The sequence below is a fragment of the Neobacillus sp. DY30 genome (assembly GCF_030123065.1).
Taxonomy (GTDB): domain Bacteria; phylum Bacillota; class Bacilli; order Bacillales; family Cytobacillaceae; genus Neobacillus.
The window spans coordinates 3,965,343-4,080,685 of record NZ_CP126093.1; the positions used below are offsets into that span (position 1 = coordinate 3,965,343).

At 37.4% G+C, this 115,343-nt stretch carries 126 protein-coding genes, 11 tRNA genes, 1 pseudogene and 1 riboswitch (2 of these 139 cut by a window edge); of the genes and pseudogenes, 27 read left to right on the plus strand and 111 right to left on the minus strand.

Annotated elements, in window-relative coordinates; genetic code table 11:
• The 5 genes and pseudogenes from QNH29_RS19305 to QNH29_RS19325 form a co-directional block, all read right to left on the minus strand.
• On the minus strand, window positions 1-1,177 hold the 5' portion of the coding sequence (locus QNH29_RS19305; protein WP_283860962.1) for a heavy metal translocating P-type ATPase. 962 nt of this gene lie to the left of the window's left edge; only the first 1,177 of its 2,139 coding nucleotides appear in the window; its start codon is at window positions 1,175-1,177; its stop codon lies beyond the left edge, outside the window.
• A 427-nt stretch (window positions 1,178-1,604) separates the two neighbouring features.
• Window positions 1,605-2,027 (minus strand): arsenate reductase (thioredoxin), encoded by a 423-nt coding sequence (arsC, locus tag QNH29_RS19310; protein ID WP_283860963.1) that lies wholly within the window; start codon window positions 2,025-2,027, stop codon window positions 1,605-1,607.
• Window positions 2,028-2,047: 20 nt separating this feature from the next.
• Window positions 2,048-3,343 carry an arsenic transporter gene (locus QNH29_RS19315; protein WP_283860964.1) on the minus strand — a complete coding sequence of 432 codons (1,296 nt, stop codon included), beginning with the start codon at window positions 3,341-3,343 and terminating at the stop codon, window positions 2,048-2,050.
• Between the two features lie 15 nt (window positions 3,344-3,358).
• Window positions 3,359-3,562, minus strand: a pseudogene (locus QNH29_RS19320) (ArsR family transcriptional regulator); the annotation flags it as partial.
• Window positions 3,534-3,986, minus strand: a complete 453-nt coding sequence (locus tag QNH29_RS19325) for a hypothetical protein (RefSeq protein ID WP_283860965.1) — start codon at window positions 3,984-3,986, stop codon at window positions 3,534-3,536. The gene QNH29_RS19325 and the pseudogene QNH29_RS19320, both read right to left, overlap by 29 nt.
• Window positions 3,987-4,238: 252 nt before the next feature.
• Here QNH29_RS19325 and QNH29_RS19330 point away from each other — a divergent pair, with 252 nt between their 5' ends.
• Complete coding sequence (locus QNH29_RS19330; protein ID WP_283860966.1) at window positions 4,239-4,496, plus strand: hypothetical protein; 258 nt, start codon at window positions 4,239-4,241, stop codon at window positions 4,494-4,496.
• Between the two features lie 85 nt (window positions 4,497-4,581).
• On the opposite strand, the gene QNH29_RS19335 is transcribed toward QNH29_RS19330, so the two are convergent.
• Window positions 4,582-5,118: a YdhK family protein gene (locus QNH29_RS19335; protein ID WP_283860967.1), complete on the minus strand. Its 537-nt coding sequence runs from the start codon at window positions 5,116-5,118 to the stop codon at window positions 4,582-4,584.
• Window positions 5,119-5,298: 180 nt separating this feature from the next.
• Between QNH29_RS19335 and QNH29_RS19340 the strand changes: the two genes are divergently transcribed.
• Window positions 5,299-6,000: a response regulator transcription factor gene (locus QNH29_RS19340; RefSeq protein WP_283860968.1), complete on the plus strand. Its 702-nt coding sequence runs from the start codon at window positions 5,299-5,301 to the stop codon at window positions 5,998-6,000.
• A gap of 371 nt (window positions 6,001-6,371) precedes the next feature.
• Window positions 6,372-7,742 carry a sensor histidine kinase gene (locus QNH29_RS19345; RefSeq protein ID WP_283860969.1) on the plus strand — a complete coding sequence of 457 codons (1,371 nt, stop codon included), beginning with the start codon at window positions 6,372-6,374 and terminating at the stop codon, window positions 7,740-7,742.
• Between the two features lie 118 nt (window positions 7,743-7,860).
• Here the strand turns inward: QNH29_RS19345 and norA are convergent, their stop codons facing one another.
• The gene (gene norA / locus QNH29_RS19350) at window positions 7,861-9,045 is read right to left on the minus strand and encodes a multidrug efflux MFS transporter NorA (RefSeq protein ID WP_283860970.1); all 1,185 of its coding nucleotides are present in this window, start codon (window positions 9,043-9,045) and stop codon (window positions 7,861-7,863) included.
• A 105-nt stretch (window positions 9,046-9,150) separates the two neighbouring features.
• Between norA and QNH29_RS19355 the strand changes: the two genes are divergently transcribed.
• Window positions 9,151-9,975, plus strand: coding sequence for a MerR family transcriptional regulator (locus tag QNH29_RS19355; RefSeq protein ID WP_283860971.1), 825 nt, complete (start codon window positions 9,151-9,153; stop codon window positions 9,973-9,975).
• A gap of 138 nt (window positions 9,976-10,113) precedes the next feature.
• Here the strand turns inward: QNH29_RS19355 and QNH29_RS19360 are convergent, their stop codons facing one another.
• The 5 genes from QNH29_RS19360 to QNH29_RS19380 form a co-directional block, all read right to left on the minus strand.
• Entirely contained in the window at window positions 10,114-10,923 is an 810-nt protein-coding gene (locus QNH29_RS19360; protein WP_283860972.1) for a response regulator transcription factor, read from the minus strand.
• Window positions 10,920-12,710 carry a sensor histidine kinase gene (locus QNH29_RS19365; RefSeq protein WP_283860973.1) on the minus strand — a complete coding sequence of 597 codons (1,791 nt, stop codon included), beginning with the start codon at window positions 12,708-12,710 and terminating at the stop codon, window positions 10,920-10,922. Before QNH29_RS19365 ends, QNH29_RS19360 begins: the two co-directional genes overlap by 4 nt.
• Window positions 12,711-12,806: 96 nt before the next feature.
• Window positions 12,807-14,132, minus strand: coding sequence for an ABC transporter substrate-binding protein (locus tag QNH29_RS19370; RefSeq protein WP_283860974.1), 1,326 nt, complete (start codon window positions 14,130-14,132; stop codon window positions 12,807-12,809).
• 73 nt (window positions 14,133-14,205) lie between these two features.
• Entirely contained in the window at window positions 14,206-15,039 is an 834-nt protein-coding gene (locus tag QNH29_RS19375; protein ID WP_283860975.1) for a carbohydrate ABC transporter permease, read from the minus strand.
• An 18-nt stretch (window positions 15,040-15,057) separates the two neighbouring features.
• Window positions 15,058-16,020, minus strand: a complete 963-nt coding sequence (locus QNH29_RS19380; protein ID WP_283860976.1) for a carbohydrate ABC transporter permease — start codon at window positions 16,018-16,020, stop codon at window positions 15,058-15,060.
• A 238-nt stretch (window positions 16,021-16,258) separates the two neighbouring features.
• Here QNH29_RS19380 and QNH29_RS19385 point away from each other — a divergent pair, with 238 nt between their 5' ends.
• Both QNH29_RS19385 and QNH29_RS19390 read left to right on the plus strand, forming a co-directional pair.
• Window positions 16,259-16,903: a YesL family protein gene (locus QNH29_RS19385; RefSeq protein ID WP_283860977.1), complete on the plus strand. Its 645-nt coding sequence runs from the start codon at window positions 16,259-16,261 to the stop codon at window positions 16,901-16,903.
• Window positions 16,904-17,046: 143 nt separating this feature from the next.
• A complete protein-coding gene (locus QNH29_RS19390; protein ID WP_283860978.1) occupies window positions 17,047-17,424 on the plus strand; it encodes a rhodanese-like domain-containing protein in 378 nt (125 codons plus the stop codon).
• Between the two features lie 157 nt (window positions 17,425-17,581).
• Here QNH29_RS19390 and QNH29_RS19395 read toward each other — a convergent pair whose 3' ends face one another.
• The 22 genes from QNH29_RS19395 to QNH29_RS19500 form a co-directional block, all read right to left on the minus strand.
• Window positions 17,582-18,370: a sulfite exporter TauE/SafE family protein gene (locus tag QNH29_RS19395; protein WP_283860979.1), complete on the minus strand. Its 789-nt coding sequence runs from the start codon at window positions 18,368-18,370 to the stop codon at window positions 17,582-17,584.
• 51 nt (window positions 18,371-18,421) lie between these two features.
• Window positions 18,422-18,649 (minus strand): sulfurtransferase TusA family protein, encoded by a 228-nt coding sequence (locus QNH29_RS19400; protein WP_283860980.1) that lies wholly within the window; start codon window positions 18,647-18,649, stop codon window positions 18,422-18,424.
• A gap of 19 nt (window positions 18,650-18,668) precedes the next feature.
• Window positions 18,669-19,796, minus strand: a complete 1,128-nt coding sequence (locus QNH29_RS19405) for an MBL fold metallo-hydrolase (RefSeq protein ID WP_283860981.1) — start codon at window positions 19,794-19,796, stop codon at window positions 18,669-18,671.
• 49 nt (window positions 19,797-19,845) lie between these two features.
• Entirely contained in the window at window positions 19,846-20,421 is a 576-nt protein-coding gene (locus QNH29_RS19410; RefSeq protein WP_283860982.1) for a sulfurtransferase TusA family protein, read from the minus strand.
• A 53-nt stretch (window positions 20,422-20,474) separates the two neighbouring features.
• Complete coding sequence (locus QNH29_RS19415; RefSeq protein ID WP_283860983.1) at window positions 20,475-20,771, minus strand: rhodanese-like domain-containing protein; 297 nt, start codon at window positions 20,769-20,771, stop codon at window positions 20,475-20,477.
• Between the two features lie 17 nt (window positions 20,772-20,788).
• Entirely contained in the window at window positions 20,789-21,148 is a 360-nt protein-coding gene (locus QNH29_RS19420; RefSeq protein WP_283860984.1) for a rhodanese-like domain-containing protein, read from the minus strand.
• Between the two features lie 47 nt (window positions 21,149-21,195).
• Entirely contained in the window at window positions 21,196-21,675 is a 480-nt protein-coding gene (locus QNH29_RS19425; RefSeq protein WP_283860985.1) for a DsrE/DsrF/DrsH-like family protein, read from the minus strand.
• Window positions 21,676-21,791: 116 nt separating this feature from the next.
• On the minus strand, window positions 21,792-22,055 hold the full coding sequence (locus QNH29_RS19430) for a metal-sensitive transcriptional regulator (RefSeq protein WP_283860986.1): 264 nt from the start codon (window positions 22,053-22,055) through the stop codon (window positions 21,792-21,794).
• 267 nt (window positions 22,056-22,322) lie between these two features.
• The gene (locus tag QNH29_RS19435) at window positions 22,323-22,706 is read right to left on the minus strand and encodes a DUF302 domain-containing protein (protein WP_283860987.1); all 384 of its coding nucleotides are present in this window, start codon (window positions 22,704-22,706) and stop codon (window positions 22,323-22,325) included.
• 185 nt (window positions 22,707-22,891) lie between these two features.
• Entirely contained in the window at window positions 22,892-24,841 is a 1,950-nt protein-coding gene (locus tag QNH29_RS19440) for a CoA-disulfide reductase (RefSeq protein WP_283860988.1), read from the minus strand.
• A gap of 288 nt (window positions 24,842-25,129) precedes the next feature.
• A complete protein-coding gene (locus tag QNH29_RS19445) occupies window positions 25,130-26,686 on the minus strand; it encodes a glycine betaine uptake BCCT transporter (RefSeq protein WP_283860989.1) in 1,557 nt (518 codons plus the stop codon).
• A gap of 521 nt (window positions 26,687-27,207) precedes the next feature.
• A tRNA-Leu gene (locus QNH29_RS19450) sits at window positions 27,208-27,288 on the minus strand.
• An 8-nt stretch (window positions 27,289-27,296) separates the two neighbouring features.
• Window positions 27,297-27,370 (minus strand) — tRNA-Trp (locus QNH29_RS19455).
• Window positions 27,371-27,403: 33 nt separating this feature from the next.
• Window positions 27,404-27,488: transfer RNA gene (locus QNH29_RS19460), tRNA-Tyr, on the minus strand.
• 24 nt (window positions 27,489-27,512) lie between these two features.
• A tRNA-Ser gene (locus tag QNH29_RS19465) sits at window positions 27,513-27,605 on the minus strand.
• 46 nt (window positions 27,606-27,651) lie between these two features.
• Window positions 27,652-27,728 (minus strand) — tRNA-Met (locus QNH29_RS19470).
• Between the two features lie 20 nt (window positions 27,729-27,748).
• Window positions 27,749-27,824 (minus strand) — tRNA-Ala (locus QNH29_RS19475).
• An 18-nt stretch (window positions 27,825-27,842) separates the two neighbouring features.
• A tRNA-Pro gene (locus tag QNH29_RS19480) sits at window positions 27,843-27,919 on the minus strand.
• Window positions 27,920-27,926: 7 nt separating this feature from the next.
• Window positions 27,927-28,003, minus strand: a tRNA-Arg gene (locus QNH29_RS19485).
• Between the two features lie 73 nt (window positions 28,004-28,076).
• Window positions 28,077-28,165 (minus strand) — tRNA-Leu (locus QNH29_RS19490).
• 5 nt (window positions 28,166-28,170) lie between these two features.
• Window positions 28,171-28,245 (minus strand) — tRNA-Gly (locus tag QNH29_RS19495).
• 40 nt (window positions 28,246-28,285) lie between these two features.
• Window positions 28,286-28,367, minus strand: a tRNA-Leu gene (locus QNH29_RS19500).
• A gap of 287 nt (window positions 28,368-28,654) precedes the next feature.
• On the opposite strand from QNH29_RS19500, the gene QNH29_RS19505 reads away from it, so the two are divergent.
• The gene (locus QNH29_RS19505; RefSeq protein ID WP_283860990.1) at window positions 28,655-28,801 is read left to right on the plus strand and encodes a hypothetical protein; all 147 of its coding nucleotides are present in this window, start codon (window positions 28,655-28,657) and stop codon (window positions 28,799-28,801) included.
• A 48-nt stretch (window positions 28,802-28,849) separates the two neighbouring features.
• On the opposite strand, the gene QNH29_RS19510 is transcribed toward QNH29_RS19505, so the two are convergent.
• Together QNH29_RS19510 and QNH29_RS19515 are read right to left on the minus strand one after the other, a co-directional pair.
• On the minus strand, window positions 28,850-29,623 hold the full coding sequence (locus tag QNH29_RS19510; RefSeq protein WP_283860991.1) for a class I SAM-dependent methyltransferase: 774 nt from the start codon (window positions 29,621-29,623) through the stop codon (window positions 28,850-28,852).
• A gap of 84 nt (window positions 29,624-29,707) precedes the next feature.
• Window positions 29,708-30,463 carry an exodeoxyribonuclease III gene (locus QNH29_RS19515; RefSeq protein WP_283860992.1) on the minus strand — a complete coding sequence of 252 codons (756 nt, stop codon included), beginning with the start codon at window positions 30,461-30,463 and terminating at the stop codon, window positions 29,708-29,710.
• A gap of 169 nt (window positions 30,464-30,632) precedes the next feature.
• On the opposite strand from QNH29_RS19515, the gene QNH29_RS19520 reads away from it, so the two are divergent.
• On the plus strand, window positions 30,633-30,905 hold the full coding sequence (locus QNH29_RS19520; protein ID WP_283860993.1) for a hypothetical protein: 273 nt from the start codon (window positions 30,633-30,635) through the stop codon (window positions 30,903-30,905).
• A gap of 244 nt (window positions 30,906-31,149) precedes the next feature.
• On the opposite strand, the gene QNH29_RS19525 is transcribed toward QNH29_RS19520, so the two are convergent.
• The 4 genes from QNH29_RS19525 to QNH29_RS19540 all read right to left on the minus strand — a co-directional run bounded on the left by QNH29_RS19525 (window position 31,150) and on the right by QNH29_RS19540 (window position 34,138).
• Entirely contained in the window at window positions 31,150-31,935 is a 786-nt protein-coding gene (locus QNH29_RS19525; RefSeq protein ID WP_283860994.1) for a divergent polysaccharide deacetylase family protein, read from the minus strand.
• A 101-nt stretch (window positions 31,936-32,036) separates the two neighbouring features.
• The gene (locus tag QNH29_RS19530; protein WP_283860995.1) at window positions 32,037-32,474 is read right to left on the minus strand and encodes a peptidylprolyl isomerase; all 438 of its coding nucleotides are present in this window, start codon (window positions 32,472-32,474) and stop codon (window positions 32,037-32,039) included.
• A 223-nt stretch (window positions 32,475-32,697) separates the two neighbouring features.
• The gene (locus tag QNH29_RS19535) at window positions 32,698-33,114 is read right to left on the minus strand and encodes a CBO0543 family protein (protein ID WP_283860996.1); all 417 of its coding nucleotides are present in this window, start codon (window positions 33,112-33,114) and stop codon (window positions 32,698-32,700) included.
• Window positions 33,074-34,138: a DUF2515 domain-containing protein gene (locus QNH29_RS19540; RefSeq protein WP_283860997.1), complete on the minus strand. Its 1,065-nt coding sequence runs from the start codon at window positions 34,136-34,138 to the stop codon at window positions 33,074-33,076. The genes QNH29_RS19535 and QNH29_RS19540 overlap by 41 nt, the downstream gene beginning before the upstream one ends.
• Before the next feature lie 153 nt (window positions 34,139-34,291).
• Between QNH29_RS19540 and shc the strand changes: the two genes are divergently transcribed.
• Window positions 34,292-36,157 (plus strand): squalene--hopene cyclase, encoded by a 1,866-nt coding sequence (gene shc / locus QNH29_RS19545; protein ID WP_283860998.1) that lies wholly within the window; start codon window positions 34,292-34,294, stop codon window positions 36,155-36,157.
• An 85-nt stretch (window positions 36,158-36,242) separates the two neighbouring features.
• Here the strand turns inward: shc and mug are convergent, their stop codons facing one another.
• The 17 genes from mug to QNH29_RS19630 form a co-directional block, all read right to left on the minus strand.
• Entirely contained in the window at window positions 36,243-36,758 is a 516-nt protein-coding gene (gene mug / locus QNH29_RS19550) for a G/U mismatch-specific DNA glycosylase (RefSeq protein ID WP_283860999.1), read from the minus strand.
• A gap of 39 nt (window positions 36,759-36,797) precedes the next feature.
• On the minus strand, window positions 36,798-37,376 hold the full coding sequence (locus tag QNH29_RS19555) for a DUF6198 family protein (RefSeq protein WP_283861000.1): 579 nt from the start codon (window positions 37,374-37,376) through the stop codon (window positions 36,798-36,800).
• A 121-nt stretch (window positions 37,377-37,497) separates the two neighbouring features.
• Window positions 37,498-38,487 (minus strand): L-glyceraldehyde 3-phosphate reductase, encoded by a 990-nt coding sequence (gene mgrA, locus QNH29_RS19560; protein WP_283861001.1) that lies wholly within the window; start codon window positions 38,485-38,487, stop codon window positions 37,498-37,500.
• A 98-nt stretch (window positions 38,488-38,585) separates the two neighbouring features.
• Window positions 38,586-40,460 carry a ribosomal protection-like ABC-F family protein gene (gene abc-f, locus QNH29_RS19565; RefSeq protein ID WP_283861002.1) on the minus strand — a complete coding sequence of 625 codons (1,875 nt, stop codon included), beginning with the start codon at window positions 40,458-40,460 and terminating at the stop codon, window positions 38,586-38,588.
• Window positions 40,461-40,605: 145 nt separating this feature from the next.
• Window positions 40,606-40,740, minus strand: a complete 135-nt coding sequence (locus tag QNH29_RS19570) for an RAxF-45 family protein (protein WP_349654862.1) — start codon at window positions 40,738-40,740, stop codon at window positions 40,606-40,608.
• Window positions 40,741-40,860: 120 nt separating this feature from the next.
• Window positions 40,861-41,274 carry a hypothetical protein gene (locus tag QNH29_RS19575; RefSeq protein WP_283861003.1) on the minus strand — a complete coding sequence of 138 codons (414 nt, stop codon included), beginning with the start codon at window positions 41,272-41,274 and terminating at the stop codon, window positions 40,861-40,863.
• A 23-nt stretch (window positions 41,275-41,297) separates the two neighbouring features.
• Entirely contained in the window at window positions 41,298-42,191 is an 894-nt protein-coding gene (locus QNH29_RS19580) for a peptidylprolyl isomerase (protein WP_283861004.1), read from the minus strand.
• A 21-nt stretch (window positions 42,192-42,212) separates the two neighbouring features.
• Window positions 42,213-43,628: a S1C family serine protease gene (locus tag QNH29_RS19585; protein ID WP_283861005.1), complete on the minus strand. Its 1,416-nt coding sequence runs from the start codon at window positions 43,626-43,628 to the stop codon at window positions 42,213-42,215.
• Window positions 43,629-43,910: 282 nt separating this feature from the next.
• On the minus strand, window positions 43,911-45,332 hold the full coding sequence (locus QNH29_RS19590; RefSeq protein ID WP_283861006.1) for a sensor histidine kinase: 1,422 nt from the start codon (window positions 45,330-45,332) through the stop codon (window positions 43,911-43,913).
• The gene (locus QNH29_RS19595) at window positions 45,304-46,005 is read right to left on the minus strand and encodes a response regulator transcription factor (RefSeq protein ID WP_283861007.1); all 702 of its coding nucleotides are present in this window, start codon (window positions 46,003-46,005) and stop codon (window positions 45,304-45,306) included. Before QNH29_RS19595 ends, QNH29_RS19590 begins: the two co-directional genes overlap by 29 nt.
• A 176-nt stretch (window positions 46,006-46,181) precedes the next feature.
• On the minus strand, window positions 46,182-47,156 hold the full coding sequence (locus QNH29_RS19600; RefSeq protein WP_283861008.1) for a quinone oxidoreductase family protein: 975 nt from the start codon (window positions 47,154-47,156) through the stop codon (window positions 46,182-46,184).
• Between the two features lie 15 nt (window positions 47,157-47,171).
• Window positions 47,172-47,951, minus strand: a complete 780-nt coding sequence (locus tag QNH29_RS19605; RefSeq protein ID WP_283861009.1) for an enoyl-CoA hydratase/isomerase family protein — start codon at window positions 47,949-47,951, stop codon at window positions 47,172-47,174.
• A gap of 34 nt (window positions 47,952-47,985) precedes the next feature.
• Entirely contained in the window at window positions 47,986-49,047 is a 1,062-nt protein-coding gene (locus tag QNH29_RS19610) for a phosphotransferase family protein (RefSeq protein WP_283861010.1), read from the minus strand.
• A 123-nt stretch (window positions 49,048-49,170) separates the two neighbouring features.
• On the minus strand, window positions 49,171-49,734 hold the full coding sequence (locus QNH29_RS19615; protein ID WP_283861011.1) for a TetR/AcrR family transcriptional regulator: 564 nt from the start codon (window positions 49,732-49,734) through the stop codon (window positions 49,171-49,173).
• Between the two features lie 135 nt (window positions 49,735-49,869).
• A complete protein-coding gene (locus QNH29_RS19620) occupies window positions 49,870-51,483 on the minus strand; it encodes a long-chain-fatty-acid--CoA ligase (protein WP_283861012.1) in 1,614 nt (537 codons plus the stop codon).
• 58 nt (window positions 51,484-51,541) lie between these two features.
• Entirely contained in the window at window positions 51,542-52,750 is a 1,209-nt protein-coding gene (locus QNH29_RS19625) for an acyl-CoA dehydrogenase (RefSeq protein ID WP_283861013.1), read from the minus strand.
• Between the two features lie 97 nt (window positions 52,751-52,847).
• Window positions 52,848-53,042 carry a hypothetical protein gene (locus QNH29_RS19630; protein WP_063254435.1) on the minus strand — a complete coding sequence of 65 codons (195 nt, stop codon included), beginning with the start codon at window positions 53,040-53,042 and terminating at the stop codon, window positions 52,848-52,850.
• Window positions 53,043-53,311: 269 nt separating this feature from the next.
• Between QNH29_RS19630 and QNH29_RS19635 the strand changes: the two genes are divergently transcribed.
• Window positions 53,312-54,193, plus strand: a complete 882-nt coding sequence (locus tag QNH29_RS19635; RefSeq protein WP_283861014.1) for a VanW family protein — start codon at window positions 53,312-53,314, stop codon at window positions 54,191-54,193.
• Between the two features lie 27 nt (window positions 54,194-54,220).
• Here the strand turns inward: QNH29_RS19635 and QNH29_RS19640 are convergent, their stop codons facing one another.
• Complete coding sequence (locus QNH29_RS19640) at window positions 54,221-54,490, minus strand: hypothetical protein (protein WP_283861015.1); 270 nt, start codon at window positions 54,488-54,490, stop codon at window positions 54,221-54,223.
• A gap of 137 nt (window positions 54,491-54,627) precedes the next feature.
• On the minus strand, window positions 54,628-55,119 hold the full coding sequence (gene pssA, locus QNH29_RS19645; protein WP_283861016.1) for a CDP-diacylglycerol--serine O-phosphatidyltransferase: 492 nt from the start codon (window positions 55,117-55,119) through the stop codon (window positions 54,628-54,630).
• A gap of 148 nt (window positions 55,120-55,267) precedes the next feature.
• Between pssA and QNH29_RS19650 the strand changes: the two genes are divergently transcribed.
• Window positions 55,268-55,519, plus strand: coding sequence for a sigma-G-dependent sporulation-specific acid-soluble spore protein CsgA (locus QNH29_RS19650; protein WP_283861017.1), 252 nt, complete (start codon window positions 55,268-55,270; stop codon window positions 55,517-55,519).
• Between the two features lie 192 nt (window positions 55,520-55,711).
• Here the strand turns inward: QNH29_RS19650 and QNH29_RS19655 are convergent, their stop codons facing one another.
• From QNH29_RS19655 to QNH29_RS19665, 3 genes are all read right to left on the minus strand, one after another.
• Window positions 55,712-55,885, minus strand: a complete 174-nt coding sequence (locus QNH29_RS19655) for a type II toxin-antitoxin system antitoxin (RefSeq protein ID WP_283861018.1) — start codon at window positions 55,883-55,885, stop codon at window positions 55,712-55,714.
• Window positions 55,886-55,897: 12 nt separating this feature from the next.
• Window positions 55,898-56,764 (minus strand): SPFH domain-containing protein, encoded by an 867-nt coding sequence (locus tag QNH29_RS19660; RefSeq protein ID WP_283861019.1) that lies wholly within the window; start codon window positions 56,762-56,764, stop codon window positions 55,898-55,900.
• Between the two features lie 90 nt (window positions 56,765-56,854).
• Complete coding sequence (locus QNH29_RS19665) at window positions 56,855-57,724, minus strand: YitT family protein (RefSeq protein ID WP_349654912.1); 870 nt, start codon at window positions 57,722-57,724, stop codon at window positions 56,855-56,857.
• Window positions 57,725-58,916: 1,192 nt separating this feature from the next.
• On the opposite strand from QNH29_RS19665, the gene QNH29_RS19670 reads away from it, so the two are divergent.
• The 4 genes from QNH29_RS19670 (at window position 58,917) to QNH29_RS19685 (ending at window position 62,246) form a co-directional block, all read left to right on the plus strand.
• Complete coding sequence (locus tag QNH29_RS19670) at window positions 58,917-59,699, plus strand: GNAT family N-acetyltransferase (protein ID WP_283861021.1); 783 nt, start codon at window positions 58,917-58,919, stop codon at window positions 59,697-59,699.
• A gap of 102 nt (window positions 59,700-59,801) precedes the next feature.
• Window positions 59,802-61,052, plus strand: coding sequence for an erythromycin esterase family protein (locus QNH29_RS19675; protein WP_481858742.1), 1,251 nt, complete (start codon window positions 59,802-59,804; stop codon window positions 61,050-61,052).
• Between the two features lie 40 nt (window positions 61,053-61,092).
• Window positions 61,093-61,353 carry a DUF1657 domain-containing protein gene (locus QNH29_RS19680; RefSeq protein ID WP_283861022.1) on the plus strand — a complete coding sequence of 87 codons (261 nt, stop codon included), beginning with the start codon at window positions 61,093-61,095 and terminating at the stop codon, window positions 61,351-61,353.
• Between the two features lie 32 nt (window positions 61,354-61,385).
• Window positions 61,386-62,246: a DUF421 domain-containing protein gene (locus QNH29_RS19685; RefSeq protein ID WP_283861023.1), complete on the plus strand. Its 861-nt coding sequence runs from the start codon at window positions 61,386-61,388 to the stop codon at window positions 62,244-62,246.
• Between the two features lie 48 nt (window positions 62,247-62,294).
• Here QNH29_RS19685 and QNH29_RS19690 read toward each other — a convergent pair whose 3' ends face one another.
• The gene (locus QNH29_RS19690) at window positions 62,295-63,263 is read right to left on the minus strand and encodes a DMT family transporter (protein WP_283861024.1); all 969 of its coding nucleotides are present in this window, start codon (window positions 63,261-63,263) and stop codon (window positions 62,295-62,297) included.
• 187 nt (window positions 63,264-63,450) lie between these two features.
• Between QNH29_RS19690 and QNH29_RS19695 the strand changes: the two genes are divergently transcribed.
• Window positions 63,451-64,065 carry a PH domain-containing protein gene (locus QNH29_RS19695; protein WP_283861025.1) on the plus strand — a complete coding sequence of 205 codons (615 nt, stop codon included), beginning with the start codon at window positions 63,451-63,453 and terminating at the stop codon, window positions 64,063-64,065.
• Between the two features lie 85 nt (window positions 64,066-64,150).
• Here the strand turns inward: QNH29_RS19695 and QNH29_RS19700 are convergent, their stop codons facing one another.
• Window positions 64,151-64,351 carry a cold-shock protein gene (locus QNH29_RS19700; RefSeq protein ID WP_283861026.1) on the minus strand — a complete coding sequence of 67 codons (201 nt, stop codon included), beginning with the start codon at window positions 64,349-64,351 and terminating at the stop codon, window positions 64,151-64,153.
• Window positions 64,352-64,611: 260 nt separating this feature from the next.
• Window positions 64,612-64,833, minus strand: coding sequence for a helix-turn-helix domain-containing protein (locus tag QNH29_RS19705; protein ID WP_283861027.1), 222 nt, complete (start codon window positions 64,831-64,833; stop codon window positions 64,612-64,614).
• 152 nt (window positions 64,834-64,985) lie between these two features.
• Between QNH29_RS19705 and QNH29_RS19710 the strand changes: the two genes are divergently transcribed.
• Window positions 64,986-65,159, plus strand: a complete 174-nt coding sequence (locus QNH29_RS19710; protein ID WP_283861028.1) for a hypothetical protein — start codon at window positions 64,986-64,988, stop codon at window positions 65,157-65,159.
• Between the two features lie 49 nt (window positions 65,160-65,208).
• Here the strand turns inward: QNH29_RS19710 and asnS are convergent, their stop codons facing one another.
• Entirely contained in the window at window positions 65,209-66,600 is a 1,392-nt protein-coding gene (gene asnS, locus QNH29_RS19715; protein WP_283861029.1) for an asparagine--tRNA ligase, read from the minus strand.
• 246 nt (window positions 66,601-66,846) lie between these two features.
• Here asnS and QNH29_RS19720 point away from each other — a divergent pair, with 246 nt between their 5' ends.
• Entirely contained in the window at window positions 66,847-67,080 is a 234-nt protein-coding gene (locus QNH29_RS19720) for a hypothetical protein (RefSeq protein WP_283861030.1), read from the plus strand.
• Here QNH29_RS19720 and QNH29_RS19725 read toward each other — a convergent pair.
• Window positions 67,077-67,556, minus strand: a complete 480-nt coding sequence (locus tag QNH29_RS19725; protein ID WP_283861031.1) for a GNAT family N-acetyltransferase — start codon at window positions 67,554-67,556, stop codon at window positions 67,077-67,079. The two genes, QNH29_RS19720 and QNH29_RS19725, sit on opposite strands and share 4 nt — an antisense overlap.
• A gap of 92 nt (window positions 67,557-67,648) precedes the next feature.
• On the opposite strand from QNH29_RS19725, the gene QNH29_RS19730 reads away from it, so the two are divergent.
• Window positions 67,649-67,786 (plus strand): BA3454 family stress response protein, encoded by a 138-nt coding sequence (locus QNH29_RS19730; protein ID WP_283861032.1) that lies wholly within the window; start codon window positions 67,649-67,651, stop codon window positions 67,784-67,786.
• 45 nt (window positions 67,787-67,831) lie between these two features.
• On the opposite strand, the gene helD is transcribed toward QNH29_RS19730, so the two are convergent.
• The 7 genes from helD to QNH29_RS19765 form a co-directional block, all read right to left on the minus strand.
• Complete coding sequence (gene helD / locus QNH29_RS19735) at window positions 67,832-70,156, minus strand: RNA polymerase recycling motor HelD (RefSeq protein ID WP_283861033.1); 2,325 nt, start codon at window positions 70,154-70,156, stop codon at window positions 67,832-67,834.
• A 180-nt stretch (window positions 70,157-70,336) separates the two neighbouring features.
• Window positions 70,337-71,212, minus strand: a complete 876-nt coding sequence (locus QNH29_RS19740) for a hypothetical protein (RefSeq protein WP_283861034.1) — start codon at window positions 71,210-71,212, stop codon at window positions 70,337-70,339.
• A 142-nt stretch (window positions 71,213-71,354) separates the two neighbouring features.
• Window positions 71,355-71,849, minus strand: coding sequence for a L,D-transpeptidase family protein (locus QNH29_RS19745; RefSeq protein WP_283861035.1), 495 nt, complete (start codon window positions 71,847-71,849; stop codon window positions 71,355-71,357).
• A gap of 108 nt (window positions 71,850-71,957) precedes the next feature.
• The gene (locus tag QNH29_RS19750) at window positions 71,958-73,466 is read right to left on the minus strand and encodes an aminotransferase class V-fold PLP-dependent enzyme (protein WP_283861036.1); all 1,509 of its coding nucleotides are present in this window, start codon (window positions 73,464-73,466) and stop codon (window positions 71,958-71,960) included.
• Between the two features lie 121 nt (window positions 73,467-73,587).
• Window positions 73,588-73,935 (minus strand): hypothetical protein, encoded by a 348-nt coding sequence (locus QNH29_RS19755; protein WP_283861037.1) that lies wholly within the window; start codon window positions 73,933-73,935, stop codon window positions 73,588-73,590.
• 144 nt (window positions 73,936-74,079) lie between these two features.
• The gene (locus QNH29_RS19760) at window positions 74,080-74,484 is read right to left on the minus strand and encodes a sporulation protein (RefSeq protein WP_283861038.1); all 405 of its coding nucleotides are present in this window, start codon (window positions 74,482-74,484) and stop codon (window positions 74,080-74,082) included.
• Between the two features lie 99 nt (window positions 74,485-74,583).
• Window positions 74,584-74,727, minus strand: a riboswitch (cyclic di-AMP (ydaO/yuaA leader).
• A gap of 183 nt (window positions 74,728-74,910) precedes the next feature.
• Window positions 74,911-75,633: a polysaccharide deacetylase family protein gene (locus tag QNH29_RS19765; RefSeq protein WP_283861039.1), complete on the minus strand. Its 723-nt coding sequence runs from the start codon at window positions 75,631-75,633 to the stop codon at window positions 74,911-74,913.
• Window positions 75,634-75,749: 116 nt separating this feature from the next.
• Between QNH29_RS19765 and QNH29_RS19770 the strand changes: the two genes are divergently transcribed.
• From QNH29_RS19770 to QNH29_RS19780, 3 genes are all read left to right on the plus strand, one after another.
• Entirely contained in the window at window positions 75,750-76,538 is a 789-nt protein-coding gene (locus tag QNH29_RS19770) for an HAD family hydrolase (protein WP_283861040.1), read from the plus strand.
• Window positions 76,539-76,709: 171 nt separating this feature from the next.
• Window positions 76,710-77,705 (plus strand): MerR family transcriptional regulator, encoded by a 996-nt coding sequence (locus tag QNH29_RS19775; RefSeq protein ID WP_283861041.1) that lies wholly within the window; start codon window positions 76,710-76,712, stop codon window positions 77,703-77,705.
• Window positions 77,706-77,757: 52 nt separating this feature from the next.
• Window positions 77,758-78,282, plus strand: coding sequence for a MerR family transcriptional regulator (locus QNH29_RS19780; protein ID WP_283861042.1), 525 nt, complete (start codon window positions 77,758-77,760; stop codon window positions 78,280-78,282).
• A gap of 82 nt (window positions 78,283-78,364) precedes the next feature.
• Here the strand turns inward: QNH29_RS19780 and QNH29_RS19785 are convergent, their stop codons facing one another.
• Entirely contained in the window at window positions 78,365-79,339 is a 975-nt protein-coding gene (locus QNH29_RS19785; protein ID WP_283861043.1) for an acyltransferase family protein, read from the minus strand.
• Window positions 79,340-79,620: 281 nt separating this feature from the next.
• On the opposite strand from QNH29_RS19785, the gene QNH29_RS19790 reads away from it, so the two are divergent.
• Window positions 79,621-80,607 (plus strand): NAD(P)H-dependent flavin oxidoreductase, encoded by a 987-nt coding sequence (locus QNH29_RS19790; RefSeq protein ID WP_283861044.1) that lies wholly within the window; start codon window positions 79,621-79,623, stop codon window positions 80,605-80,607.
• Between the two features lie 39 nt (window positions 80,608-80,646).
• On the opposite strand, the gene QNH29_RS19795 is transcribed toward QNH29_RS19790, so the two are convergent.
• The gene (locus tag QNH29_RS19795; protein ID WP_283861045.1) at window positions 80,647-81,132 is read right to left on the minus strand and encodes a nitroreductase family protein; all 486 of its coding nucleotides are present in this window, start codon (window positions 81,130-81,132) and stop codon (window positions 80,647-80,649) included.
• Between the two features lie 162 nt (window positions 81,133-81,294).
• Between QNH29_RS19795 and QNH29_RS19800 the strand changes: the two genes are divergently transcribed.
• A complete protein-coding gene (locus tag QNH29_RS19800; RefSeq protein WP_283861046.1) occupies window positions 81,295-81,633 on the plus strand; it encodes a hypothetical protein in 339 nt (112 codons plus the stop codon).
• 36 nt (window positions 81,634-81,669) lie between these two features.
• On the opposite strand, the gene QNH29_RS19805 is transcribed toward QNH29_RS19800, so the two are convergent.
• The 14 genes from QNH29_RS19805 to QNH29_RS19870 form a co-directional block, all read right to left on the minus strand.
• A complete protein-coding gene (locus QNH29_RS19805) occupies window positions 81,670-82,443 on the minus strand; it encodes a M50 family metallopeptidase (RefSeq protein ID WP_283861047.1) in 774 nt (257 codons plus the stop codon).
• A 117-nt stretch (window positions 82,444-82,560) separates the two neighbouring features.
• A complete protein-coding gene (locus QNH29_RS19810) occupies window positions 82,561-83,550 on the minus strand; it encodes a VOC family protein (protein WP_283861048.1) in 990 nt (329 codons plus the stop codon).
• Between the two features lie 5 nt (window positions 83,551-83,555).
• Window positions 83,556-84,341 carry an SDR family NAD(P)-dependent oxidoreductase gene (locus QNH29_RS19815; protein WP_283861049.1) on the minus strand — a complete coding sequence of 262 codons (786 nt, stop codon included), beginning with the start codon at window positions 84,339-84,341 and terminating at the stop codon, window positions 83,556-83,558.
• A gap of 22 nt (window positions 84,342-84,363) precedes the next feature.
• Window positions 84,364-84,873 carry an aromatic-ring-hydroxylating dioxygenase subunit beta gene (locus QNH29_RS19820; RefSeq protein WP_283861050.1) on the minus strand — a complete coding sequence of 170 codons (510 nt, stop codon included), beginning with the start codon at window positions 84,871-84,873 and terminating at the stop codon, window positions 84,364-84,366.
• A 60-nt stretch (window positions 84,874-84,933) separates the two neighbouring features.
• A complete protein-coding gene (locus tag QNH29_RS19825; RefSeq protein ID WP_283861051.1) occupies window positions 84,934-86,238 on the minus strand; it encodes an aromatic ring-hydroxylating dioxygenase subunit alpha in 1,305 nt (434 codons plus the stop codon).
• Window positions 86,239-86,329: 91 nt separating this feature from the next.
• On the minus strand, window positions 86,330-87,112 hold the full coding sequence (gene nadX / locus QNH29_RS19830) for an aspartate dehydrogenase (protein WP_283861052.1): 783 nt from the start codon (window positions 87,110-87,112) through the stop codon (window positions 86,330-86,332).
• 17 nt (window positions 87,113-87,129) lie between these two features.
• Window positions 87,130-88,575: an aldehyde dehydrogenase family protein gene (locus tag QNH29_RS19835; RefSeq protein ID WP_283861053.1), complete on the minus strand. Its 1,446-nt coding sequence runs from the start codon at window positions 88,573-88,575 to the stop codon at window positions 87,130-87,132.
• A gap of 12 nt (window positions 88,576-88,587) precedes the next feature.
• On the minus strand, window positions 88,588-90,276 hold the full coding sequence (locus QNH29_RS19840; protein WP_283861054.1) for a thiamine pyrophosphate-binding protein: 1,689 nt from the start codon (window positions 90,274-90,276) through the stop codon (window positions 88,588-88,590).
• 24 nt (window positions 90,277-90,300) lie between these two features.
• Complete coding sequence (locus tag QNH29_RS19845; RefSeq protein ID WP_283861055.1) at window positions 90,301-91,092, minus strand: SDR family oxidoreductase; 792 nt, start codon at window positions 91,090-91,092, stop codon at window positions 90,301-90,303.
• A 25-nt stretch (window positions 91,093-91,117) separates the two neighbouring features.
• Window positions 91,118-92,032, minus strand: a complete 915-nt coding sequence (locus QNH29_RS19850; RefSeq protein WP_283861056.1) for a VOC family protein — start codon at window positions 92,030-92,032, stop codon at window positions 91,118-91,120.
• 109 nt (window positions 92,033-92,141) lie between these two features.
• Window positions 92,142-92,681, minus strand: a complete 540-nt coding sequence (locus QNH29_RS19855) for a cupin domain-containing protein (protein ID WP_179603806.1) — start codon at window positions 92,679-92,681, stop codon at window positions 92,142-92,144.
• Between the two features lie 151 nt (window positions 92,682-92,832).
• Window positions 92,833-94,113, minus strand: a complete 1,281-nt coding sequence (locus tag QNH29_RS19860; RefSeq protein ID WP_283861057.1) for an MFS transporter — start codon at window positions 94,111-94,113, stop codon at window positions 92,833-92,835.
• Between the two features lie 195 nt (window positions 94,114-94,308).
• Window positions 94,309-95,097 carry an IclR family transcriptional regulator gene (locus tag QNH29_RS19865; protein WP_283861058.1) on the minus strand — a complete coding sequence of 263 codons (789 nt, stop codon included), beginning with the start codon at window positions 95,095-95,097 and terminating at the stop codon, window positions 94,309-94,311.
• A 39-nt stretch (window positions 95,098-95,136) separates the two neighbouring features.
• Window positions 95,137-95,922, minus strand: coding sequence for an alpha/beta fold hydrolase (locus tag QNH29_RS19870; RefSeq protein WP_283861059.1), 786 nt, complete (start codon window positions 95,920-95,922; stop codon window positions 95,137-95,139).
• A 235-nt stretch (window positions 95,923-96,157) separates the two neighbouring features.
• On the opposite strand from QNH29_RS19870, the gene QNH29_RS19875 reads away from it, so the two are divergent.
• Window positions 96,158-96,946, plus strand: coding sequence for an IclR family transcriptional regulator (locus tag QNH29_RS19875; RefSeq protein WP_283861060.1), 789 nt, complete (start codon window positions 96,158-96,160; stop codon window positions 96,944-96,946).
• Between the two features lie 71 nt (window positions 96,947-97,017).
• On the opposite strand, the gene QNH29_RS19880 is transcribed toward QNH29_RS19875, so the two are convergent.
• Genes QNH29_RS19880 through QNH29_RS19895 form a run of 4 tightly spaced genes read right to left on the minus strand, consistent with a single transcriptional unit; the run spans window position 97,018 to window position 100,442 of the window.
• Entirely contained in the window at window positions 97,018-97,770 is a 753-nt protein-coding gene (locus tag QNH29_RS19880; protein WP_283861061.1) for an ABC transporter permease, read from the minus strand.
• A 49-nt stretch (window positions 97,771-97,819) separates the two neighbouring features.
• Window positions 97,820-98,584, minus strand: a complete 765-nt coding sequence (locus QNH29_RS19885; protein WP_283861062.1) for an ABC transporter permease — start codon at window positions 98,582-98,584, stop codon at window positions 97,820-97,822.
• Entirely contained in the window at window positions 98,577-99,389 is an 813-nt protein-coding gene (locus QNH29_RS19890) for an ABC transporter ATP-binding protein (RefSeq protein WP_283861063.1), read from the minus strand. Before QNH29_RS19890 ends, QNH29_RS19885 begins: the two co-directional genes overlap by 8 nt.
• A 48-nt stretch (window positions 99,390-99,437) precedes the next feature.
• Entirely contained in the window at window positions 99,438-100,442 is a 1,005-nt protein-coding gene (locus QNH29_RS19895) for an ABC transporter substrate-binding protein (protein ID WP_283861064.1), read from the minus strand.
• Window positions 100,443-100,858: 416 nt separating this feature from the next.
• Between QNH29_RS19895 and QNH29_RS19900 the strand changes: the two genes are divergently transcribed.
• Entirely contained in the window at window positions 100,859-101,455 is a 597-nt protein-coding gene (locus tag QNH29_RS19900) for a DUF2238 domain-containing protein (protein WP_283861065.1), read from the plus strand.
• Window positions 101,456-101,514: 59 nt separating this feature from the next.
• Here the strand turns inward: QNH29_RS19900 and QNH29_RS19905 are convergent, their stop codons facing one another.
• From QNH29_RS19905 to QNH29_RS19950, 10 genes are all read right to left on the minus strand, one after another.
• Window positions 101,515-102,876, minus strand: coding sequence for an aspartate kinase (locus QNH29_RS19905; RefSeq protein WP_283861066.1), 1,362 nt, complete (start codon window positions 102,874-102,876; stop codon window positions 101,515-101,517).
• A 140-nt stretch (window positions 102,877-103,016) separates the two neighbouring features.
• Window positions 103,017-103,634, minus strand: coding sequence for an NUDIX hydrolase (locus tag QNH29_RS19910; RefSeq protein WP_283861067.1), 618 nt, complete (start codon window positions 103,632-103,634; stop codon window positions 103,017-103,019).
• Between the two features lie 138 nt (window positions 103,635-103,772).
• Window positions 103,773-104,927: a homogentisate 1,2-dioxygenase gene (locus tag QNH29_RS19915; RefSeq protein ID WP_283861068.1), complete on the minus strand. Its 1,155-nt coding sequence runs from the start codon at window positions 104,925-104,927 to the stop codon at window positions 103,773-103,775.
• Between the two features lie 14 nt (window positions 104,928-104,941).
• Window positions 104,942-105,865 carry a fumarylacetoacetate hydrolase family protein gene (locus QNH29_RS19920; RefSeq protein ID WP_481858743.1) on the minus strand — a complete coding sequence of 308 codons (924 nt, stop codon included), beginning with the start codon at window positions 105,863-105,865 and terminating at the stop codon, window positions 104,942-104,944.
• 16 nt (window positions 105,866-105,881) lie between these two features.
• Window positions 105,882-106,490 (minus strand): flavin reductase family protein, encoded by a 609-nt coding sequence (locus QNH29_RS19925; protein ID WP_283861069.1) that lies wholly within the window; start codon window positions 106,488-106,490, stop codon window positions 105,882-105,884.
• Between the two features lie 58 nt (window positions 106,491-106,548).
• The gene (hppD, locus tag QNH29_RS19930; protein WP_283861070.1) at window positions 106,549-107,664 is read right to left on the minus strand and encodes a 4-hydroxyphenylpyruvate dioxygenase; all 1,116 of its coding nucleotides are present in this window, start codon (window positions 107,662-107,664) and stop codon (window positions 106,549-106,551) included.
• A gap of 396 nt (window positions 107,665-108,060) precedes the next feature.
• Window positions 108,061-108,855: an ABC transporter ATP-binding protein gene (locus QNH29_RS19935; RefSeq protein ID WP_283861071.1), complete on the minus strand. Its 795-nt coding sequence runs from the start codon at window positions 108,853-108,855 to the stop codon at window positions 108,061-108,063.
• Complete coding sequence (locus QNH29_RS19940) at window positions 108,848-109,861, minus strand: ABC transporter permease (protein WP_283861072.1); 1,014 nt, start codon at window positions 109,859-109,861, stop codon at window positions 108,848-108,850. The genes QNH29_RS19935 and QNH29_RS19940 overlap by 8 nt, the downstream gene beginning before the upstream one ends.
• A 107-nt stretch (window positions 109,862-109,968) precedes the next feature.
• Entirely contained in the window at window positions 109,969-110,964 is a 996-nt protein-coding gene (locus tag QNH29_RS19945; protein WP_283861073.1) for an ABC transporter substrate-binding protein, read from the minus strand.
• A 202-nt stretch (window positions 110,965-111,166) separates the two neighbouring features.
• Window positions 111,167-111,313 carry a hypothetical protein gene (locus QNH29_RS19950; protein ID WP_283861074.1) on the minus strand — a complete coding sequence of 49 codons (147 nt, stop codon included), beginning with the start codon at window positions 111,311-111,313 and terminating at the stop codon, window positions 111,167-111,169.
• 211 nt (window positions 111,314-111,524) lie between these two features.
• Between QNH29_RS19950 and QNH29_RS19955 the strand changes: the two genes are divergently transcribed.
• On the plus strand, window positions 111,525-111,776 hold the full coding sequence (locus QNH29_RS19955) for a hypothetical protein (protein WP_283861075.1): 252 nt from the start codon (window positions 111,525-111,527) through the stop codon (window positions 111,774-111,776).
• Between the two features lie 47 nt (window positions 111,777-111,823).
• Here QNH29_RS19955 and mnhG read toward each other — a convergent pair whose 3' ends face one another.
• The 7 genes in view from mnhG to QNH29_RS19990 are tightly spaced (at most 7 nt apart) and all read right to left on the minus strand, a layout consistent with a single transcriptional unit that may run on beyond the window.
• Window positions 111,824-112,192: a monovalent cation/H(+) antiporter subunit G gene (gene mnhG / locus QNH29_RS19960; RefSeq protein WP_283861076.1), complete on the minus strand. Its 369-nt coding sequence runs from the start codon at window positions 112,190-112,192 to the stop codon at window positions 111,824-111,826.
• Window positions 112,176-112,460, minus strand: a complete 285-nt coding sequence (locus QNH29_RS19965) for a Na(+)/H(+) antiporter subunit F1 (protein ID WP_283861077.1) — start codon at window positions 112,458-112,460, stop codon at window positions 112,176-112,178. The genes mnhG and QNH29_RS19965 overlap by 17 nt, the downstream gene beginning before the upstream one ends.
• Window positions 112,460-112,936, minus strand: a complete 477-nt coding sequence (locus tag QNH29_RS19970) for a Na+/H+ antiporter subunit E (RefSeq protein ID WP_283861078.1) — start codon at window positions 112,934-112,936, stop codon at window positions 112,460-112,462. Before QNH29_RS19970 ends, QNH29_RS19965 begins: the two co-directional genes overlap by 1 nt.
• Window positions 112,937-112,943: 7 nt before the next feature.
• On the minus strand, window positions 112,944-114,431 hold the full coding sequence (locus QNH29_RS19975; RefSeq protein WP_283861079.1) for a Na+/H+ antiporter subunit D: 1,488 nt from the start codon (window positions 114,429-114,431) through the stop codon (window positions 112,944-112,946).
• Window positions 114,424-114,765, minus strand: coding sequence for a Na(+)/H(+) antiporter subunit C (locus tag QNH29_RS19980; RefSeq protein WP_283861080.1), 342 nt, complete (start codon window positions 114,763-114,765; stop codon window positions 114,424-114,426). Before QNH29_RS19980 ends, QNH29_RS19975 begins: the two co-directional genes overlap by 8 nt.
• A complete protein-coding gene (locus QNH29_RS19985; RefSeq protein ID WP_283861081.1) occupies window positions 114,765-115,190 on the minus strand; it encodes a Na(+)/H(+) antiporter subunit B in 426 nt (141 codons plus the stop codon). The genes QNH29_RS19980 and QNH29_RS19985 overlap by 1 nt, the downstream gene beginning before the upstream one ends.
• A protein-coding gene (locus QNH29_RS19990) for a Na+/H+ antiporter subunit A (protein ID WP_283861082.1) crosses the window boundary here: on the minus strand, window positions 115,187-115,343 show its end. Its footprint extends 2,249 nt past the window's final position; only the last 157 of its 2,406 coding nucleotides appear in the window; its start codon lies beyond the right edge, outside the window; it ends in the stop codon at window positions 115,187-115,189. The genes QNH29_RS19985 and QNH29_RS19990 overlap by 4 nt, the downstream gene beginning before the upstream one ends.

Sequence of the window (115,343 nt, forward strand, 5' to 3'; positions counted from 1 at the left end):
CCATTTCTTCTAAATGAATTCCGCCTTTTATTAAAACTCCATTTCTAGCTGCATTACCTATAGCAGTTACGATTGCAACTGGAGTAGAAATAACTAACGCACAAGGACAACCAACTACTAGCGCAGCCAAACCTTGATAAATCCATTTGTCCCAGCTTGCTCCAAAGAATAAAGGTGGTACCACTGCGACTCCTAATGCTACGAGCATAATAAGCGGTGTGTAATATTTTGCAAACCGATCCACAAAGGCCTGAGAAGGTGCTCTTTCAGCTTGAGCTTCTTCGACTAGGTGAATAATCTTTGCAATCGTCGTATCGTCAACATGTTTGGTTACTTTGACTTCTAGTAAACCTTCTGCATTTAACGTTCCTGCAAATACTTCATCGTCAACCGATTTTGCTACAGGGACTGATTCACCTGTAATCGCTGCTTGATTAACGGCTGATAACCCTTTTACCACGATTCCATCCATCGCTATTTTTTTCCCAGGTTTGACAATCATAATGTCACCAATACGAATATCGTTGACTTCAACCGTCATCTCCTTATTTCCTCTTCGAATCAACGCTTCTTTAGGTGCAATATCCATTAAAGAGCGAATAGACTGACGGGCTTTATCCATTGAGTAAGACTCAAGCGCTTCGCTTATCGCAAAAAGAATCACAACAGTTGCCCCTTCACCCCATTCTCCAATAAAAGCAGCACCAATAACAGCAATGGTCATCAACGTTTTCATATCAAAATCTAAACGGGTTAAGTTCTTTAATCCTGTACGAAATAGGCGGTAACCACCGATTAATATAGAAGCTCCATATGCTAAAATGGATGAAATACTCTCTTCCCCATTCAGTTGGACTGAAATCCACCCAATGAGTAAGAAGGCCAGCGAAGCAATGACGGTTGAATGTTTTTGTAGGAATGGTTCTTTTTTTTCTTCGATTTTTTGCTTTTCAGGAAAAACTTTTATGTTTTCAAAAGCCCCTGCTTTTTCTATTTCTTCAATGGTTGTTGCACCATAAACGGTAAGTTTAGCAGCACCAAAGTTTACACTTGCATCAGAAACACCATCCAGGTGTTTTACGTTCTTTTCGAACTTTGTCGCACAGCCTGCTCAAGTAAACCCCTGTACACGGTAAACGGTTTTCTCATTTTCTTTCTCTAAACCAGCATTACTCATAAGTTTTTCCCCCTAATTGGTGAGTAAAGGTAATTACTCTTATCATTCAAACGTTCATTTGATTATAGTATATACAAATGGCATTTCGATGGTCAAACAATTGTTTGAATGTTTTAATAAAATTTCCTCACCTGGTAAATTTTCGTAGTTCCGATGGCTATTGCTGCATTATGAACGGATAATGCAGCAGTCAGGCTTTATAATACGCATGCTACTATAAGCTACAAAATAACTGGATTTTTCTGTTCTTGAGGACTAAACTTATGAGCTTTTCGAATGAATTGTCTTTCATATAGGGACTTAAGGACAAATTTTTGGAGGCTTCTGAAAGATTTGTCTTTCATACTATGGCTTAAGGACAAATCCTTGGAGGATTCTCAAAGATTTGTCCTTCATACACGTACTTGAGGAAAAATCACAAAACATTTTACTCTCCAGTTAAGGCAAAACGCTTAATTCGACCACCAATCTCATCCCGAACCCGCTGGAAAAAAGCCCATTTTTCTTCGTCAGTTCCTTGTGCTTTGGCAGGATCCTCAAATCCCCAATGAACTCGCTTTACCGTTGGCGGTGTGATGGGACACTTATCAGCCGCGTCTCCACAAAGAGTCACTACTAAATCAGCATTGTTCAAGTACTCAGGATCGATAATATCAGAAGTATGCGTAGAAATATCAATTCCTGCTTCTTTCATCGCTTTTACAGCATTCGGATTTAAACCATGTGCTTCAATCCCAGCACTGCGCACTTCCCATTCTTCACTGAGCTGTTTTTTAGCCCATCCTTCAGCCATCTGGCTTCTGCATGAGTTCCCTGTACATAAGAAGTAAAGTTTCTTTTTATTGTCCATGATGAATTCTCCTTTTTGTCCTAAATAAATATCAACCATATATAGAGACCCACCAGAGTAATAAACAAAGTTGGGATGGTTAACACAATTCCCGTTTTAAAATAGGTTACCCAAGAAATCTTAACTCCTTTTTGCGATAATACATGTAACCATAATAATGTTGCAAGGGAGCCAATCGGGGTGATTTTGGGTCCTAAATCAGAACCTATGACATTGGCGTATATTAGAGCTTCTCTAATCAAACCACTTGTATTGGTATCCGCAATTGCTAAAGCATCGATCATTACAGTTGGCATATTATTCATAATGGAAGATAGAATAGCCGCAATAAAACCCATTCCAATTGTAGCTGCAAATAATCCTTGGTCGGCTGTTACTTGGATCAGGTCCGCTAAGACATTAGTTAATCCTACGTTTCGTAAACCATAAACCACCACATACATTCCAACTGAGAAAAATACGATGGCCCATGGTGCTCCTTTAATAACCCGTTTTATTTCAACTGCATGGCTTCTTCTTCCCATGAATAAGAAAAATATAGCCACTATCCCTGCAATGATGGATACTGGAACATTTAGTAATTCACTAATAAAATATCCCGCTAATAATATAGCGAGGACAACCCATGACAAGCGAAACATTTTCTGGTCCCGAATGGCTTCTATGGGTTGCTTTAAATGAGCTAAATCATATTCCTTTGGTATGTTCCTTCGGAAATAAAGGTATAAGACTAAAATACTTGCCACTAAAGAAAATAAATTTGGAACAAACATTCTTGAGGCAAACTCTGCAAATCCGATTCCGAAATAGTCAGCAGAAACGATATTTACCAGATTGCTTACCACTAGCGGCAATGACGTTGTATCAGCTATAAAACCACTCGCAATAATGAATGGAAAAACCATTTTTTCTTCCAACTTCAAGTTTCTAACCATGGCTAATACAATTGGCGTTAAAATAAGTGCTGCCCCGTCATTTGCAAAGAATGCAGCCACTAGAGCACCAAGAATGCTCACATAAACAAACATTTTAATCCCATTTCCTTTGGCAGCTCTTGCCATATGGAGGGCTGACCATTCAAAGAACCCAATTTCATCTAATATTAATGAAATAATGATGATGGCAATAAAAGAAAAAGTTGCATTCCATACAATATTGGTCACTTCCAGAACGTCATGGAAGTCAACCACTCCAACGATTAGGGCGAGAATACCACCACCACAAGCAGACCAACCAATAGATAGATTTCTTGGCTGCCATATAACGAGAATAAGCGTAATTAAAAAAATCAATGATGCAAGTATGGTTGATACCAAAGTTGAAACCTCCAATTATTCACATGAAATTCTTAAACCCTGCTCTTCTAATTCCTTCAATCTAAAATCTTGATTTGGAAGATGGTGAAGTAAATCTTGGACCAAGGGATAATAAGGGCCCTCTTTACTCAACGAATAAATAATCCATTGTCCTCTTCTTGTTTCCCGCACCAACCCAGCATCTTTTAATTTACGAATATGCTGGCTGATTGCCGGCTGTCCCCTTCCTTCTAAACCACTTATTCCAAACTTCAATTAAAATAAATGAAAGATTTACAGCTCCATAGCTTCCTAGCACCTTATAATTTGGCGGCGTTTCCACCACTGGTCCATGATGGTCATCAGCTACAGATTCCTCTCCATGGGCTCCTTCTTTTTCGGAATGAGTATCCGCCTCTTTTCCGTGAGCTTCCTCCTCACCATGAGCATTTGCTGCATCAGAGGGAGCATCTGCCTCTTCTGAATAAGTATTGGCCCCCACTGAATGAGAATTGGACTCTTCACTATGTTCATTATTCGTTTTATTTTTTATATTTTCGGCAGCCTTCTTGATATCTTCTTCGTGTCCCTCATCCGCCAATACCGTAACATTAAAGGAGAAGATAAAGGCTGCTGTAAATAAAATTAAAAAACATCTTTTCAATCTTTCCACCTCCAAAAAGTTAATTAAGCATAAAATATTTTATTTGATTACAACATTAATTTAATGGATATATTTGCAGTTTTTATGCATTTTTAATGGAGATAATATGGCAGAACGATTTATTTGTTATATGTTGATAGTTTTGTAATAACCAACCAATATAAAACTTCATAATATCTACACGATATTTCCATTCTTTCTGCAAATTTCTACTATATGATGAAGGTAATAAAAGAAAGGAGTTGTCGAGAGATGAAAAGATGGGCAGTAGGATTTTTAAGTTCTATATTAATCCTTGGAGCGGGAACAGCAGTATTCGCAGCAGGAACTAACAACTCGGTTGAAAGTAATAACTTTGAAAAATTGTTACCTTTTATGCAAAAAATGCACCCAGATTCTTCAAAAGAGGAGCTTCAAGAAATGTACAATTCTTGCCATAAAGAAGGAGGAATGATGGACGGAACAAATCAAGAGGGAATGAATAGTGAAAAAATGATGAACCGATTTTAATAGTTTTGGAGACGTCTCACTATAAAACCCCTGCTTTTCCATTAGCAGGGGTTTTTCTTACGAATTAAATATTGTTGCTCTCTTATTATTTTGTTGGCGATAATTCACCTTCTGTTACCCATTTGTGATTTGTAACTTTTTCTCCGTCAGTTGTTTTGAAATCAACCATATATACTGTTGTTTCGTCAGCTGAATCAATTTCAGCTTTCGCACCGTCCATACCTTCCATATGTTCCGTATTCAGTGTTACTTCTTCACCAGGTTTAAATGGTTCTTCACCTGCATCTTTAATTTCCTCATGAATGACCCATTTATGGTTCTCCACTCTTTCTCCCCCATTTGTTGGCGTATAAGAAACAGTATAAACAGTAGTGTCAAAAGACCCTACAATCGTTGCTTCAGCACCCTTCATCCCTGGCATGTGATCTGATTCAATCATAGCTTTGCTGCCCACTTTATATTTTGGGTTTTCAGATTCCTTTAAGCCTTTAGGGACTTCACTTGAACCCGAGTGGTTCATATCAGAGTGATCATCATTATTAGCATTTGAGCATGCTCCTAAAAATAAGAGCAGGGCTGCTAACAATAATAAAGCTGGCTTTTTCATTCTATTTTTGTTCATGTAAATAACTACTCCTTTTTCTTTTATTTAACAATTCATATGCTAACAAAAATTTGTGCAGAAATTATGGAGCTTGCATTAAAAAATAAATAACAAAATATGAAAATGAGTTAAATCTGCATACATTCTTCATATTTTCCCTTTATTATATTGATAAACTGTATATAAGGTTGTGGAAGTATGAAAACAATTTTGCTCGTTGATGATGAGACCCGAATGCTTGATCTTTTGGATCTTTTTTTAAAACCTCATGGTTATAGGTGTATAAAGTTGGAATCCGGCAAAGAAGCCTTAACTTTTTTAGAAGAAGCAGAAGAAGCAATTGACCTAGTAATTCTTGATGTAATGATGCCAGAAATGGATGGCTGGACTACTTGTAAAAAGATACGGGAGTTTTCAAAAGTTCCCATTATTATGCTAACAGCAAGAAGTGAAACAGTTGATGTCATAAAAGGATTAAAATTCGGAGCAGATGATTATGTAACAAAGCCTTTCAGTGAAGATGAATTATTAGCAAGGATAGAAGCATTGTTAAGAAGAACTAGTAATTTAACAGAGAAACAAATTGTTTTTAAGGGTTTAGAGTGGAAAGAAGAATCTGTCGAATTAAAATTTCAAAACCAGGTTATTCAAGTAACGCCCAAAGAATTTGCATTAATAGGATTGTTTTTGAAAAATCCTCAAAAAGTATTTTCACGAGATCATTTATTGTCAACCATATGGGGATTAAACTCACATATCGATGATCGAACAGTAGATTCCCATATTAGAAATTTGCGTGAAAAATTACGAAATGCCGGATTTTCAGTTGATAACCATCTTTTTACTGTTTGGGGCATCGGGTATAAATGGCTAACTGAAGACTCCGAAACATCTAATTGAAAATGAAAAAACAAAAATCGTTCCCAAATGGGAAGCGATTTTTGCATTTAGTTTGATCTATTATCGACAATTATTGTTTTGTACAAATTACCCATTAAGTTTAGTAGTGTTTTTTTCTTTAATAGTAATGGTTTTGTTTCTTTTTCCATTTGCCGAAGTCTAAATTTCATTAGGTGCTGATGATTCATTCATATCGACCTCTCTTTTAATGTAAATCTATGTATTAATCTATCTTTGAGTTTATTTAAGAATTGTGCAGAAAATAACAAGATTTTGTAACAATTTTCCAAACATTCAATTCATAATTATCTGCATACTTTCTTCATATTTTTTTATTAAATAACCTATTTAAGACCAAGAGGTGTTTACCTATGAAGATATCAATAAAATTAGGGTTATGGTTCTCATTATGTATATTGTTAATAGAAATTATTTCTATGACTTTTTTACATAGAAATCTAGTACACTCACGAGTTCACCAAGAATTAGATTCACTACTGGCAAAAGGAAATGGTCATCGTGCAGTATTGGAAATTAAATCTGACCCACACACACTAAGTCATATAGGATTAATGGGGTCACAATCTGATTCCCAGGTAGTTGTCACAAACACAAAGGGTGATATAGTAATTTCTTCTGGAAAGATTACGAGCAGTATAGAGCACATATTAAATATTCCGATTCCTGTCTCTAACCTTCCTAAAACCGGAAAAATCATACAAGATGACTGGAAAAAGAAACAGTTTATCGCTACGTTAACACCATTTTACCAAAAGGGTCAGATGTCTGGTTATATTTATATGTTCAAGAATACGGACGAGGTCCAAAAACTAATTAACCAATTGAATAAACATCTATTTGTGGCATCCGTATCCATCCTTATTTTCGTTCTCATTACTGTTTTCTTTTTATCTAAAGCTCTAACAAAACCTCTTATTATTATGAAAGAAGCTACTAAAAAATTGAGCAAAGGGGATTTTTCTGTTAGTCTGCCAAAACCTTCTAATGACGAATTAGGGGAACTTTCATTTTCTATTCAAACGCTTGCTAATGATTTAAATTATATAAAACAAGCGCGAAATGAATTTTTAGCAAGTATTTCGCATGAACTTCGTACCCCTTTGACCTATATTAATGGATACGCAAATATCGCTAGAAGAATAAACCTTGAAGAAAAGGATCGATTACAATACCTAAATATTATCCAGGAAGAAGCCCAACGTGTAAGCATATTACTTAAAGAGTTATTTGATTTAGCAAAATTGGACCAGAATACTTTTTCGATAACTAAAGAAAAAGTAAATTTGGACCAATTCACAAAATCCATCTATGAACGGGTTTTTCCTGCTTTTAGTAATAAGGGGATAAAGTTAGAAAGAAGCTGTCCAGACAATATAATGATTGATATAGATCCAATCCGATTTGAACAAGTATTAATCAACTTGTTAGACAATAGTCTCAAATACTCGAAAGTATCAACCACAACCTTCATAGGGATACTTGAAGAAAACGAAAAAGTACAAATTACTGTTAAGGACCAAGGAGCAGGTATACCAAAAGATGACCTTCCTCATATTTTTGACCGCCTATACAGAGTAGATAAATCACGCTCAAGGGCTACAGGTGGATTTGGTTTGGGTCTAGCTATTGTTAAACAACTAGTCGAAGCACACGGAGGAGAAATTACCGTTGAAAGCCAAGTTGGAGAAGGCACCAGCTTTACTATTATTTTACAACGATGAAAACCCTTTTTTTGATTATTGATTAAGTCCGTGATTACGTACATTTAAATAAAGGAAAATAACGAATTCACAAAGGAATTCGTTATTTTTTACCATGCATTCTGTCATAGAGTACTAATTAATTAGCCTTTACTTCAAAAGAAGATCGATTTGCCTGTTTCTTCCAGATCAAAGTAATAATGATTCCTACTGTTAGAATAACCGTCGCAAAATAATATGGATAGTTAACATCAACATCAAATAGTATCCCCCCTAGAATGGGTCCACTGATATTGGCTAAACTAGTAAACATCGAGTTCATTCCTCCAACAAAACCTTGTTCATTCCCAGCTATATTTGATAGATAAGACGTAATGGCTGGCCGGAATAAATCGAATCCTACAAAAACAATAAAGGTAACAAGTAAAATAGAAAAATAGGAATGCACAACGGTCATTAAAAAGACCAATACAGCTGATAATAGTAAGCTGTAGCGAATCAGTTTAATTTCTCCCCACATTCGTGTAAGCCGGTCAAATAATATCACTTGTGAAATGGCGCCAAAAATGGCACCTCCTGTGATAACAATCGCGATATCAGATGGTTTGAATTGAAATTTGTGATCCACAAATAGACTAAAGAATGATTCAAACGCTGCTAAACCAAATGAGGCAATAAAAATTAAGATAAACGCAAGGAAATATTTTGGTGCAATCATCCGTTTGAACCCATTTTTAGTTTCTAAGTTTGGTTCATGATTTTCCTCTAGTCGATTTGGTTCAGATAATAAAATAATCGAAAGAATAGCAGCGATTGCACCAAGAGCACCCGCGAACAAGAATGGTACACGTGTTCCAAATTCTGCTAAGAATCCGCCAATTCCCGGACCAATGATAAATCCTGTACTAATAGCAGCAGACATATACCCAAGTGCTTTGGGACGAGTATCCAAAGTGGTGATATCTGCAATATAAGCAGTAACTGCTGGCATAATGAACGCCGCACTAATTCCGCCTAATATCCGTGAGATAAATAACATTTCAATTTCTTTTCCGATTCCAAATAAAAATTCTGAGAGACCGAAAATAAACAAGCCAATGACAATCATAATTTTCCTGCCGAATTTATCTGCCGCCTTCCCTGCAAATGGTGAAACAATTAATTGGGCAATGGCGAAAGCTGCTGTTAAATACCCCACTGTTGTTCCTGTTATGCCTAATTCATTCATCAACGTGGGTAAAACTGGAATCACTAGTCCAATTCCTAAGAAGGCTATGAATAAATTCATTAATAATAATACTAAGGTAACCTTTTGATTCTTCATCTTTTACATTCTCCTTAACCAAACGAACACTGTTAATCATTTGTTTTTACAATTTCCATCGTAATGTATATAGTAACTATATACTCAAGGGTGGTGTTATAAAAAATGGATAAAAAGTATGGAAAATATTTAACGACGGGTGAATTTGCGAAGCTTTGCAAGGTAAACAAACAGACTCTCTTCTATTACGATCAAATTGGACTTTTATCTCCGATATTGAAAAATGAAAAAGGGTACCGTTATTATTCAATTCGCCAAATAGAGTTATTCTTTGTTATTGATTTATTAAAAGATCTTGATATGTCGCTTCACGATATTCAACTCTACATGAAAAATAAATCTCCTGAACGGTATTTGTCTTTAATGCATCAAAAGAAAGAAGAGATTATGAAAAAGCGTCAGGAGATCGAAATGAAGGAAAAATTTATCGAAGCACAAATAGCATTAATGGAAGAAGCTTCACACCTTGATTTTCAGCAGGTTACACTTGAAATATTACCAGAAGCAACGCTTTATTTAAGTAAAAACATCGAGAATATAACGGAAGAGGAATTTGTAGAGGTGGTTTCAGAGTTCATAAATGAACTGAATGAATCACATCTTGATACAGGTTATCCGATTGGGGTTATCACAAAACGGGAGCAAATACTAAAGGGAGAATTCACGAATTATAGCTACCTATATATAGAACAACCGAATCCAAAGGAAGGACATCCGTATTTTAAATCGGTTAAGGGGAATTTTATCATCGGCTATCATATTGGGGATGAAAATACCATCCATCATACATACAAGCGACTTTTTTCCGAGATGGAACGGTTAAATGTAACCATTGGAGAGTATGTTTTTGAAGAGTATATCTATGATTCCGTTGTAAAGAATCTTAAGGAGCATTATGTTACCAAAATTATGATACAAGTTGCTCAGTAATTAAATGGAATAGTAAAGCAGCCTCTCCCCGCTTAATGAATAAACAAAATAACGTTTTGTTCATTCATTAAGGGTTGGTCGAAACGGCTGCGGTCTTGTTTGCCTATTGGGCGCATATCTATGGTAAATGTCAATACGCTAATAACCTGTTTGCTTTTCCGGCTTGATTAATTGAGCATCCTTTCCAGATACTTTATCTTTATATTTATATGATTTCGGGGAAACCCCATAAAACCGTTTAAATGTTTTCAAAAAATAACTTTTACTTTCAAAGCCTAATTCATATGCAATCTGTTCTACTGTATTTGACGAAAGATCTAGTAATTCTATTGCTTTTTCCATTTTAACTCTTGTCACATATTCAACAAAACCTTCTCCCGTTTCTTTCTTATACATTCTGCTGAAATAACTAGAATTTAAATGTAAATGGGCTGCTACCTCAGTCAATGATATCTTTTCGCCAAGATGAGTTTGTACATATTTTTGTGCTTTTAACACATCGTCATTTCTAGTACTTCTTTCTAGAAACTTGGTGACTTTTGCCTGCTGATCATTGACATAAAGTTCTTGATCCAGCTTAATCTTTAATCTTTCAAGTAATTCAATGATATTACTTTCTTCCATTGATTCTTTTAAAATATAATCATAGGCTTCTAACTTTATAGCTTGTTGTGCGAAGGTAAATTCATCATGACAAGAAAGGATGACATTATAGGAGTTGATATTCGATTTTTTCAATTGCTCGATTAATTCAATTCCATTAAGTTTTGGCATGCCAATATCGGTAATCAATACATCATAAGGGTTACTCTTCATGAATACTAAAGCCTCATTACTATCTTGAAAGCTTGCGGCAACTTGGTAGCCATAGTCCTGCCATGGAATAAGTTTCTTCAAAAATTCAATTACGATAACATCATCATCTACCAAAACTACTTCATACATCATAACCACCTCTTATTGACCGGAATTTGAAACGTTACCGTTGTTCCTTCCCCTTCCATACTGTCTATACTCAATTGAAATTCAGCGCCATAAATCAACTTCATTCTTTGGTAGACATTGTGTACCCCTATCCCGTTAAATGATTTACTACTTTTTACCGTATCAAGACCTTTTGGTTGAAAAATTTTCTTTCGCAATCCTTCCAATGTAAGCTTATCCATACCTTTACCATTGTCAGTAATGATTAGTTTCAGGTACGTATCAATTTGTTCACTGGCAATGATTTTAATGGTTTCTTTCCTATTTATATTCCCATGAATGATTGCGTTTTCAATTATGGGCTGTAAGAAAAATCTTGGTACTTGAAAATTAGAAGCCGAGTCACTCACATCAATGTCTAATTCTACATCATGCTGGTGTCGAAAGTTCATCAAATCTACATAATGCTTCACAATCGTTACCTCTTCCTCTAGAGGAATAAAAGCATTATTCCGATTGATTGTCATACGAAGGAGTGCAGATAAAGAATAGATGAGTGATGCACTGCCAGCGTTACCATCCATTTTAATTTTCAAGCGAATGGCATTTAGTACGTTAAATAAAAAATGCGGGTTTATTTGTGCTTGAAGCATTTCTAATTCAGCATCTCGTTTCGCTTCCTCTTGGATTTTTATCTGTTCAATCATTTCCTCGATGGTGTCCAACATATGATTAAAAGAGTGCCCTAATTGAGCGACGTCATTACTTCCTGATACATATATCCTAGCAGACAAATCACCCTGTTTGATTGCTTTTGTGACATGATGTAATCTTGTGATTGGTTTTGTAAATTCACGTACAAGCATAATAAGACCAATTAAAAATAGAACTAGGAAACCACCTTGAATTAAAATCGTCGTCCTTGTTACCATATTGATGGATCCAATCGTATCTTTATATGGTACTAGGCTGACCAATCTCCAATTGGAATAGGAAACTGGATAGGAAACCATTAAATGCTTTTCTTTTTCATAGTTAACAATTTGATAATCGGAGTTTGTAACGCCATATCTTAATGTCGTTCCTACCTCTTCTGTATTTAAACTTGAATAAATCTCACCATCTGCATTGGTTAAATAGAATTTTACTCTCTTTTCACTTTGAAATTGATTAAAGAGTTTCTTAATCTCGTTTTCTTTTAAACTAATAATTAAATAGGAATTAGAGGAATTTGCTCTTTGTATCCTCCTGCCAATGGTAATAAGATATGGGTAAGTATCGCTCTCAGATTCAATATAGGTAGGGTGTGCACCCAGCCAATAGGTTTGATAAAAACTTAAGTGATCCAATTTTTCAAACCATGGTTTTTCTTTGAATTGTAAAGGGTTAAAATCAATTTGGGAATAATTGGTGTAATATAAGTCATTGTTATACAAAATGGTTATATACAAAGGCATTAATAAATTAGTAATTCCAGTCAATTCATTCGATATATCTATATAATTTAGAGCTATTTCTTGTTTTACATTGGGGGAATCTGGATTAATTAACGCATGGGATTTAAGTAATTGATTCATCTTTGTATTGAATTGAATATAGTTAGAGGTATACATAATATCATCTAACATATTCTTTATTCCTAATTCAATCATCCGTAAATCATCTTCTGATTGTTTTGCGGCACGTTGTTCTAATACGTCTTTGGTAACATAGTTAGATACAATATAGGTACCAGCCCACGGAAATAAAATGCAGATAATGACGGAAATGATTAATCTCGTTCTAAGCGACATTTGCTTTATTTTTATCAATAAAAATTTCACTGATTGTCACCGCTTCCAATAATCAAAACAAAAACAGAGAGAAAACATATATGTTTTCTCTCTATTATAGCATGATTATTCTAATTATTGATTGGCATCTACTACAGCTTGTACTCTTTCTTTGACATTTTTCATCGTCTTATTAAGATCCTGTTCACCAAGGAGATATAATTCCACTTCCGCACCAAATTCGTTATAAGCTTCCGTAATATATGGAGCTGGTGCAATGACTTCAGTAGCCTCTACAGAAGTAAGTGCATGCTTCAATGATTCCATATGAACGGCATCAGGTTTTTTGGATCCATTCACCACTGTTTCTAACGCTTTGTCCATATCTGCGTCCTTCCAAGACGGTGTCCAGATTCCTTGTTCTACAATCCCTTCTGTTGTCAACCAACGCATGAAATCATATGCTTCTTGCTTGTGTTCTGAGCTTTTTGCGATTGAAACTAAATCCCCGCCCATCCCCGCAAGTGCTTTATCACTTTCTTTATTTTTTGGCCATGGTGCCCAAGCAATTTCAAATTCCGGTGTAAACTGTCCCCATTCAGTAATCATATAACTTCCAGTAGGAACCATTGATGCTGATTGACTAAAGAATTGCTGACGATAATCCATTTTTTGCGATAAAATTTCAGTAAATGGAACAGATGATTTATCCACATTTTCTAACTGATTTCGTAGTTCTAGTGATGCGCGCAACATCGGGTCTTCTGCATTCGATGTACCGTCCTCATGTAAAATCAAATTATCTTTTGCCTTACCCATCATTTTTAATGAAGCATAGAAATTAGGCCATGTGTGTAAATAAGAACCATAGTGACCATCTGTCGTCAGCTTTTTTGCATAATCGGCATAGTCATCCCAAGTCCACTCAGTAGGAATCTCTAATCCCGCTTTATCAAGATGTGCTTTATTCAGCATAACAAGCATCGCTACATTTTTCATTGGCAAGCCATAATAGTCTCCATTAATAGCCGGATAACCATTATGGTATATCTCATTAATATCAATACCTTCTATTTCTGCAAATTTAGTTACTGGTTCTAAGAGACCTGCATCGACTCTTTTAACAAGATCATTCACATTGGAAAACATTATCAGGTCCATTTCTTCCCCAGCAGAGGCCATTAAATCTAACTGTTTAAAATAATCCTGAGAGTTCATGTTTTCTACAAGTGGAATGGACTCCACCTTTATTCCTGGATTCTCTGCTTCATATTTGGCAATGACACTTTCCCATTTCCCAACATCCTCATTCACCCAGTGGACAAATTTCAACGTAACTTCTTCATCAGATGAATCAGATTTCCCCTTATCCGATGAAGCCTCATCATTTCCAGAACAAGCAGCTAACATGATCATTACAAAAAGTCCAATTAATAACAATGAACCCCATTTCTTCATCATAAAATACTCTCCCCCTTATTTATAGTTATATATCAACTCTCTCAAAGTTATATTTTGAGAGTAAATACCGGTTTTACCCTTTCACTCCACCAAGCTGGATACCCTCTATAACATTTTTTTGTCCGATAATGAAGATTATCAATAAAGGTAAAATAGCCGATACAGATGCTGCCATCATTAAAGAGTAAACACTGCCATGTTGATCTGAAAAACTCTGTACACCAAGTTGAATGGTATATAATTCTTTTGATCTTAGGAAGATAAGTGGATTTTGGAAGTCATTCCAGGTCCAGATAAAACGTAATATTGCATACGTTGCGATCGCAGGTCTTACTAATGGTAAAGCAATCGAAGTAAATATTCTAAAATGACCTGCTCCGTCCATTCTTGCTGATTCAATAATTTCATTGCTGATTCCGAGATAGAATTGGCGCAGCATAAACGTTCCAAATACACTAAAACTATTTAATAGAATAAGACCCGTGTGCGTATCATATAGACCAATCCATCTATATAGTAGGAATTGTGTTACTAACAATGTTTGCGGTGGAATCATGAAGGTTGCTAAGACGATTAAAAAGATGAAATCTCTTCCCTTAAAGTTTATTTTGGCAAATCCATATGCCGCTAAACAGGAGATTGTACATGAAACCAATGTGGTTAAAACCGTTACCTTGATAGAATTCCAATATAATTGAAGAAATGGCAAGGAGCCTGTCCAAACCTCTTTATAATTTTCAACTGCATTCCACTTTTCTGGAATCCATTGAATCGGAAAAGTTAATACATCCTCTTCTACTTTAAAAGAAGCAGATATCATCCAAAAAAATGGCATTAGAAAAGCAATTCCGATTAATACCATAATGGCGGTTACGATCAATTTTCTTATATCTAATCTTCCTACCATCTGCCCTGCTCCTTTCTATTAATAATTCACCCATTTTTTCTGACCAATAAACTGAATATAAGTAATGATCAAAATAATAACAAACATAACTAATGAAATCGCGGAAGCATAGCCAGTTCTTAATTCAATAAAGGCTTGCTGGTACAAATAAACAACCGGTGTTATGGTTGAGTTTGCCGGCCCGCCATTTGTTAAAACGATGATTAAATCAAATACTTTAAAGCTTGAAATAACACCTGTGACAAACAATAAGAATGTTGTAGGTGACACTAATGGAATTGTAATCTTCGTAAATTGTGACCAAGCAGTTGCACCATCCATTTGTGCTGCTTCATATAACTCTTTTGGAATGTTCTGCAAACCTGCCAAGTAAATAATTAAATTAAAGCCGATTCCAGTCCAAACCATAATTAACATAACAGATGGTAACGCAAAGGTAACATCAGCTATCCAACCAGGTGGATTTTCAATCCCGATTGTTAGTAGTAATTGGTTAATAGGGCCTTTGGTTGGATGAAAAAGCACCTGAAACACAACAGCAACCGCTACAATACTCGAAATAAATGGCATAAAATAGATCACTTTAAACAAATCTTTCATATAGACATATTTGTTAATGATAACAGCTAAGGCAAGAGACAAAAGTAATGTAATTGGTACCGCTAAAATTAAGATAACATTATTTACTAAACCTTTAAGGAATAGTGGATTGGTGAGTAATTTCGAGAAGTTTTCGAATCCTACAAATTTAGCATTTTGATAGCCAGATACAAAATTCCAATCTGTAAAACTTAAAACAAATGAAGCGAGAATTGGAAATAATACTAATACGGAAGTACCAATAAACATAGGTGCTATAAATGCATACCCTGCTAAATTCTCCCTCCAGCCACTAAAAGGAGCCCTATTTTTTACTTTTTTGTTTACCTTACTATTTTTTGTGTTGACTACATTTGTTTCGACCTTTACCTCGCTATTCACAATGTTTTCACCCCTTCGTCTTGATTGTAGCTTTAGTATAGTTTTTGAAATCGCTTTCAACAATGTTGATTTTTTACATTATTGAGAAAATTTTTACTACTTTTTGAATATTCCATTTAGACCTTCTATGTATTTAATGCTTTATTTTTACCTATTAGATAAAATTTTTACTTCATTAAAAAAAACAGAAAATTAGACCTTTTATGCATGATATATTTATAAATAAGGGGGGATCACCATGAAATTAGGTTCATTTTCAAATGTGGTTTATACCATTTGTGATTGGATTGCCAGACTAGCTTATATTAATCTATTATGGATACTTTTTACTTTAAGTGGATTCATTGTTTTTGGCTTTTTTCCTGCAACCATTGCGATGTTAGCTACATTAAGACAGTTTATCCGTGGAAATCATCCGACTGTGTTTCAAACTTTTTGGCACTATTATAAAAAGGAATTCTTCAACAGTAATAAATTAGGAATCGTAATTACAGCAATCGGTTTTATTTTGTTTGTGAATATCCGTTTTTTACATTTGACATCTAATGACATGTCCTCTCTTCTTTTTTATTCAAGCATTATTATGAGTGGTATGTATATTCTAATCATCTCTTATACATTGGCTTCCTACGTTGAATTTGATCAACCATTAGGAACCCATTTAAAAAATGCACTTCTGATTACGATCTCTAGTCCGATCCCTAGTCTATTTATTATTTTTGGATTTACTGCCGTCTACTTCGCTGTTACTTATTTATCTGGAGCAGGGTTCTTTTTCAGTGGAAGTATTTTAGGTCTTGTGATTCTCTCCTCTTCCAATATTGCGTATAAGAAAATAGCAAAAAAACAGGGGCAGTTCCGCAATCAAGCAGAAGTCTCTTAACATTTCTACTATAAAATGTTTGTTTTTTGTTCAAATCTTTGTGAAAGACTGTCATACCCCACAAGGTATAATAGAAGTAACCTAATTAGAAAGGATGTATTAAAAATCAAACATATAGTACCTTACTACAAGGTGGTTATAAAATGAAAAAATTCTCACACTTTTTAGTCTTCTTTTTAGTTGTCTTTCTTACTGCATGTGGAATTAATACCGAGGGCTATAGAAATGTTACTGCAGAGGAAGCAAAGATACTCATAGACAACAAGGAAGTTGTCGTGTTAGATATTAGAACCCCTGAAGAATACCAAGATGGCCACATTCCCAATGCACTATTGATACCACTTCAAGAATTAGAAAAAAAATTAATCGACTTAGAAAAAGATAAATCTTACTTATTGGTTTGCCGCAGTGGAAGTCGTTCTGCTCAAGCCAGTGAAATCTTAACAAGCAAAAGTTTCTCTACTATTTATAACATGACTGGCGGTATGAATAACTGGGCATACGAAATTGAATATCAATAAGATAGAAAAAAGCCTGTCTCACGAACAGTACCATTTGTAGACAGGCTCTCTCTTCAAACTCGAAGCACTTTGAATGGTCCATCTCCGAATATGGTCTTTATATAGTCAATCTTTGTATTATCAAAATAAACACTGTTTCTTTATTGGCTCAAATCTTTTATGTTACTTTATAGAGTATTTCCATCCAAACTTTTATTGCTGTTGCTAAAATTATCAAAGCTAATACTACTTGTAAGATCTTAGTGTTTAACTTTTTCCCAGCCATGGCACCTAATGGTGATGCAATAAGGCTGGCAATAATCATAATGACTGAAGGTAAAAATTCTACTTGTCCCGTGGTAATTTTCCCTACAGTCGCACCGATTGAAGATAGAAACGTAATAGCCAGCGAAGATGCAATCGTCATACGAGTTGGTATTTTTAATATGACTAGCATGATTGGAACTAATAAGAAGGCTCCTGCCGCTCCAACTATTCCAGAACCAATCCCAACAATGAAAGCTAGTGAAGCTGCAAGCCATTTATTAAACTTCACTAGATCAAGTGGAATATCATCGATTCCCTTTTTCGGAACAAACATCATGACAGCTGCAAATAATGCCAAAATACCATAAACTAGGTTAATACCACCTTCTGTCATTAACCTTGAACCATATCCCCCAAGAAAACTACCAATTAAGATACTCACTCCCATATATCCAATTAGCATTTTATTTAGATAGCCGCCTTTACGGTATGCCCAAACACCACCAATAGTCGCAAAGAATACCTGAACGGCACTTATTCCGGATACTTCATGGGGACTAAATGCGGCTAGACCAAATAAAGGTGGAATATATAAGAGCATCGGATACTTAATAATGGAACCGCCTATCCCTACCATTCCAGATATATATGAACCAATAAAGCCAATTAAGAAAATGGTAATAATAAAACTAAAATCCATACTACCGCCTCCCCCCTTTAAGCAAAAGGAACCTGCTTCGGTTCCTTTTGCTTAACCTTTTTTAATCCAAAACTTTAAAACATCATTCTCCACTTCGTGTTTCATTACCTTATGACCGCCTGAGTTCGCCCATGCAGTAAGGTCATTTTTTGCACCTTTATCCGTTGCATGGATTTCTAAAACTTGACCACTTTCTAATTCATTCATTGCCTTTTTTGTTTTAACAATTGGCATTGGACATGCCAGCCCTTTTGCATCTAAAATTTTATTTGCTTCCATGTTAATTACCTCCTTTTATTTAACGAACTGCACAGCGATTTGGTCCAATTTCCATTTCGCGTTGTTTTTCTACTTCTGGATTGATTTTTCCCATATTCGTTTCACGGATCTCTTGATAAGCATTAGGTTGTGGCGGTAGGTTTTCTGTTACCATTTTTCTAAACTCATTTTCATCTTCCATGTTTAAGCCATGGTTTTGGGCATACAAGGTTCCTGATTTTTCAGATACACTACCATCTTCATTAAGTTCATCAATAATCATAAAGTGGGCAGGAAGAACGGTTAAATCCTCTGATAATTCTCTATAGCGTTTATATAAACTCTCTCTTAAATCTCCTACCCAATCATGTGCTAGGCCTGCCAGATCAGGTCTTCCGATAGAGTCAATGAACAAGATATCACCTGAGAGTAAGAATTTCTCATCAACAATAAATGAAGTAGATCCAATCGTATGACCTGGTGAATACAAGGCGTGGATGTTGATTTTTACATTCCCAATTTCGACATCATTACCATCCTCTAATGGCTGATACGTAAACGTTACTTCTGTTGCATCCTTTGGAGGCAGCCAATACGTTGCACCCATTTTTTCTGCAATATCCCTTCCACCGGAAATGTGATCTGCATGTAGGTGCGTATCAAAAACATGAGTAATTTTTGCTCCCATACTATCAGCAAATTCAAGATAAATGTCCGTCATACGAGTGGCATCAATAATCGCAGCTTCACCGTTTGATACAACCATGTAAGATAAACACCCTTTACCAATACGGACAAACTGATACATTTCGCCGCCAGATTTTAGATCGCCCACCTTAACAGGTTCTAAGTGTTCGCTCCATGCTTTCATTCCACCTTTTAAGTAAGACACTGTTACTCCAGCTTCAGAGAGCATTTCCGCCACCATAATAGAGGATCCTTCTTTTGCACATACCACTAAAATTTCTTTATCTGAGGGTATCTTATCCATAATGCCTTCGACACCATCTAGTAATTCAAAATACGGAATGTTAAAATGTTTGAAGTTATCACCTTCAATTTTCCAATATTCAAAGTCACTTTCATTACGAACATCAAGAATAAATAATTCTTCCTTATTAAAGACTTTTTTCGTTACTTCTTTTGAAGTCATAGCATTTACAGTCATTCCACTTTACCCCCTATGGTATATTTTAGATTAAAAAAATATTTTGTCTTTATTTAATTATATTAGTAGTTTTCCCTGACCATCGACTCATTCCTGGTACGACATTAACCACCTTGGTAAATCCCTTTTCTGTTAATTTTTGTGCTGCAAGGTCACTTCGGCTGCCTGTTCGGCACACAACAAAAATATCAGCTTCTTTGCTTAATTCATCAATACGTTTTTCTAGTTCATCTAACGGGATAGAAATGGCATTCGGAATATGATTAAACGCATATTCGGCATTTTCTCTAACGTCGAGAACAACCATGTTATCATTTGATTCGAGTTTTCTTTCTAGTTCATCATTGTCGATTACCTTTGGGTGTTTTCTTTCGATGGTTTCATCATTAGAGGATTTTCTTAGGTAGTGCATTAAGACCTCTCTTTCCTCTAATGTACCTAAATATTGATGTCCTGTACTTTCAGCCCATGCCTTTAAATCAGCCTTGGACCCTTTATCTGTTGCTTGGACTTCCAAAACTTGTCCAGCTTCTAATCCATTCATTGCCTTCTTTGTCTTCACAATTGGCATTGGACATGCTAATCCTTTTGCGTCTAATATGACATTTGCTTTTATTTGTTCCATCTTAAAACCTCCAGATTGTATACCTATTAGGGTATTATTTCTTTTAAAAAAATTTATTCAACTTTTCCTTCCCAAGACATCATGCCACCTATCATATTAATGACATTATATCCGTGATACTCTAGAAATTGCACAGCGCGGGCACTTCTGCCGCCAGAACGGCAAACAATGATATATTCTTTTGCTTTATCTAATTCATGCATACGGAATTCTATTAATCCTAACCGAATATTCTCAGCACCAGGAATCTTTCCAGACCCAACCTCATCTACTTCACGCACATCAATAATGTTTAATTTAGTTCCTCCATTTAATTTTGTCTCAACTTCTTTAGCAGTCATTTCTCTCATTGTTAGTCCCCCTTTATTTAAAACCAAGCGCTCATACCGCCTTTTACATTCGTAACTTTTGAAAAACCTAATTTTTTTAGTTGCTTACTAGCCTTTTGACTTCTCATACCACTTTGGCAAATGACCACTACTTCTTTATCTTTTGATAGCACAGTTGCTTTTTCTGCCAGTCGATGAAGGGGAATATTTTTAAACCCTTTGATATGATTTCCTTTATATTCACCAGGTGTTCGAACATCAACAAATTGTTTATTCTTATCATTCAATTCATTTTTTAATTCCGTTGTTGTGATATTTCTTACGCCTTTTGTTGGAATGAAACGATTGACAATCAAAAAGAGTAAGAGTGCAATGAATAAATAATTTATAAATTCCATACCTAATAACCTCCTATTTTGAGGGGCTGAAATCCCACACATTAAAATTAAATGAACAGATTCACATTACCATCTTCAGCTTCAGCTAAATAGGCTGCCACTCCTGCATATTCAATGTTATCTAACAGTTCCTCTTTTTGAAGACCAAGTAAATCCATCGTCATCGTACATGCAATTAATTTTACATCCTGTTCTTTCGCCATCTCAATTAGTTCAGGAAGAGGAAGCGCATTGTGTTTTTTCATTACTTTTTTGATTAACTTGGGACCAAAACCAGCAAAATTCATTTTTGATAATCCCATGTTGTCTGCGCCTCTAGGCATCATTTTCGCAAACATTTTTTCCAAGAACCCTTTTTCAACTGAAATACTTTCAGCTTTTCGTAAAGCATTTAACCCCCAGAAAGTGTGAAAAATCGTTACTTCATGATCATAAGCTGCAGCACCATTTGCAATAATATAAGCTGCCATTGCTTTATCATAATCTCCGCTTAATAGGACGATAGTTGTTTTTTTCTTTTCTGTCATTTTTATGACCTCCTGTATTTTATTAACTACCCACCGGGGTATTCAGTTGACTAGAAAATACCATTACCCCCATGGGTATTATAGTAACGAAAATAAAAGAGGGTGTCAACCCTTTTTTATCGGCTTCTTACCAATAAGTTTACTGCATCCTTAATTAACTCTTCAGCACTTCTTTCATTCGTTTCATCGGCCTTTCGAACACATTCAACTAAATTAGAACTCACAATTACTCCTATTGTTCGATCAATTGCAGTTCGAGCGGCAGACAACTGAGTAATCACGTCTTTACAATCCTTATCTTCTTCCATTAATCTTAAAATACCCCTTAACTGACCTTCAATCCGCTTTACACGATTTTTAACTTGATCATTATACTCCATTATTTTACCTCCTAACAGTTAGCATGTATTTCTAATGTCTATTCTTTATTTCATTATTACGAATATCTTTTATATACTATTATTGCTACTACACTAGAATCAAATATATCATGTATGTCTCCTAGAATGAAACAAATAACAATGACAAGCTCAATAATATACCCCTATAGGTATAATGTCAACCATTAAATATTAATTTTTCATCATCATATAAAAAAACCGCTTAATCTAGCGGTCGAGGAAGAATACAATGTATATATTGGTGTTTCACTTACTTTTGTTTATGACATTAATCAATCTATTTTCGATATCTTCAGCAAAATTTTTCATTTTCTCATCATTTAGCATGCTTATCAGTGCAGTTGGTTTTGGCATTCCAATTTTTGTTTTCCCATCATACTCATAAACAACCATTTTACAAGGCAGGAAATATCCTGCCATTTCATTTTCAATTAAAACTCTCTGCGCCTCAACAGGGTTACATACTTCAAGCACTTTATATTCCTTTGAAAATTCCAAGCCTTTTTCTTGAAGCTTTTCTTTAATATCAAACATCCATAATACCCCGAATTTTTCTTCTTTTAAGCTTTCTTCTAGGCTTTGTATTGCACCCTCAATTGTTTTCTCACTTATAACAGTATAATCAAACACTTACTATCAACTCCTTGCACATATTAGCCTCCAACATTTTATTTCAGTAACCTCCATACTTTCTTGTTTAGTATCACCTTTTGCAGATCCCATTTCACATGCCATATTTTTCACATCTGAATTAACCTTGTAATGGAAAAAAAAGCACAACTCGTATTTTCGAGCCATGCCTTTTTATTTATCTATTATTTCTTTTTGATCCAAAATTTAATAAGCTTTTCTTCTTGTTCCATATTTAAAAGAGTATGACCAGCATTTTTTGACCAAGCTAGCAGGTCATTTAAAGCACCCCGGTCAGTCACAAGAAGCTCAATTACTTGTCCGCTTTCCAATGAATCCATACCTTTTTTCAGTTTAATGATAGGCATAGGGCAAGCTAATCCACTAACATCCACTACGGAATCAGCTTTTATTCCATTTGCTACTTCTTTAACTACCTCCGTTTCCCCAAGGTCGTTTGTTTTCGTCTCAACATCTTTATTTAAATTGTTACCATATACAGAGGAGTACGTTTTCCAACCGCCATCGACATTCTTAACCTGATAGCCATGATTTTTTAGTATGCGGCAAGCTAAATAGCCTCTTAATCCAACCTGACAGCTTACATAAACAGCTTTATCTTTTGGGATTTCATCTAATTTATTTCTAAGGTCGTTTAGTGAGATATTAATTGAACCTTCAATATAACCAAATTCTCTTTCCATTGGTTCGCGAACATCTATTAGTAATCCACCTTCAGCAACAAGTTGATCGACTTCATTCCATTGAATATGTTCTAATTCACCCTCCATAATATTCGTTGCCACATAGCCAGCCATATTAACAGGATCTTTTGCTGAAGAATATGGAGGTGCATAAGATAATTCTAAATTTGTTAGATCTTCTACGGTTAAGGCACCCTTAATAGCTGTGGCAATAACGTCAATTCGCTTGTCAACGCCGTCTGCACCTACTGCCTGGGCACCAAATATTTTTCCAGTTTCTTTATCAAAAATCAATTTTAATGCAATGGGTGCTGCTCCTGGATAGTAACCAGCATGAGAACTTGGGTGAATATGAACAACTTCATAGGCAATCCCTAAACGTTTTAATGTTTTCTCATTGTTTCCTGTAGCAGCAACCGTTAAGTCAAATACCTTTGCAATCGAAGTACCTAATGTCCCCTGATACTTCTTGTTCTTCCCCATAATGTTATTCGCAGCGATACGCCCTTGGCGATTGGCTGGTCCAGCTAATGGGATCATGGCCTTTGTACCACTCATGTAATCGACCACTTCTACTGCATCCCCAACGGCATAAATATCTTCATTTGAGGTTTGCAGGAATTCATTTACAATTATTCCTCCGCGCTCTCCTAACTCAAGTCCTGCTGTTTTGGCTAAATCATTTTCAGGTCTTACTCCAATTGAAAGAATGGTCATGTCCGTTTGAATTTCTTTACCATCTGATAAAACCACTTTTTTCCCTTGATCGGCGAATGATTGAACACCATTTTCTAAGATTAGGTTAACACCCTTTTCAATTAGATGAGTGTGTAAAATACTAGCCATTTCAAAATCAATTGGTGCCATAATTTGGTTGGACATTTCAATAAGCGTTACTTGAATTCCTCTGTGTATAAGGTTTTCGGCCATCTCAATACCAATAAATCCTCCGCCAATAACAACAGCTTTTTTGGGATAATTGTGATCAACATAGTTTTTAATTTTATCTGTATCTGGGATATTTCTTAAAGTAAATAATGTCTCATTTTCATTTAATCCTGGGATCGGTGGTACAATTGGCTTCGCTCCCGGAGATAATAATAACTTGTCATAAGATTCTTCATACACTTCCCCAGTTTGTAAATTCTTAATTGTAACCCTTTTGTTTTCTGGAACTATGTTCACTACTTCACTTTGATTGCGTATATCAAGATTAAATCTATCAGACATTCCTTTTACAGTTTGAACTAATAATTTACTTCGATCCTTAATCGTTTCTCCAATGTAATAGGGCAAGCCACAGTTTGCAAATGATATATGTTCTCCACGTTCTACAAGAACAATCTCAACATCTTCACTAATTCTTCTTAATCTAGCAGCAGCAGTAGCTCCACCTGCAACTCCTCCTACGATAATTACTTTCTGAATCATCACAATCCCTCCAAATTGAACTATTTCTATTTCATCTAATTAAATAGAAAAAAGTTATTTAGTATACCCGTGGGGGTTTTATACCTATAAGGGTATTATATATTCAAAAAAATATATGTAAAGGTCATTTTGGAGTCTTTCACATTTTAGTCATAATTAGGGCCTGTATATAATTTGATTGAATGTTGTTTAAGGGATTAACTTAATACATTTAACTATCCCTTTTGTTCATAAAAAAGCAACGTCCCAACCGAAGTTGAAACGTTGCTTGTTCATTTTTTAATATCTTTATATAGCTTTCTTTACATCCCCTGTGCTTTGTTTACCCACCATTTTCTTTCGATCATTACTTAACTGACCAAGTCCAAGCTCGTTTGCTTCCCGTTTCAACGATTTAAGTAAGCTGGCTACCATCAACACCATAATGAATGAAAATGGAAGTGCTGCAATAATCATTGTGTTCTGCAGTGCTTGCAGGCCCCCAGAATAAAGGAGAGCAACCGCTGTAACAGAGAGAAAAACTCCCCAAGTAGCTTTAATAGATGTACTTGGGTTTAGTGATCCATTCGTTGTCATCATACCTAAAACGAAAGTACCAGAGTCAGCCGAAGTAACAAAGAACGTAACAATGATTAATATGGCAAAAAGGGATAAAGCCATGCCGAATGGAAACCCTTCTAACACGCCGAAAAGAGATTCTTCAGGAGCTAAGGAAGATATTGAAAGCAGCCCTGATGTTTCGGTAAAAATGGCCGCACTCCCAAAAGTTATAAACCAAATAAATCCAATAAGTGTCGGAACCAGTAAGACACCTACAACAAACTCACGAATGGTTCGCCCCTTTGAGACTCTAGCAATAAACACCCCAACAAACGGAGCCCAGGCAATCCACCATGCCCAATAAAAGATTGTCCATCCATTAATCCAACTGCGTCCTTCTTCATTGAGAGGAGCAATACGAAAACTCATATTAATGAAATTTTGCATATATGCGCCTAGCGTATCTGTAAATAAGTTAAGGGTAAAAAGAGTCGGTCCCAGTATGAATACTATCATTAAGAGCACCGCTGAGAGCCCCATATTTAGATTACTGAGAATTTTTATCCCTTTGCTTAAACCTGTTAATGCCGAAATCATAAATAAGACGGTCACAACAAGAATGATAACAGTTTGGGTTGTCAGCGTACTAGGAATATCAAATAGATAGGACAAGCCCCCATTGATCTGCATTGCTCCAAATCCCAATGATGTAGCAACCCCCATAACCGTCGAAATAACAGCAATGACATCAATCGCCTTCCCTACAGCTCCATCCGCATGGTTCCCAATCAACGGCCGTAAAGTTCGACTAATTAAGCTAAGTTCCCCTTTTCTAAATGTAAAATAAGCTAGAACCATTGCTATCGAACCATAGATTGCCCAAGCATGGATTCCATAATGAAAGAAAGTAAATCTCATCGCATCTTTAATACCTTGATCCGTGCCCTCTTGGCCAGTAGGAGAACTAATCATGTAATGGCTAATAGGTTCATATGTTCCATAGAACATTAGCCCAATCCCTACACCCGCACTAAAAAGCATTGCAAGCCAAGTTGGACGTGAAAACTCAGGCTTATCCTCCTGTTTCCCGAGCTTAATCCGGCCAATTGGACTTACTAATAAATAGAAGCAAACAAACACAAACAACGATACAAGCAAAAGGTAATACCACCCAAATGACTCCGTAATTACACCTTGTATACTACTCGTGACCTTTTCTAAAGATGTGGGCGTCGCGATACCCATAAAAACTAGACCAGCCAATAATATGATTGATACATAAAAAACAGTTGTAGCATTTTTCATATTAAATATTACTCCCTTCTTTGATTAATTCGCAGAGGGTTTACTTCGATTGGTGAACATATAAAATGCAAAACCATTTGCTGAACGTATTTTTTTTTGAAGTATTGAAACGTAACCCTATAAATTGCGTTCATGCATTTACTCTAAATACAACATGCTAAATTGTTTGAGAATGTTCTTCTATTTGGGTTAATTAAATTGATTACGAGGCAGAGGTATTTAGTATAGTTCAGTTTACAGGTCAATCAGGGGAATAGTTAAACTATATCAAAAGGGGATAAACCAATCAAATAGCATATACCAGCGTATTTAGGGCTCTCGTCTTTCTATCCCTTCAGAGAAGGATAATTATAGACATATTCTTACTATAACTCTCGAATCCTCTTTTTACGGCCAGTTTTCAAGTAAAATATCCCTTAACGGCTTACTTTCCTATTTTCACACTTTTAAGATTTTTAACAAAAAAAAACACTCAGCAAGGTTGAAACAACCTTGCTGAGTGTTTTGCTCATTGTCTAAAATACCGGTGGTCGGGGTCGAACCGACACTCCAGAGGAACACGATTTTGAGTCGTGCGCGTCTGCCAATTCCGCCACACCGGCAAATAATTTGGCAGGGGTAGTAGGAATCGAACCCACACCAAAGGTTTTGGAGACCTTCGTTCTACCTTTAAACTATACCCCTAAGTGGAAAGTTATTTTGCTTCGCAAAAAACATTGGTGGAGGGGGACGGATTCGAACCGCCGAACCCTGAGGGAGCGGATTTACAGTCCGCCGCGTTTAGCCACTTCGCTACCCCTCCATATAAATGGAGCTTATTATATTATGGCGGAGGAAGAGGGATTCGAACCCCCGCGCGGTTTAACCCGCCTGTCGGTTTTCAAGACCGATCCCTTCAGCCGGACTTGGGTATTCCTCCGCAGTAAAAAGTGATATTGAAAGTTATTTTGCTTCGCAAAAAACTTTGGTAGCGGCGGAGGGGATCGAACCCCCGACCTTACGGGTATGAACCGTACGCTCTAGCCAGCTGAGCTACACCGCCAAATATCATATAAAAAATCATGGTGGAGCCTAGCGGGATCGAACCGCTGACCTCCTGCGTGCAAAGCAGGCGCTCTCCCAGCTGAGCTAAGGCCCCAAATACTAATTAAGATGATGGTCGGGAAGACAGGATTCGAACCTGCGACCCCTTGGTCCCAAACCAAGTGCTCTACCAAGCTGAGCTACTTCCCGTAAAATATGGCGCGCCCGAAAGGAGTCGAACCCATAACCTTCTGATCCGTAGTCAGACGCTCTATCCAATTGAGCTACGGGCGCATATTTTAATTGTAAGTAATTTTAACATTGCTGAGAAAAAAGCTTTAAATATTTTTTGCTTCGAAAAATAACTTGGTGCCGAGGACCGGAATCGAACCGGTACGGTAGTCACCTACCGCAGGATTTTAAGTCCTGTGCGTCTGCCAGTTCCGCCACCCCGGCAACATTGGAGCGGAAGACGGGATTCGAACCCGCGACCCCCACCTTGGCAAGGTGGTGTTCTACCACTGAACTACTTCCGCATATTTGGAAGATTATTTTCACTTCGTGAAAAAATCATGATGCGGGTGAAGGGAGTCGAACCCCCACGCCTTGCGGCGCCAGATCCTAAGTCTGGTGCGTCTGCCAATTCCGCCACACCCGCATGTAATATCGTCTTCAAAACTAACTAGAAAACTAAGTTGCTAACTTCGCCACATCGTAGCAGCGACATTGATTATCTTACAACGAATTACGACAAAAATCAACACTAAATTTTAAAGTTTTTTTTGAAGCGGAAAATAGTGCAGATAATTTTTATGCCACAATATCATAAAACCTCACCTACGCTATACAGAGGTCATATTTGAAAAGATAAAAAAATGGTTTAGAACGTTTTTAATGGGTAAAAATACAATATAATTCATTTCCAAAAAAGGAGCTGATGTAACCTTGAGTTACAACCAGAAAAAAGATGTCGAAAAAATGCCCGCAAATCAAGGGGATCAAGAAGATAACACAATTAATAGTGAGAAGTTACCTGAATTTGATGTATTCGGAACAGCCCTAAATGACCTTCACAGTCCTTTTGAATTTTAAAAAACCCAGTGTATGAAAGAGAATGCTCTCTTTGATACACTGGGTTTTTTATTCGCGCTTTAAAGCCTTTAAAATAATCGCCTCACCATTAAATGAAATAATTTTTTCATCCTGAATGAGTATTCTAAATTTATCTTTAATCTTATCTGAAGATTCATGAATAAACTTAGTTAAATGATTCTTTTCTGGTTCTGAAAGCTTCATGTTTGCACACCACGATTCAAATCGAAACGTCTTTTCAAAGCGATGCCATTCAAAAACTTCCAAGCCACTTTCTTCAAGCTTTTCAATCCATTCAGATTTTTTCCATGCACGAAAATGGCTATAATCACGTAGTTTCTCTATCGTATTGTAAAATTGATCAAATTCTTTAGATTCCGGAACAACATTATCATCCAATAAAAATTGCCCGCCCGGCTTCAATACTCGATGTACTTCCTTTATGAATAAATCCACATGTGGAAAATGGTGTGGTGCAATCCTGCAGGTAACAATATCAAAAGATTCATCACTAAAAGGAAGCTGCTCAGCATCACCTTGAACCAATTCAACGTTTTGATGACCGTTTACCTTAATAAAATTCTCTGCCGCTTCCAACATTTCTGCCGTAAGGTCAACTGCTGTCACTTTTTTAACCAAAGGTGCAAACCCATTGGCTGTATGGCCACCGCCTGTCGCAATATCAAGCAGTACCTCCTGACCAGTGACTTCTGCTAGTTCTACCATCTTCAATAGGTCTTTTCCATCCTTATGAATGGGACTGGAAACGTAGGAAGCAGCATTTTTCCCAAATTGCTCTTGCACTTCTTTCTTAATATCCATCCTGAATCACCTCTAAATTCTATTTTAAGTCATCCAATGACGTAATAAAATTATCAGGTTTTTAATATTCTCGATAAGAGAAACTTATAATTCCAACTCCACTACTACCGGACAATGATCACTTCCCATAATTTCACAATGAATGTCGGCTGTGATTAAATGGTCACGAAGTTTTTCTGAGACGATGAAATAATCAATCCGCCACCCAATATTCCGCTCACGGACCTTTGCCATATAGCTCCACCAAGTATAGGCACCTTCTTTTTCCGGATAAAAATAACGGTAGCTGTCCACAAAACCTGAATTTAGCAATGCAGTCATCTTTCCACGTTCCTCAACTGTAAAACCAGAATTCCCTAAATTCGATTTAGGATTTCTTAAGTCAATTTCCTGGTGTGCCACATTTAAATCCCCACAAAGAATAACAGGCTTAACCTGATCTAGCTCTAACAGATGTGAGATGATTCGATCTTCCCATTCTAAACGGAAACCTAGTCTCGCCAAATCCCTTTGGGAATTTGGTGTGTAAACATTCACGAGATAGAACTTTTCAAATTCTAATGTTAGGATTCGTCCCTCATCTTGCGAATCCTCATCCCCTAAACCATATCGAACAGAAATCGGTTCAATCTTTGTGAATACTGCCGTGCCTGAATACCCCTTTTTCACCGCGTAGTTCCAGTATTGATGATATCCCTCAAGTTCAAGATTAATTTGACCTTCCTGTAGTTTGGTCTCTTGTACACAAAAAATATCTGCTTTTACTTCTTTAAAGTAATCTAAAAAACCTTTATTTACACAAGCCCTTAGCCCATTTACATTCCAAGAAACTAATTTCATGTTTTATATCCCTTCTTCAGTAAATTTACTAATCATTCATTGACAGGTGACATTGTATCAGCTTTAGACAATGATGGAAAGCAGTACGTTTTACTGATTATTCTTTTAAGGATTAAAGCACATAGACTTCCAAAAAACGGGAAGTATAATTTAAAAAAGGGGAGGCCATATGAAAGATTTAATTAAATTTCTAACAAGATACGAAAAGTTTGTTTATACTATACTGATTGTTGTTCCTTGGCTTTCTGCTCCTTTTTTAGGAAAGAAAACATTTAAGCGTTTTTCCCTAGGTGCAGTGTTTATTTGCATTTTTGTTTTAATTGAGGGTTTATTTGCACACAAAAGGTTATGGTGGTTATTTTATAAAAAACCTTTCCATAAAGTTATGGGGGAACTTCCTTTTGTCATAGGTCCTTCTTTATTGGAACCCTTTGGATTATGAAGTATACTTTTGGAAATATAAAACGATACTTTGTTACAAACTTCTGTATTGATGGATTTTTTGTTTATATTATAGTTCCATTCTTAAAAAAACTTGGATATTCCTCTCTTATTTGATTAAGTAAATTCAGCTTTTTACTCATCTTTTTATTTAAAGCTGCGCTTTTATATCTTTTCCAGATTATTGTTGATAAGAAAAAGAGCCCGAGATAAGTACAAAAAAGGCAACTGTGTAGTTGCCTTTTTCAAGGGATAAAATATTGTTTAGTTAATTTTGTTGAAAATAATTGAGATACCGGTACAATTTTTATGTTTCGTTTTTCAAATTCATCCATTGATTGAAAAATACCTATGGAGCATACTTTCCCCGTTACCCCAACATGTCCAATTGCAATTCCCTTACCAGTAAATTCAGTTATTTTTGCCAACCTGTTCATTTGCTTTCTTACGTGGCTTGAAGAAGAGATATCATCCAGAAAAACATCTCTTTTTAAAATGGGGACATTCATTTCCTCTGCAACTTTAGGAAATTTTGATTTGGGACTTGTTCCACTATCGATAATAAATAGCTTCTTTTCTTTCGCCACTTCGACAATCGCTCTAACGATGTCCTCATTCTCTACCGCTAAAGAGCCCATGTGATTATTGATCCCAACTGCATGGGGCACGGATATTAACGCTTCCTTAACTCTTTTTTTTACTTCTTTTGGTGGAAGGTCAACTGTAATCGGTTTGGGTCCTAACCACGAGCGTTTCCCTTTCTTTGGCTCCATTGGTAAATGGACGATTACCTCTATTCCATTTTTATGTGCCCACTCCGCGTGTTTTTTGGAATGCTCAGTAAAAGGCATGACAGCGGCCGTGATTGGAATATCTCCTTCTAGAAAATCTTTCACACCACCAGTTCCACCACCGAAATCGTCAATAATAATGGCTGCTTTAAGCTGTTTTTCATTATTTTTTTCAGCTGAAGCAGGATTCTGCATAGAAATCAATAGAAATGGGATCAGGCACAGAGCAAACCTTTTCATTAAGAACCTCCATGTGAATGTGTTTACGTTAATTTGCCCTGTGGAAATGGATTCATTCCAACAAAAAAGGACCTTTTAAAAAGGCCCTTTTTACCGTGATTCTATTCGTCGTATACTTCCACTTTTTCCATGATGTCGCCATTTCTCATTGCTTTCGCAGATTCAAGACCAGACGTCACTTTACCAAAGACAGTGTGAACACCGTTCAGATGTGGTTGAGACTCATGGACGATAAAGAATTGGCTGCCGCCTGTATCTTTACCAGCGTGAGCCATTGAAAGTGCACCTGGAACATGTGTATGTGGATTTCCTTGTGTTTCACATTTGATTGTATAGCCAGGACCACCTGTTCCACGTCCTTCAGGGCATCCTCCTTGGCTTACGAATCCAGGAATAACACGGTGGAAAGTTAACCCATTGTAAAAGCCGCTATTTGCTAGTTTTTCAAAGTTTGCAACTGTACCAGGTGCCTCGTTTGGATATAATTCAAACTCAATCTTTTCACCATTTTGCATTTGAATGTGTCCTTTTTTTGCCACAATTAACATCTCCTTTATGTAAAAAAATTCATTTTCATCATACACTTTCCAACGCAGAAAAGAAAGTTTCATGGTTTAAATTCGTAAATTTGTGGTATTATAACAGTACCCCTTCCGAACATTCGCTTGTTGCGGGACACTTAACCACTGTACGGACGGAAGGGGTACGTAGTGTCGTTGGTAGCGGCATTACAAAAAAGCCAAGACTTCGGTCTTGGCTTTTTTACTGTTCTTTATTTGTTAATTGATAAAATAGATAAATAAACGAGAAAAAAACGAGGTAACCATAGAAACTATACAAATGCCTCCACTCACTAGAATGCTCAAAGAGCCCAAATAGTTCAGAAAACCTTTCAAAAATCGGCATTAATAAACTGAGAAATAAAATAATTCCCACTTTCCCCCATTTATTTACCTGCTTCATCTTAATAATGTACACCAGGACAAGGATTGGCAGACCTACAAAGGTAAAAGCAATATTAAACGAAAATACTTCAGGAAACAGCCGAATCGGGAACATGTACAAATTCTTCCCAACAAAGTAGAGATCTAAGCTAGTACCCAGCAATATAGCTAAAACTAATACAGGAGCGTATTCTTTAATCAAAAATGGTAATGACTTTTTTTGCCAAGGCGGCAAGTTCAAGCCTTTCGAGCGTTTGGCAGTATTCATATTCAATCTCCCCGTTGATTTGTGGTTCATTGAGCTCCGAGAGATAGTGTGTTGCTTGCCAATCATGAAACCAATCTCCCTTTTCCGCTTCTTGATGCTGAACGTTCTTCCATACTGACGTTAAATCTGGACTATAAATTTTTTTCGCTCCCCATCTCAGCTTACAGGCATTTAATCGAAGCTGATAGGGAATACCTGGAATTCCTTCGTTGATATTATTAAAAATATGCGGCCAATAATCCTTCCTTGACCCTGTATGGCGATGTGTATTCGCCCATTGTACAAATTGATTTTGTAATTCTTTTTTTTGAAAGAGCACAGCATAAAGTCTTTTGCCTAATAAAATACGCTCATGTAAAGATTGGAACTGGTGAATCGTTTGACCAGCTAGACTCTTTTTTCGATAAGGAAACAAAATATGATTAAAAGACAGGTAGTCCTGTAGTTTAAATTCCAAGGTGTCAAAAACCTCTTTTTGATAAATAGGGTTTTGAATCACCCTTTTTTCTATATAATTTTGTTCATTAATAATAAGTCCAATGGTGAGAATGTAGGAGTCCCGCCTTCTCCAAAAATAATTCCAAACCGTTTCCATAAATTTAGATATGTTCAAATAATGGAACAGGTAAAACAGGGGTTTGTTTCTTTTTAAGCTTTCACTGTATAGTAAAAATTGGGGATACGCATCTTGAAAAATCAGCCAATTCCCGCGTTCTAAAAATGTGAAATATGCATTCCTTTCTTTATCTGTAAGCAAGCGTGTGAGAAAATCACCCTTTAAATCAGTCATGTTCCAGCCGCCATTTCTAGAGACCATATGTCCTAAAAAAGCCCAATGAATTTCGGAATGTTTTTGATAAAAATCAAAATAAGCCTTAGTCCTGGTGACATTATTTTTGTTCAAATCACTCGTATTCCTTCTTATCCTTTCTAAAAGACTTTGCTCCTCACTGGTTAATTTATGGCTGTATATGTGAGCAGGCTGTTTCATTTTTACCTTTAGTTCATCCTTAATGGCTTCAAGAGGCGATTTTTCCCGACTTCTGATAAATAAAATAGCGATGACCTCCCTTGAGAATTCTCTTTCTACTTCCTGAATATGTATATATGAGAATATTCAATTGGGAGAGGACTGAATGTTAGGATGACCGATACAAGTAAAGTCATTGACTGGCTGGTGGAAACACTTAGGAGGGATCAGTCTCCCGATGGCTCCTGGAATTATCCGTTTGAGACTGGATTATCGACAGATGCCTATATGATCATTTTATTACGGACATTAGAAATTAATGATGAAGAATTAATAAAGGGTATTGCGGAGAGAATCTTGAGCAGACAAGGAAAGAATGGTTCGTGGAAACTTTTTTATGATGAACGGGAAGGAAATCTTACGGCTACAGTGGAGTCCTATTACGCGCTTTTATACTCCGGATACTATGACAAAAAGGATAAGCGCCTTCAAACTGCGAAAAAATTTATTTTATCTAAAGGCGGGATTGAAGAGGTTAGTATGTTCACAAAAGTAATGTTAGCTTTAACTGGGCATTTAAAATGGCCCTCCTTCTCCCCTATGCCTATTGAAATTATTTTATTGCCCCTCTCATTTCCAATCAATTTCTATTCATTTTCCGTATACGGGAGGGCTAATTTAACTCCTATGATGATTCTGGCTGATAAGAAACTATCGATAATGACGAGCAGGAGTCCTGATCTTTCAGATTTACGTGTGGGTAGACTTGTTTCTGAATCTTGGATTCGTTCAGAGGAAATGCGTTCTCTCATCTCGTTTATTGAAGATGGTGTAAAGAATCTAATCGGACTGCCCCAACAGCTTCATAAGCTAGCCATAAAGCGTGCGAAGAAATATATACTTGACCATATTGAAGAGGACGGTACTTTTTATAGCTATTACAGCTCTACTTTTTTAATGATTTTTGCTCTGATCTCACTAGGTTATAAGAAAACCGACCCTGTTATCATGAAAGCCATTAATGGGTTTAAATCCATGAAATGTGTGATTGAGGGCAAACCGCACATGCAATATACGACAGCAAATGTATGGAATACCGCTTTAATAGGCTATGCCCTGCAAGAGGCTGGTATCTCACATGAAGATGCTATGGTTGGTGCTGCCAATGATTATTTACTAAAAAGGCAGCATACGAAATTTGGAGATTGGGTAATCCATAATCCTTCTAGTTTACCAGGGGGCTGGGGTTTCTCTGATATTAATACCATCAACCCCGATGTAGATGATACCACTGCATCATTACGATCGATTTTTAGGATGGGCACCAGCCATCATGACGCCTGGAGCCGAGGGGTTAACTGGTTGTTATCCATGCAGAATGACGACGGCGGCTGGGCAGCTTTTGAAAAAAATACCGATACTAAGCTATTCGAATTCCTGCCGATTGAGAAAGCCGAGTTTATCCTAACCGACCCATCGTGTGCAGATATCACAGGTCGTACCCTTGAATTCTTCGGTAACTACACCAATCTTTCAAAACACCATCAAAGTATTAAAAAAGGTGTAAAATGGCTGTTGAATCACCAAGAAGGAGATGGTTCTTGGTATGGTAGATGGGGAATTTGTTATATTTATGGTACATGGGGTGCGATAACGGGTTTATCAGCGGTGGGTGTTCCTGAAAGTAATGAATGTATCCGGAAAGCCATAAGTTGGCTGAATAGAATTCAAAACAGTGATGGGGGTTGGGGAGAATCTTGTTATAGCGATAGCAAGAGAACTTATATGTCACTAGGGGCTAGTACTTTAACCCATACTGCCTGGGCTTTGGATACTTTAATATGTGTTTCCGATAAACCAACACCTTCCATGCGAAAAGGTATCTCTTATTTAATAGAGAATGTGCAAAAAAAGGATTGGACCACAGCCTACCCCAAAGGACAAGGAATGGCCGGTGCTTTTTATATACACTATCATAGCTATCGTTATATCTTTCCGTTATTGGCTTTGGCACATTATCGTAAAAAGTTTGAAACATAACACGAGGACGGAACTTTGAAGTTCCGTCTTTTTTTGCGAATCGCTGATATAATTGATTTTACGCTGTCTTTTTATTTAGACTATATTAGTGGTCGGAAGATATTATTTCACCTAGTCCCCTATAAATTTCTACGATTTCTTCCACTCTCATCCTTACAAGTCCGCTGGAGGAAGGAGCGACAAAGTCAATCGTACCTGGAACAATTCCATTCTCCTGTCTTCCCCACGGAACATTTTTCGAGCCGCTGTATTCCTGATAGACACCCTTACCTACAAAACATACCACCTGAGGCTTAAACTTCTCGATTTTTTTCCTGAGAAGCTCTTTACCTTCTTTGTATTCCTCCCTTGTAATCTCATCCGCCGCTTTCGTCGGTCTCGCTACAATATTGGTTAGTCCCATTCCCAGTTCTAACAGCTTGGCATCTTCAGCAGGCAGGTACTTTCGGGGAGTTAGTCCTGCTTCGTGTAAGATTTTCCAAAACCTATTATTGGGATTCGCAAAATGATGTCCGGTTTCGCTAGAACGGATACTGGGATTGAAACCGACAAATAAAATGTTTAATTTCTCTTTTATGTGATCATTTACTGGCTTTAACATGTTAACCTCACACATTTTTTATTCTATATTACTAAAGGTTTAGTTGTTTTCATAACGATTCCATGAAGTGATGACAGTTGCTAATAAACCTACGATCGATACAATCAACAACGAATATAGTAATCTAGGCTCCTGGAGAATGAATAGACTCATCATAATGATCATGGTATCAATGGCATAAGCAATGATCCCTACATTAATCTTTGTCCGCTTTGCGAGTAGTAGTGCAAGGAGATCCATTCCACCAGGACTAATATGATTCCTTAGCATTGTCCCAACACCAATACCGATAACCACTCCTCCGATAATGACAGAGCTCACAATCGGTAAATGAAATACATCTTTTAAAGGAACGAAGAATTCAATCATAAAGCCGGAAAAAAAAGCTCCAATCAGGCCATATAAAAAATAATTAAAATCAGATTTATAGGCGTATAGATAGACAGGAATATTCAAAAATACAAAGGTGATGCCAATGTTAAAATGCCATAAATAATTAAACATGATACTAATTCCAAACATACCGCCATTGATTAAATGAAAGGGCAATATAAATCCATTTAACCCGATACCGATCATTGTACTTCCAAACCCAATTACAGCTAATTTTTTCAGCATGATTCCCATCCCTTGTCCAAATATGTATATAATCACATATATGTTTATACAAGGATCTTCATCACACAAAAAAACGGAGCATAAACTCCGTATTGTTAAGCAGCCGCTGCACTTTTAATTTTTAGTTTAATATCTCCTCAATTCTATTTAATTCTTCCTCTGTGAATGAAAGATTATTTAATGCAGCAACATTCTCTTCTATTTGACTTACCCGACTTGCCCCAATTAGAGCGGAAGTTACCCTTCCTCCCCTGAGAACCCAGGCAAGAGCCATTTGTGCTAGATTTTGGCCGCGTTCGACAGCAACCTTATTCAGCTTTTTCACCCGATTCACAACTTCCTCTGTGACTTGGTCTTTACTTAAGAAGCTAACCGGTCTAGCAGCTCTAGAATCAGTTGGAATGCCGTTTAGGTATTTATTCGTTAACAAACCTTGAGCTAACGGGCAAAATGCAATGGAGCCAACTCCATTTTCTTGGAGAACATCCTGCAAACCGTCTTCTATCCAGCGATTTAGCATGGAATAGCTTGGCTGATGAATGACTAATGGCGTTCCCAACCGATTCAGAATTTTTACCGCTTCCTCTGTTTGTTCGGCACTATAGTTGGAAATACCTACGTATAATGCTTTACCTTGACGGACGACCGAGTCTAGTGCCCCCATTGTTTCTTCAAGGGGGGTATTTGGGTCTGGCCGGTGAGAATAAAAGATATCAACATAATCTAATCCCATTCGTTTTAAGCTTTGATCTAAACTTGCGATCAAATATTTTCTTGAACCCCAATCCCCATATGGTCCCGGCCACATGGTATAGCCAGCTTTTGAGGATATAATCAATTCATCCCTGTATGGTGCAAAGTCCGTTTTTAACATTTGACCGAACATCTCTTCTGCTGACCCAGGGGGTGGTCCGTAATTATTAGCGAGGTCAAAGTGAGTAATTCCTAAATCAAATGCTCTTCTTAGCATGGCACGGCCATTCTCATATGTATCGACTCCGCCAAAATTATGCCACAAGCCTAGTGATATGGCAGGCAATTGTAAGCCAGACCTCCCGCTTCTATTATATCTCATCGTACTATATCGAGATTCATCCGCTTGATACACCATTCATAACCCTCCTCTTCATATCACCTACCATTATAAACGTTACTATTCAAATAAAAAATCCCCCAAGAGAGGCTTTTCTCTTGAGGGTGAGTGGTATCCTAAACTACATCATCTAGTTGTTTATATAAATATTCTCTTTCTGCTTCCATCCGCTCTAATTCTGTGTATTGTTTTTGCAGCATTTCAAGGTCTACGCCTGTTTCCATCCTCAGCTTTAATAAGTGAATTTTGGATTCAAGCTCCTCAAGCTGCTGTTCAATTTCCACTACAGTAGCAGAAGCAACAGCTATTTGAGACTTTTCAACCTTCTTTGGCACAGCTATTTCAGCTTTTATGGGTTGAACCACTTTTACAGCACTCAATTTTCCCTTAGCCCAGTCATAATTCCCATCAAAAAAGTAAACCGTCCCATGCTGAAGCCAATAAATTTTATTAAATAATTTATTAAGAAAATAGCGGTCATGCGATACAGCTAAAATCGTGCCATTAAATTGCTCGAGGGCTTCTTCTAAAACCTCACATGAATCAATATCAAGGTGGTTTGTTGGTTCATCAAGTATTAGCAGATTTATATCCTGATACATAAGCTGTGCAAGGCGCAAACGCATCCTTTCTCCGCCGCTTAATTGATTAACCTTTCTAAAAACCGCAGGTCCGTAAAACAAAAAACGTGCTAATATATGGCGTGCTTCTCCTTCATTCACAGTTACTTCGGAACGGAATACATCAATTACCCGTTCATCCGAAATCGTATGGAAGACATGCTGAGACAAATAGCCGATTTTCACATTACTGCCAACCTTAACAGTTCCCTGGTCACTCTCGCATTCACCAAGAATCATTTTTAACAGCGTTGATTTTCCTGTTCCATTTTCACCGACAATCGCGGTCCGGTCCTTGTACTGAACAAGCATATTTACCTTTTCAATAAGTGTCCGGCTGCCGAAGCTTTTTGAGACATCTTCTAGTTTAATAACATCCTTCCCGCTGCGATCATTGGCCTCAAAATCAATCGCCATCTTTTTCACATCAACCTTTGGACGATCAAGCTTCTCCATGCGGTCTAGTGCACGCTGCATATTGGTAGCACGTTTATGAAGGGCAGCACTAGGTGGATTGGCACGATTGGCCCATTCACGAAGACGTTTTATCGCTTCCTTCATTTTTTTAATTTTTCGCTGCTGCTCCTGATATTCCTGGAATTCTCTTAACAAACGTTCTTCCTTTTCTTTTACAAAGCCGCTAAAGTTTGTATGGTATAGCTCGATTTCGCCATCCTCCATATCTAGTACTTTTGTTACCACTTCATCTAAAAAGTAACGGTCATGTGAAATTAAAATAATCGTACCTGTGTATTCCTTAAGAAATGTCCCGAGCCACTCGATTGCCATTAAGTCTAAATGGTTGGTCGGTTCATCAAGTAATAAAAGTCCAGGTTTCTTTAATAAGCTTAACGCCAAACCAACCTTTGTCTTTTCCCCGCCGCTTAACAGTGAAAAAGGTTTATCTAAAAGTTCAATAATATTTAACCCATGGGAAACACGGTCCATTTGTGCATCCATTTCATAGCCGCCGTTTAAGATAAAATCATCCTGGAGTTTTCCATATTGGTCCATAAGCCTTTGCAATTGGTTAGGTGTCAGCTCTTGCCCCATTTCAACCTCTAATTGCTGCAATATTGTTTCTGTTTCGACTAGTTGATCAAATGCTGTCTTTAATACGTCCCTAACGTTTAAATCCTTATAATCAGGAATTTGGGCAAGGTAGCCAATTTTCAGCCCTTTTTTCCAATGGATAGCGCCGCCGTCTACTGTTTCTTGATTGGCAAGCAGCTTTAATAAAGTTGTTTTACCGCATCCATTTCGTCCAACCAAGCCCACCCGGTTTCCTTCGTGTACCTCAAATGATAAATCCTCAAAAATAATATTTCCGCCAAATGATTTTGCTATATGATTTATGCTACATACGATCATGTTCATTCTCCTTTTTATGAACACTCTCTTGTACGCAAAAAACTGCAGGCATCGATAGATACCCGCAGTTTAAAAATCGGCATGAAAAAAGAGTGCTAAAAAGGCACCCTCTTATTACCTATTTTACTATGGGTAAAGAGATGTGTTATCGTTCTATATTCATTTTGTAATTTTGAAAAAAGGGCAGACTACCCCCTTTGAAAACTACTTCATGAAAAATTGCACGGCACAAATATAGCGCTTCAAGCCACTGCACACGTACAAACATAGAACGAACCATCTCTTTACACCTCCGTTTCACTTCAAGATAATACTATTGTAAATAGTTCTAGCCATGATTGCAAGCCTGTTTTTTCAGACTAATCAAAAGGTTTTAAATAGTATACTTCCAGACTTAATTTTAATGTATATACTTCTTCTTTCCGCCGAACTTTCGTCGATATACAAATTTTCTGATATCTTCATCCGATATTTTTCCATCATAGGCCGCAAACAATAAAGACTGGAGTTCGCGATAATGCTCCATGACGTAAAGGGCAAACTGCTTCCGTTCACCCTTTGCCTGTCTTATAAATTCTTCATCATTCAAAATTGCTTGAATCTGATCTTGATAAAATGCCTTCGTATCCTCCCATTTCTCCATTCGGTTCCCCAAAATATCACGCGCATACTCAGGCATTTTTTCAATCACTAAATCAATATACCCTTGTGACCACATAAGCATTTTATCTTTTTCCGGCAGTTCCATGACCATTTTCATCAGTTCGAACTCATCTACTTCTTCACTCGCTGCATATCTTCCGACCTGATTCACTATTTTCACCTCTTATTTAAGAGTTACCCAACTTCACTTTCAAGAGAATTTTCGATGTCGTATTCCTTCTTCTTATCTTCAAGCCAAGTAGAGTATTCCGTTTCCATTTTTTGATCAATCAAGGTTTCCTTTATTTCTGCTTTGCTGTCATCAAAATTTGCTTCTTTTGCTTCCTTTTTCTCTTCTACCTTTATAATATGATACCCATAATCCGTTTTTACCGGGTCACTTATTTCATTGACTGGTAATGCAAATGCTACATCTTCAAACTCGGTGACCATTGTCCCTCTTTCGAAAAAGCCAAGCTCTCCGCCATTTTCCTTGGTACCCTCATCCGTTGAATATTCCTTTGCCAATTCTACGAAATCTGCTCCATCCGTTAGCTTTTGTTTGATTTCCTTCGCAGCAGCTTCATCTGCAACCAATATATGGCTTGCTCTTACTTGTTCTGCCTCTCCTAATGAATCCTTATTCTCATCAAAGTAAGTCTTTAATTCATCATCTGTAATTTCTATTTGCGGTATAAGGAGTTTACGCAATGTTAAATAATTTTTCAAGTCCTCTTTAAGGGCATCCAGAGAGGTGCCATTCGAGGCCAGCATCTGGTCAAATACATCTTCACCGCCATAAGATTCCTTTAATTTATCCACTTCTGTATTTAATTCTTCATCAGAAACAGTAACCTTTTTCTTTTTCGCTTCTAAGGTAACGATTTTATCTGCTATTAATTGTTCAACAGTAGCAGCTCCATATTGCTCCACCATCACATCATATAATTCATCTTTACTGATTGAATCTCCATTTATTTTTGCAACAGCTTTGTCCTTTGATATTGCTGCGCTTAGAAGAATACCTATCGCGACAATTAGCACCACGATAATAAAAGACAGTTTCTTATTTTGTTTAATGAATGTCATTCTTTATATTGCTCCCTTAGATTATTTCGCCAGTTTAACGTTTACCGTCGTAAGCTTTCCGTCACGATATACTTCTACTTTTACTTCATCACCAATTTTCACATCTGAGTACAAGAATTTTCTTAAATCTGAGGCATTTGCAATCTTGTTTCCATTCATGGAAACAATCACATCTTGTGCTCTTAGTCCTCCATTTGCTGCAGCGGAGTTCGGTTCAACAGCTGTAATCATTACGCCTTCTTTCACGTTTTCAGGAAGGTTCTCCCAGTATAATTGCGGCACTTCTGATAAATCGGCGAGTCCGATTCCAAGATAAGGTCTCTCTACTTTTCCATTCTCAATTAATTGATTCACAATTGGAATGAGGTCATTACTTGGAATTGCAAATCCTAATCCTTCGACACCGCTCTCAGAAATTTTCAAACTGTTTATTCCAATGACTAATCCCTCAGGATTGATTAACGCACCGCCACTATTTCCCGGATTGATCGCTGCGTCCGTTTGAATAACATTGGTTTCCCACGTTCCTGCTGAGGTAGAAACGTCGATACTCCTGTCAACCGCGCTGACAATTCCTTGGGTTACCGTTCTAGAGAATTCCAGCCCAAGCGGATTCCCGATGGCATAAACCTCATCCCCAGGCCGAAGTGTAGAAGAATCACCAAACTGGGCAATCGCCTCAACATGTTTACTATCAATTTTTAAAACTGCCAAATCCGTTAAAGCGTCTGTACCGACTATTTCTGCACCTACTTTTTCACCATTGTATAACGATATCTCGAGCTTTGTAGCACCTTCTACCACGTGATTATTGGTAACGATGTAGGCAATATCATTATTTTTTTGAAAAATAACCCCTGATCCCGTACCACTTTCCACACTTTGTGAAGTACCGCTATAAAACCCTCGTCCTTGCTGCTGTTGATAATTCACAATTCCAACGATTGTTTTTGATAAGTGTTCTACCGTATCGGCAATGGAAGAGGATGATTTTGCTGATGTCGGCTGTGCTGTTACGGTATTGGCTTCTGGGTTGGGATTCTGCTGAACTGTACCAATGGATTGATTTTCTACTTTTGAAAAGTTGTCCATGTAGTCGGTGTATGGAAGTACTGTTAAAGTTAATACAGACCCTACCACACCAGCTGCCACCATAGAGGCAAAGCCTTTTACATTTCGTTTTTTCTTCTTCGCACTGTTTTTAAACTCGACACGGTTAGTAGGCTGTTCTGGTAGTGGCTCTCGTGATACTATCTCTTCAGTATCATCTAGTCTTTCTCGCTTGTTCACTTCAGGTATTAATCCACTCTCTCCTTCTTGATTAGTCTTGATTAATGTTTCATATTCTGACTTGCTATCAAGACCGTCTGTAGTCTCGTCCGGTGTAGGTTCTTTTGCTTTGTCATATTCCCTTTCAAATTCATCTTTGTAGTTCATCGTCCTTCTACTCCTTTACACTTGGAATTTGTGTAATTTATTAATATATCTATACTTTAGCCTACAATTATGAAAAAACTGTTAACAAACTATAACGGGATTTGGAAATTATTAAGAAAAAAGTCGCATTTTTTATAAATGCTGTTTTTGCACTTGTAATTGGTCAGCTTCTGCTATTTCGGAGCTTGTCTTGTCCAAATGTGGGGGCCATTCTGACAGATTCCTCTTTTTTAGAGCTAGCTCTTTCCAAATGTGCCCATAAAAAAACAGCAGGGGGTTTCCCTACTGCTTAAAGGTTATAGTAAATTTAGTACCTTTTCCTTTTTCACTCTGTACATCGATTTCTCCGTTATGAAGGAGAACAAGCTGTTTTACAATTGATAATCCTAAACCAAATGCCCCGTAAGGATTACTGGTTCTGGAGATTTCCGCTTTGTAGAAACGCCGCCAAATTTTTTCAACTTCACTCGGGTCGATGCCAATTCCTGTATCCTCTACTTCAATAATTGTATGATTCTTTTCCTTTCGCCCTCTTAGCCAAATCGTACCATCCGAAGTAAACTGAATACTGTTTTTTGTAATATTTATTAAAATTTGGACAAGTCGGTCATAGTCAGCATTCACAATGATTTCTTCGTCTGCTTCAACAACGATTTTTACATTTTTCTCATCTGCCTGTACAGATAATTGTTCTTGTATGATTTCTAATAGTTCTACTAACAGTATATCTTCTCTAAATAACTCAATTTGGTTCGAGCGGATTTTTTCATAATCCAAGTTTTCATTGACGAGACGAATTAGCCGCTTCGCCTCCTGACTAACCAAATTGATTCCTCGTTCCTTATCTTCTTCTGGAATCATGTCATTTTTTAACCCTTCGATCACCCCGCTAATCGTGGTTAACGGTGTACGCATTTCGTGAGAAACATCGGCCATAAATTGACGTCTTCGGCTCTCGAGTGCATCAATTTCCTCCATCGAATGGTTTAATTTTTTCACCATATGATTAAAGTCATTAGCTAACTCCCCAATTTCATCAAAATTGGAGGATGGTACGTGCACACTGTAATCTCCTGCAGACACAAGCGATGTCGCTTCACGGAGCCGTTTAATTCGGTTCACATGGATTTTGGACAGCAGCCAGCTGAATAAAAACGAAACACCTAGTGCAATTAGAATTGTGTAAATTAGGAATTGGTTCACTTGGCGAATCATCGCACTCGAACCGCTGATTGGCGAGGTTAACAAGATCCCGCCAACAAATCTATCGCGATCATCTATATACGGTAATACAACAAAGGTAACACCTTGGTCAAAACGTTTATAATCACTTTGCACAATGATGGTTTGCCCTTGTGTAATTTTATCCCACTCAGAAGGTTTCAATTCAATTGCCGGACCGCTTCTTCCTACAGCATAAAGTTTTGCATTTTGATCAAACATACTATAACTAATTTTTCGTGAGCGCAGAACATTACTATATTGATTTAATATTTGATCTGTTGCAATCGGATTCCGTTCAATATCTGAAATGATGGCTTCACCATATGAGATTAATTCATCCGCTTTTTCCTCATATACCAAATTACCTACATAATGAGCAAACAAAAGACTTAAAACTAGAAAAGCCACAATAATGATACTAATATGACTGATAAACTGTTGTGAAAAATAATTAATTCTTATCTGTCTGATTCGACTCATCAAACTTATAACCTACTCCCCATACAGTGTGGAAGAATGGCTGCGTGGTGGTTTCTACTTTTTTCCGCAGTCGTTTAATGTGAACATCTACTGTTCGTTCATCACCGTAAAATTGATACCCCCAAACTCGTTCAAGCAGCTGTTCTCTTGAAAATACTTGGCGCGGGTGTTCCACCATATAATACAAAAGATCGAATTCCTTAGGTGTCAGATTTGTAATAGGAACACCATCTACAATGACTTCTCTTGTATTTTTGCTAATTTTAAAATGCTCCGTTTGCAGAAAGTCATCCATTGGAGCCGGAACCTGTGTTTGGTATCTGCGAGTGACTGCCTTAATTCTTGCCATCAGCGTCAGCGGGCTAAATGGCTTGGTGACATAATCGTCAGCACCCATTTCAAGACCTAATACTTGGTCTGACTCTGTATCCTTTGCCGTCAGCATAATAATCGGCACCGTATACTGCTCCTCTCTAATTTTCCGGCAAATACTTACACCGTCCATGCCTGGCAGCATCCAATCCACAATTAAGGCATCCCATGTCCCTGCTTTAAAGGTGTTATAGCCTTCAAGACCATCATTCACAAAAGTTCCTTGAATTCCTTCCTTTGCAAAAAACATCTCAATCATTGAGCACACACTAGTGTTATCTTCTATCACGAGTATTTTCAAAACTGTCACTCCTAGCAAAAACGTTTCTTTTCTTCAGTTTAAACGATTTTTCTTTCATATCAACTATATCGCATAAACTTCCATGCTATTTAATACTTTGTTCATAGTTTGTTAATATACACATAAAAAAGAGATCTGGCGAATCCCAGACCTCTAACATATGTTGAAAAAATAATTTACGGCTCTAGTATTAACTTACCAAACGTTTTTCGTGATTGTAAAAGCCGATGTACATCTGCCGCATCGGCTAAAGGGAATACACCACCGATTGTAAGCTTAAGCTTCCCTTCATCCAGATAGGTTAGTAGCTCTACTAAACTTGGCTGAAGCAGCTCAGGCTTCCTCATAATCTGCGGCAGGAAAAAGCCAATAACTGACTGGTTTCGAGCCATTAATGAAGAAGGGTACATTTTGCTCTGCTCACCGCTGGCTGCACCAAACACAACCAGACGGCCAAAAACGGCCAGACATTTTAAGGTTTGATTGAAAACTTCGCCGCCTGCCATCTCAAGTGCAACATCAACCCCTTTTCCGCCAGTTGCTTCTAATACCTGCTCTACCCAGTTAGACTCTGTATAATTCACAAGTACATCTGCACCCATTTGACGGGCTAGTTCTAATTTTTCAGCCGTACTTGCGGTTGCAATAATCTTGCCAGCACCAAAAATCTTGGCCAATTGTACGGCCAGCGTTCCTACACCACCTGCTGCTGCATGAACGAGAACAGTTTCCCCCTTCTCTAACCTACCCATCGTTTTTAAGACATGATAGGCACTTAATCCTTGGAGCGGGAGTGCTGCTGCATTTCGAAAATCTAATTGCTCTGGTAGAGGAATTAATGAGCGCTCATTTGCAAGAGCAAATTCAGAATAACCACCTGATTCAATCAAGGTGACCACTCTCATCCCAGGTACAACTGTTGTTACTTTTTCTCCAACAGCAGCTACCACCCCTGCGATTTCAGCTCCCGGAATAAAGGGTAGTGGTGTTTTGACCACATATTGACCTTCCCTTCTTGCTGTATCAGCATAATTGACTCCGATTGCCTTAATTTCAATTAGTACTTCACGACCTTCAGGTACGGGTCTTTCCTTCTCTACCATCTCTAATACTTCTGGTCCGCCATATTTTTGTAGTTGAATAGCTTTCACAATAAAACTTCCCTTCTACCTGCCTTTATAAACTGGCTTTCTTTTTTCCTTAAATGCCGCAACACCTTCCTTGTGATCTTCCGTTTGCACCATTAACACTTGTGTAAGTCGTTCTTCTTCCAGTATTTCTTCAAGTGAACTGTTGAAGGAGTGGTCAATTAATTTCTTTTGTTTCCCATACGCTTTACCTGGACCCTGGGCTAAACTTAATGCTAGTTTCGTCGTTTCTTCTTGGAGCCTCTCTAATGAGAACAATGAATTAATAACGCCTAATTGATAGAGCCGTTTTGCAGGAATCGGTTCTCCACTGAAGAAAAACTGCTTTACTAAATGCGGACCAATCAGCTTTGGGAGAAAATAAGAACCTCCCCCATCGGATACCAGTCCCACCTTTGAGAAGCTTAGCGCAAACTTACTATCCTCAGCCGCAACAATGATATCGCACGCTAGGGCTAAATTAAATCCTGCTCCCGCTGCAAAACCGTGAACTGCAGCGATAATCGGTTTTTCTATATCTTTCATCTTTAAAATTAATTCGTTTAATTTACCGATATGTTCATAGACTTGATTTCCATCACCCTGTCCCATGGTTTTCACATCCCCGCCTGCACTAAAAGAACGGCCGGCCCCTGACAAAACAATGACCTGTACATCTGGGTCACTTTTTGCTTGATCAATGGCATTTGTTAATCCGAGAATCATATCTTGACTAAAGGCATTTAGACTTTCTGGGCGGTTTAAAGTTAATGCCAAAACTGGTCCCAATTTTTCTACTAATAAATCCTTATTCTCCAATCATATCTTCCTCTCTGCATTTATTAGCTTCCCGTTACATTTCTCCCGAAGCAGCCTTTACGGCATGTTCAATTAACATTTTTGCTTTATGGTTGAAGTTGGCAAATCGTAGATCATTCGTTTGTCCTTTCTTAAAACGGTAATAGATTTGTTGACAAATGACCGCTAACTTAAAGTAGGCAAAGGTTACGTAATAGTTCATACCGCTAACGTCCCGACCGCTTTTCTTCGCATATAGCTCAATAAATTGCTTCCTTGTAAAAAAACCATCGTTTACTGTTATAGGGGCTTTTCCTAGACCCTCTTTTAAGTCCTCTGGGTCATCTGCTTGATTCCAATAGCCCATCACGACACCAAGATCAGCTAGGGGATCCCCTACCGTGGTCATTTCCCAATCAAATAGCCCTGCCATCTCAGATAAATCTTCATTAAACATCGCGTTATTAAACTTATAGTCATAATGAATAATTGCGGCACTTTGTTGGACTGGAATATGATTGGTAAGCCATTTTTTGAGAGTATCCACAGCCTCTACTTCTTCGGTTTTTGCACGTTCATACCGACTAATCCATCCATGAACCTGCCTTTCCGTAAATCCCTCTGGCTTACTAATTTCTCCTAGTCGTGTCTCTTTGTAATTAATTCCGTGAAGTTCTACTAATTTTTCGACCATAATTTCAGAAAGCTGTTGGCATAGTTCTTTCGTTACCGTTATTTCATCTGGAAATGAGGTGTCAATGACAATGCCGTTTTTACGCTCCATGATAAAGAAGGGGCTTCCGACGATGTCTAGTTGATTAGAAAATAGGATTGGTTTTGGTGTTACTGAAAAGACGGGATGAAGTTCAGAGATAATTTTAAATTCTCTTTCCATATCATGCGCTTTCGGTGCAACTGGTCCTAAGGGCGGCCGACGTAAAACAACTTCCCATTCACCCACTTTAATCTGGTATGTTAAGTTTGAGTGACCAGCGGAAAATTGCAGTAATTCAAGGGGGCTATTGGGCAGATTTTCAATGCTGCTCCGTAAAAATTGTTCTAGAACAGCTAAATTTAATTCTTCACCTTTACGGACTGGAATGGTATCCTTGCTCATTTGATGAGGCATCCTTTCACTCCACTCTATTTTTAAAATTCAGTCTATTCAATTTATACCTACTGGTTAGTATGAACTAGTGATAGGAGGGCTGCTTATCAGACGACCCTCCATCATATTTAATTAATTTGCTTTAATTCCCTCTAATATCATTTCAACGAAAATTTCTGCTACTTCGCGATCTGTAGACGGTCCCTCTGGATTAAACCATTGATAGCTCCAATTGGAAGCCCCTAGTATACCAAAGGTAACAATATGAGCATTCAAATCAGCCTGAAACTCTCCATTCTGGATACCCTCGTTGAGGATCTTTTCTACATTCAGTCGAAATTCGTCCCGTTTTGGTACAATTAACGCGAGTCTTTCTTCATTCAAGTTTTTCATTTCTCTAAAAAAGATCTTCGCAGCTGATCCCTTTATTTTAATATTACTTATTAACATGTAGACAATATCGAATAGTTTCTCTTTGCAGCTTTTATTGTCATCCAGTATTTTTCTTTGTTTTTCAAGTAAGTAATTAATGTATCCGAGTTGAATGTCCATTAAGAGTTCTTCTTTGCTTGAAAAATAATAGTAAAACGTCCCTTTGGTTACACCCATTGAATCCACGATGTCCTGAATGGATGTTTCCTTGAAACCTCTTTTCTCGAACAGATTAATGCTATGTTCTGTTATTTTGTCTTTCACCGTTCATGTCCTCACAATCTGTAATATGTCTAGTGAAATTATACCATAATCCATTTCGCAACAAACACGGGCAATCCACAGGTAATTGGTTTTAATTTTTATTTAGTGGCTGTGTTAAATTGGCTTTAATACATCCTATTTATTAAGGACTTCCTCTCTTAGTGCACGACGGAGAATTTTTCCAACTTGTGTTTTTGGTAATTGCTCTCGAAACTCAATACTGCGGGGAACCTTGTAAGGTGCCATTTGCTGCTTACAATATTGAATCAATTCTTCTTCCGTTGTCATTTGACCAGTTTTTAAAACCACAAAGGCCTTTACGTCTTCCCCACGGTAGGGATCTGGTACTCCGATGACAACTGCTTCTTGTACGGAAGGGTGCTCATAAAGCACTTCTTCAATATCACGAGGATAAACATTGAAACCGCTCGCAATAATTAAATCTTTCTTACGGTCAACGATATATAAATACCCCTCTTCGTCTACTTTTGCTATATCCCCGGTGTATAGCCAGCCATCTCGTAATGTATTGGCTGTTTCTTCTGGCATATTCCAATAGCCTTTCATGATTTGAGGACCCTTTATAATCACTTCACCTAATTCCCCGGCTGGAACTTCCTCCAAGCCGCTTGCAACATCCACAATCTTGTATTCTGTCGATGGTATCCCAATACCTACACTTCCTGGTTTCCGATCTGCAAATGGAGGGTTACAATGTGTGGTTGGCGAAGCTTCAGAAAGTCCATAACCTTCTAGTATTTTTGCACCTGTTTTTTTCTCAAACTCACGAAGAAGTTCAACCGGCATGGGGGCACTGCCGCTATTGCAGGTTTTAATACTATTAATTCCGTACTCCTCGGCATGTGGATGGTTCGTAATCGCAACATACATGGTTGGAACCCCTGGGAATGTTGTTGGCTGTTCGCTTTTAATCGTGTTTAAAACTTCCTCCAATTCAAATCGTGGAAGCATAATCGATTCTCCGCCAGTAAAAATCGTTAGGTTCATACAGGCTGTCATTCCAAATACATGGAAAAGTGGAATCACCGTTAAGCAGCGTTCTTTCCCTAATTCAAACTCATGTTTGAAGAATTCATAGGATTGAAGAACGTTAGCCACTAGGTTACGGTGTGTTAACATCGCTCCCTTCGATCTTCCAGTTGTTCCCCCTGTATATTGAAGAACTGCAATGTCATGTTCAAGGACAATCGTCACAGGATTCACTCTTCCATTTCCATCTGCAAGGAAAGTATCAAAACTGCGATCTGGAGTGAATTCTTGTTCTGAAGGCTGCAGACTGACCACAATAATATTTTTCAGGCTGGTGCGGTGTTGAACGCTTTTTACTCTTTGATAAAAAGCATCCATTACAACTATCGTTTCAGCACCAGAGTCATTTAAGATGTATTCAAGCTCCCGTTCGACACTCATCGGGTTTACTTGTGTCACAATGGCCCCTGCTCCTAATACCCCGTAATAGGAAAAAACATACTGCGGACAGTTCGGAAGCATAAGTGCCACTCTGTCACCCTTATGAACTTGATTTTGCTGAAGTGCGGAGGTAAAGCCTTGAGAAAGGCCTAGTAATTGCTGATAGGTAATTTTTCTGCCATAGAAGGATAGTGCATTGTTAGTAGGATATTTTGCTGTAGTCTCTTGAAGTATTTCTACAAGATTTTTTTCAGGATTTGAGATTGTTGATGAAATGTAATCCGGATATTGAGCCATCCACGTTTTCCTTTCAGCCATTGTTTTCCCTCCATAATAGTTATTTTTTAAATGTAAAACTCCCCTAAGTTGAATTCACTTACTGGTACTTCTTTAATTCGAGCTTAGCGATCTGAGCACGATGGACTTCATCTGGTCCGTCTGCCAACCGCAATGTTCTCGAGTTTGCCCACATTGCTGCAAGTGGGAAATCATTGGAAACTCCTGCTCCCCCAAACGCTTGAATTGCCCGATCAATAACACGTAATGCCATGCTTGGTGCCACTACTTTAATCATCGCAATTTCTGTTTTGGCTTCTTTATTCCCAACAGTATCCATCATATACGCTGCCTTTAGGGTCAAAAGCCTTGCTTGTTCAATTTCAATCCTTGAATCGGCAATCCATTCTTTAATTACCCCTTGGCTTGAGAGCGGTTTTCCGAAGGCTTCACGCCTATGAACACGCTTACATAAAAGTTCAAGAGCTCTTTCTGCTGCACCAATCAATCTCATGCAGTGATGAATTCTTCCAGGACCTAATCTTCCTTGTGCAATTGCAAATCCTTTTCCTTCACCCCACAAAATATTTTCTGCCGGAACACGAACATTTTCAAAGGTAATTTCAGCGTGACCATGCGGGGCATGGTCATAACCGAAAACAGGCAGCATCCGTTCAATCGTAACCCCAGGTGTATTAAGTGGTACAAGGATCATCGACTGTTGTTCATGACGGTTAGCATTAAAGTCTGTTTTTCCCATAACAATGGCAATTTTACACCTAGGGTCTCCTGCTCCAGACGACCACCATTTACGTCCATTAATGATGTACTCATCACCATCTCTAATAATGCTTGCTTCGATATTTGTTGCATCGGACGAAGCAACTGCCGGTTCTGTCATTGAAAAGCAAGACCGAATTTCTCCTGCTAATAATGGTTTTAGCCACTTTTCCTTATGTTCCTCTTTACCGTAGCGAACCAGTACTTCCATGTTACCGGAATCCGGCGCACTACAGTTAAATACTTCGGGTCCTATTAGCGATCGTCCCATAATTTCGCAAAGCGGGGCATATTCCAGATTATTTAAACCTGCACCAAATTCACTTTCCGGGAGAAATAAATTCCAGAGACCTGCAGCCTTTGCCTTTTCCTTTAAATCTTCCATTACCTGAGGTACAGCACTCCACCGATTTTCCTGTTCGTTCAGTTGCTGCTCGTACACTTTTTCATTGGGATAAACATATTCCTCCATAAAAGTTGCTAGTTTAGTCTGTAGCTCTCTTACTCTAGCAGAATATAAAAAATCCATTACTTCACCCCTTTACATACTAACCAGTTGGTATTAGATTTATTATACCTCCAAACATTAAATATTCAAATTTATTTCTAAATATTCTAACAAATATTTAATATCTCTTTATTCCTTTTTTTTGCTTATTCATTAACTCATGTGATTTTTCAATAATATCGGTAAGTACATCGCCTTTATACACGCGACCTAATTTGAGGTTTTCTTGGTAGTATTCAACAATTTCGTCCAGTTTGTCAGAAGTTTCTTTTGAAATTCTTACATTTAATTGTATTCTTCCATTTTCAGCCATGGGAGACACTCCTATCATATGTATAGCAAACTGCTAGCATTTTGCAAAATACGTGTTATTACCTGATTATATACTATTATTCTGCACTTTTTTCAAAAAAAACGAAAAAAACATGACAATTACTCCCCTGCTATTTTATAGTTTTTACTCCTTTAATAAACATTAACTTTTGCAGCCGCTCATCTAATTTTCATTAAATTATTCAGCATAATTTATTACATAAAATTATTAATTTTGCCCCAAATTATCGTGAGGAGGTTCATACGCATATGGGTTTATCATGGCTATTTAGTTTATTACTTTTGATTCAACCAGTAATTTCTCAAGCTAGTGTCCAATTAACGAAAGATGGGAAACCTATTTCGCATATCAAAAGAGAAGAGTATTCTGTCGGTGATCCGAATTACTTTATTCTAAATACTGAGAAATACGATCAGCTGGTCCGGGAGTTAGAAAAAAAGTTTTCTGTTAATCCTAAAGATGCAAAATTGGATCCTTATGGAAATATTATTCCGGAGCAGCTTGGGCTCAATGTTAATCGACAAGCTTTTACAGAAAGTTTTTATTCCTTTTTTTTCGAACAAAGCACTTCAGACATAGAGATGCCCATGTATCCTATTTATCCAAAAGTAGATAGTGAATTGCTATCAGACATTCGAAGTATTCGTATCGGTCGTTATATTACTTCTTTTAATCCAAGTAATAAAAAGCGTTCAACTAATATTAAGTTAGCTGTTGAAGCCATTAATAATCATGTCGTTTTCCCTGGTGAAACATTTTCATTTAATAAAGTAGTCGGTAAAAGAACAACAGAAAAAGGCTACGAAAAAGCTAAAGTCATTGTAAGGGGCGAATATGCAGAAGATATCGGGGGAGGAATTTGTCAGGTTTCTTCGACATTATTCAATGCTGTTGATAGTGCAGGGTTAAAAATTGTCCAGCGTTTTTCTCACAGTCGGCATGTCCCGTATATTCCACCAGGACGTGACGCAACCGTCAGTTGGTATGGACCCGACTTCGAATTTAAAAACATGTACAATCAACCGATATTAATTCAAGCTAGAACAATGGGTCATCTTTTAGTGATTAAGTTATATTCATCTGAAGTCATTGAATACACGCCAAAGAAAGTTCCATTTCCTCCACTGTGAAAAAGCCCGCATAAATGCGGACTTTTTTTAATGATTTTTTTGATCATTTTTTAAAGCACTTGCCAATAATTCTTCAGAGAACTCAGCAAGTGCGGTGTTATTTAAATTAATATTATTTTTCGGTGTAAAGCTTTGGACCACATTCTGAAAGGGCTGTGCAATATTTTTTCGTTTTCCTCTTGTAAGACCAAAAACGGCAGCGCTAATTCCCACTCCGATCAGAGAAACCCACATAGTCCCTCTTCCCCTGCGCTTTTTACCAAACAAATTAAAAAACGGTTTTACCATATCTCTCATCCAAAGCACTCCTTTATTTAACATTAAATGGAAAGTAAAACATCCCTTCCATTAGCTTAATGTTTGTATTTAAAGAGAGAATATGATTGGTAAACTCCTGTTAAAATGTTATTTGTTTATATATTTCACATAATATGTTAAAGCTTTTTTATCCTTACCGGGCTCACCATAAGAATTGAAAGTAAAAGGGTAATGAATGCATTACTATACAGGAATAACCCCATAGAAGCCATTAGTAGTCCAGCTGCCGTTATAGGCAGTCCCATAAAATAACCTCTTGTTGGTTTCACATTAAATTTTGCCAACCGTAAAGCCCCCATAGTTGGAAATAACACAAATGCGATGGTTGTCAAAATGGACGGAGGTTCCAACGAGTAAAATAGTAGTGCAGGTGCAACACCTAGACTGACTATGTCGGCTAGAGAATCAAGTTCTACTCCGAATTCACTATTTACCTTCAATCTTCTCGCTAACCGTCCATCAAAAAAATCGAATATTGTAGATAAAAAAATAAACATGGCAGCCACCTGTAAGTATCCGTTCATATTAAAAGTTATCGAAAATACCCCTGATAATAAATTTCCAATCGTAAATAAATTTGGCATCGCTCTCACCAGATGGTTTATCAAGCAGCTCCCCCCTTTTTTGTGGCAATCCTTCTATCCACTGATGCTTCTTTAATATTCTGCACCAAATTTCTATTTGTGAATCTGAAATATGATATAGGTATTATAAATACCATTTCGTCAAAAGATAGTAGTGAAAGGGTGGTTGACAATGGACAAAACTTTGGGCTATTTACGTGAAATCTTATCAAATTACACTGATGACCATTCCGAGGGCAGACACTTATATCGAAAATTGTCTGAAGGGAATTTTTCAAATGAGGGTGATTTTGTAAGACATCTGACTCAAAAGGAAATTAACTTTTTAAATAACATGCTTCCTAGGGAAATTAACCATGCCAAAGAAGAACAAGATGAAAAACGAGCTCATGAATTGAATGAAGTATACGAACTCCTATTTTAGTTTTAACCCAGAGATGTTAGTTTTTTCCTAGCATCTCTGCTAAGGGAAATAATTCGAGTTCCTTTTTACATATTTCCTAGGTAAGCGCATACAACGACAAAACACGATGTTTTATCTTTCTTTTTCTTCAATAAACGACAGAAAGCGAGCGATTTCATAAGATCGCCCGCCTCCGCTGATAAATCTGCCTGCTTATTTTTCATTTTTCCTACTGGAGTTTTTAAGTCTCCCCGAGTCTTTTAGACCTTTTTTTATGATTATTTCTATTTGAGCATTTACACTACGGAGTTCATCATCCGCCCATTTTTCAAGCGCGTCGTAAATTTGCTGATCAATGCGCAATAGAAATCTTTTTTTCTCAGCCACTATACCACAACCTTAATAGATACTTCCTGTATTGATTATCGGCTGGCTTCCCTTTTCTGAAACTATCGCTACCATTAAATTGTTTACCATTTGCGCTTTTTTTTCCTCATCAAGCTCGACAATCCCCTCTGTACTCAATTGGTCAATCGCAGATTTTACCATTGATACAGCTCCCTCAACAATGACTTTTCTAGCAGCTAAAACTGCCTTAGCTTGTTGTCGTTGAAGCATTGCATGAGCAATCTCACTAGAATAGGCTAAGTGCATGATTCTAGCTTCGATAATTTCCACACCAGCCAGCTGAAGCCTATTCTGCAGGTCCTTCGTTAATTCTTCTGCAACCTCATCAGAATGCTGACGCAAAGAGATTTCATAATCATTATTAAAGTTATCATATGGATATTGACTTGCAATGTGGCGCAAACCCGTTTCACTTTGAGTATGCACGAATTCTTTATAATCTTCAACATCGAAAACCGCTTTTGCGGAATCAAACACCTTATAAACGACTACTGCAGCAATTTCAATTGGGTTACCCTCCAAGTCATTAACTTTTAATTTATCACTGTTGAAATTAATAACTCTAAGTGAGACATTTTTTCGAATTGTTAACGGAACAGACAACCAAAAGCCTTCCTCTTTGATGACCCCAAGATAACTTCCAAAAAGTGTAAAAACCTTTGCTTGATTTGGTTGAATAATCGTGAACCCTGATATTACAAGGACAGTTAAGATGAGGGTTATAAAAGCTCCAGCCAAAATAAGAAAATTCTCAGTCAATAAAAATTGCCTGAAACTAAATATCATTATTCCACCAAATATAAGAAAAAGAACAACACCAATTATCCCATTCACCTTTAACATTTCTTTTTCTTTCAAGTCAATCACTCCTTTGTAATATTCTATATCATTATGATATCACTTTAATATCAAAATAGATACAAAAAAACCGCCAAAACGGCAGTTTTCTTAATGTATATCTCTTTTCTTGAACCTGCCTCCGCGAACTTCCGCGATATCAGCAACGGCAAGGAATGCATTTTCATCATTCTCAGTAACGATTTCTTTTAATTTTGCTTCCTCTAGACGATTAATCACACAGAATATTACCTTCTTATGATCACCCGAGTAAGCACCTTCTCCATTTATATACGTAACGCCACGGCCAAGGCGGTTCATAATTGCCTGACCAATTTCTTGAGAATTGTCGCTAATAATCCAAACCGATTTGGATTCGTCTAAACCGGTAACGGTGATATCAATGGTTTTGTAAGCTACAAAGTAGGCAATCAACGAGTACATTGCCCGATCCCAGGAAAAAACAAAGCCTGCGCTTCCAAGAATAAATAAATTAAAAAACATGATAATTTCACCAACAGAGAAAGGAAGCTTTTTATTAAAAAGAATAGCAAGAATTTCAGTCCCATCCAGGGATCCTCCATAGCGGATGACCATCCCAACCCCAATTCCGAGAACGATTCCCCCAAAAACGGTTGCAAGTAAGATATCCTGAGTAAATGCAGGTACTGGATGAAGCAATGTGGTGCCAATTGATAGAATAATAATTCCATAAAGAGTGGATAAAGCGAAGGTTTTTCCAATTTGTTTATAACCGATATAGAAAAATGGGATATTAAGAAGAAAGATAAATAAACCTAATTTCCAACCAGTCAAATAGGAAAGCATAATCGATATACCTACAATGCCTCCATCAATAACATGATTGGGTACAAGAAAAATTTCCAACCCTATGGCCATTAATGCTGCACCAACTGTAATAAGCATAATTCTTTGAATAATCTTAGTAGTTGGCAATCCCCGGTGTTGAACTTTTTCCATGACCACTCTTTGTTGCTCATTTTCACTAATATTTGGAATTCCTGACATTATCTTGCCCCTTTCGGATAAATTTCTAATTCCATTATATCAGTAAATTGATAGTTTTTTGAATTTTTACTCATTTTTATTTCCCAGTTTTTTCATGTCGTTTACGAAATTTTCATGGAGCCAAGTGTCTTCCGTTCCTATCAAGAGAGTGCCTATATCAATAATTTGCTGTAATAAAACCATTGAAAGACAGTAAAGAAGCCGCCTCTATTGAGACAGCTTCTTGGGAATTTAACCTCTTAGGGGACCCAACCATGACATCAGCCAAAATGTCGCTTCATTCTTCCATTTAGTCATTTTACTGGTCTTAATAGAAGGTCTAAGCTTTAGCCAATGGGTGTTGTTCCGTTGAAGGAATTAATTCACATGAAATGTGATGGAATTCAAATTCCTTTAAAGAAACAAAACTTACTGGTATTACCGGGACTCATATCCTTTATTTGGGTCAGCTTCCTGGCAATGTAGGATTTGAATTGGTTTAAGGGTTAGATAACTATATTGATAAAGAGGCTTCATTTATCAACTATATTTATCTGCTAACTTAATCCATTCTCTTTAGTTGGGCTTCTTTTCAAAAACTAGGACCAAATAGAGTTTTTGCTTCTATTTGTCTCGGTTATTGGAATTTTGATTCTTCTTTTCTTCATTACTTTAGGTTTCTTCTCGAAAAGGAAGCTTCCATCATAATTTTAAGAAAAATCATTTTGGCTTTAGGGATTTACCTACGTACATTTTGAATAGGTAGATAAAGTTTACCTTACTCCCAGATCCAATAACTTTTGTCTTTGTTTTGAATAGTCAATTCACTCATTCACTAAATAGAATGTTTTGTCGAATTACACCTTTCCAATTCAAGTTACATCGCTCCACTTACCAAACATTGCAAATGGAAAACCTTTACTACTCGTTCACAAACGGAACGAACACGGATGGTTGAGTCTCCTAAGAAGTTAATTATTTATTTATCCTTTACATCTATAGTATAGCACCAGAAATATCCCTTTTACACATGGTGTTGTGACAAATTGGTGAATATTTCAAAATTACTAGACTATTATAAAAATTAACGGTATAACTATTAAATTATTTATTGTAATTTAACAATTATTTGATTACGCTAGAAACAGCAAAGGGGGAGAGAAATATGATTAGAAAATTGACGCAAAATGACCACGACATAGTCCTTTCTTTTTTAAGTGAAGAACCCTCCATCAATTTATTTATTATTGGAGATATAGAGGTTTTTGGCTATGATTCTGACTTCCAAGAAATCTGGGCTGAATTCAATAAACAGGGAGAAATCAAGGCTGTACTACTCAGATTCTATCAATCCTTTATCCCTTATGCAAAAGGCGAATTTAACGTTGGTGAGTTTGTATCAATTATGACCTCCTATCCAAGGCCGTTCTTCCTATCCGGTAAATCAGATATTGTTGAGAAATTCGAAGCATTCCAGGATCTTCAGCTTGGTACAAAGCAGGAAACTTATTTTGCGGAGTGTAAAAGTACTGAAAATCTTGGTGAAACTGATATAGAAATAAAAAAAGCCACACTTGATGACATTGACCGCATTTTATCTATCCGCAGATCAATTGATGAATTTCAAATTAGAGAAGATGCGGCTGAAATGTTACAAACTTCGATGCAAACCAATACTGCTAGAAGCTACTTCACCGAAGATAGCGGACAGATGACAGCATGTGTTTCTACGACAGCTGAAAATTCCATTTCTGCTATGATTGTAGGTGTTTGTACCCGGAAGGAATATCGCCGCAAAGGATTAGCAACAGCAATTATGCAAAAGCTTTTTAAAGATGTGTTAAATGAAGGTAAAGTTCTATGCTTATTTTATGATAATCCTGAGGCTGGCCGAATCTATAAACGGCTTGGATTTAAGGATATTGGAAAGTGGACGATGTACAGATAAAATATGCAAAAACTCCTTATATTAATTTAGGAGTTTTTTGTTATTTCAATTTACCGTTAGGGAACATTAGCAGTATCACTATGTTTGAAAGGAAGTCTGCTTTTGTTTGAATCCGTAAAAAAACACACTAAACCCTTTGAGTCGGTGGATGACCTTAATCCTCTGTTAGATGCGATTGGTGATGCCAAGTATGTTCTTCTCGGTGAATCTTCCCATGGTACTTCGGAATTTTATACAATTCGTGCTGAACTCACAAAAAGGTTAATCAAGGAAAAAGGATTTTCAGTTATTGCTGTTGAAGGAGACTGGCCATCTTGTCAAAGCATTAATCGTTATATAAAAAACATTGGATCACATACCGATGTTAGAAGTGCTCTTGAAAGTTTTAATCGCTGGCCAACATGGATGTGGGCGAATGAAGAGATAATTGATTTGGTAGACTGGTTAAAAAATTTTAATCAACAAACAAAACGTAAGAATAAAGTGGGTTTTTATGGACTGGATGTTTATAGCCTTTGGGAGAGTATGGACGAAATCATAAAATATTTTGAGCGGACTGGTAATTCGGGCCTCAAACAAGCAAGAAATGCCTTCAACTGTTTTGAACCTTATAATCGAAATAATGAATCCTACGCCGTTTCGGCAGGGTATTTATCAGAAAACTGTATTAAAGAAGCTGTCGCTCTTCTTCATTCCATTCAGAAAAACAAGTGGAAATATGATGATGAAGAAGAAAACAGTTTAAATATGGAAGTGAATGCACTTGTTACGGTTAATGCAGAAGAATATTACCGGACAATGGTCCAAAGCGATTCAAAATCTTGGAATGTAAGAGACATCCACATGGTGGAAGCTTTGAACTCGGTTATGAAGTATTATGGTGAGGGCGCAAAAGTAATCATCTGGGAACACAATACGCATGTAGGCGACGCCCGTGCCACTGATATGAAAGAGGCTGGAATGGTAAATGTCGGCCAATTAATAAGAGAGCAAAATTATCCAGAAGATGTATACATTGTTGGCTTTGGAACAAACAGTGGAACCGTGATTGCTTCCACCGAATGGGGAGTAGACTTTCGGGTTACGAATGTTCCAGAGGCGCAAGCTGGAAGCTGGGAAAACCTCATGCATAAAGCAGGGGCATTTAACCAATATCTTTTGTTTAACGAGGAAAATCGTGGAGAATTTAATCAAACAATTGGTCACCGAGCTATTGGTGTTGTGTACAGGCCGGAATATGAGCAATATGGAAATTATGTTCCATCTGTCATGAGCAGCCGGTATGATGGATTTATCTTTATAGATAAAACACATGCATTACATCCCCTTGAATTAGGAAGTCTTATTTATTAAAAATTTGTTTAGAACCTGTTTACATATGTAGGGAAAAAAAATGAATAATACTAATAGGGTTGGTGTCCCTGCCAACCCTATTAGTGTTCGTAAGAGAGAGGTAATGTTCATGTCCAATGCTGCAAATATCAAGCAATGCCTAGTAAATTTGAAGGGAATTGAAGCACAATTATCTTCCCTTGCGTTAAATTCACTAGATCCTAGTGCCCAAGAAGTATTCCATCAATCCATGTTAACCATCACTTCCGTAAAAAAAGATTTGCAATTACGAATCTTGGAACTAGATCGACTTAACCTTTAAATATAAATGTTGTAATTAAGAGGTGAAGAAATTTGGCTAGCTGGCCGGAAACAATTGTTCGTTCCTTTATCTTTTTAGCTCTTTTATTTTTTATGACAAAATTCCTTGGTAAAAAGCAACTCTCTGAACTGTCTTTTTTTGAGTATGTTTCTGGAATAACCATCGGCAGTATTGCCGGCGAGGCAATTGCTGGCCTAGAGAAAAATATGTTTCAGGGTATGATGGCTATTACCATTTTTACCTTTGCAACACTTTTTGCTGACCTACTAGCATTAAAGAGTAAAACCTTCAGGGACTTTATAGAAGGAAAAGGCACGGTTTTAATCAAGGATGGTAAGGTCCTTGAAGAAAATTTAAAGAAGGAAAAATATTCGATTGATGAATTGTCAGCCCTTCTTCGCCAGAAAGATATTTATCGCGTCGCCGATGTTGAATTTGCTGTATTGGAACCACGGGGAAACCTTAGTGCTTTATTGAAAAAAGAAAATCGCCCATTGACACCTAAAGACTTGAACATGAAAGTAGCTAATGAAAAAGCACCCCAAACAATCATAATGGACGGCAGTATTTTGGATGTACCCTTGAGTGCCTCTGGAAAGAGTAGAGGTTGGCTTAAGACAGAGTTAGAAAAGCTTGGGATTACTGTTGAAAATGTATTTATCGGGCAGGTTGATTCATACGGAGAATTAACCGTCGATGTATATGATGACAAATTGCAAATACCTTCTCCTAACCAGCGTCCACTTTTATTATCATCCCTAAAAAAAACACAGGTTGATTTAGAGATATTTGCGCTAGAGACGAAAGACGAAACCTCCAAAGTCGTTTATCAAAAAAATGCAAATCTCGTGCAGGAGACAATTGAAAAACTAACACCCTATCTTACTAGTTAAACATCTACTATAAAGCCTAATCCATACAACTGATTGGGCTTTGTTACGTTATGCATGGATTTTCTTCACATTAGGAATATCGCTTTTATGCGACACATAGCTGTGAAGTATCATTCCTCCCATAACCAGCAATATCCCAGTCCATGAAATTATCGATGGCAAAGCTGCGTTCAACCAGGTTAGCTCTCCGATGACGGTAAACAATACCGAAATCGACTGCGTTGCTTCCACATTCCCAAGTTTTTGCATATTTCCTCTAACAAGATCTGTTGCTTGAAAAAATAAAATAGTTGCAATCACCCCAGATGTAATTGCAATGATTCCAGATTGGACAGATTGGCCAATGCTTGGCGGGCCCACGGTAAACAAGCCATAAATAGCTAAAACGATCCATAGCGGCATACTTGCCAGTGTCATTCCTAATACACGTTGAAAAACATCCAGCCTCCCTCCGCACACATCCATCATCTTTCTATTGCCTAGAGGATAGGCAAATGACGCGATGATGACAGGGATAACGCCTGCGAAAACTTCCCTCAAACGAAGAGAATCTGCCTGCTCCATCTGCATTAAAATAATCCCCAGCAAAATAATCGACGACATAGCCATGCCTTTCATAGGTATTCTTCCCTTTATCTTGACTGGACCATTAGGAGTCATGACGGTCTCTAAAAATAACGGCGCCAGAAGGGAGCCAGAAATGATTGTAATCTGCCAGCTGGAAGCAATGAGCCAGCCGGGCGCATAGGCGGCTGAAAAACATATCGGTCCGTAAAATAGACCAAATCCTATAAAACTCCATAATAGCCATGCACGCAAGTTTTTTCTCATTTCTACAAATAAAGGCTTAAGGTTTTTCCTCCCGTAAACTAGAAGCAGCAGGAAAGGAATCATAAAGAAGTAACGAAGTGAAGCACTCCAAATCCAGCTCCCCCCTTCTAGCTCCATGGATCGATTGATGATAAACGTAAAAGCAAAAAAGAAGGCAGCCATAGTACCCAGGAACATTGGACGCATTTAACTCTATTCCCCTCCATTCTAATCTTGAATTCTAAGTAACATGATTTATCGTTTTACGAAAAGTGCATATGTTAAAAATCTTCAGCATAAATTATTTTGTCGTTCAAAAGTCTTGAAACTTCTCGAGAACATATCCGTATAGTTGAATGGCAAGTAAAATATTGGGGTAAGCGGGGTTGATACGATGTTTGGGAAAGTAGCAGCAGATATATTAGGATTAAGTGATGTCGGTTCGGTCATTAAACCAGAAAACTATGATAAGGTTGATTCTGATGATTATGTTATGCATGAAGATAACGAAAGGATTTATTTTTTAATAAAATCAAAATCAGATGAATATTGTTTCACCAATAATGCCCTCATTCATCTTGACGGAACAAGTGCAACAAGTAAAAAGAGGATGCTTCATCGCTATAGTTATGCCACAAATCGAATCTCAGATGTTAAGCTGGAAACAGCGGGAACGGTCGACCTCGATATCGAAATTAAATTTAAAATCGGATCACAGCCATTCTCTATTGACGTTCATAAAAAACATATAGAAGAAGTGAAAGATTTATACAAGGCACTGATTAAAATATCAGAAATCACACATGACAATGAAATTTCACTTCGATATGCAAAAGAAAGCCTAGATATCGCGTCAACCACATTAGGCCGAGTTAATAGTTCTGATAACAACTTGGTCGTTCAATTTAAAATGCTAAACCAAGCAGCCTTCCAATGGTTGGAGGATAGCAAAAAGCAATATAGTGTTAAAGACTTTGGCTATGTATTTGAAAAATATATTAATAATTAAAAGATATCAGTACCTCTTTTCATAGAGGTATTGATATACAAAAAAAACAGACCTAAAAAGGTCTGTTTTTTTTCACGCTATGTGATTAAGCTTTGTTTACGTTAGCAGCTTGAGGTCCACGAGCGCCTTGCTCAACAGTGAAAGTTACTGATTGACCTTCTTCAAGAGTTTTAAAGCCTTCGCCTTGGATTGCTGAAAAGTGAACGAATACATCTTCTCCGCCTTCGCGCTCGATGAATCCGAAACCTTTTTCTGCGTTAAACCATTTTACTTTACCGTTTTCCATATTTGTTGCCTCCTAGTGTGTAATCCCACACATTGTATTACTATTCTTGCTCTTTAAAGATCCAGGCGAAAAGCAATAACTTATTCTTCCCTTTACTACCGAACAAAAATAATTCTTCATAATCATACCAAAGAAAGAAAAATTAAGCAAGGTCTCGTCCATTTTTTTCCCTTTTTTATGCTTGCATAAACCTCTTACAGACTGGTCAAGTTATTAAAAATGTCACTAGGGTGATTACCCTAGTGACGTAATAGAAGAACTTAAATTTTTTCTTCTAGTTCCCAGTCGTATAAATCCTCGATCTGGCAATTTAATTCTTTAGAAATTGTCATTGCTGCACTTAGATTCATTACTTTCTTGGACATATACCCGTTCAGTTGTTCTAAAGGAATGTCGGTACTCTTTTGCAATCCTTCGAGGTTCATGCTGTTTTTTGATAATAATTCCTTGAGGTTGCTTTTTTTTGCTTTATAATTTGACAAAATGACACCTCACTTTTTAAATAGTGTAACACAATGAAAATGTAAATGAAAGGAATATCATTTTTCATATGAAAAAGCTTCATTAATTCGAAACAAGCAGCTGAACAAAGAATGTGTTATAATTAAAGTTGATGAAAAAAAGGGGTGTTGATTTGAGAAATTCAACTAACAGATTCAATAGCGGGCAAACTGTGAAACTTAAAGACACTGGCGAAGAAGTAACGATTTTAAAATGGCAGTATGTCAAAAACATGAAAAGATATTCTTACATTGTTAAGGAACATCCCGGTACATTTTTTTTCGAGGAAGAATTTCAAACTCAATAGATGAATGAAAAAAGACCAAATCCCATGGATTGGTCTTCTTTTAATACTTCTAAAATTCTGCATTACCAGTTGTTCTTGGGAATGGGATAACATCTCTGATGTTGGACATTCCAGTAAGGTACATAATTAAGCGTTCAAAGCCTAGACCGTAGCCGGAGTGTTTTGTACTACCGTATTTTCTAAGCTCCAGGTACCACCAATAATCTTCTTCATTCATACCAAGATCGTTAATTTTTCCAGCAAGAATGTCTTCGCGTTCTTCACGCTGACTTCCGCCGATTAATTCCCCAATTCCCGGTACTAGTAAATCAGTTGCGGCAACTGTCTTATTGTCTTCATTCAATCTCATATAAAAGGCTTTGATTTCCTTCGGGTAATCTGTTACAAAGACTGGTTTTTTGAATACTTTCTCGCATAGATAGCGCTCATGTTCTGTTTGAAGATCTAGTCCCCATTCAACTGGGTAAGCAAAGTTTTCGCCTGATTCCTTCAATAGATTAATGGCTTCTGTATAAGTCACACGGCCAAAACTGGAAGTATGGGCATTATCTAGGCGGTCTAGTAAGCCTTTTTCGATAAAACTATTAAAGAAATTCATTTCTTCTGGAGCATGCTCAAGGACATAGCCAATTACATACTTAACCATGTCTTCAGCTAAGTCCATGATATCAGGAAGCTCAGCAAAAGCTAATTCCGGCTCAATCATCCAGAATTCAGCAGCATGTCTCGCTGTATTTGAATTCTCCGCTCTAAAGGTAGGACCAAATGTATAAACATTCCGGAATGCTAAGGCAAAAGCCTCAGCAGACAACTGGCCGCTTACTGTAAGATTGGTTTCTTTATTAAAGAAATCCTTCGTTAAATCCGTTTTCCCCTCATCATTCTTAGGAGGGTTATCGATATCCAGTGTGGTAACACGGAACATTTCGCCCGCGCCCTCTGTATCACTTCCAGTGATAATTGGTGAATGGACATAAACGAATCCTTTGTCTTGGAAGAATTTATGAATCGCATAGGAAGCTAAAGACCTAATACGAAACACAGCAGAAAATGTATTCGTCCGCGGTCTTAAATGCGCGATGGTTCTTAAATACTCAAATGAATGCTTCTTTTTTTGTAATGGATAGTCGCTATTTGAAAGACCCTCAATAGAAATATGAGTCGCTTTAATTTCAAATGGCTGTTTGGCTTGAGGAGTATGGATGAAATCTCCTTCAACTTTAATTGATGAACTAATTGGGAGTTTTGCAATTTCCTTAAAATTTTCAAGCTGTTCGTCAAAAACAATCTGAACTCCTTTAAAGAAGCTGCCATCATTCAACTCAATAAAACCAAAGGTTTTCGAATCACGAATCGTACGAATCCAGCCTGACAATTGAACCTTCTCGTCTATGTAGCTTTCTGTATTTCTGTACAAATCCTTAATTAAGGCTTGTTTCATTAAAATACAACCTCCAACTCTTATGTAAAAATAAAAATCCTCCCGCCCATGGGACGCAAGGTAATTTTCCAGAATATCATTGTTTCTTTAATCCCTCCAATATTATATAAAACTCCCGCTAAATAAGCAATATTCTACAATAATCATGTTAGTCTCATATTTTTTCAGAATATTAGCAGGATTATTACTAAGGATAGTCGAATTTATAAACAAATGTTCGATTCTTGATATAAAAAAGGAGTGTTGATGATGGATAAAGTTACTTGTATTGCTTTTCTCCTGTATCATTCTTCTACCAGTCAAGACATCCGGGAAAAAGCCATTCAATTATTGAATGGCGATGTATCGATCAGGGATTTAAAAAGAAATGCTTCGCTTCACCCACACTTAGTACTGGCAGAATCTATGTTAAGAAAGAATAATGTCGACAAAATTCAGGTTCAGAAGTTTGCCGAGGAATTCTTATTACTAGAGGTTTAAGCCTCCTTCGGGAAGTTTTTTTCATAAACGAAAATTTCCTTGCCATTTTCGCTTAAAGCTGTTTTAATATAAAGAAATCCTAAAGATTCCCAAAAATGTTTCGCCTTCACATTTTCTTTTATAACACCTAGACGAACTCGATCTAAACCTCGTTTACGCATTTCACTTTCATATAATGCATATGCCTGTGCACCAAAACCAAATCCTTGATAATCACGATGAATCATTAATAGTCCCAGCCATGGGCATTGATCTTTTGGATTTTCCATTAAGTAATCCATAACCCCAATATAGGTTTCATCGAGCTTAATAAAAACACTAATGGTTTCAGGATTCAAAAACTCTTTTTCTATATCTGCAAGCTCCCTTAGGGCATTGCCATTTTCAACAAGATTGTAATATGGATTTGAATTAATCATCTCAAGCGCAATATAAAGCGTTTCTTTTGTAATCTCTTCAAAATGAACTGACATCATTTGACCTCCTATCTAAACGAATAAAACCATTTTAGCAATAGTTCCTAAAATGCATCCAAATTTTCAAAAACTATAATGAGAAAGGTGATACAATGCTTCAAGTAAATGTAAAAGTAACTTATGAAGGAAAAGACTACTTAACTAATGTTTTAGCAAATCCTAACACGCCAGAAGAAGAAATTTATCGCCTAGCTTTTGAACAAGTGGAAAAACAATGGAAAAATAGCTAATTGGATTAAAACAGCGACCAACTTTTGGCCGCTGTTTTTATGCATTTATTCAAACTCATATAGTTTTTTCGGAACTCCGCTCATAAGCGGACTAATCTCACTGGTTGCATACATGTGCAATCTGTGCATCGCACGTGTACACACAGTATAGAATAATTTCCGTTCACTTTCATTTTTATATTGTGAACTATCATACAAAATAACACCATCAAACTCAATCCCTTTTGCCAAATACGATGGAATCACCAGTATCCCTTTTTCGTATGCAATCGTCGCCTTCTCAATCAGGTGTACCGGAATATCCTCCTTAAGTGCGGCGTATACCTTTTTACTCTCTGCAGCTGTTCTACATATAACCGCAATCGTCCGATGCCCTTCTTTTAACAATTGATTTATTTTCCCCAAAACAAACCCATTTAATTGGTTAAGTTCCGCTAGTTTTACCGATGGCTTTTTTCCATGACGATTAAACGGTTCAATTTTTTCACCACCTTCAATCAAACTGCTGGTGAAATCGACAATTTCCTTCGTAGAACGATAGGTCTTTGTCAAAATAATCTTTTCAACTTCTTTCCCTTTTTGTTCATAATCCGATATAACTGTAGCTGATCCGGTTGCACCTGAGAAGATGGCCTGATTAAAGTCCCCGAGCAGTGTCATCTTACTATAAGGGAATAGTCGTTGTATTAATGCAAACTGCAGTGGTGTATAGTCCTGTGCTTCATCAATAAAAATGTGACGAATACCGGTTGCAGTCATTCTTCCTTTAATTAAATCCTGTAGGTAGACAAACGGCGTCGCATCCTCGTAGGATATTTTATAGTTTGCTAATGTTTCCACTGTCTGCGTACAAATTTGAGTCCAATCATCTAGAAGGACTTCCTGATTTTCAGGACCCTTGCTAAATAACTGGCTATATAATCCTTTCATATCGAGAAAATTTAACTTTTTAACACGAGAAAATAATGGCCGGAATTTTTGCTTAACTACCTTCTCTGCCAAGATCTTTTGTTCTTGTTCAAAATCATCAAAACTTTTCTCTGTAAAGCGCTCTTTCCCTTGTAATTCTTGATATGCCTTAAGATAGTCCTCTTTTTCAAGATATTGAACCTCATCCTCTACCCAGCTTTTAGAACGTTCTTGTTTGACTTTCCTCTTTAACTCTCTTAAAAGCCATTCCTTTACCATTTCCATTCGGTTAGGAATGGTGAAGCTCGTATCGAGCGAATAAAAATAATTATAAATCAGTTCATTAGATATGATAACTTCGCCGCGAAATACAAGATCTTTAAAGATAAGACCCTTGTCGGACAGTTCCTCAGCATACCGATCAATGATATCTTTAAACGCTAAGCTTGCCTTATACCGAATTCCTTTAACCCTGGTATGATAGTCTGGTTTTTCCTGATCATTGAGTAAAAATTCCATTTGGTCAAAAGGGTCCTCGACATCAAATTCACTGCCAATTCTATTATTTAGATATTCCATAAATGTAGCCTGCTCCATATTCTCTTCCCCTAGTTCAGGGAGTACCGTCGATACGTAGGAGTTAAATAAGGGGTTCGGTGAAAACAACATGATATTCTCCGACTTAATTGTTTCACGATATCTATACAATAAATAGGCAACCCGCTGAAGGGCTGCAGATGTTTTACCGCTGCCTGCTACACCTTGAACAATAAGAAGTTTACTTCTCTCATTACGGATAATCTGATTTTGTTCACGCTGGATTGTAGCGACTATGCTCTTCATTTGCGCATTTGCATTATTTCCAAGGACCTCTTGGAGCATTTCGTCACCAATGGTTACACCGGTATCGAACATCGCTTTAATGTTGGAATCACGAATGATAAATTGTCTTTTCAGCTTCATTTCGCCTTTGATTGCCCCATCCATGGTTGGATAAGAAGCAGGACCTGGAGCATGATCATAATAAAGACTTGAAATAGGGGCACGCCAATCATAAATTAAAAAATCCTCATCATGCTCATCCATTAGGGAAGCAATTCCGAGATAAACCTGATCAACATTCTTTTCATCTGTTTCTAAAAAATCAATCCGTCCAAAATACGGTGAATATTTCAAGCGATCAAGGATTCGAATCTGTTTATCCATTTGTTTAAATGTACGTTCCCGTTCTGACAATAACTCTGCCTGTTGCTTAATACTGGCTGCCGTCTCAATCACGTCATCGGGCTCATCCATATTAACAGTTACATCTTCCCAGAATGTCTTTCGAAGCTCAAGTACATCTGAACTAACACCACCAGTATTTTTCTGGAGCTTTAGCTTTTTCCTATCGATTTCCTTACTAACAAAATTCACACGTTCCTGCTCGATTTGCAAGTCATTTTTTACCGTATCACTCATTTGACCACTCTCCAGAAAATTTTGTCGCTAAAAATTTGACAGACGCACTTTTGATGTGTTAATATATTATAGAGATGATTTGTCTTTTGTGCATTTTCATCTAAGACCAACATTCATTTTATCATGATTAATTGGTAATTACAATAAGACTCCCACGCCTAAAGGCGTGTTTTTTTATGTTTATTCCTGATTTTCTTTTAGCATTTTACCCTTACTATCTTCCATTTCACCGTAAACAAGGTCTCTAAACTTTCCATATAAAAATATCGCCAGTATTCTGACCGCAAAATAATCTACTACATGGAATTTTTCCTTTACTACTTTCCGTTTCTTAAATAGTTGATCTAACCCAATTGTCATGAGAAAGACACTTAGCTTTGCAGACCAATTATTCTGTTTTAAAAATGATGATGTCGCAAAAAAAGACAAGGGTATTGCATACAAAGGAACAACAATAAAATGTTCTTTCCAAGAATGAAACTTCCCAGCTCCGAAACGAACCTTTTTAGTTGAAGCAAATAAAAATAACAAATTAGCTTCTGTAACCAATATCATAAAAAAAAGAGAAATAAAACGAACCACGGGATTCTTTTTTTCTAAAAGAATGTTCCACCAATCACTAATATTAAAGTACAGAGGAATCAAAATTAATGTATATATGGTTCTCCACCAATTATGCTTATAAACCTTTAGCTTTAGAAATAGTAGTTCAACGAGTGAAAAATAAACGCCTCCAAGTAATATCTTTCCAATCAAGCCTATTTTTACAACAGTATAGAAAACAGCAGTAAAAGGTACAAAGATACCTTGAGATAAAATAGCACCAAAAACGTTGTCAAAGAAGTTCTTTTTCATTATTTTCGGTTTATAGGTATAAGCATGAAAAACATTTAAAACTACATACTCTAACAAATAAGCAAATCCAATATCAGCCATTAATAGTGTGAATAATTGCTTTTTATTTTTGCTCTTGTAAAAAGAGTAGCCAAGCATGCTTGAATGGATGATAAACAAAATAATAAAGGGTATTTTATTTTGTTTTTTTGGTTTTTTCATATACATGTCCCATTTCATTCATGAGTTTATTGTTAGTATTTGAAATAAACCCCTTTTCATTCCACAATGGTATTGGATGCACTTCTTTTAATAAAACGACTAAGGCTGATTATTTTATATAATCGACCTTAGTCGTTTATTATCATGGTCTAATGATTACCCTAGTGCCATTTGGAACCTTTTCGGCAAGTTGAAGTACATCCCGGTTATACATTCGCACACAACCATGTGAAACTGCTTTTCCTATTGAACTTGGATCATTCGTACCATGAATTCCGTACCCCTGTTTGGATAAAGACATCCACAAAACACCAAAAGGTCCACCTGGGTTCATTTGACGGTTAACAATCACAAATTCTCCAGTCGGTGTTCCTGTGAGCATTTTTCCTACAGCAATCGGATAGATTTTTTCAAGCCTGCCATTTCTGTATAGCGAAAGTCTCCTCTTCCCTATCGAAATTTGTATCGTATAGGGGATTGTATTTGGATCCGGCAGACCAGGGATTTGTATTTTTTGACCTACATATAATTGCTGATAATTAACCCCGGGATTGGCTGCATAAAGACTAGCGAGGCTTACCCGATAATCCAACGAGATTTGGTAAAGTGTATCGCCCCGCTTCACAATATGAATCATGTTGCTATCCCCACCTTTATTATTACTATATGTCGCGATATACAAAGCGTTGCCACATAAAAAAGCTGCAGTCTGAACGATTAACGTCCGATTGCAGCTTTGAAAAGACTATTCATCCGCAAAACAAAAGAGTGCAGACATATCCTGGCGAGTATGCTTTATATAAAAATAATCATTTGTGGCCGCATCATACACATAATCTTTTTTCCAATCCTCAATATTACCCGCAATCTCCTTTATCGCCTTACTAAATAATTGAATTTCAGCATTAGTCATAATAGGGTGTAATGAAAACCTGACCCAGCCTGGCTTAGATGATAAGTCACCTAAATCAATTTGATGGGATATTTGTTTAGACTTGTTCTGATCAATATGCAGTAAATAATGACCATATGTTCCCGCACAAGAACACCCGCCTCGAACCTGAATTCCATACCTGTCATTTAACAGCCGGACAATGAGATTGTAATGAATGTTTGGAATGGTAAATGAAACAATCCCGATTCGATTTCGATGATGACCCTCTAATATATAAAGATTAGGAACATTCTCTAATCCAGTTAAAAGCAACTTTAGCTGTTCTTTTTCTCGCGCTAAAATCTTCTCGATACCCATTTGTTCCTTTAACCTTATACATAAGGCTGTTCGGATTGCCTGAAGAATGCCAGGTGTCCCTCCATCTTCCCGAACCTCAATGTCCTTAATGTATTGATGTTCACCCCAGGGATTTGTCCAAGTTACCGTTCCTCCTCCGGGATGGTCCGGTACCTTACTTGTATACATTCGTTTATCAAATATTAAGACGCCGCTCGTACCAGGTCCACCTAAAAATTTATGTGGAGAAAACAGTATACCATCGAGTTTCTCCAGTGGGTCCTTCGGGTGCATATCAATTTTTACATAAGGAGCAGAGGCAGCAAAATCCACAATGCAAAGTCCCCCATGCTGATGCATGATTTTTGCCAGCTGATGATAGGGTGTTTGTATACCTGTAACGTTTGAACATGCAGTAAATGAGCCGATTTTCAAGGCTCTATCTTGATAGTGGAAAAGAAGTTGTTCAAGATGACTTATATCTACATATCCTTTACTGTCTGGTCTTATAATCTCAACATCTGCTAATGTCTCAAGCCATGAGGTTTGGTTGGAATGATGTTCCATATGGGTGAGAAAAACAACTGGCCGATCTCTTTCAGATAGCGTTATTTTGTCTTTCCATTGATCTGGGATTCTAATACCCAATAATCTTTGTAATTTATTCATGACAGACGTCATTCCAAAACCATCAAGAATCAGTGCGTCATTCTCATCAGCATTTACATGTTCCTTAATGATTCTTCTTGATTGGTTATAAATTCCGGTCATCATTAAACTCGTAATATTGGATTCCGTATGTGTATTAGCCATAAACGGACCAAATTCCTCCGAGATTTTTTGTTCAATTGGCCGAAATAATCTTCCACTTGCCGTCCAATCAGCATAAATAATCGATTTCTTTCCATAAGGTGAATCAAATTCCTGATCAATGCCGATGATTCCAGACCGAAATTTAATAAAATATTCCTCAAGATTTTCAGGCAGTTGATAACACTTGCTTCCGATCCTTGCAGTAATCATAATTCAGCACCTCTCATAAAAATCCTGCTAATTATGATATGCAAATATCCTTTCACTTGCCGACGATTCTCAAATAATGATAAAAAAAGCCTAATCCATATGGATCAGACTATAATACTATTTATAAGCTTGTATTCTTGGATGATTCCTTGCGGTTTACTTCATCAATTTTTTGAACAAACATGTGAAAAACTCGCTGCTTCTCTTCTAAGTCTTTTATATATTCCTTTAATTGATTATAACTTTCCTCAAACGGTTTATGATATCTTTGGCGTATACTTTCAATAATTTCCTCGTTCACTGTCGATTGAATGACTTGTTTAGTAATCCCGTATTTATAAGAATATACCTTTAATTCTTGTGCAACTTCTTCATATTCTTTATCAATTTCGGCAAGGACTACTGAGATATCTTCCTTCCACTCTTCTAAAGATTTCTGTAAATAAGATTTAACCATGGTATCTTCCATTATTGCACCCGCCCTAATAAATTCTTAATAACTTTATTATACTGGTGAGTGATTACATATAGTTTTCTAGTAGTTTACAAAGCTTTATCAATAAATAGGATAATCTGCCGATTTACAATATGAAACTAGATTAATAGATATATATTATGAGACAGCATCAATCATAATCGGGACATTTTGTGTAATGTTGTTCGCATTCCCAAGATCGATATTAATCATTAAAGAATATTGAAAGGTGTTGTGAATTTTTATTTCTTCAGGAACATCGATAAAGAACGAAATTTTCCCTGTCTGGTTAGGACTGCATTCCAGAGAACAGAAAACGGAGTGACTATTTATTGTTTCTTCGATAAATGCCTTTGAGTCAACTCCCACAAGGTCAATATCATATCTTTTTATTTTATTTTTTAATAGTCCACCTGTAATCTCAATGGTGCCGTTTATGACGCTTCCAGCTTCGTAAACCTTTTTATCCAAATGAACCATTGTTTTAGGTAAACCAATTTTCAGTTTTGTTAAATAATCTTTTAATGTCATTTTTTTCTTCACCTGTTCCCTAAAAATAGGCATAATAAAAGACCCTCCATATAGTAAAGCTGCTTCATATGTTCCTAAAAACAAAAAAGCCCCTGTACTTGGCGGTCTATTGACCTCCTTCGCTTTAGCCGACGAAGTTAGCTGACGGGTAGGATGGCGAAAGATAAATCCTCATCCTTTCTACTTAGTAGAATTAACCCCAATGTAATTGGTTCCTCCGTACCCATAAAGGATGGGTTTTGGCCGATATATTTAAGTATTGTTGATTATGAGGCTAATTTTATCCTCAACCTGTTCGATTGTAAAGAGTGATATTTTTTTAAATTAACCGTATTAGCCTCATTTTTAAGCAAAAACAATCAATTATCTATTGTTTGCTCATGAATCATCTGTATTTAATGCTTATGTGCCTTTTTTCAATGAATAGCCATAATTCCTTTATTTTATCATCTTAGCAAACTCATCTATAGTGGTAGAATACTTTACATATATTCGCGGTAAGTAATATAACTCGTCTTTAATCCCCTTATTTGTATAGATTTCTGGTGTTGTTGTCAATCCAAAAGAATAATACTTTTTCGTTTCGGTAGCAGCACGTTCATTAACGTTTCCATATGGATAAGCTAGCGCAATAACAGGTTTTCCGGTTATTTTTTCAATTTTTTCTTTTGACCCTTTTAATTCATATTCAAGATTATCTGTCTTAGTCAAATCGGGATGTGTAGCAGTGTGGGACTGAACAGAAATCGTACCAGACTCGGCCATGACTTTTAAATCAATTCGGGATAATCGGTTAGAATAACCTATAAAATCAGAAATAACAAAGAAGGTAGCTGTTGGTTTAAATTTATCATCCTTTAGTTTTTGGAGTATCTCAAACGCATTTTGATTATTCTTGTAGCCATCATCAAATGTAATAAAAATAGGTTTGTTTACCTTACCAATATCTTTCCAACGTTCAAATGTTAATAATGTATATCCATTATTTTTCAAATAAACCATTTGCTTTTCAAAATTCTCTGGTGTTACAAATAACTCTTTTGAGCCTTGCCCTTTATACTCATCGATTGAATGGTAAATTAAAATTGGAACCTTTTGCTGTGCCAGAGCATACCCCGGAATGCTAATGAATAACAGAAAAAAGATTATAATTCTTAACATAATCATTGGACTCCCCTTTATTGTCGATGTTATCTCGTCTATTATTCCCACTAATATTTTATCTACAAGTTATTAATGTTAAACTAAGACCACATACCACACAAAGGAGCAATGAAATGTCTGAGTACAAGATTTTATTTTTAGATATAGATGGAACCATCATCATGCCGGATGATTCCATTGATGAAACAACAATCTTAGCAATTCGGCAGGTACAAGAAAAAGGAATAGAGGTTTTTCTAGCAACGGGAAGACCATTACATGAAATCAGGGACCTTGCTGATAAGTTAAAGGTAACCTCGCTTATTGGATATAATGGTGCTTTTGCCATTTACCAAGGGAAGGACCTTTTCCAGGAACCGATGAAAAAGGAAAGCGTAAAACAATTTTTAGACATAGCGAAACAAAATCAACATGAGCTTGTTTTGTATACGAAGGACGAAAATATTTTTACAGACCTAGACGCTGAGTGTGTGAAAGAATTTATCGTGAAATTCCATCTACATAAAAACGCAACCTATATATCTGCAAAGGATTATGAGATTCTAGGAATGACCTTGATAAACGTAGAATCTAATGATACAGCTTTATATAATATTGAAGATCAAATTCATTTATCCCAAGTAAATCTTGAAGGAATGCGTCACTGTTATGATGTTATTAGAGACAGAGTCAATAAAGGGTTTGCCGTTCAATTTGTACTCAAGCACCTTGGTCTTTCGAAAGAACATGCAATTGCTTTTGGTGACGGTTTAAATGATAAAGAAATGCTTATGAGTGTTGGTGAAGGATTTGCTATGGGTAATGGCCATCCTGATCTCTTTCAATATGCGAAGCATAAAACGACAACCGTAAATAATTCAGGAATTTATAACGGGTTAAAATCGCTGGGTATTGTTGAATAAACATAAGCTGTGCATTACGCACAGCTTTTTTTGCATGAATTTGTTGGTATTTCGTGGTATACGTCTTGTTTTGATAGCTTTTGTCACCCTGCAGGAAAATGAGGTGCTTTATAGAGAATTTACTATCTAAAGCTGTTTTACGTAAATTAGATAGAAGGGATTTGAACACTTATGAGAACTTTCACATTAAAGGAAGTTTCCAAAAAAATAAATGTTAAACCTGCTACATTGAAGAAATGGGAAGAAGAACTTGAAGAATTTTTAGATATTCCCCGAACGAAACAAGGCGCCAGAATTTATTCACAAGTAGAAATAGATTTACTTTTAGAAATTAAGGAACTGCACGATATGAAACTAAATACAACGATGATTTTACAATCCTTACGTGGTGAAACTGATATTGAAAAAGTAATCGCTGAACTGGGTGAAGAAATTAACTTACCAGATGAAATCGTTGCGGAAATGAATGATGAAGGTTCCGAATCAGAAGAAAAAGTTTCTGAACTTTCAGTAGATATCTCAGAATTTGAAGTAGAATTGGCTGAACCAGAAACCCAAGAGTTGGCAATTGCACCTCAAGAAGTAACGCCTGTTACGAATGAGGAACTTGCGATTAAGACTGCCGATGAATTTTTCGATGCCATGAATCAATATAAACAAACTTTCCTCAATGAAGTAAAAGAGGAAATAAGGAGTGTTCTCAGAAAAGAAGTAGTTGAAGAGGTTAAAAAGGAAATTGCGGATGGCGCACATTATACCGTAAATACGATTTCAGAATCGATTAATAAGTCTACAGAAACTACAAAAGCTGAGTTTCAACATTTATCAGGACATCTTGAAAAAAACGCGGAACAGACGACCGAGAGACTGCTTTATTTATCTAAAAGTATTGCCAATGCCTCTCACGAAACTTCAGAAGAGATTTATACACTTTCGAAGCAATTATCTCAATCTACAGAAGAACTAGCTCATTACGTAGATATTACAAATACGGAAATCTATAACCTGTCGGAAGCGATTGAAATCGACCGTTTAGAGCGTGGAAAAGAACGGGATCAATTCCGCTATGAAATTACACAAAGAGAGGCTGCCTTTCAGGATTTGTTAACAAGTTTTCGAGATGTAGCTGCCGCAAAAGAAAAAAAATGGTGGAAATTCTGGGAGTAATAAGTAAAGACGCTTGCTGTTATTGTCAAATTTTCTAGCGGGGGGAATGATGATGAATACAAACCAAGTTGCAAAATTATTAGGGGTTTCAGCTAGTACCATTCAACGATGGGTAAAACAATTAGAACTTCCAATGGAGCGAAATGAACGAGGACACTATCATTTTAATAATGAGGATATTGACCTTCTAAAAAATATTCAGACGCAAATCCAAAATGGAACCATGCTTCAAGAAATCGCTCCAGTACAAGAAAAGAAAGTTAGGAAAGGAACAGTAAAAGCGATTGAAAGCAATTCTGAGCTTGAAAGATTGTATTCGATTGTCAGTGATTTAGAAGCAAAGGTAAATTCTAAGGCAGACTCTGTGGCCTCCTATCAGCTCCTGCAGCACCGTCGAGAAATAGAAGAATTACAAAGTCAAGTTGTAAACTTAACAAAACAAGTGGAATCACTGCAATCACAGCTGCAAGAGGTTAAAAAATCCACATTGCCAGAGAAACCACTAATATTAGAGCAAGGTAAACTTAATAGAAAAAAGAAGAACTTCGTTAGTTCCCTATTTGGATTTTTAGGGTAATTAGAAAAGCTTCAGTACCTAAGCCGCTGAAACTAGACAATTCTAAAATATAAAGCCGAATGTGTTTAAAACACATTCGGCTTTATATTTTCAACTCGACAAGCGGCTGAGTATATTTTTTTATCATATAGCTCCCCAGAACAATACAAACCACAAAGGAGAAAGTGATTAAGAAAATATAATTTTCTGAGATGGCATTCGGTAAAATGGCTTGAATCGATTTAATAATAAACCCATGAAATAAGTAAACATAAAGTGTCCGTTCACCTATTTTCGTTATCCGATATTGATTAGACGGTATTAAAGGCAAAAAGCCAAACACTACAATTAGTGTTAAACCATATTGCATTGCACGCAGTAATCCATCACTAAGCTGCATACCGCCCATATGTTCATAGGAGGTGTCTCCTAGAAGCCATGGGACAGCGTCTTGTGGAAAACTAAAACCAAAAAATAGAAATGTCATCAAGATAATGACTACTCCAGCCGGTACCGCAAATTTTGCTCCAATGATACGTTTTATATGGTCCCCTTTTAATAAGAAGCCTAATAAGAAATAGGGAAAGAAAACAAACGTCCGAGAAATACTCATAAAACTGCCTGCATTTTCAACATAACCAACTGCGACTCCAAGTATCACGGCAATCAACAATCCAGCCCATTTTAATCTTGCAAACACATAAAGTAATAAATTCCAAAAGAATAAACTTAATAAAAACCACAATGACCAATGTGGCTGAAATAAATCAAATTCAAGTGTTTTTTCTTTTCCAACTAGAAAGTAAAAAATCGAATAAATGATTTGAAACACAAAATAGGGTATCAAGATTTTTTGAACAGTCTTAAGCAAATAACCTTTCTTCTTATATCCTTTAGCGAAATAGCCAGATATCATAATAAATGCCGGCATATGAAAAAGAAAAATCACTGTATATAAAGTAAATAAAACTTTATCCTGTTCCTTATACGGGCTAATCATATGCCCAAAAACAACAAGAAAAATTAATATAAACTTGGCATTATCAAAATATTTACTTCTGCTTGCTTCAGAAGCCATCCTATCCCCCCTCAAAATTTCACATAAAATTATTTTAAAAAAATTCCCAACCTATTTTACACCATTTTACCTTATTAATGTTACAAAGAAATTTAATAAAAGTTACTTTTTATTTCAAACAAATCACAATTTCAAAATAATAATAGTAATTTCCTATGCTTTTATGACTATTTTATTGGCAATAAATTCTATAACCTACTTTTATGACCTGATGATAAAAATCACATACACAAATGATGATTGATGATAGTATGCAGAGTAAGTTTTAAATTTTTAAACAAATGAAATGGGGTTATCACTTGAACTTTCCACAATTAAAAATTGCACATATCATGCCTAAGGTACCTATTTTCCAAGGCGGTATGGGAGTTGGTATATCACTGAGCAAGCTGGCTTCAGCCGTAGCCAATGCTGGCGGTGTTGGGATTATCTCTGGTACAGGTATTACAACGGATGAATTGCGGGATCATATTAGAAAAGCAAAAAGTCTAGTTCAAGGCACCGGATATATTGGCGTAAATGTTTTATTTGCCATGAATGATTTTGCAGAAAAGATGAAGGCAGCACTTGAAGAAAAAGTGGATTTTATTATTTCAGGAGCCGGAATTTCAAGGGATATGTATGCTTGGGGAAGACAGGCTGGCATTCCTGTCATTTCGATTGTTTCTTCAGCCAAACTAGCTAGGATTTCTGAAAAGCTTGGGGCTGCAGCAGTAGTGGTGGAGGGGTTTGAAGCTGGCGGACACCTTGGCACAGACAGACCGATGTTTGATATTCTTCCTGAAGTAGTGGAAACAGTATCCATCCCTGTCCTAGCTGCAGGTGGAATCATGACGGGAGAAGATATAGCTAAAGCCATTTCCATGGGGGCTGCCGGGGTTCAGATGGGCACAAGGTTTGTCGCAAGTGAAGAATGTGATGCTCCGCTATCATTTAAACAAAAATATGTGGACGCTCGAAAAGAAGATACCTCACTGGTAAAAACAACCGTTGGCTTGCACGGCAGGGTAATCGTAAATAACTTTGCAAAATTAATCAGCGGCACCGACAAATTAAAGATTGCAAAATGCCATGATTGTTTAAAAAATTGCTCTTATCGCTTCTGTACACTGGATTCCCTGCTTACAAGTATGGGAGGAGATGCGGAAAATGGACTTGTCTTTGCCGGTGCACGTGTCCATGAAATAAAGGACATTCTCCCTGTGCAACAAATAATAAATAATCTGACATTTGAATATCAGAATGCTGTTACTAGTCAATATGATTAATCCAAAAAGAGACAACCGAGTTTTCGGTTGTCTTCTTTGTTAAGGTAAATGTTTTATTTTGTTCTTGATGGATGTTCTTGGTTTTGGGTCTGGCACGATTTCAGGGTACCCAATTCCTAATACACCAACAAGCTCATAATTATTAGGAACTCCTAGAATTTCCCGATTCTTTGCAGTGATTCCGATGGATGACCAGAACGTACCGATACCCTCTGACCAGGCTGCTAAATTAAAGTTTTGCACAAAACAAGCTGTCGCCAACGCATTTTCCTCTTTTTCAACGGTGCTTGCCCCATGTTTGGATAATACAGCCATTAGTACAGGTGCATTCCCAAAATTTGTCTTATGATTCAGTTTTTCTCTTGTATCAGGACCTATAAAGTACACTTCCCATGGTTCTGTCATTCGATGATTTGGAGCCATCTTAGCTGCCTCCAGAAATGAATAGATTAAGTCTAGCTGCACAGTTTCGGATTTAAACTTTTTAATATTCCTCCTGCTTCTAATAATATCAAGGATATCCATTTAAACCCCTCCTTTATATACCGAAATAACGAGTGATTTTATTCACATTAATCTATCTTATGTTCTACTTTTTCAAAATATTTACTTAATCTTTATATTCTGTATGTAATAGGTAACTAATTCTTTAGACCTGAATATGATGTGTGCGAGGAGGCGAATATAATGAATAATTATTACTATAGGCCCGATGAAAGTCTAGGATATCAAAGCCAAGAAGTTGGCGATTATCGGGATATCTTGAATACCTGTCAGCGTTATATGAATTACCATGTTGTTGGTCAAATGAGGGATGGCACTCAAATGAATGGTATTCTTGAAGATATGGATGACGAAGGCATTACGATGCTCGTTCCTGAGGATGTCGATGACGACTCCAATGATATGCGCTATGGCGGATATGGTGGATATGGCAGACGCAGATTCCGTCGCTTTAGGAGACGCCGCTTTCCATATGCTGTCTTTGTATTCCCATTTTTCTTTCCATATCCTTATTACTATTAATGTATAGAAAGCTCACCAATCCGGTGAGCTTTTTGGTTAGTATTCTTTTGTTCCTTCTAATTGATAATTGTGCTGAATATCACCCTTACCTAAACTAAACAAACCTTTCTTAAAACCAAGTACAACGAAAAATAGCGCTTGGGCAAAGAAGAAAACCCCCCACCCTTGAGCCGGAATAAAACCTGTTAACTGAGATAGATTGGTTGCGTCTCCAGCTGCATGCGGCTGTATCATACTGATGATGAGTATATCATATGCTGTACTGACAGATTCCACTAATAATACTGAGGCTATTAACAATACCAGGTTATGAATTACCTTTTTACTCCCTTTAATTAGCACCGCTAGAAATAATAGCCCGAAAGATGCAAGCCAGAATAAACCATAGGGATTGCGCACCCATAATATCAAATTAATGATGATGACTCCCAATAGCAAATCGACAAAAAGTATATGTTTTTTCTTTTTAATTAGCAAAAAAGATGCGTATGCAAGGAACGAAGCGATTGTATACCCTGCTGCACAAGTTATGAAATTAATAATCCAAACCGATTCTGTTCCGTGTGTTACTCCATCCGCATTCATGTACAATGATATCGATTCTATATTTCCTCCAATTAGAGCAATAAACGCGTGACCAGATTCATGGATCACCGTATTAATGATTCTAAAATAATCACCAATTAGTGGAATTTTAACTAAAACGAGTGCCAACCCAATGAAGAGGAAAAATTTCATACTAAGTTTTTCTTTTAAATAACCCAATTTACCTTTCCCCTCTTTTCTTTCATTGTCAATATTTATTACCATTTTATCATTTTTCTTTATTTTCTGAAAATATTCACTCCCTTAAGTTGCTGCTAATAGGAAGATTACTCTCACAATATACAAAAAAGCGCCGGGCACCTTGGTGCCTAGCACTCATTCTTAAGAATCAAATCTTTCAAGTAATTCTATGATTACTTTAAAGTCCGAAGTGGTATCCATATAAGCATATCTGCCTTTCCCATTATAGAAATTACCAGTTTGAATAACTGGATAACCCATATCCTCTAGCAGCTTAATTTTTTCCTCCATATTTTTTATAACAAACGAAATATGGTAAACACCTTCCCCATGCATTTCAAGATGCATTTTCCATGTACTTGGGGATTTACCAGGTTCAATTAATTCAATTTGAAGCAGCGGGGTGTTAATAAACATATATTTAGAATCCCCTTCGGTTGCCTTTCCTTCAAAAACAACGTTAGTTAGCTCACTCGGTCCGGATTGAATCACTTGAGGTTTTTCAACCCCTAGCAGTTTACAGTAAGCTGCTGCTGCTGCATCGAGATCTTTTACAACAATCGCCAGTTGTTCCACTTTGCTAGTACCGAGTAAAGGTTCATAAGATTCTTTGCTTGGCTCTGTATCTCGTGGTTCTGCACTTTCAAGAAGTTCAACCAGTGTCTTATGATCATTCAAGGTATCAATATATACATATCTGCCGTCACTAGAAGTAAATTCCCCACTTTGCAGTAAAGGATAGCCATTTTCCGCAAAAACAGAAAGTTTATCCTTAATACAATCAACATCAAAAGCAATATGATGGATTCCTTCTCCAACTGTATCTAAAAATTCACGCATTGTACCAGGTTCTTCATTTGGTTCAATTAGTTCAAATTGCACGGTTTGTGTATTCATAAACACTAATTTACTTCGAGAATTTGTTGGCTTGCCGCGATAAACCACTTTGGAAACATCACTATCACCTGTTAAGAACCATGCTGGTTTTGGAATCCCGAGAAGTTTAGCAAACGATTCTGATGTCTTCTCAATATCATGAACAACAAATGCGAGTTGATTGATTTCATTATTTCCAGCCAATGGCTTCTTTTCTGTTAGCGATTCATTCACAAATGGCACCTCAATTCCCATTTTTATCAGCCTAATCCACGGACAGATAAGCCTCCATCACTCGAGATCACTTCTCCTGTTATGGCCCTTGCATTATCCGAAGCAAGCAGCAAATAAGCTCCTACATGGTCTTCAGAAGTCATTGCAATCCGAAGCGGGTTTCGTGATTTTATACTTTTTTCCTTTGCCTCGTTATCTACCGATTTTACAAATGGCTGCAGCGGAGAAATAACATTTAGGGCTGTCAACGTTCCTCCCGGAGCAACAGCATTCACTCTTATGTCAGGAGCCAGCTCAAATGCAAGCTGGCGCATTAAGCCAATTTGTGCGTGTTTACTGGCGGTATACCAGACTCCTCCTCCATCAGGATAGAATCCTGCACCTGACACAGTGAAAATCATATTACCGCCTGTTTTCTTCAATTCCTCCACTGACGCCTTGGCCCCATTGAAATATCCTTTTACATTGATGTCAAACAGGACGTCATATGCATTTGACATTGCTTCGGGAGTAACAGTCTGAAATTTAGCAAACCCGTCAAACACACCTGCATTCGCAACAAAGACATCTAACTTACCATATGCTTCGACTGCCATTCGAACTGCATCAGCATGTGCTTGATAATTCGTAACATCACCCTCGATACATTGTACAGAATCACCAAACTGCTGCTTTAATTGGTTCAATCCCACTAATGATCTATCGAGAACAGTAAGCACTGCTCCTTCTTTTACAAAAGCCTCTGTTACAGCCTTTCCGATACCAGAGGCACCACCAGTTAAATATACTGATTTACCATGTAACTGAGCCATATAACACTGCTCCTTCCTGCTACTAAACAAAGATAGCTAGATTTCGTGTATTAATCGTCGTTTGATCAACAATGAAAAAGCGTTTTGAAAGCTTCCATTCTCCATATTCAAAAATAAATTCATCTTGTCGTTCACCGGATATTAAATCGTGATGAATATCTGTGCTTCGGCTCCGATAAATCATTAAATAACTGTTAACAACTGCCTTTTCCTTAGGTACGTAATCAAGCAGCCTGACATTATTGACTAGCCGTCTAGTTCGTGAAGGTGGAATTTCTGCCCATGCATAATCCGTTTTTAGACGATCCACACGAATCTTCAATAGTTCAATATCATCATCAAACGCAAACATATCCAACGCATAATCGGGGCGTTCTATCCCCTCTTTATTAACGCGAACCGGCATTTGATATTTTAAAGATGGGTGCATTAAACTAAACCATCCATCAAAATCTATATCATCTAACAGTTTAGCTTCACGATAGAGCCATTGTTCAAACTCGTATGTTGCTAGCATCTTTTCAATTGTCATAACTTCTCCCTCAATCCTTTGCTAGTTTTTTATAAAGGTCTGAAAAGTGTGAGAGCAATCTCATTTTGTCATTAAGTCAAGCCAATACCGATAAAAATTTCGTTGATTTGCTTCTGTGAATTTATCATCGTATACTACTCCAGGGCCAACAAATTCTGTTACTGGTTTACGGTGCAAGCCCATCGTATAGTTAAATGTAAGCTGTTTCATTAATGGCATCGTGCCAGACGCTGCTGCAGTAATATCAGTAAACACTTCCGTATCATCCTGTTCAAAAATACCAGAAGGGCTAAATGTTAGAATAAATGACTCCCTTGAACGTCTTTTCCAATCCTCTGGGGCATTTTTCTCCACTAAGAACCAAGTAATCACTTCCATTTTATCTACTGAAATAGGTCTCCAAATTCGCATAGAGGTATTAGAGATTAACTGTCCTTTAATTTTTGTATGAGAAATTAAAAACGATAGGTTAGGAAAGATGTTTCCAATCATATTTTTAAGATTTGATAGAACCTCATATTGTTCTTCTGTTAAATTGGATTTGAATTCTTCTTTTAATTCCTCTGGGAAGGCAAAGTCTGGATTTGGTGTACCCAGGTTTAAACCATGCCCGTTGGTTGTGTGGATTTGATAACCTTTTTTCGAGTACGTTGCACTTGGTACCATTCCTAATTTTGCAATAGATCCATGAGTAACCATCGTATGATAGGAATCACCTACGAAGTTATCAGCTCCGATTTTCCAATTAGAGTGAATGACGAATCTTTGCGGCGGTCCCATTACTTCCATTTCTGCTCTTCCTGCGAATATATCAATATACCATTTAAAATCACCTAAAAATGCCTCTAAAGACTCTGCTTCATCATTCCAAGTGCCAAATAATAATCCTTTGTATGACTCTACTCTAATTTTGTGTAAACCCAGCTGGGATTTATCTAGACTATCCCCGTAAATGTCCTTTTGTAGTGGAACACCCACACAATCTCCATTGTTTTTAAAATTAAATCCGTGGTAGGGACACGTAAATAAAGACTTATTCCCTGCGTCAGCTCGGCAAAGCTTCATTCCTCGGTGTGTACACATATTATACAAGCCGCGAATTTGGTTATCAGTACCTCGAGAAATAATGACAGAATAGCCAGCCACATCTCTAGTGATGAAGTCATTTTTGTTAGGTATTTCTGATTCGTGTCCAATGAATATCCAAGTTTTTAAAAATACTTTTTGGTGCTCTAAATCATATATGGTTGGATCACCTAGAAGATAGGCAGGAATAGACCCAGTTTCAGGTTGAACGGTTTCATTTAAGTATTCAATTGCTTCCTTTTTAGACATTTCTTCTAAATTTATGTTCGTTTTATACATGCCTAATCCCCCTAAACATAGATTGGTGCTGCCTCATTCAGGGGAAAAAGTAATTCAAACGTTTGCCCCTGGATGTTATTGATAATATTTTTTAGCCAACTTGGATTACCGCATCTTTATTTTTTAATGATGATAAAACACTCAGTGCTGCCAAGTAACTTGTTTTTGGATTGTTCGGCATTGGATCATTCTCAACCTTGATACTTAGATCTCCAAATGAACCTTTTGCTTCAATACAATGACTATTTTTTTTAATACATGGGTCAGATATAATTTTAACTCTGGTTTTATCTGGTCCTAAACCTGCAAGAGATAAAATGATTGACACATTGATGTTTTTCGGAAAAAGCTCAATGGCCTCTTTCGCTGACCCCTCAAAAAGTACTTGCTCTTTATCCAAAGGTGCGCCTGGTAAAGCCTGAGGAGGCTTCCTTGTAATAATCGAAACACTTTCGAGTTCACCATTAGATTTCGCTGCCTTTAATACATCTAAACCACCGATTGCACCCGAGGGGAGATGGATTTTCTTCCCATTAACCTTACAAATTTCCTCAAGTGATTGAATGAAATTCAAATCACTAAGAGCACCTACACTGCTTAACACTAAATCCTTTCCACTGCTTAGAATGGATGAAGCATTTTGTTTTACCACTTCAACTGTAGCCGCCTCGACTACTAAATCTACATCTGATTGTAGAAGTGATTCAATATTCTCAAAGACTGCAGTATCATATTCAGCTGCTAGCTGCTGAGCAGATGTTGGATTGCGTGTATAGATACCGATAATTTTGGAATCTTCCAGAAGTTTATGGGTATTTATACTTTGAAGTAGGAATTTGCCAATGTTCCCGCAGCCGATTAATCCGATTTTCATCTGAAGTTTCCTCCTTCTCAGTTGGCAAACCCATAGGAATCTGCAAAATATTCTAACCCACAGTGCCTTACTTCACGAGATAGTCCACTTTCTTTTAGCCCTGGGAAATCAAGATGGAGGTCTTGAAAAACTGTATGGTTATTATGAAAAACAGCTCCTGCTTCTAATTGGTCTGCTAATTGGATTGCCAGTTCTTCATCCTCAGTCCAAACCGATGCTCTTAAGCCGAATTCACTATCATTTGCAAGCTTGACGGCATCGTCTAAATTTGAGAAAGGCAAAATAGGAATGACAGGACCAAATTGTTCTGCACGTACAATCTCACTATTTTGATCTGTACCTGTAATAATCGTTGGCAATATAAAGTACCCTTTATCCCATGATTCCGGATCTATCTGAATTCCAGCTGAAATGATAGTTGCACCCGAATCCGCAGCACGTTCAATTAAACCTTTTACATAGTCATATTGCGATTTATTATTTAATGGTCCCATTTCAACATCAGGCTGAATACCATTCCCAATCCTAATTCTTTGAAATTCTTTCTTTAGTTTTTGTACGACCTCTTCATATCTTGATTCATGTACATAAATCCTTTTTATAGCTGAGCATACTTGGCCTGCAGCACGAAGTACACCGAACCGAAGACGTTTAATACTGTCTTCATCAAGATTGGCATCCTCCAGAATAATGGCTGCGTCATTTCCGCCCAGTTCCATATAGAGGTTCTTAACTGTACCTGAAGCTGCACGCATGATCTCTTTTCCAGTTTCAGTACTGCCCACGAAAGCAATCGTCTTTACTCTTGGGTCAGAACAAAGCGACTCACCAATCACCCTGCCCGAACCTGTTACGACATTGATAACTCCTGCAGGAAAATAGGAAGCTACCACCTTTAAAAACGACATAATTGTCAGAGGACAATTTGTAGCTGGCTTAACCACTACCGTGTTTCCTGTCAACACAGCAGGAATCACTCGCTTAAAAGTTAAAATCATTGGGGAGTTCCATGGTGAAATAACAGCAGTGACACCGCGTGCACGTTTTCGGATTTGCACCTTTTGATTACCTTTCAAAACTTCAGGTTTCCACCATTCGAGAAGTTCATCTGCTGCTTGGTGCATAATATCTACACAGCGCAGCAAATCTTTCTTTGCCTCCACTAGTACTTTTCCATTCTCACGTACTAGCAATGTTACATTCTCTTCAACTAGTGCTTTTATTTCTTCAGCTGCCAAGTGCATATTGCTAGCCCGTTCCTCAATATCACTACGGGACCAGGATTCGTAAGCCTTTTCAGCTGTAGTAATCGCATGGGCAACATCTGATGCAGAACATAAAGCCACTTCCCCGACAATTTCATTTATATTTGCAGGATTAATGACATTGGTTTTTTTAGCTGCTTCATACCAATTGCCACCAATCAAGTATTTACCTGAAACAAATGGATATGTTGATATCATTCTTTTCCCCCCTTAAAGCTTTCTCGGTTTGAATGCATCTGCTGCACCTGGAGGTCCTCCAAATGGTTTAGCCATTGGTCCGACAGCTTCCATATCAACCACAATCATCGTAGGTTTTTTAGTACCAACTGCATTTTCAAGTGCGGATACAAATTCATCGGGAGAGCCGATTCTCGTGGAATCAAACCCAAAAGATTGACCTAACATTACAAAATCAGGACTTAAGAGGTCGACTGCAACTTGCCGGCCATATGCAGCGTCTTGAATATTCCGGAGCACCCCGTAGCCAGCATCATCGAAAAGTACCACGATTAATGGTAAGTTTTCTTGAGCGGCTGTTGCCATTTCGCCGACATTCACCATAAATCCGCCATCACCCGCCATCAACACTACTTGCCGGTCTTTGAAAGCCACTTGTGCGCCAATGGCAGTAGGTAACCCCTGACCAATTCCTCCCCCAGATGCATGGATAGATGTACGAGGTTCATAAATTTCAAATAATCGGCTTCCCCACACATTTGCTTGGACGGTTACGTCACGAACTAATATAGTATCTCGTGGCAATACTTTTCGCATGCCATCTAGAATTTGTTCATATGGACCAAGGGTTGCTCGTAACGCTGCCCGCAATTCCTGACGAACCGATTGGACTTCATCTAGATAAGCTGGGTCAGGCTGTAATTCTTTTTTAGATAGTTCTTGAATGATTGTATGCAGGATTTGCTTGGCATCCCCTACTAACCCATTGGTAACTTCATAGTTTCGATTAATCGCTTGCCAATCTGCATCAATAGCAATATGTTCTTTCGGAACAGTTACTTTCCAGTTCGCCGTTTCATTTCCTCTAAATCTTACACCAATACTGATTAATAAATCAGAACTCTTTAATAACTTTTTCGTTAACTCATATGCAGCAAAGTGACCGATACACTGAGGGTGATCCTCTGGTATACTTCCTTTACCTGATTGACTTGTAATAACTGCTGCACCAATCAATTCTGCTAATTGCTTCACTTCCTGTGACGCGTCTGCACTAATGACCCCTCCACCTGCCCAAATAACAGGTCGGCTAGCATTAGTGATTTTGGATACAATTTCTTTGGGTAAATCTAAAGCTAAATGATTCGTTTGAACTGCGAATCTGACTTCTTCAATAGGCTGATTTGGAATAATTGCAGATTGAAAATCTATGGGAATTTCAAGTGAAACTGGTCCAGACGGAGCTGCTAATGCATCTTGAATCGCTTGTCTAACTACAGCAGCTGTTTGCTCTGGTTTTCTTAAACGAATTGCCTTTTTACAGGCTCCTTCCATCATCGACAACTGATCCTTACATTCGTGAATATACCCTCTTCCCGTACCTAAATAAGGGGAGGCCACTTCACCCGTTAAATGCAGGACAGGTACGCCTGCTGCCCAAGCCTCAATAAGTGAACCTGCCGCATTTCCAGCACCTGTCCCCGTACTAGTAATAACTACACCCAATTTACTTGTGGCACGGGCATACCCATCAGCCATATTTACCGCACCGCTTTCACCGCGCGAACAAACGAGGTGAATGCTTCCTTCACGAAGAATTGCATCATAAATCGGCATGTTATGGATGCTGACAATACCGAAAGCTGTGGTTACACCTGCTCGGACTAATTCTTGAACAATAGCATCTGCCGTTGTAAATTCCATTTGAACTTGTGGACTCATTATTTACTCCTGCCTTTATTCGTATTATAGTGCTTTCCCGAGCGCTCCCGCCGTTTCTATAGTAGAACCCGATACATAGCTTGCTTGTTTAGAGGCTAAAAAGATAATGACACTGGCAACCTCTTCAGCTTCCCCAACACGCCCTAATGGTATATTCCGCTTCTTTGCTAAATCAGCATAATACTGTTCTGGATCCATATCTGGAGCATTTTTCATTCTCCTACGCTCCCATTGGTCAGTTCGTATCAATCCTAGGCTGACTGAGTTTACTAGAATATTATCAGCTGCAAGCTCTTGAGAAAGGGTTTTACTTAAATTTAATAGGCCAGCTCTCGTAGCTGCTGTCGCAATCATATGACGTTCAGGCTCTTTGGCCAGCGTTGCGTTAATATTAATAATTCTTCCTCCGCCTCTTTTAACAAGGTACGGATGAGCTGCTTTTACAGCATAAATGATGGCAAAGTATTTTAATTGAATTTGCTCCATCCATTGTTCGTCGCTGACATCAAAAAAGTAGCCCATTACACTTTGACCAGCAGAATTTACTAATATATCAATGCCATCAAAGTAAGCTGCAGCACCGTTTATAAATGCGTTAACATCATCTTTATTCGTAACATCACAGGTTGCAGCATAGATAGAATCTGCTGACCCAAATTGTAATAAGTTATCAAATGCTTTCTCTTTTCGCTCGTTATTCCTGCCACAAATTGCTACTTTGGCACCTTCTTGGAGGAACAACTCAGCTGCTTTTAATCCAACACCAGAAGTTCCTCCCATAATGACCGCTATTTTGCCTTTTAAACCTAAGTCCATTTCGACACCCCTTATTATCTAACCTTTAGAGCAGTGCTTTTACGTTTACCCATCCAGGGTCCGGTTCTCCACCCATTGCTGCTCGTGTTTCTGGCTTTGGAGGTCCAGCAATTCCCCATTGGTCCATCAAATGAGGGACACGCTTCCAAACCCGAGCTCTCCATTCACTTTCATCTTCAATCGTCTCTAAATAACAGGTATATTCCATGACAAACTTTGCGGGATCCTGGAAGTAGCAGAAAATATTATTACCAGGGCCATGACGTCCTGGTCCCCAAATCTCTTGATACCCAGCCTTCCTCACATTGGCAATTCCACGCATAACTTCATCAACAGTATCTACTTCATAGGCTATATGGTTAACTGAAGCATGTTTATCTTGATTAAATGCAAGTGAATGGTGCTTCCGGTTACAGCGAAGGAAGGACATCTGATGTTCGCTCCAATCGGTAACTTTAAAACCGATAATATTGGTATAAAAATCGGTAATCATATCAAGGTCTGCTGTATTCATTACGACATGGTTAAGTTTAACGGGGTCAACATTTTTCTTATTCCAGATGGTTGTATGCATCTCAACCCATGCAGATAATTCGATACATCGATTCTCGGGATCAACAAACCGCAGACCATAACCTTTTCCTTCTTCATCTAGATAACCAGGGGCGGCTATGATTTTTACTCCTTTAGAAGCAAGGAATTCTGCCGCTCTATCAACGGCATTTTTATCGACCATACCAAAAGCGATATGGTGCAGGCCTCTCTTTTCACCTGCATGTAAGCTTAAGATGTGATTTTCAGGGCCGGCGCCACGAAAATATATGGTTTTTTCGTCTTGCGCTACCTTATCTAAGCCCCAAATTGTCTCATAAAAATTTGCCTGTTCTTGCAGGACTGGGGTTATTAAACCAATATGTCTTAAATGGGTAATACCAACCATGTTTGCGCCTCCATAAATCCTTCTATTATTACAACTGTAACATAATAGGGATGATCCCAATGAAAGTTAGAGGATCATCCCCATCAAAGAAGATTTTTTTAAAAAATATTTATTTATTACCGTTGATAATTGCTTCTCTTTCTTTCGCACGTTGAATACGTAGCTCTTCAAGCGGGCTGCCTTCTACATAAGTAGGAAGGTTTGGTTTAACGGCTCCAAGCATGACTAGCATTAACGCTTCTTCGTCGCCATCGTTGTGGATACCACGGTATACACCTGGAGGTGAGCTAATGCAATCTCTTTCATTTAAGCGAATTTCATGGACTTCATCTTTCCCTACCTCTTGAATAAGCGCTTTCACACTGCCCTTGAGAATAAAGAAAACCTCTTCAACATCATCATGTAAATGTAATGGACCAATACATCCAGCCGGAAGAACCATCGTGCTAAGTGTAAAATGTTCTGCCGCAATCACATTTGAGTCATTATTAGCTGTGGCTCCACGGCCGATATATCTCATTTGAGCTCTTTTGTATCTTGGATCAATTTCTTCTTGAAACTTTAAAACGTTCCAATCTAAAGTACGGTCTTGTAATCTAGCCACATATTTCTTTTCAAACTCTGCTACATTAAATTTTTCTTCTGCCATCAAAAACACTCTCCTATAAATTTAATTTTTATTTTGTTTTAAATATAAAACATTGTTTTCTTTATAAACCAATTTTAAATCTCAATACTTTTATTGTCAATTAAAAATATTGAGAAAATTCAGAACAATATTTTATATTGGTAACCGCTTTCTAAATAATTACTCTATCAGAATTAACTTTAAGACTTCGAACATCAGTGGCTTCTTTTTTTAATGTAAATAGATATGCTGCAAAACCTAAACCTGCTGCCACGATTAACATCACAATCGAAGGTCCAAAGTCCCCACCTGATAGATCACGAAGCCAGCCCATAATATAGCTTGAAAAACCACCAAGTATGTTCGTGAATCCCATTAAACCTGCAGCACGACCTGCCGTCGCTGGTGTAGAATATTTTACAATAAATAGATTACTTAAATGGAAAACTCCACCTTGGGTTCCCATTGCTAGTCCCATACAAATTCCTGCTATAACAGGATGTGGGGCAAGGATGGCCGAGGCTAGAAAAATTGCAGTTAAACTGAATAATATGGTAGCAAGTAAACTTGGCCGCTTCGTTTTGTCCGCTAAATATCCGCAAGCTAGTACGAAGCATAATGCAAACAGCCAAGATAATGAGGTGATACCAGTCATGGCCTCCCTTGAGAAGTCTTTTGCTTCAACTAAATAGGTCGGGAGCCAGATACTGATCCCAAAAAATAAAAATGAAGACATAAGCATTCCAAACCAAACAATCCAATAACGATAATCTTGCGTAAAGTTTTGCTTTGGCTTTATTTTTTCATTTGGATCGGGAGTGCGAATATACGCTATCTCCTTTGAATCAATAAGGGGATGTTCTTCAGGAGTATCTCTTGTTAAAAATACAAACATAGGTATGACGATGAAAAGGTTAAATCCAGCTAAAAAGAAAAATGCGGCTTCCCAATGAAAAGTAGCGATTACTAAGCTTAATATTACCGCTCCACAGGCAGGTCCAAAGTAGTTCCCAGCCAGCCACGAAGATTGAGCTCTTCCAAGTTCGCGATGGTTAAACCAATTGGATATAAATTTTCCACAGACAGGAATCATCATCCCTTCACCAAATCCTAGAATCACACGGCTTACAAGAAACATCTCATAGGAAGTTGCCATCCCGCCAAATATCATCGTGAGTGTCCAAACACAGAGACCCATGATAGCTGTTTTTCTAGCCCCTAATCTATCAATAATAAAGCCCCAAAATAGATTTGAGAAAGCATAGGCAACTGTAAAGATGAATGTGATGAACCCTATTTTAGCATTTTTATCTTCACCAGTTAAACCTAGGTCTGCTAAGAAGGTTGGATCCGTTTGGATTACTGAAATACCTAACTTATCAATTTGTCCAAAAAACCAAAAGAAAAAGATTGGAATTGCAATATATAACCACCTTTTGTTGCCCTTTAACATAGATTTCCCCCTTGCCTAAGTTTTGTTTTATATAGGAAACACCGTTTTTCCTTATCTTAATTTTAAAGTTACAAGAATATTATGTCAATACAAAATGAATAAATTGTTTTATTATTAAAATTATGTTTTAAATATAAAACACATTTAGATTAAAGCACAAAAAAAAACTTGCATTTGCAAGCCTTTTCTACTTATTTAATTTTTCATTTGATAGCCCATATAACTAGACAATTTAGCTGATGTTTCTAATACCCTTGGCAATGCAACCTTTTCAATAAACTCATTGTGGAATGTATTTTCAGTAGCGACTACATTAACAGCTGCCAATACTTTTCCTGAGCGATCAAATATTGGTGCTGCGACTGATTGAATCCCTAACGTTAATTCTCCTTTAGTAATCGCATAACCTTTGTTACGAATCTCTTCTAATTCTTCTTGTAGACCCAGGAAATCGGTTTGAGTCCTATCTGTATATGGTTTTAGATTTGATCCATATAAAACCATATTTAAATTCTCCTTCGATTGGTATGCAAGCTGTACCTTCCCATTTGCCGTTGCATGAGCGGGGAGTCTAAGCCCAATATTCACATTAATGGCTGAAATGCCTCTTACAGGGGCGCTCCCTACATAAACAACTTCATGCCCATCCAATATCGACAGATGACAGGAAGCTCCTGTTTCATCTCTTAAGCTTTCAATATATGGCTGAGTAATTTCTGGAAGCCTTAAACTGCTTAAATATGAAAATCCTATTTCTAAAACTTTAGGAGTTAAACTGTATCGCTTAGTAGCTTCATCTTGAGCTAGGTATCCAAGTGATTGAAGAGTAAATAATAACCTAAATGGTACTGTGCGACTTACGTTTAATTCTTTTGCAATTTCAACCAATGATAATGTCGGGCGGTCTTCACCAAACAACTTTAATATTTCTAATCCTCTAACTAACGCATTGGCATTATAACGTTCCTTATCTTCCTTTGTCATAAGTTCTACACCTCCCTTAACGGTTCTAAATCCTGCAAATTATTTAAGAAAATCCAGGACAATTTTATTAAAGTTGTTTGGATCTTCTTGATAACATAAATGTCCTGTACCTGGTATGATTTCGAACACAGAATTTTTCAAATGACTATGGAAAATCTCTGACTCACTCACAGGGGTTACCTTATCCAATTCTCCACAAATGACTAGTGTCCTTGTCATAATAGAGGACAACATATTCATTTGGTCTAGATGAAAGAGAGAATATGCCACTGAGCGATATCCCATTGGTCTTACTTGAGACATGATTCTTTCCGCTTCCTTCTTTACTTCAGGGTCAGGATTAGGAGACAAAAGTTCCTTCACTCTTTTTGCAGCAATTTCCTTTGGGTCTAATGTATCAATATTATGTAGACGTGCTGCTAATTTATTTTGGTTTTCTTCAACACTTAACGCGGCTGCCCCTCTAGTTGCATCTGAGATGATTAGTCTGTCCACCTTATCAGGAAAACGATAACATAAATCAAGTGCAATCGCAGAGCCCATTGAATGTCCTAAAAGAGTTACAGATTTATAGTTTAGGGCTTCGATAAAGCCTTTTAAAACATCTGCAAACTGCCTAAACTCTCTCAATTCCTCTTTAGGGTCTGAACTTTTTCCATATCCAGGTGCGTCCCAAGCGATGACCGTATAACGGTCACTTAGCCCTGCTAATTGTTTTTTCCAGGATTGAGAGTTGTTCCCCATCCCATGGAGAATGATGATCGGTTTTCCATTACCTTCTATCTCATAATGAATGGATAAGTCCTGTACCGATAGATATGGCATATACTACCTCCTGAACATATTTATGTTTTTTCTACAAAACACCGTTTCACTTTTACATAATATAATATTTTATCAATTAGTCAATGGAATTTTCTGATTAATTGATATTTCAAACAAATTTCCCTATTTGTAATAAGGCGTTGACTAGGAAAATGTTGTATACTATTAACGAATCTTTTAATTAACTAACGAATCCATTTGTCTCAACTACTGTTTTACTAGGAGTGATATCTATATGTCTGAAGATAAAAATGATCGATATTTATCCAATTCCCTTGTTAGGGGATTAGAAATACTAAAGATGTTCAATGGAGACATGCCTACTCTTTCTCTATCTGAAATTGCGAATAAACTTAATGTTAGTAGGACAACTCCATACCGTATCTTGTTCACCCTTCAATCCTTAGGGTATATTCGCCAGGATGAATTAACGAAAAGATATGAACTGACACCTAAAGTTCTTGAACTGGGGTTCACCTATTTGAATACAATGCCTTTGTTAGATTTAGCACGACCTTATTTAGAAGAACTCAGAGACGAAACTGGGTTATCAACACATCTCGGAATACTTGAAGGCAATGAAGTAGCTTATATCGCTAGAGTTCCTGGGAAAGGTGTATCTACTGTCAATGTTACCGTTGGTTCAAGGCTTCCTGCACATGCTACTGCTTTAGGGAAAGTATTGCTTGCATTTCAAAAAGAAGAAAAGCTATCTGCTATGCTTAACGGGAATGAATTAAAATCCTATACAGGCAAGACAAAAACACAATTACTTGCCCTGGAAAATGAATTAAGAGAAATTAAGGAAAAAGGATATTCTACAAGCGATGAAGAATTTGAAAACGGGATTTTTTCTGTTGCAGCTCCAATTTTAAATAAACAGGGTCATATCATTGCTGCAATCAATGTTGTAGCACCTGTCGCCGTCTGTAAAGGTGATTTTATTACAGAAACCGTTATTCCTGCATTGCTAAGACATGCGGACAAACTATCTTCCTATTCTGGTTATCACCAACATAGTTAGGCGTGGCAGGGGAAATCGATATTCCTACATTAATAGAAAGAATGCGGAATGTTTATCGATATCCCCTCTTTTCAATGCCAATAAATAAACTTTTTCTGTATTACATCTAGAATAACACTCATTAAATAGCCTATTATAGCAATCAACATTACGGATGCTAATACATTTTCTTGGACAAGTGATGAAGACATAAAACTTAATAAATATCCCATTCCTTCTGTTGAACTAATCATTTCTGTCAATATTGAAATAATGAGAGCTAAAGGAAGGGCAATTCTCAAGCCAGTAAAAATGGACGGTGCTGTTGCAGGCAGCAATACCTTCCAAAACATGTTGAAATGATTAGCCCCCATATTCTGTGAAGCCCAAACATAAATATGATTTACCCTTAATGCACCATAGTAGGTATTAATAATGATAGGAAACAAGCACTCCAAAACGATTAAAAATATTTTAGAACCTGAACCAATACCCAGCATAAAAACTAGAATTGGGTATAGTGCTACCCTTGGTATCGGATAGCCAATTGAAAGCATCGGCTGCATTAATTTGTTCATTAGACTAAAACGGCTCATCATGATTCCCAGTGGGACACCAATTACAGCGGCAATCGTAAATCCACTCAATACACGGACCATTGTAACTGATAAATTATCCCAAAGTAACGGTGATATGGCTAGATCGTACGCCACCCCAATCACAACAAACATGGATGGGAATAGCCTTTCTGGCATAATACCAAGTGCTGCAATCACTTCCCATACAATTAATAATATAAAAATAGATTGATAATCTACTACTTTATTCCAAATCTTTTTGATCATTCTTTCACCTCATCAATCACTAGTAATTTTCTCTATTATCAACCTGGGATTATACTTTATTAACATCCCACCATAATACTTTGCTTCGAATTGTAAGTAATAGTTTATCAAAGATAAAACCCAGTAATCCGATGAATGCTACACCAGCAAACATATAGTCTGTTCTTCCTCCAAGATCGGCATTAAGAATTAAGAAACCTAACCCAAAACCGTTCGCAGCCCCAATGATTTCTGATGAAAACATCATAACAAAGGTCAATCCTAATGAAACTCTTAATCCATCAAAAATCTTAGGAAGTGTAACTGGAAATACAATTTTTCTTAATAATTGAAACGTGCTTGCTCCCATATTTTGTCCTGACCACAAATAAACTTGCTTTATGGATTTTACCCCATCTCTTGTCGCAACAAAGCACGGAAAGAATGCTGTTAAAAAGATAATTAAGATCCGAGTAGTATCTGTTATACCAAACCAAACCATTAAGATAGGAAGTAACGCAATCTTTGGTATGGGGTTTAACATGTTTACAATTGGATCAAAGAATGTCCCCACTCTACGATAATAACCTGCTAAGATTCCTAGAGTAACACCCACGATTACAACTAATAAAAAGCCCATCAGTGATCTAAATAGACTTGAGCCGATATGATTTAATAAATCTCCATCCACCCAAAGTTCACCCATTGATTTAATAATAGCCAAGGGGCTTGATAAGTAGGATGGGAACCATTGAAAGATTGCTAGGAGTTCCCATATTAAAAATATGGTCAATAGCTCAATTACAGCAATCATTCGGAGAGGTTTATTATCCATTGACTACCTCCGATATAATTTGGACTGGTTTATGATGCTCTTGATGAAGCAAATCCCAAATTTGGTTTCGATAATCTCTAAATTCAGCAGTTTTATAGAGATTTAAATCTCTAGGTCGAGGAAACTTTATATCGATAACCTCCGAAATAACGGCAGGTCGGCCGGAAAAAACCACAACAGTATCGCTTAAGAATACGGCTTCTTCAATATCATGGGTAACAAATAGAACACTCTTCTTCGATTCACTCCATATTCGGAGCAGTTCAACCTGCATTTCCTCTCTTGTTTGCGCGTCTAAGGCACCAAATGGTTCATCCATCAATAACACTTCTGGATCAAAGGCTAGTATTCGGGCAAGTGATACCCGCTGCCTCATTCCTCCAGACAATTGAGAAGGCAATTGATTTCGGAAGTCCCATAAACGAACCAGTTTTAAATACTTTTCAACAATTTCATTTCTTTCTTTCTTTGCAACCCCTTGAATATCTAATCCCCAAGCAACATTCTCAAATACATTTAACCATGGAAACAGTGCAGACTCTTGAAACATCATTCCTCTGTCCGGTCCTGGCTTTTCAACCTCTTTACCTCTGACTTTTACTTTTCCAGTAGTTTTTTCAATAAATCCGCCGACAATGTGTAAAAATGTACTCTTACCACAGCCGCTTGGTCCGACAATACTAACAAATTTCCCTTCAGGAATTGTTAAACTAACATCTTTTATCGCAACGACTTCTTCCTTTTTAGTGGACGAATAAACCTTTCTCAAATTTTCAATTTCCATTGCAGCATGCTTTTTGGTCATTTGAACTCCTCCTCTTTATAAATGCGAGGACAAATGTCCCCGCACTACTTATTCAGATGGCAACAGAGATGTATCAATTAAATCATCCAGATCAATCTTTTTCTCAATCCATTTATCTTTTAACATTAGATCCTGTACTTTTTCCCAACCATCTTTGTTAATATAGGCAGAACGATTATTATCGGTCATGTTTACATAGATTTCAGGATCAGCTTGGACCTTTTTCGTTTTATCAATAATCTTTTGTCTTGCTTCTGGTCCATTTTCATGGTAATACTTTACGATATTTGCATAGTCAGCTAGGAAGTCTTTTACAGCTTTCTTATTTTCTTTAATAAAGTCTGGGTGTAAAAACATAACGAGGAAATCTTCATCGAATGGAACTCCTGTTTTAGAGGTAAAAATGGTTTTAAACTCACCACTCTCTTCGGCAGCAGCACCAAATGGTTGCGGGAACATTCCTAAATCAATTTTTTTAGATTTGACTGCTTCCGTCATGGCTGGAATTGGAGTAATTGCATATTTCACGTCTTTATCCGGATCTAAACCAGCGGATCTTAATGCACTTCGAACCCACATATCAGTAGGAGATTTAAAATCAGAAAGCCCAATTGTTTTTCCTTTAAGGTCCTTAATGTCGTTAATTTCTGAATCTTTTAATGTCATGAAAGCTGAATTGAAGCCTACATCCGGTGTATCCTTGGACACAACAGCTACTACTTTCATCTCAACCCCTTGGGAGCTCGATAGAATGGCCGCACCTTGTCCTAATGTTCCCCCATCAATTTGATCAGCTTGATAGGCATTTAATCTATCAGCATTTGCTCTAAATTGAGAGAGATTAAGTTTATAAGTTTTTCCAAGATTTTTGGCTAACGATGGGTCTGCCTCGAAAAGCCAAATTGGTTCTTCGGTTGCAAATCCCCCGCCGAAGTTAATTTCTACAACTCCTCCATCTTTCGTTTCAGAAGTTCCTGATGACTTTTTGCCGGAACATGCGGCAAGCATTAAGGCTAATGTAATCAAACCGAAAAATAGTAAGTATTTTTTCAATACTAACAACTCCCATTCTCTCTCAAATTTTCAAAACGATTGACATCCCCTTACTAAAATCATCCCATTTGTTCCATTTTCGATTTCATGTAGATATGAAAGGCAAAATTAGATGTTTACAGCACGATCACCTCCCTTTGTGTTTTATATACAAAAACAAGTTTTGCTATATGTACATTGTAATAACAGTTGTGATAGTAGTCAATTTATTTATTTGAAAATATATAATTTTCAGTTAATCATAAATAAAAAAAGTCTTCAGTTTCCTGAGACTTTTTTAGCTTTAAAGTTTTTCCATAAAGTTTGTGTGGTGGCTAGAGAGCCATAATGAATCAGGAAATTATTCAAGATTCTGGGTGAGGAAGCCCAGAACTGGCTATAATATAATAATCAGCATTCTACCTGAGGTGAAATAAATGAATCGAAAACTTGTCCTTTTACTAAGTTTCCTGTATGTGGCATTTATGGCTATCCTATTTTTTTATTATCGTTCGGAAGGGGAATCTTATAAATCAACCGTTGCTATCGGTGGGATGGTTTGTGGGGCCGTTCCACTTCTCTTAGGCCTATTTACCAAACTCAAGTTCAATTTGCCAATTGTTATTTTCTATTTACTTTTCTTGGTCGGTTCACAATACTGCGGCTCGATTCTAGGCTGGTATGGTCTTGGCTGGTGGGATACCTTTGTGCACTTCCTAAGTGGTGCTATCCTTGCGTTTGCCGGTATTGCGTTATATGAAAGGTTGGTTCATCGAGATGCAGAGGTGGAAATATCGCCTTGGATTATCTTCCTGTTCACCTTATCCTTCGCTGCTTTAGGCGGTGTGATATGGGAAATCTATGAGTTTAGCTGTGATCAATTTTTCAATATGACGTTACAAGGCGGCGGAAATGATGATACCATGATTGATTTAATTTCCGATACAGGAGGAGGGCTAATCATTGCCCTTTGGGCTGGGGTAAGAACAAAAATAAAATTAAGGAAAAGCCATCAGCATCCTCAATTATCATAATTTGATCTACATAAAAAAAGCAGTCTAAAAAGTTAATTTTAGATCTGCTTTCTTTCGTTTTATACGAGTACTGCTGCGAAAAACTCATCGTATAGAGCTTGAACCGCTCTTTTTTCGTCAACTTGTTTTACACCGAACATCATACTAACCTCGGATGAACCTTGGTTAATCATTTCAATATTCACTTCTGCCTCCGCTAACGCTTTAGAGGCTCGTGCCATTGTTCCCACATTTCGGCGCATTCCTTCACCGACCACCATAATGAGTGAAAGGCTGTGCTGGACTTTTACCTCATCAGCATGCAACTCGGACTCAATTCTCCAGATAATTTCATTTTCCATGTCTGGGTCGATCTGGGCCTCTCTCAAGATGATGGAAACATCATCAATCCCTGAAGGTGTATGTTCATACGATAATCCATACTCTTCCAAAATACTCAACAGCTTTCGCCCAAAGCCAATTTCTCTATTCATTAAGTATTTACTAACGTAAATGCTGCAGAATCCTTTATCACTTGCTATTCCCACAACAGGTCCGTTCGTATTATCACGTGAATACACAATTCGTGTACCAGGTGCAACTGGATTGTTGGTGTTCTTAATTTGCACTGGGATACCTGCACGGAAAGCCGGTACAAGTGCCTCGTCATGCAGCACTGTAAATCCTGCATAAGATAATTCCCGCATTTCTCGGTAGGTTAACTCTTTAATTTCCTTTGGATGGGATACGAGGTTTGGATTAACAGAAAAAACAGCATCTACATCCGTGAAATTTTCATATAGAGTTGCTTTAATGCCGTTTGCTAAAATCGAACCAGTTATATCGGAGCCGCTCCGGGAGAACGTAAAGACTTCACCTTGCTTGCTATAGCCGAAAAATCCTGGAAAAATGATGATTCCTGGAATCTCGCGTAATGAATATAACTTCTCATACGATTCAGATAAGACCTGTGCATTTCCAGGTTCATCACTGACAAGCAGACCTGCGTCTTTTGGATTTACATACGTTGCCTCTACACCACGTGACCTAAAGTAAGCCGCTACTAATTTTGCGTTATTATCCTCACCACTAGCTTTTAAGAGATCCATAAACCGGTCAGGCTTACTACGGTCTCCATTTAATCTCTCTGATAAATCGTGATGTATTTCACTAATTATATCATTAGGGAGAGCTAACTCCGCTGCAATGGAGGCATACCTAGAAATAACGGCGTTGAACTTTTCCTCTGGATTGCTATCTTGCAAACATAGTTCAGCGCACTCAATCAACAAGTCCGTTACCTTCTCATCTTCAGCAAACCTCTTCCCAGGAGCAGATACTACAACTACTTTTCGCTCAGAATCAGACATCACAATCTGAAAGACTTTTTCGACTTGTTCTCCTGACGCTAAAGAGGATCCACCAAACTTTACTACCTTCATCACAACATCACCTATCCCAAAAAGTATAATCTTAATTTTAATCCTATTCAGAAAATAATCAAGTCTTTTTTTCTTCCTAAAAAGGACATTTGTATTTCTGGGAAGGACAAATAAAAAAAAGCAGTGAAATTTCTACCTCTTCACTGTTTGATTATTTCAATAAAATGGGAAAGGATTTTAGCAGTAAGACCCCAAATTGCTTTTTCATCATATCGGTAAAAATATTCATCGAGCGCCCTGGTGCGCCAATTATAATTTTCTCCACCAACAATTAAATCAAATGGAAAATTTTCCTCGGGCTCCACCTTAAAATGAATATGGTAAATATCTGGATCATTTTCAATAAAATACGGTAAAGGTACTGTGAAAACTTCTCCTACTTCTGCTGGATTTGGCTGTATCTTTTCTGGTTCTTTAATAATTGCTGCAAAAGGATAAATCATCATTCCGAAAGGAGAAATCATGAAGTCAAGTGGATAAACCTCCGATATGCTTTCTCTCCTTATCCCCAATTCTTCGATTGTTTCTCTAATTGCTGCACTTTTTTCATCTATATCCTGGGGATCTATTCTCCCCCCTGGAAAACAAATTTCTCCAGGCTGCCTTCGCAGCTGGAGTGAACGCACTTCAAACAAGACGTGAATTCCATCCTCTTTTTGTATAAGCGGAACCATCACCGCATATCTTGAAAATTTATCACTTCCCAAAATACTAGGTGTATGATTTTTTAATTTCGATTCAACATATTCAAAATTCATGATTGTCACCTCCAATGTAAAAAGTCTATACAACCATACTATCATTAACTATTTATATAATGCTTATCATATTATTTTTAACCAAGAAAAAACAACCCAATATTCAATGCTTGGATTGTTTTAAATACACAACGGTTATTATTCCACCCACGAAAACATATAATCTGGGTCCTCTATCAAATGTGCGGACTTAACAACTTTAAGCGGATGAAAGGTATCAATCATAACGGCTAGTTCCAGCGTTTCTTTTTTTCCAATGCTAGCCTCTATCTTTCCTGGGTGCGGACCATGTGGAATTCCACTTGGATGTAAGGTAATAGATTCCAATTGCACCCCTTTTCGACTCATGAAATTCCCTTTAACGTAATAAAGTAGTTCATCACTATTCACATTACTATGATAGTAGGGTGCAGGTATGGCTTCTGGATGATAATCAAACAGTCTTGGCACAAACGAACAAACGACAAAGTTATTACCTTCGAAGGTTTGATGAACAGGAGGCGGTTGATGAATTCTTCCTGTGATTGGTTCAAAATCCTCCACATTAAAAGCCCAAGGGTAAAGATATCCATCCCAGCCGATGACATCGAAAGGATGATGACCAGTTATATGAGAATGAAGAGATCCCCGCGATTTTGTTATGATCTCGTACTCTCCTTTTTCGTCATAGGTTTCTAGTATTTCGGGACCACGAAAATCACGTTCACAGAATGGGCTGTGCTCAAGCAATTGTCCATATTCATTTCGATATCTTCTGGGCGTTGTAATTTGGCTAAAAGATTCGATAAACAACAGTTTTGTAGCTTCCTTCTCATCGGGAATCAGCCGATAAATGGTTCCGATAGGTATGATTAGATAATCGCCTGCTCGATAGGAAATGGTTCCAAACATGGTTTCAAGCTTGCCTGAACCGTAATGAACAAACAGCATTTCATCCCCATCTCCATTACGGTAATAGCTCTTCATCGGTTCATTAACGGCTGCAGTACCAATCAATATATCCTGATTTCCAAGAATATATTCCCTTGCAGTAAGATTATCTCCTTTTTTGACCGTTTTATTTGTTAAAAAAAGGCGGTGCTGTAAGGATTGCTGGTCCTCGTATTCTGGTAAATAACTGCCAATCAAATCTGTTTTCAGAACTTCCGTTGGCATGTAATGATGGTATAGAATCGATTGTGTGCCTGAGAAACCTCTTGTACCCATTACCTGTTCTCGAAAGAGACTTCCATTGTCTTTTTTAAACATCGTATGGCGTTTTTGAGGAATCCTGCCCATTTGCCGATAATACATGATTTCACCTCACTTCAATCTTTTATGATGGTATTCTTTAATACACCGAGTTTATCAATCTCTAATTCAACCTCGTCACCCGGCTGCAGCCAGCGGTGGGCCTCTGTTCCAAGTTCTAGGATACATCCTGTTCCAACTGTTCCAGAACCGATGATTTCACCAGGATACAATGTGACGCCCGCTGAGGCCCTCTCAATCATTTCTCCAAACGAGTAATAGATTTCCTTCATATTCCCCTCAGAAAGAAGGACACCATTAATCCTAGCCTTCATACTGATGTCAAAGCCTTTACCCGATCTTAATGGATCCATCTCATCCTTGGTGATAATCCACGGTCCAATTGAGGTGGCAAAATCCTTCCCCTTTGCTGGTCCCAACCCTACCTTCATTTCCTGTCGTTGAAGATCCCGTGCGCTCCAATCATTAAGGATACAATAACCAAAAATATAATCTTCGGCTTCTACAGCAGCGATATTTCTCCCCTGCTTTCCAATAATGCAAGCAACTTCAAGCTCATAATCAAGCCAATTGCAATCGACAGGCTTAGATATTGTGTCTTCAGGACCCTTTATCGCCAGATGATTCGAAAAATAAAAGACAGGTATTTGATACCACTCCGGAATCATTTCCAGTCCCCTGTTCTCCCTGGCAGATTTAACATGCTGTTCAAATGCATAGAAATCACGGAAACTTTTTGGTTGAGGGAGTGGTGCCAGTAACGTAATCTCATTTAATGAATATACACCTTTATCACCAATAGATAACTGCAATAGATCCTGAGCAATTTTTAAGTTACTATCACTCTTCTCAAGGAAGTCAATCATATTTCCCGGTAACTTTCCGTTCGTTGCTTCATCTATATCAATAACAAGATCAGACTCTAACAGGATCCCGGACCTTACAGTTCTATTACTTTTTTCAAAGGTTATGAATCTCATATTGTCACCTAGTTTCCTATTTCCTAATAATATCGAACGTTTTACCTAATGGATTGGTATAAGTATTCCCAGCCATTCTCCCTATCGGCTGCAGTTTTAAGGTATCTATTCTCCCATTCTGGAATAATTGATCATCAACATGTATGTTCACTACTTTCCCTATTACTAGACTCCCTCCGCCCGGTTTGTCGCCAAAATCTAACACTTGATAGAGTTCACACTCTAAATGAACGAGAGATTCCTTAATACGAGGGACTTTCACCCTAAGACCAGGTTCTTTTGTAAAACCCGCTTCGTCAAGTTCATCCACATCTGGAGGAAATTCGACCGCACAATCGTTCATCTGTTTCGCCATATTTTCACTAACGATATTAATCACAAATTGCTTTGTTTTTTCTATGTTTACAAGTGTGTCTTTTTTTGCTCCGTCACTCCCCCTTCTCATTGGGGAAAAACAAATCAGCATAGGGTCAGCGCATATCGCAGTAAAAAAACTAAAGGGAGCCGCATTGGCATTTCCATCTTCATCCATAGTTGACACAAAAGCGATTGGACGAGGCAAAATTGAGCCAATGAGCAGCTTATAGGCGTCTCTCCATTCGAGTGTATCTGGTGACACTTCCATTCTAAACACCTCTCTTCTTTAAACTCTTAAAAAAAGGGAGAATCTTCTCCCTTTCCTCTTATAAGTTACCTCTTCGAGCCTGTTCTCTTTCAATAGATTCAAATAAGGCTTTAAAGTTACCTTCACCAAATCCTCGCGCACCTTTACGCTGGATGATTTCGATGAATAATGTAGGTCTATCGACTATAGGCTTGGTGAATATTTGCAGCAAGTAGCCTTCATCATCACGATCGACCAATATATTTAATTCTCGGAGCTTCTCAATTTCTTCATCAATTTTGCCGATTCGCTGCCCTAAATCCTCATAATAGGCAGCCGGTGTATTGAGGAACTCAACTCCATTCTTTTTCAAGGTGGAAACAGTTGAGACGATATCCTCTGTTAGAATTGCAAGGTGCTGTACCCCAGGACCATTATAGAATTCTAAATACTCTTGAATTTGTGATTTACGTTTCCCTTCTGCTGGTTCGTTAATTGGGAACTTAATTCTACCTCCATTATGCATAACTTTCGACATTAACGCGGAATACTCAGTCGTAATATCTTTATCTGTAAAATGCTTCATCTCTACGAATCCCATTACTTTAGAATAATATTCGACCCATTCTTCCATACTCTCCACGTTACCGACCACATGATCAAAACCAATTAATCCAGCATCCTCAATTGGAAGGTAAACAGAATACGGCTGGTAGCCCGGCATGAAAACACCTTGATAATTCTTGCGTTCTACTAACGTATGGATGGTATCTCCATATGTACCGAGAACGGCTTTTTTAATGGTACCCTTATCATCTTTTAGCTCAAATGGCGGTACTAGGGCAATGCCGCCACGTTCAACTGCAGCATTAAATGCCTTATCAACATCATCAACTAATAGTGCAACATCTTTAACACCATCACCATGATTTTTTACAAACTGGGCAGCGCCTGTACCTTCTTTATAGGAACCTGTGAGGACTAAACGGATATTCCTTTGTTGGAGGACATAGGAAACGGTTTCACGATTTCCTGTTTCAAGGCCAGAGTATGCTACCGGCTTAAACCCGAATGCTGTACAGAAAAAATGACAGGCTTGTTTTGCATTACCTGTGTAAATTTCTATATAGTCGACATCCCTAACAGGAAAGAAATCGTTAACAAGTTCTTCGGCTTTTAAGCGTTTTTCTTTCATTTATATTCCTCCTATTATCTTTTAATTAATAATATTCAGAATATATATTAATTGATACTGACGTGTCCCATCAAGAGCAGGGGGTAAAGCAGTAACGCTGTTGAGTAATAAAGATTTGTCAGTCCTTTTTACCAACGAACACCAGCGGTTTTCTTTTTCGAGCTAGTGGGGTATCTCCACTTTCCCCAACGCCTGCCTCTTTCCATTTTCGGGCAAGTGGGAGTTCTCCACCTTACCCGAACGCCAGCGTCTTTCCTTTTTCGGGAAAGTGGGGGCTCTCCACTTTCCCCAACGCCAGCCCTTTTCTTTTTTCAGGCATGTGGCTTCTCTCCACTATGCCAATAACACACTAAACAAAAAGAAACAGCCCCATAAAAAGGCTGTTTCTCCATTGTTTTATGACAATACCGCACGGTCGCTGGCCATTTGAACGCCGCGAATTCGTTTAAATTCTTCTAATAATCCCTCAATCGTTAGGTTTTTCTTGTTTTCAGCATCAACTTCTAAAATGATTTGACCTTTATCCATCATGATTAAGCGATTTCCGAGATCAATTGCTTGCTGCATATTATGGGTAACCATTAACGTTGTAAGCTGATATTTCCCAACAATCTCCCGCGTTAGGTTGGTAATTAATTCCGCTCTCGATGGGTCCAGTGCAGCCGTGTGCTCGTCAAGCAATAAAATAGAAGGTTCAGTGAATGTGGCCATTAACAGCGATAATGCCTGTCGTTCTCCTCCTGACAACAATCCTACCTTTGCACTTAAACGGTTCTCTAGTCCAAGGTGCAAGGATTCAAGAACTTCTCGGAAATATTCACGTCTTTTTTTCGTGACACCTCTCCTGAAAGTTCTCGTTTTATTTCGGGAGTAGGCCATCGCCAAGTTTTCCTCAATCGTCATGCTGGGTGCAGTACCTGCCATTGGGTCCTGAAATACCCGTCCAATCATTTTTGATCGCTTATACTCTGACATGGTGGTTACATTTTTGCCAGCAATTTGGATTTCACCAACATCGGGTACTAATACCCCTGAAATAATATTCATTAATGTTGATTTCCCTGCACCGTTACTTCCGATAACCGTAACAAAATCACCTGGTTTTAAAGTCAAATTAATATGATCAATTGCAATTTTTTCATCGGGAGTACCTTCATTAAAAATCTTATGAATCTGATTTAATTCAAGCATGGTTCTCCCCCTTTGTCTCAGCCGTTGCCTGTAACATATTCAGCTTCTCTTGTCTTCTCCGCGCTTTACGCTTCTTTTCTTTAGAGTGATCAATCATTTTTGGTGCTGTTAAGGCAATGATAACAATTAATGCTGTAATTACCTTCATATCACCAGGATCTAGAAATTCCACCCTTAATGCAAGAGTAACCACAATACGATAGATAATCGATCCTCCGATAACTGCAAGAGTAGCACGCGCAATCGATTTAGTACCAAACAATGCTTCACCGATAATAACAGAGGCTAAACCAATTACAATCATCCCGATACCCATACCTACATCCGCAAATCCACCTTGCTGTGCTATTAATGCGCCTGAAAATGCAACCAAAGCATTGGATAACCCAAGTCCAAGAATGGTAAGAAGGTTCGTATTAGCAGAGAAACTGCGAATCATTTGTTTATTGTTACCGGTTGCTCTTACAGCAAGACCAATTTCCGTTTGTAAAAATAAATCGGTCAGCCATTTAATTACGAAGGTTACGATAATCATAAAAATTAGAATTCCCCATGTATCAGGAAGGCTTTCCCCAAGACCCACCATCGTTAACAAACCATTAAAAAAAGAATCTACTCCCATATTTTCGAAAATCCCACCGATTTGTGTGAAAGAAGTTTCCGTATTTAATAAGGGAATGTTTGATCTTCCCATTATTCTAAGATTAATAGAATATAAGGCAATCATCATTAAAATACCGGAAAGCAAATTATTAATTTTCCCAAAGGTATGCAGCAGTCCTGTCATACAGCCTGCTGCAAAACCTGCAAATAGTGCAAATATAGTGGCTAAAAACGGATTAACCCCGCCAGCTATCAAGACTGCTGACAAAGCTGCACCTGTTACAAAACTCCCATCTACCGTTAAATCCGGAAAATCCAGGATACGAAAGGAAAGATAGACGCCCAGTGCCATAATCGCGTAGATGATACCTGCTTCAAATGATCCAAATATGGCTATAAACATTGAGATCATCCTTTCTTTAAGTCTTTGTTCTAATTGAATAAGATCCTAATGTAGTGATGAAGGAGTCAACCATGTTAGCGGCTGACTCCCAGCTTTAAAACTGTTTATTATTCCCCTTCGTAAAACTCACCAAGGTTTTTCCATTCCTCTTTCACTTTAAGCCCCTGTTCTTCTGCAGCTTTCTTATTAATAACAAGCGTTAAGCTGCTTGGCAATTCTACTGGAATTTCAGAAGGCTTCTTATTCCCGCTTAAAATTTCAGCCGCCATTAAACCTGATTGATAGCCAATATCGAAATATTCAAAGCCACTCGCAGCAACTGCACCTTTTTTCATCGAATCTAACTCACCAACAAATAAAGGGATTTTTTTGCTGTTTGCAACTGAAATAACAGACTCAAGAGCAGAAACAACCGTATTATCTGTTGGAATATAGATAGCATCAACACGACCCACTAAGGATTCAGCAGCCTGCTTTACTTCAGCAGAGGTAGAGACAGACACTTCCACTAGCTTAGCACCTTTATCTTCAGCTAATTTTTTCACTTCTTCCACTTGTACGATAGAGTTCTGTTCACCAGAATTATAGATAACACCAATTTTTTTCGCTTTTACTTCTTCTGTAATAAAGTTTATCGTTTTTGCTGTTCCATCAGGATGGTTATCGGTTGTACCAGTGATATTTTCACCCGGCTGATCAAATGACTTTACTAATTCAGCACCCACAGGGTCCGTTACAGAAGTAAAAATAATTGGGATCTCCTTCGTAGCATTTAATGCACCTGTTGCACTTGGAGTTGCATTAGCAAAAATAAGATCGACTTTATCCCCAACAAAATTATTAGAAATCGTTTGAACATTTGCCGATTCACCTTGAGCATTTTGCTCGTCATACTTAACATTAATACCTTTATCCTTTAATGCCTTTTTAAATCCTTCAGTTGCGGCATCCAATGATGGATGTGTAGCATATTGGGATATCCCAATTTTAAATACCTTTTCCCCTTCTTTTTCTGTTCCCCCAGCTGATTCTTTGCTGCCGCACCCAGCAAGCATTATCATTCCTGCCAAGGCAAAAGACAATGCCTTTACACCCTTTTTCATGTTTACATCCCCCTAATACCTGTTTTATAATTTTTTAAAAATTTATTATATTATAAAAGTTATTCTAGTATTTTTTTAGATTAAAAGCAATAGAATTCCCTAAAAATTATTTTCCGCTTTAAAGCGACAAATTTTTCAACTATTCTAAAAAAACAAAAAGCCCCCAGTAACGCGGGAGCTTAGCGGTAACCTATTCAATTATCTAGTTAATAATATTTATCTTCCAATCCTGTGTCTGCTCTAATAATTTATCGATTTCTATTGTTTTCAACTTATTTATGCATTTCTCAGATGTTAGATTTGCAGTTTTCTCTAGCAGCTTATCGATATCAATCATAATAGTTCCCATATCTAACCTCCATTGTATATTTACCAAAGTATTCGTACCCTAGTGGACATTTGTGGGGGTGAAACAAAAGAAAATCCAATGGACCTAGTCCCTATTATTGTTGTTAGAATAGGTATGCTAAAGTTTAATGATTATTCATCATTAAAAGTAGTTCATATAAAAATACAACTTTTTGTACAAACTAATCCTATATGGGAGGTGTAAGTTCAAAATGAAATTGAAAATAGTGGTAAGTTTATCAATTTTTACATTGCTATTATCTGGTGCTTGGTTCCTGAATAAGCACCAAAATTATCATCAATTTAATGAGGTCGACTCTTATATCAATAACCAGAATATAGTTCCTATGAATAATGAGTTCACTCCGCTGAATACCAATGTAAGCAATGAGAACACTAATATCCAATGGAAAGTATATATGCCATTTAGACCAAGAGAATATGTTCGGATTATAGGCTATTAATAAGAAAAGTGTTCCAAACATAATTCGGAACACTTTTTTTATTGTTATTAGTCAACAGATGATTTCTCCATTACCTTGTTATTATATTCTTTCAAGTCGTCTCTTACACTCTTGTCCCAAAGTTTTATTCCTGAATTATAGGCAGCCCTGTTAATTAAATGACCAGCAATCGGAGAAGTCATAAAAAGGAAAATAATTCCTAAGATTAGCCTCGAATTAAAATGACCTTCCAGAGCAAAAAAGTATAAAAATGTTCCCAATAGAATTGACATTACTCCAAGTGTAGCAGCTTTGGAGGCCGCATGATTTCTCGTATAAACATCTGGGAGTCTTATCACGCCAATAGTAGCAATTAGGCAAAATAGGGATCCAACTAAGATAAAGAATCCAATGAGAAAATCAATGATTACGCTCACGTTCGATAATAACCCCCTTTTCCAAATACTTAGCAAACGCCACTGTTCCAATAAAGGCAAGAATACCGATTAAAAGAATGATTTCGAGAAAAGCATGAGAGTCTAAAACGACTGATATCAATGCTGTAATGGCAACAAGATTCACACCCATTGCATCCAATGCAATCACTCGGTCAGCGACACTGGGACCTTTTATTACCCGATAAATTAATCCAAGCATCGCGATGGAGCAGAATAACAAAGCTATTCGAATAATAATTTCTATCATTACCTGCTCACCTCCAAAATAGCTTTTTCAAAGGAATTCTTAATACTATTGATCTCGTCTTCGACTTCCCCAATATTCATCGCATGAATAAAAAGCGTTTTATTATCGTCTGAAACATCAATCACTAATGTACCTGGCGTTAATGTTATTAAACTTGAGAGTAAAGTGATTTGCCAATCTTTCGTAAGCTCTGTGTCCATTGAAAAAATAGCTGGCCTCATATCTAATTTAGGTTTTAAAACAATCTTTACAATGGCTATATTGGACAAGATTAATTCCTTAATAAAAATAAAGATCAGCTTTATAAAAGACCATAATCGAAATAAATAAAAACGGCCATGGAAGTAACGTCGCAGCACAAATATGACAAGGAGTCCAAAAATATATCCTTTTATAAAACTAACGGGATCATAGGAAACCTTAATAAACATCCATAATAGGGCTAATACCACATTCAATAAAATTTGAAATGCCAAAACTTATTCACTCCTTTAAGACAGCATTAATATAGATATCGGGATCTAATAAAGTTTCGGCTGCCTGAGAAATATACGGCAATATGGATTCAGACCCAATTCCGTAAAGAGCAGAAATCATTACTAATATAACTGGAGCAATAAGCAATTGTTTGACAGGTGCTTTTTCCTCACCATTGTAAGTACGGTCCTTCCCCCAAAAACCGTTAATAAAGATTTTCATAACCGAAAACAGAACGAGTAAACTAGACATTAAGACAATAAAAGCACCTGTAAAGCTTTCTCCCTCAAATCCTCCTTGCACAATAAGAAGCTTTCCAACAAAGCCACTCAATGGCGGAATCCCTGCAAGAGCTAAGGCAGCAATAAAGAACGTCCAACCAAGGCCTGGATAACGGGTAATTAATCCGCTAAAATTTCTTAACTTGCTAGTCCCCGTAATTGAAATGACAATCCCTATTAGTAGAAATAATGCTGCTTTAATAAACATATCATGAATTAAATAGTAAACTGCACCTGATATTGAAGCTGTATTCAAAACAGAAACCCCAAAAAGAATCACACCTACAGCGATAATAATATTATAAATAATAATATTCTTGATGTCCCAGTAAGCAATGGCACCAATAACACCGAACACAATGGACAGAATTGCTAGAACCGAAAGAATACCAAAAGCATCCATATCATGATAAAAGAAAAGCGTATAGGTTCTTGTAATTGAATAAACTCCGACTTTTGTCAATAAAGCACCAAAAATTGCTAATACAGGGGCAGGTGGTGCGTAATAAGATCCCGGCATCCAAAAGTAGAGTGGGAAAATGGCTCCTTTTAATCCAAAAACAATTAAAAACAACACAGCAATCACAGTTAATATTCCTGGCATCCCATTTGCACTAACTTCATTGATTCGACTGGAAATATGAGCCATATTTAACGTACCAATGACGGAATATAAGTAGGCAACCGCAACAACAAATAATGCAGATGATATTACATTGACGAGTAAATATTTAATGGATTCTCTTAGTTGTATCTTAGTTCCTCCTAGTACTAACAAAACATAGGAAGACATAAGCATAACCTCAAAAAACACAAAAAGATTAAAGACATCTCCTGTTGTAAAAGCACCGTTCACACCAACTAATAAAAAGTTAAATACAGCATAATAGTAATACTTTTCACGTTCTACTCCAATCGAATTAAAGGAGTAAAGTAAACAAACAAACGCAATAAGGCTGGTTGTAAGTACTAATAGTGCTGAAAACATGTCAGATACTAACGTAATCCCAAATGGAGCGTCCCAGCTGCTGACATTTAGGGACTGAACCCCATCCGTCCGTACCTTTTGTACAATTCCCCAGCCCGCAATAATCGTACTTAATGAGGAGATGATTGCTACAACTCGCTGAGCCTTGATACTTTTATTCAAAAATATCAATAACACCCCAGTAAACAAGGGGATTAATATAGGTAAAATGATTAAATTAGTCATCTTTCTCAGTTCCCCTCATTTCTTCTAGATTATCTGTCCCTAGTTCTTGGTAGGTTCGATAAGCCAATACTAGGAAAAAAGCTGTCACACCAAAGCTGATTACAATCGCTGTTAATATCAGCGCCTGAGGCAGAGGATCTGAATAGCTTTCCGCATTCCCTCCTAAAATAGGTGCGGCTCCCCTTTTTAGTCCACCCATGGTAAGAATAAGAAGATGGGCACCGTGGCTTAATAGTCCAGTTCCAACAATGATTCGTAACAGACTTTTCGACAGCATCAAATAGGTAGCTGTCATAAATAGAATACCAATTACAAATGCCATAAGAATTTCCATTATTCATCCTCCCCTATTGTTTGAATAATGGTCATAGTCACTCCGACAACAACAAAGTACACTCCCAAATCAAATAACGTGGCAGTATGAAGAGATAACTTACCCAAAAGCGGCAAGTAAACATCCCCAAATGCATGGGTTAAAAATGGAACATCAAAGATGAGAGAACCCGCACTTGTTCCTATTGCAAATAGCAGCCCAATCGCCGTAAGAATCCGGTAGTTTACAGGTAAAATTTTTGCAACTGTTTGGATATCATAGGTTATTAATAGGAGAACAATCGCCCCGGCTGTCATTAGCCCTCCTATAAACCCTCCACCTGGATAATAATGACCCGCTGTAAAAATATAGACTGAATAGAGAGCAATAAAGAAGAGAAGAACTTTTACGGCAGTTTCTAGTATGAGATTGTTTGTTTTTCTCATCCTTCTTTCCTCCTGTTCAATCTTAATTTGATCATGGCAAAGATTCCTAAAGACGCAATGGCCAATACCGTGATTTCAAAGAGCGTATCAAAGCCGCGAAAATCAACTAGTATGACGTTTACCATGTTCTTGCCTGCAGCCTCTGTATAGGTA

Bases quoted from the DNA above. Each gene is read 5' to 3' on its own strand.
- arsC (WP_283860963.1), bottom strand. From the start codon at position 2,027: ATGGACAATAAAAAGAAACTTTACTTCTTATGTACAGGGAACTCATGC.
- QNH29_RS19330 (WP_283860966.1), top strand. From the start codon at position 4,239: ATGAAAAGATGGGCAGTAGGATTTTTAAGTTCTATATTAATCCTTGGA.
- QNH29_RS19335 (WP_283860967.1), bottom strand. From the start codon at position 5,118: ATGAACAAAAATAGAATGAAAAAGCCAGCTTTATTATTGTTAGCAGCC.
- QNH29_RS19340 (WP_283860968.1), top strand. From the start codon at position 5,299: ATGAAAACAATTTTGCTCGTTGATGATGAGACCCGAATGCTTGATCTT.
- QNH29_RS19345 (WP_283860969.1), top strand. From the start codon at position 6,372: ATGAAGATATCAATAAAATTAGGGTTATGGTTCTCATTATGTATATTG.
- norA (WP_283860970.1), bottom strand. From the start codon at position 9,045: ATGAAGAATCAAAAGGTTACCTTAGTATTATTATTAATGAATTTATTC.
- QNH29_RS19355 (WP_283860971.1), top strand. From the start codon at position 9,151: ATGGATAAAAAGTATGGAAAATATTTAACGACGGGTGAATTTGCGAAG.
- QNH29_RS19360 (WP_283860972.1), bottom strand. From the start codon at position 10,923: ATGATGTATGAAGTAGTTTTGGTAGATGATGATGTTATCGTAATTGAA.
- QNH29_RS19370 (WP_283860974.1), bottom strand. From the start codon at position 14,132: ATGATGAAGAAATGGGGTTCATTGTTATTAATTGGACTTTTTGTAATG.
- QNH29_RS19375 (WP_283860975.1), bottom strand. From the start codon at position 15,039: ATGGTAGGAAGATTAGATATAAGAAAATTGATCGTAACCGCCATTATG.
- QNH29_RS19385 (WP_283860977.1), top strand. From the start codon at position 16,259: ATGAAATTAGGTTCATTTTCAAATGTGGTTTATACCATTTGTGATTGG.
- QNH29_RS19390 (WP_283860978.1), top strand. From the start codon at position 17,047: ATGAAAAAATTCTCACACTTTTTAGTCTTCTTTTTAGTTGTCTTTCTT.
- QNH29_RS19395 (WP_283860979.1), bottom strand. From the start codon at position 18,370: ATGGATTTTAGTTTTATTATTACCATTTTCTTAATTGGCTTTATTGGT.
- QNH29_RS19400 (WP_283860980.1), bottom strand. From the start codon at position 18,649: ATGGAAGCAAATAAAATTTTAGATGCAAAAGGGCTGGCATGTCCAATG.
- QNH29_RS19405 (WP_283860981.1), bottom strand. From the start codon at position 19,796: ATGACTGTAAATGCTATGACTTCAAAAGAAGTAACGAAAAAAGTCTTT.
- QNH29_RS19410 (WP_283860982.1), bottom strand. From the start codon at position 20,421: ATGGAACAAATAAAAGCAAATGTCATATTAGACGCAAAAGGATTAGCA.
- QNH29_RS19415 (WP_283860983.1), bottom strand. From the start codon at position 20,771: ATGAGAGAAATGACTGCTAAAGAAGTTGAGACAAAATTAAATGGAGGA.
- QNH29_RS19420 (WP_283860984.1), bottom strand. From the start codon at position 21,148: ATGGAATTTATAAATTATTTATTCATTGCACTCTTACTCTTTTTGATT.
- QNH29_RS19425 (WP_283860985.1), bottom strand. From the start codon at position 21,675: ATGACAGAAAAGAAAAAAACAACTATCGTCCTATTAAGCGGAGATTAT.
- QNH29_RS19430 (WP_283860986.1), bottom strand. From the start codon at position 22,055: ATGGAGTATAATGATCAAGTTAAAAATCGTGTAAAGCGGATTGAAGGT.
- QNH29_RS19440 (WP_283860988.1), bottom strand. From the start codon at position 24,841: ATGATTCAGAAAGTAATTATCGTAGGAGGAGTTGCAGGTGGAGCTACT.
- QNH29_RS19445 (WP_283860989.1), bottom strand. From the start codon at position 26,686: ATGAAAAATGCTACAACTGTTTTTTATGTATCAATCATATTATTGGCT.
- QNH29_RS19510 (WP_283860991.1), bottom strand. From the start codon at position 29,623: ATGGATATTAAGAAAGAAGTGCAAGAGCAATTTGGGAAAAATGCTGCT.
- QNH29_RS19515 (WP_283860992.1), bottom strand. From the start codon at position 30,463: ATGAAATTAGTTTCTTGGAATGTAAATGGGCTAAGGGCTTGTGTAAAT.
- QNH29_RS19520 (WP_283860993.1), top strand. From the start codon at position 30,633: ATGAAAGATTTAATTAAATTTCTAACAAGATACGAAAAGTTTGTTTAT.
- QNH29_RS19525 (WP_283860994.1), bottom strand. From the start codon at position 31,935: ATGAAAAGGTTTGCTCTGTGCCTGATCCCATTTCTATTGATTTCTATG.
- QNH29_RS19540 (WP_283860997.1), bottom strand. From the start codon at position 34,138: ATGAAACAGCCTGCTCACATATACAGCCATAAATTAACCAGTGAGGAG.
- shc (WP_283860998.1), top strand. From the start codon at position 34,292: ATGACCGATACAAGTAAAGTCATTGACTGGCTGGTGGAAACACTTAGG.
- mug (WP_283860999.1), bottom strand. From the start codon at position 36,758: ATGTTAAAGCCAGTAAATGATCACATAAAAGAGAAATTAAACATTTTA.
- QNH29_RS19555 (WP_283861000.1), bottom strand. From the start codon at position 37,376: ATGCTGAAAAAATTAGCTGTAATTGGGTTTGGAAGTACAATGATCGGT.
- mgrA (WP_283861001.1), bottom strand. From the start codon at position 38,487: ATGGTGTATCAAGCGGATGAATCTCGATATAGTACGATGAGATATAAT.
- abc-f (WP_283861002.1), bottom strand. From the start codon at position 40,460: ATGATCGTATGTAGCATAAATCATATAGCAAAATCATTTGGCGGAAAT.
- QNH29_RS19570 (WP_349654862.1), bottom strand. From the start codon at position 40,740: ATGGTTCGTTCTATGTTTGTACGTGTGCAGTGGCTTGAAGCGCTATAT.
- QNH29_RS19580 (WP_283861004.1), bottom strand. From the start codon at position 42,191: ATGACATTCATTAAACAAAATAAGAAACTGTCTTTTATTATCGTGGTG.
- QNH29_RS19585 (WP_283861005.1), bottom strand. From the start codon at position 43,628: ATGAACTACAAAGATGAATTTGAAAGGGAATATGACAAAGCAAAAGAA.
- QNH29_RS19590 (WP_283861006.1), bottom strand. From the start codon at position 45,332: ATGAGTCGAATCAGACAGATAAGAATTAATTATTTTTCACAACAGTTT.
- QNH29_RS19610 (WP_283861010.1), bottom strand. From the start codon at position 49,047: ATGAGCAAGGATACCATTCCAGTCCGTAAAGGTGAAGAATTAAATTTA.
- QNH29_RS19620 (WP_283861012.1), bottom strand. From the start codon at position 51,483: ATGGCTGAAAGGAAAACGTGGATGGCTCAATATCCGGATTACATTTCA.
- QNH29_RS19625 (WP_283861013.1), bottom strand. From the start codon at position 52,750: ATGGATTTTTTATATTCTGCTAGAGTAAGAGAGCTACAGACTAAACTA.
- QNH29_RS19630 (WP_063254435.1), bottom strand. From the start codon at position 53,042: ATGGCTGAAAATGGAAGAATACAATTAAATGTAAGAATTTCAAAAGAA.
- QNH29_RS19635 (WP_283861014.1), top strand. From the start codon at position 53,312: ATGGGTTTATCATGGCTATTTAGTTTATTACTTTTGATTCAACCAGTA.
- QNH29_RS19640 (WP_283861015.1), bottom strand. From the start codon at position 54,490: ATGAGAGATATGGTAAAACCGTTTTTTAATTTGTTTGGTAAAAAGCGC.
- QNH29_RS19650 (WP_283861017.1), top strand. From the start codon at position 55,268: ATGGACAAAACTTTGGGCTATTTACGTGAAATCTTATCAAATTACACT.
- QNH29_RS19665 (WP_349654912.1), bottom strand. From the start codon at position 57,724: ATGGAAAAAGTTCAACACCGGGGATTGCCAACTACTAAGATTATTCAA.
- QNH29_RS19670 (WP_283861021.1), top strand. From the start codon at position 58,917: ATGATTAGAAAATTGACGCAAAATGACCACGACATAGTCCTTTCTTTT.
- QNH29_RS19680 (WP_283861022.1), top strand. From the start codon at position 61,093: ATGAATAATACTAATAGGGTTGGTGTCCCTGCCAACCCTATTAGTGTT.
- QNH29_RS19690 (WP_283861024.1), bottom strand. From the start codon at position 63,263: ATGCGTCCAATGTTCCTGGGTACTATGGCTGCCTTCTTTTTTGCTTTT.
- QNH29_RS19695 (WP_283861025.1), top strand. From the start codon at position 63,451: ATGTTTGGGAAAGTAGCAGCAGATATATTAGGATTAAGTGATGTCGGT.
- QNH29_RS19700 (WP_283861026.1), bottom strand. From the start codon at position 64,351: ATGGAAAACGGTAAAGTAAAATGGTTTAACGCAGAAAAAGGTTTCGGA.
- asnS (WP_283861029.1), bottom strand. From the start codon at position 66,600: ATGAAACAAGCCTTAATTAAGGATTTGTACAGAAATACAGAAAGCTAC.
- QNH29_RS19720 (WP_283861030.1), top strand. From the start codon at position 66,847: ATGATGGATAAAGTTACTTGTATTGCTTTTCTCCTGTATCATTCTTCT.
- QNH29_RS19725 (WP_283861031.1), bottom strand. From the start codon at position 67,556: ATGATGTCAGTTCATTTTGAAGAGATTACAAAAGAAACGCTTTATATT.
- QNH29_RS19730 (WP_283861032.1), top strand. From the start codon at position 67,649: ATGCTTCAAGTAAATGTAAAAGTAACTTATGAAGGAAAAGACTACTTA.
- helD (WP_283861033.1), bottom strand. From the start codon at position 70,156: ATGAGTGATACGGTAAAAAATGACTTGCAAATCGAGCAGGAACGTGTG.
- QNH29_RS19740 (WP_283861034.1), bottom strand. From the start codon at position 71,212: ATGAAAAAACCAAAAAAACAAAATAAAATACCCTTTATTATTTTGTTT.
- QNH29_RS19745 (WP_283861035.1), bottom strand. From the start codon at position 71,849: ATGATTCATATTGTGAAGCGGGGCGATACACTTTACCAAATCTCGTTG.
- QNH29_RS19750 (WP_283861036.1), bottom strand. From the start codon at position 73,466: ATGATTACTGCAAGGATCGGAAGCAAGTGTTATCAACTGCCTGAAAAT.
- QNH29_RS19755 (WP_283861037.1), bottom strand. From the start codon at position 73,935: ATGGAAGATACCATGGTTAAATCTTATTTACAGAAATCTTTAGAAGAG.
- QNH29_RS19765 (WP_283861039.1), bottom strand. From the start codon at position 75,633: ATGTTAAGAATTATAATCTTTTTTCTGTTATTCATTAGCATTCCGGGG.
- QNH29_RS19770 (WP_283861040.1), top strand. From the start codon at position 75,750: ATGTCTGAGTACAAGATTTTATTTTTAGATATAGATGGAACCATCATC.
- QNH29_RS19775 (WP_283861041.1), top strand. From the start codon at position 76,710: ATGAGAACTTTCACATTAAAGGAAGTTTCCAAAAAAATAAATGTTAAA.
- QNH29_RS19780 (WP_283861042.1), top strand. From the start codon at position 77,758: ATGAATACAAACCAAGTTGCAAAATTATTAGGGGTTTCAGCTAGTACC.
- QNH29_RS19785 (WP_283861043.1), bottom strand. From the start codon at position 79,339: ATGGCTTCTGAAGCAAGCAGAAGTAAATATTTTGATAATGCCAAGTTT.
- QNH29_RS19790 (WP_283861044.1), top strand. From the start codon at position 79,621: ATGAAATGGGGTTATCACTTGAACTTTCCACAATTAAAAATTGCACAT.
- QNH29_RS19795 (WP_283861045.1), bottom strand. From the start codon at position 81,132: ATGGATATCCTTGATATTATTAGAAGCAGGAGGAATATTAAAAAGTTT.
- QNH29_RS19800 (WP_283861046.1), top strand. From the start codon at position 81,295: ATGAATAATTATTACTATAGGCCCGATGAAAGTCTAGGATATCAAAGC.
- QNH29_RS19805 (WP_283861047.1), bottom strand. From the start codon at position 82,443: ATGGTAATAAATATTGACAATGAAAGAAAAGAGGGGAAAGGTAAATTG.
- QNH29_RS19810 (WP_283861048.1), bottom strand. From the start codon at position 83,550: ATGGGAATTGAGGTGCCATTTGTGAATGAATCGCTAACAGAAAAGAAG.
- QNH29_RS19815 (WP_283861049.1), bottom strand. From the start codon at position 84,341: ATGGCTCAGTTACATGGTAAATCAGTATATTTAACTGGTGGTGCCTCT.
- QNH29_RS19820 (WP_283861050.1), bottom strand. From the start codon at position 84,873: ATGACAATTGAAAAGATGCTAGCAACATACGAGTTTGAACAATGGCTC.
- QNH29_RS19825 (WP_283861051.1), bottom strand. From the start codon at position 86,238: ATGTATAAAACGAACATAAATTTAGAAGAAATGTCTAAAAAGGAAGCA.
- nadX (WP_283861052.1), bottom strand. From the start codon at position 87,112: ATGAAAATCGGATTAATCGGCTGCGGGAACATTGGCAAATTCCTACTT.
- QNH29_RS19835 (WP_283861053.1), bottom strand. From the start codon at position 88,575: ATGATATCAACATATCCATTTGTTTCAGGTAAATACTTGATTGGTGGC.
- QNH29_RS19840 (WP_283861054.1), bottom strand. From the start codon at position 90,276: ATGAGTCCACAAGTTCAAATGGAATTTACAACGGCAGATGCTATTGTT.
- QNH29_RS19845 (WP_283861055.1), bottom strand. From the start codon at position 91,092: ATGGACTTAGGTTTAAAAGGCAAAATAGCGGTCATTATGGGAGGAACT.
- QNH29_RS19850 (WP_283861056.1), bottom strand. From the start codon at position 92,032: ATGGTTGGTATTACCCATTTAAGACATATTGGTTTAATAACCCCAGTC.
- QNH29_RS19855 (WP_179603806.1), bottom strand. From the start codon at position 92,681: ATGGCAGAAGAAAAATTTAATGTAGCAGAGTTTGAAAAGAAATATGTG.
- QNH29_RS19860 (WP_283861057.1), bottom strand. From the start codon at position 94,113: ATGTTAAAGGGCAACAAAAGGTGGTTATATATTGCAATTCCAATCTTT.
- QNH29_RS19865 (WP_283861058.1), bottom strand. From the start codon at position 95,097: ATGACAAAGGAAGATAAGGAACGTTATAATGCCAATGCGTTAGTTAGA.
- QNH29_RS19870 (WP_283861059.1), bottom strand. From the start codon at position 95,922: ATGCCATATCTATCGGTACAGGACTTATCCATTCATTATGAGATAGAA.
- QNH29_RS19875 (WP_283861060.1), top strand. From the start codon at position 96,158: ATGTCTGAAGATAAAAATGATCGATATTTATCCAATTCCCTTGTTAGG.
- QNH29_RS19880 (WP_283861061.1), bottom strand. From the start codon at position 97,770: ATGATCAAAAAGATTTGGAATAAAGTAGTAGATTATCAATCTATTTTT.
- QNH29_RS19885 (WP_283861062.1), bottom strand. From the start codon at position 98,584: ATGGATAATAAACCTCTCCGAATGATTGCTGTAATTGAGCTATTGACC.
- QNH29_RS19890 (WP_283861063.1), bottom strand. From the start codon at position 99,389: ATGACCAAAAAGCATGCTGCAATGGAAATTGAAAATTTGAGAAAGGTT.
- QNH29_RS19900 (WP_283861065.1), top strand. From the start codon at position 100,859: ATGAATCGAAAACTTGTCCTTTTACTAAGTTTCCTGTATGTGGCATTT.
- QNH29_RS19905 (WP_283861066.1), bottom strand. From the start codon at position 102,876: ATGAAGGTAGTAAAGTTTGGTGGATCCTCTTTAGCGTCAGGAGAACAA.
- QNH29_RS19910 (WP_283861067.1), bottom strand. From the start codon at position 103,634: ATGAATTTTGAATATGTTGAATCGAAATTAAAAAATCATACACCTAGT.
- QNH29_RS19915 (WP_283861068.1), bottom strand. From the start codon at position 104,927: ATGTATTATCGGCAAATGGGCAGGATTCCTCAAAAACGCCATACGATG.
- QNH29_RS19920 (WP_481858743.1), bottom strand. From the start codon at position 105,865: ATGAGATTCATAACCTTTGAAAAAAGTAATAGAACTGTAAGGTCCGGG.
- QNH29_RS19925 (WP_283861069.1), bottom strand. From the start codon at position 106,490: ATGGAAGTGTCACCAGATACACTCGAATGGAGAGACGCCTATAAGCTG.
- hppD (WP_283861070.1), bottom strand. From the start codon at position 107,664: ATGAAAGAAAAACGCTTAAAAGCCGAAGAACTTGTTAACGATTTCTTT.
- QNH29_RS19935 (WP_283861071.1), bottom strand. From the start codon at position 108,855: ATGCTTGAATTAAATCAGATTCATAAGATTTTTAATGAAGGTACTCCC.
- QNH29_RS19940 (WP_283861072.1), bottom strand. From the start codon at position 109,861: ATGTTTATAGCCATATTTGGATCATTTGAAGCAGGTATCATCTACGCG.
- QNH29_RS19945 (WP_283861073.1), bottom strand. From the start codon at position 110,964: ATGAAAAAGGGTGTAAAGGCATTGTCTTTTGCCTTGGCAGGAATGATA.
- QNH29_RS19950 (WP_283861074.1), bottom strand. From the start codon at position 111,313: ATGGGAACTATTATGATTGATATCGATAAGCTGCTAGAGAAAACTGCA.
- QNH29_RS19955 (WP_283861075.1), top strand. From the start codon at position 111,525: ATGAAATTGAAAATAGTGGTAAGTTTATCAATTTTTACATTGCTATTA.
- QNH29_RS19965 (WP_283861077.1), bottom strand. From the start codon at position 112,460: ATGATAGAAATTATTATTCGAATAGCTTTGTTATTCTGCTCCATCGCG.
- QNH29_RS19975 (WP_283861079.1), bottom strand. From the start codon at position 114,431: ATGACTAATTTAATCATTTTACCTATATTAATCCCCTTGTTTACTGGG.
- QNH29_RS19980 (WP_283861080.1), bottom strand. From the start codon at position 114,765: ATGGAAATTCTTATGGCATTTGTAATTGGTATTCTATTTATGACAGCT.
- QNH29_RS19985 (WP_283861081.1), bottom strand. From the start codon at position 115,190: ATGAGAAAAACAAACAATCTCATACTAGAAACTGCCGTAAAAGTTCTT.